The sequence below is a fragment of the Cedecea sp. genome (genome assembly GCF_036500665.1).
Classification (GTDB): Bacteria; Pseudomonadota; Gammaproteobacteria; order Enterobacterales; family Enterobacteriaceae; genus Cedecea.
On the sequence record NZ_DASYBS010000107.1, the window covers coordinates 57,672 to 147,489 of the forward strand.

The window sequence follows — 89,818 nt, forward strand, 5'->3', positions numbered from 1 at the left end:
CTGATTAAAAACTATGACGCTATTTTCACCCCGGACCTGGTGGCGGCGGTTAGCGCTCAGCAATATGAGGATTTGTTTGCCAATGATCAGGGGCTGATGATTGGTAAAGGACAGATTTGGTTTTCCGGCGTTTGCCGGGACAATCAATGTAAAAAATCGACCGTGTTGATCACAGGCATCAATAAATAGTGCAATGCTGGCCGTCTTTTCACGGCCAGCGTTTACCCGGTTAAGCCAGTGCAAGATAGCGTCGGTAGTTGTTCTCAATTTCACTCAACAGCGCATGATCCTCGCTCTGATGCAGCCGTTCAGAACGCTCCGTTCCCATATCCAGGCTTTCACAACGTGGGTAGTATGCCGCCCGCAGCGATGGTTTGATCGCGTTAAAGTAACAAATAGTGGGTACCCCAAACGCAGCGGCTATATGCAGCGCCGATGAGTCGCAGGTATAAAGCCTGCGGGCATATCGAATAATGGTGATAAAGTTCTGAGTGGTTTGTGAATGTGAAGATAGATCGATGAAGTGCGGGTGGTTTATCCTGCCGAAACCCGCCACGGGCATTTTGTGACGCTGATAGATATGCTCCACAAACTCCGCAAGAATGCCGTGTGGGATATTGCGAAGCGGCGTGCTGGCACGATGGTTCAACAGGACATATGGCATGTTCAGCACCGGATCTTGCTCAGGCATGCCTTCGCTGAGCCAGCGGTTTGTTTTGATATCGGCCGGGACGGAATCAGGATCGATGCCAAGGTGGCGTAAGAAGAAATCATGCATTTCCTGAGTGGCGAAGTCATTGCGAAAAAGCTGATTGCCGGCGTCAATCAGCGCATCATATCCCTTAAATGTTGATAGCGCGGCCGGCAAATAATGCAGTTCATCAATAATCTTACCTGCAAGGCGATAAATATCTTCGACGTAGGGCTGACAGGTGCCAGGGCGAAGAACCGTCAGGTGAATATGGGGATTGATGGCCTTAATAGCGTGAAGCGCCGCAATTCCAATTATCGAATCACCTAAGGTCACGCCCATACCATTAATGATGCAAAGCCGTTTTACTCTGCGGCAGTCAAGAGAAAAAGGCTGCAGCGCGTAATTGTACACTCCTGGCCGATGTAGCGCTTTAAGGTGCATCGCGTTTCTCGTGCAGAGCGGCAACGACTCGAGATCGTAAGAGGCGACGAGGATGTTATTGTCCTGAAGTAAACTGCCAGCAAAGGTTTGAAGCGTTGGGTTCATGATTTCCAGAAGCGCAGCGTTAGCAAACGGAATGTTGAGCGTAAAGTATGACTCATCACCTTAACGAGATTTATTCTGCTGTCAATTTTCTGCAGGTGCAATTTTTGCCGAAGAATGGGGTAGAGCGAGCAGGGGAAGGAGGGGATGATGAGAGATGAATTACCACACCTGTTAGCCCAGCTGGTCGAGGATGAACGACGGTTACATTTAGCCGGAACGCGCAGCAAGCGAGATATTGTTGCCGGATTACTGCACGGTGATTTCTTTGAAATTGGCCGCTCTGGCAGGCGCTATGAGCGTCAGCACGTGATTGAGTCACTCGCGGAAGAAATGGGGGCGCAGCAAATACACGCTGACGGTTTTTCCCTTTCCCTTATTGATAGCAACAGTGCGTTACTGACCTATCGCTCATGGCAGTTTAATGATAATGGGGGCATGGAACGGCTAACGCTAAGAGCTTCGCTATGGGTTAAAACAGAGTCTGAGTCGGTGTGGCGGCTGCGTTTTCATCAGGGGACGCCAGCGCCTGACAGCTAATGCTGCCGGATGTCATAAAGATGACGACCTGAATGACGACGATTCAGGCCCACAAAGAGAGCTCATCCCGGGGGCAGGCATGCCTGCTGGCTAATGCTCGGGGATATGTTACCAGGGAAACAATCCCATCTCATGTAATGCGCCAAGGATAAGCAAAATAGTCATACAGGCATCAAGTGGATTAGGCATTGTGTTTCACCTTTATCACGTAGCGTTACTGGTTAAATTATAGTCTATTCATAAGGCGTAGCGCGCCAATCTTTACCATGGCTCAAGCCGCCAGCTATTCCCCTCAAGCGTTAAGCGCAGCGTTAAATGTAGATTTTCAAGGAAAAAACGATCGTGTGAAACCACTATCAGCGCCCCATTCCGATCGGCCCGAACGATACAGCGATTGCCGGACACGCCATTGCCGTCGGCGCCGTGCTGGTGACGAATAATGTGAGGGAGTTTGAGCGGGTACCGGGGTTAGTGCTTGAAGACTGGGCGAAGTAACAGAATCCAGCAGAAGTCGCGAATCGATACACTTCAGCAGTTGTGAGTTCTTTAACCAGTCGGTCCTGAAGTGTCAGATGCGCACTGGCGTGTTTATTATTGACTCTGAATACGCTGGCGTTATCGCTGTAGAAGATCATCGGTTTACCGTATTGACCGCGACTCTGGTTGTTCATACCAGGTGGCCCGAACTGCCGATAACGTTTCAGCAAACGGCTAATGACGTGACCTGACGCCCAGCATGTCCGCAGCCTGGCCAGGACGCAGATTCAGATCGATGACATCCTGAAGGATTTTGAGGCGGTTGATTTCTTTCACGGTGAACATCCCGACGTCAAAAACTCCTCATCAGGAAAAGTGAGTTGTTGTCCAGGTATACAGATCTGAAAACTATTGCCATCACCACCAATGCCCACAAATAGACATTAATTGAGCCACTACAACCTTGGTGCGCATAATGTATATTATGTTAAATCAAGTATGAGAGGAGTAATTTAGGCATTCCTTCGTCTACAGTTAACGTTACCAAACACTTGTGCAGACCAACTAACCTCATGAGCTTTTCGCTAAGGACTCACCTTTTCGCTCGACTTCGGCTGCTGATTTCACTCATTGCAGGTGTGATTTGCTATTACGTACTTCCCGTACAATTGGGTACGCTTCAGCGCCTGTTAATCAGCTGGAATGTTCTGGCGTGGCTGTACCTGATTTTTATCTGGTTTCGCATGCTGCGTACGGAAGTTAACGAAATCCAACGAATTGCAAAAATTCAGGATCAAAGCGCTGCGCTGGTGTTAGGCATAGTTATCTTTGCTTGCATGGCAAGTCTTGTAGCGATTCTGAGCGAGCTATCCTCATTGCATTCGCTTAGCGGAACGCCGCGCGTGCTTCATGTCTTGCTGACAGCAACAACGCTAATCGTTTCCTGGGCATTGTTGCCCAGTTCTTTCGCCATGCATTACGCGCATAATCACTACTTGCACCGCAGTAAAGACGTTACGCCGATGATCTTTCCTGAAAAACCGAAGGATCCGGCATATTGGGATTTTCTCTATTATGCTTTTACCATCGCCGTAGCATCGCAAACGGCGGATGTCGCAACGGGAACAACTGAGATGCGTCGGATCACGCTGCTACAATCCGTTATCTCGTTTCTGTTCAATCTGGCAATTTTAGGGTTATCGGTTAACGTTGGGGCCGGGCTACTTAGCTGAATGCGCTGCCGATCCCAGCGTTTAAACGATCAGCTCATAAAAGATATCGAATTCACCCTCGCCTATTTTTTTGAAACCATTGCTGAGATAAAAATGGTTTGCGGGGCTATTTCGTAACGCTCCAAGACGCAACGGTATCATTTTTTCGGCTGCCGCGCGGGACAAGTGCGCAATGACCGCCCGCCCAATCTTCTGATTCTGGAAATCTGGATGAATATACAAATGGTCGAGGTAAAGATGATCGTGGTTGTCCCTGTAGGCGAAAAAGCCAACCAGGATGTGATTAAGCACGATTTTCCAGGTGTCAGCGGGCATAAAGGTGTCCAGAAAACGGTTTCTGACCCGCCTTTCGTCATAGCGCCCTACTGCTTCTAAGCCTGGCTTCATTGCAATCGCTCGGATCTCAGCCAGGCGGCTCCCCTCATCCTGGTTAGCTTGTATGAAATGCATATGTCCTCGAAGTACATCGCCATGAATCGTTGAGTTTATCTCTCCGACGCAGGCAAACAAGCCACCAATGCTGGCGGTTCTCCCTCATGAGGCATTTCAGGACGGCCTTGATCGTTCCTTCGCTATTCATTGACAGTCGCTTGATTCTTGTCTGGCAATCTGAGCGAAACAACGATGCGAGGTGGTGATAATTCCTATGTTTAACAAACTGATATGCTATTTATTTTTGGTATCTTCCGCGGTGTTATTAAGCGGCTGTGTGTCGCTTTTCTAATCGTAAGGAGTACCAATGAGACCCATAATTATTGTATTCATCTATTCCTCTTTCTTTTTACTTACGGGCTGTCTGTCGGTTGGCACGCATCTTTTCAGCAGATAAACGCGGCTAAATAACAGGCTCCGGGAACCGACGCTGCGGCTTCGCTACTCAGTAGGGATATTTCAGAGCCCTCGCTCTGGCAGAAATGCTATTCCCGTGTTCAAGGAGTCTGTTATGCCCCACCATTTCGGCGATGCTGTCGCCCCACTATTTCACTACTTAGCTATCGCGCCTGAATCTAAAGGCGACGAAGAAGCCTTCGAACTCACGCTGAAGTCGGGCCCTTCAATGCAGCTTCATCATTACCCGGCAGGAGCAATTAGCTTCAGCAGCGTGTTGCCCTTTACCTGTGACGACGAGCAAAGATCCTTAGTGCTGTGGGAGTTAATGCAGGTTAATTTGATGAGCGAGCTGTCGCCGCCGGTTGTGGTTGCCTCCAGTGCGACAGATGATGACATTGTTGTCTGGACCCGCATTGCGCAAAGCCAGGCTACGCCTGAAGTGTTGATCGCTTTGTACGAACGCTTTGCCCACTACACCGTCACTATCATGAAGCGTCTTGCTGCATAACCTGAGGAATAACCGATGAACAGTACCGGCATCTCTTCCGGCAGCCAGGCGCATAGCGTCAGTATGCTGGCGGCACATGATTATTTACCCCCAGAAGCCCTACGCCTCTCGGGCAAATATCGCAACCAGGTCATGAACGTTTCGCCGCGCACCATGGGTAATCTCAACCTGGCGTCCCAAACCCAGGATGGGGTCGTTCACTATATGCCACACGGTGCGGGTAACCAGTGGTTGTCCGTGGTTGGCAGCAAGGGAGAAAGCTACTTACGTGCTCATCTGGCGCGTGAAGATAAAAAAGCAATCCGGGATACCCTTCGGACACAGGCTCCCAATATGGACCGAACCTACGCATCTGGCCGCACCGCCGCCACGCTACAGGGCGGAAATTGCCAGGAGTTTGCCGATCTCGCCTACACCATGCTGGCGGCACGAGGCTCCAGCGCGCCGGTTTCCAGCGCCATGTACCGTAACGATCACGTCCTGGTCATGATTGGCGACCCGCGCGAAAGCAATAAAACGGCGATGGTCGATGCCTGGCAACATATTCCTGTGGCTACGTTACTGAGTAATACCGCATTAAATCCAAATGAACTGGTGGTTAAAAAGCAATATAACAGCCGCCAGGGCGACCCGGATGCGCAATATGCCCTGAGCGGAATAACCCCGGTGCCTAAAAACGTTATTGAGCAACGTATGGCAAAACAGGGGTTTCACGGTGTGGGTTCCGCGCTGGTAAAAGACCTTGCTGAAGGATTAAAAGAGCAGCACCAGCTGCTGTACGATGTGCGAACGTTGGCCGCTGACCCGGGCATGCGCTATAACGACGGGCAGGTCGTTAAATCCTTCGATTCGATGCGAAGCGACCAGCTGACAAAGAAAATCGATAGCATAAATCAGTATTCCGGGTTGGTCTCCCGCCAGCCTGGACTATACGGCCCTTCGAAAGGTCTATAATTTTTCTGCGGTATTCCCGCTTCGCTATCGGGCACAGTTTTTAACGCTGTGCCCTTAAGGGTACCGGTTAAAACGGTTACCAACCTTTTACGGCGTCGCCTTTGTAAATGGCATCGGCTGCGGCGGCAACTTCATCTGTCTGGTACGCCTTCACCAGGTTCTTCACGTTGTCACTGTCTTTATTGTCTTCACGGGCGACAATAATGTTCACGTAAGGAGAGCTTTTGTCTTCAACAAAAAGCCCGTTTTTCGCCGGCGTCAGGCCCACCTGGCTCGAGTAATTGGTGTTGATGATAGCAAGGTCGATTTTATCGTCATCGATGGCGCGGGTAAGCTGAGCCGCTTCCACTTCAACAATTTTCAGCTGTTTAGGATTCTCTACAATATCCAGCGAGGTGGGGAGCAGACCGACCCCTGCTTTCAGCTTGATAAGCCCCTGGGCCTGCAAAAGCAGTAGCGAACGGCCAAGGTTGGTCGGGTCGTTCGGTACCGCGACTTGCGCCCCGTCCTTCATTTCGGAGACGGATTTGATTTTGCGCGAGTAACCGGCAATCGGGTAAACGAAGGTGTTACCCACGGCCGCCAGCTTATAGCCACGCTCGGCTATCTGTTTATCCAGATAGGGGCCATGCTGGAAAGAGTTTGCGTCAATATCACCGCTGCTCAGCGCAGAGTTAGGCAATACATAGTCAGTGAATGTCACCACTTCGACATCAAGATTATATTTCTCTTTTGCTACCTTTTTCACAGTGTCCCACAGCGGCTGGTCAATACCGGCGCTGATACCCACTTTAATGTGATTAGCATCCTGTTTAGGGCCGCAGCCGGTAAGCACCATTGCCCCCGCCAGAGAAACCGCCAGCAGAGATACCCTCAGAGTATATTTAATCACCGTACGCATAGATAACGTCTTCCTTAAACCAATAAAAAAAGCAAAATTAAAATTACCCACCGGTCAGGTGCGGCCGCGAGAGTTTTTCAAACCATGCTGATGCTGGCAAATAAGAAAAAGACATAACCTATGTATAAAAAAATCTGATGCTGTTTAATCTCACCTGGCTTCACGGTGCATTATTTGGTCAGGGGCATGTGCGGCGGTAAAATAGCACATTCTTTGTCCAGCAATGACTCTACCGACGCGCGGTTATTGCTATCCCACCCGCGTTTTGTGGTGAGCAAAATAAAGCCTTTATCCCCGTCAAAGATCGTGGGAATAACAGCAATGCCCCACTCAGCCAGCTGTTCAGGTGATAATTGAAAATAGTGTGCGACGCTGTTAATAGGGTCAATGCCCATAACGGTCGGCTGCATAACGCGTCGGGCATACCAGGTGTGGCGCAGCAATTTATCAGGTAATGGTTGCCACCTGTCTTGAATATAGGGGCGCTCGGCAAGCATCTGGCGGCGCACATCTTCCCGCAGGCAGGTCAGATGAATATGCAGCTGATTCTGGCTGCGACCGTACGCGGAGTTGATGGCCATACCGAGCCGGTCATCAGGTATCGGCTCCCCATATTGGTACGCTAAAAGATGGCGCATCAACCACGCATAGCCAAAGTAGTCCGTACGCCCGTCAACTGCCAGTGCGGGGCTTTCAATGCCGGTCAATTTCGCCGTTGGGACAAGAATGTAGTGATAGGGATAACGCGGGTTTTGGATAACACTAAAGCCATGGGCTTTACCTTCCGGCATATAAATCTGCTGGCATGGCGCCGGGCTGCCGGTTTGCTGGTAGTTGGTCATGCACACTTTATCGACCACACCCCACAGCGCGTCGGAACGTGCGCAACCCACCAGCAAGAGGATCCCCAGTAGTAAAAGCCCACGGCAAAAGCGGGTAAAAATCGGTATCGTTATCGCCTGTGTATGCATTTCTCCGCGTCACCTATTTGCCGCTTCTGCGCTATTTGTGAATCACTTATTGTGTTTCCAACAGATAGCCCGGACATGTAGAAACTCTTTACGTCGATATACAGCTACCCGTCAGCGAGGGAATCCTGTTGACGGAGGAATCATAGCGTTTTATCGCAATAAAAACAGCGAACTGGATGAATGTCCCGTTGTTTAAATTTGCGAAATGACCCGATAGTCCTGATAGCCCAGCTTATCAATATGAATGCGGATGTGATCCCCTGCCCGCAGCCAGACGGGATCCGGTTTCATCCCAAGTCCGACCCCGGCTGGTGTCCCGGTTGCAATCAGGTCTCCAGGTAAAAGCGTCATGTAATGGCTGACGTAAGACACAATTTCGGCGACGGAGAAAATCATTTGTGAGGTGTGGCTCTCCTGCCGTCGCTATTTTCATTTGCCCCTCTCAGGAGTAGTTAAATGGGTTCCCAGTATGGCGATAAAAAAGACGGCAGGAGGATATCGTTCCTGCCGTAAATAAGTACTACGTGTTTTTTGATAAAGCATAATCGGACACACGCTGGAGTAAATCTGTTTTATTTTTACAAAACCGCTTTCGGGCTTTTTCTCCTTTAAATGTTCAGCTACCGTGCGGCTTTTCGCGATTGATACACAGAAGTCATTAGCGTTATGACTGCCGGGTTATAGGTAAGCGGTTTGGGAAAACATACCATCAGATCTTGTTCCCTCGTTTTCGTGGAGGTTGTTAAATGGCACGTATTTTTATTACCGGTTCTTCCGATGGTCTGGGGCAAATGGCCGCTAAGCTTTTGGTAGCCGACGGGCATCAGATTGTGCTGCATGCACGAAACAAGATGCGTGCCGCCCATGCCATTGCGCAGGTGCCGGGGGCCGAGGCGGTATTCGCGGCCGATCTTTCAAGCATTGCGGAAACAAAAGCCCTGGCCGAAGACGTTAACGCCTCTGGCCACTTTGACGCTGTTATTCATAATGCCGCCGTGGGGTACCAGGAAAGAGAACGCCAACTGACCGTTGACGGTTTGCCCCAGGTATTTGCCGTTAACACACTGGCCCCGTATATTTTGACCGCGCTTATTCGTCGTCCTGAGCGCCTGGTTTATCTGAGCTCATCGCTGCATCAAAGCGGTGATGTAACGCTTGAGGATCTCACGTGGGAAAAGCGACGCTGGAATGGTGGACAGGCGTATTCGGATTCAAAACTACAGATTACGTTGCTGACTTTTGCTATCGCCAGGATGTGGCCTGAAGTGATGTCTAACTGTGTGGATCCCGGCTGGGTGGCAACAAAAATGGGAGGCGCAGGCGCGTCTGACTCTCTGTATCTTGGCCCTCGCACCCAGGTCTGGCTTGCAGCCGATCCCACACTCTCGTCCGCGCCAACCGGCGGCTATTTTTACCACCAAAAGCCGGGAAATGCGGCGAAAGCAGCAGCCGACCCCGTTCTCCAGCAGCGTTTTTTAGCCGCCTGCGCGGAGTATTCTGGCGTTGAAATTATTTAGCTATGCGTAACGTTTCCACCGGCGGAAACCGCTGAAAATAGTCCACCAGAAAATCAATACAGGCCTTTAGCTTCGCCGAGCCACTGGTGCGGTTGGAATAGACCGCCCAGATATTGGCAGCCTGGTACCACTCCGGCAAAATCTGCACCAGTTCGCCGCGGGCAATATAGAGCTGCACTTCCCACTGCGAGCGCAGAATAATACCGTGCCCTTTCCGCGCCCAGTTTAATACTACGCTGCCGTTATTAGAGGAGAGCTGGCTGCTGACGTGGGTCTGCTGTGTTTCTGTGCCATTGGTTAACGGCCACACGCCAAACTGCGAGCTGCGCTCCTGAATAACAAGACATTTATGGTGCCTGAGATCGACAATCTGCAGCGGGGTGCCGTGCTGTGCCAAGTAGTCGGGCGCCGCGCAGAGTACGCGGCGGTTAGAAGAAAGCTGACGGGTAATATAAAGATCTTTAATATCGTCTCCGACGCGTATTTCAATGTCGACGCCCTCTTCTATCAGGTCGACAACCCTGTCGGTGAGCGTCAGCTTAATGTTTAACGCGGGATAATGCTCAGCAAGGGCTGATAGCGCATCGGGCATATACGTTGAGCCAAAACCAAACGAGCAGCTCATATGGATATGGCCTTCGATGGCGTCACGCCAGGCGGCAAGCCCTGAAACAAAATCGCCCATGCTCTCCAGAACCGACAGCGCCCCCGTCATCGCCTTATGGCCGTCTGCCGTTAAATGAATGGCGCGTGCACTGCGGTGAAAAAGCCGCATGCCAAGGCTTTTTTCCAGCAGCGCAATGCGTTTACTGACGTAAGACGGTGAGAGCCCCAGTTCTGCCGCCGCGTTGGCAAAGCTTTCTTTGCGAACCACGGTGACAAAGACGTTCAGATCTTCAATAAGCGGCAATGGTGCACGCGGATTGTCATGGGGGCTCATAGTTATGCCATCGGTCGGGTTAGGTTAAGAAAGGCATGATAGCGCTGAGCAACACATCGGGACACTCCTCTTGTGGGCTGTGTCCACAAGGCATTGCGCTACCGCGTACATCCAGCGCCTTTTCCTGCCACGTTGATGTTACATCATAAAGCTGGCCTACGGTGCCTTTCTCTCCCCACAGTACCAGCAGAGGGCTGGCAATGCGCTGGTGCTTATCGGCTTCGTCGTCCTCGAGGTCGATGGTTGCTGAAGCACGATAATCTTCACAGACCGCCCGAAGCGTCTCCGCATTCTGGTAGCAACGCAGGTACTCGGTAAACACTTCCGGCTCGGTAGCCCCAGGCGTTTTAAGCTGGCCATCGATATGTTTACGCAGGAAGAAGGCCGGGTCGGCCGCTATCATTTTTTCCGGCATCGGCGATGGCTGGATCAGGAAAAACCACCAGAAATAGCGAGTGGCAAATGTCTTATCGGTCAACGCATACATGGTGGCCGTTGGCGCAATATCGATAAAGATGCTGCGCTTAACCTGACGGGGATAATCCAGCGCCAGGCGATGCCCCACGCGCGCGCCGCGATCGTGGCCCATAAAAGCAAAGCCGTCGCGAAACCCCAGCCGGGCCATCAACAAAATAATGTCTTTTGCCATTTCACGCTTCGAATAGCTGCGGTGAGCATCATCGCTGGCGGGTTTACCGCTGTCACCGTAGCCGCGGATGTCAGGCATGACAACGGTGAAATGCTGCGCCAGCGTGGGGGCAATTTTACGCCAGGTTACGTGGTTCTGCGGGTGGCCATGGAGTAAAACCAGCGGCTCTCCCTTACCGCCAACGGCGGCGCGTATCGAGATACCGTTTTCCAGCGTCACGTCCATAAGCCGGAAGCCCGGAATAAAGGGAGACTCGCCCATACCGCGAATAAAATCAGCGTTATCTTTCATCATTGAATGTTAACCCTGGGTCAGTAGCCACGGATACGAGGCGAAATGGCGCAGTTCAAACGTCCGAATATCCTGCTGATATTGCAACGTGTAGCTAATGGCATCATGGCCTTCCAGCAGCATATGTTTTTTCAGCGCATCGATCGTAAAATTAATGCTATTAACGGCCACCTCTATCTGCTGCTGGGCGAGATCGACGGTAATGCTGTTGGTCTCCGGGTTATCTGCAGCCTGCGCCAGTTGCTCAATATCGGCTGCCGCCAGCGTCAACGTTAGCACGCCGTTGCGCTGGCAGTTGTCGTTAAAAATACCGGCAAAACTGGTGCCAATCAGCGCCCGAATACCAAGCTGACGTAATCCCCAGACCGCATGCTCACGACTGGATCCGCAGCCAAAATTTGGCCCGACGATAAGAAATTGAGCGCCCTGCCATGCGGGCTTGTTAAGGATAAAATCCGGGTTCGGCGAGCCATCAGTCTGGAAACGCCGATCAAAGAAAACGCCTTTATCCAGATTATTGCGGTCAATGCCCTTCAAAAACTGCTTCGGCATGATCACATCGGTATCTATGTTGGCTGCCATCATCGGCGCAGCCACGCCGGTGACACGGTTAAAGGGTTCCATTTATGCTTTCCCCTGCTGTAAAAACGGACGAACATCGGTCAGGTGGCCCGCAACCGCTGCGGCCGCGACCATCGCCGGACTCATTAAGTGGGTTCTGGCCCCGGCACCCTGGCGGCCGGCAAAGTTGCGGTTCGTGCTTGAGGCGCAGCGATCGCCAGGCTGCAGGACGTCTTCGTTCATGGCCAGGCACATTGAGCAACCCGACTGCCGCCACTCAAAACCGGCATCGATAAAGATTTTGGCTAATCCTTCCTGCTCAGCACGGGCACGCACCTGCGTTGAGCCAGGGACGATGATCCCTCTTACACCCGGCGCAACTTGCCTGCCGCGCAGTACCTGCGCAACCGCGCGCAGATCTTCAATTCTTCCGTTCGTACAGGAACCGATAAACGCGTGAGTAATCGGAATTTGACTTAGCGGCGTACCCGGCGCTAACCCCATGTAGGCCAGTGCGTTTTCAATATCGCGGCGTTTTGCCGCATTGGGCTCGGCCGCAGGATCGGGTACCCGGTCAGTAATGCTGCCGCCCTGGTCGGGGCTGGTTCCCCAGGTGACGCGAGGCGCTAAGTTCGCGCAGTCGAGCACCACTTCTTTATCAAATACTGCATTGTCATCGCTGTAGAGCGTGCGCCAGTATTTAAGCGCCTGCTCCCACAGTTCACCTTTAGGCACGCGTGGCGCGGGTTTGATGTAGGCATAAACCTTTTCGTCCGGGGCCATAAAGGCACCTCGCGCACCGGCCTCAACCGCCATATTGCAAATGGTCATTCGCCCTTCAACGCTCAGCGCATCAATGGCGCTGCCACAAAACTCAATGGCATAACCGGTCGCGCCGTCAGCGCCGATTTCGGCGATAAGCAGCATGACAATATCTTTCGCCGTCGCGGCAAACGGCAGCGCACCGTTCACCGTCACGCGCAGCGTTTTCAGCTTTTTGTAGGCCAGCGTCTGCGTCGCCAGCATATGTTCAATTTCTGAGGTGCCGATGCCGAAGCCAAACGCGCCGAAGGCTCCGTAGGTTGTGGTGTGACTGTCGCCTGCGGCAATCACCATCCCAGGCAGAACGATCCCTTGCTCATGAGCAACAACGTGTTCGATACCCTGCCGGGGATCCATCACGTCAAACAGTTCCAGGCCAAAGTCGCGGCTGTTGGACTCAAAGTAGCGAACCTGAAGTTCACCTCCCGGATCGGTCATCTCTGGCGTACGCTCAGGCCGGGTCGGATTAACATGGTCGACGTTAAGTAAGATGCTTTTCGGCTGCCAGACCTGGCGGTTTGCGTCACGCAGCCCGCTAAAAGCCTGCGGACTGGTGTATTCGTTAAGAATGGAGCGGTCGATATACAGCAGGACATTACCCTGATCGTCCAGAGGGCGGATGACGTGGGTATCAATAATTTTATCGTACAGCGTTTTAGGCTTCATTGCGGAGTCACCTTGCTTCTCTATAGCAAAAATAACGGCGTGCTGGCGCGCCGATAAAAAATGAGCAGTCAGTGAAGGAATAGTAGCAACCGGGTTATCGGGCTGTCAGTAAAGGCATGATGCACAATCGTAATAGGATAAAACACGAAGTGTGGTTTATTTATTGTGATGATAAGTAAGATTTTTTAGGTTTTACGACGCGGTCGGGACCGGTTTTACAAACGGCGTTAGAGATTGACTTAACGGTGAATAGTAAGAAAATGCTTGTGTCCCATGGCCGGTAAAAATCTGGAGCACATCATCGCCTCTTCACGCCGCGTTCTCTCTGTTATGAAGGTCAAAAGGCCGGTTGCCGTGCTTACCGCCGCGCTGTTTCTTGCCAACTGTGCCTCCAAACCACCGGTTTCCCTCGTGACGCCCTTTCCTCCGGGTAAGACGAATACCTCGCAGCCTTCGCAGAACATTCAGCCCATGCGTGGTGTCTGGCTGGCAACGGTCTCTCGCCTGGACTGGCCGCCCGTCTCTTCCGTTAACGGCAGCAGCGCATCTGTGCGCATTCACCAACAGCAGCAGGCTTTAAAAGACAAGCTGGATAAACTGAAATCCCTTGGGATAAATACTGTTTTCTTCCAGGTCAAACCCGACGGTACCGCCCTGTGGCCTTCAAAGATTTTGCCGTGGTCAGATATGCTAACCGGCAACATTGGTGAGGATCCTGGCTATGACCCGCTGCAGTTTATGCTGGAGGAAGCGCACAAACGTGGCATGAAAGTTCACGCCTGGTTTAACCCCTATCGCGTTTCCACTAACACGACGCCAGGCACCGTCGCAGTGCTGAACCGCACGCTTTCCCTGCAACCTGCCAGCGTCTTTGTACTACACCGGGACTGGATAAGAACCTCAGGCGACCGCTTTGTGCTTGATCCGGGGATCCCGGAGGTACGTGACTGGATAACCAGCATCGTCGCCGAAGTTGTTTCGCAGTATGCCGTCGACGGCGTTCAGTTTGATGATTACTTCTATACCGAATCACCGGGTTCCACGCTCAACGATGCTCAAACTTACAACATTTACGGCCAGGGTTATTCGTCGAAAGCGGACTGGCGGCGTCACAATACCCAACTGCTGATTGAACAGGTTTCCCGGACCATCAAGCAGCTAAAACCCGGCGTTGAGTTCGGCGTCAGCCCGGCTGGCGTATGGCGCAACATCTCCCACGATCCGGCCGGGTCCGATACGCGCGGTGCGGCAGCTTATGATGAGTCCTTTGCGGATACGCGCCTTTGGGTTCAGAAAGGGCTGCTGGACTATATCGCCCCGCAGATCTACTGGCCCTTCTCACGCAGCGCCGCCCGCTACGATGTGCTGGCTAAATGGTGGGCGGACGTCGTGAAGCCGACCCATACGCGCCTCTATATTGGCATTGCGCTGTATAAAGTCGGGGAACCCTCAAAAAACGAACCTGACTGGACGGTGAACGGTGGCGTACCGGAGCTGAAAAAACAGCTCGATTTGAATGAATCCATGCCGCAGATTAACGGCACGATCCTGTTCCGGGAGAACTATCTTAACCAGCCCCAGACGCAGCAGGCGGTGAATTATATTAAGACGCGCTGGGGAGAATAATTAACGCATAACGCCCTGCGCTCCGGGGCGTTATGATGACCGTTTATTTTTTTAGCGTTATCTGCTGCAAAGACGCAATCAGTCGAGCTTTATCCGCCGCGCTTAAATTGGCCTGATCCAGCGTAGCCATAAACGTGGGACGATCTATCACCCACGGAGCAGCGGCTAACCTCTCTTTTACTTCACTAAGGATTTTGGTATTCAGCGCGCTGATTTTGCCCCTGACCTGCTCAAGCGGAGCTGGTTGCCATCCTTGTTCCTCAACGGATAACCAGTCAGCGCGATAGCGGTACTGTATGGCCTTGGCGGCATCCATCTGCGCCTGGATAAAAGGTTTCACCGACTCACCGTTTAACCCCAATTTTTCAGCTTCACTTACCGAACTGGACAGCACTTTGGCTTCCTGAGTCAAATCCTCGATAGCAAGATGGTTTTTAGCTTTATAACCCGCGACGTCTTTCATCCAGGACAGACGCTGGTTGATGAGTGATGCGATATCCTCGACCTGGGACTGTGAGGCCATCGCCGAGGCCGAAAAAAGTATTCCCGCCAGTAGCAGCAGTTTTCCGGGGACTTTACCGTTCATAGATCTTCGCCTCTTTCTTTTTGGAATCAGAGTGTTTGCATACGCCGGGGTATACTAAGCGATGTCAGGAATGCCCCATACTTAAAAATATCTGAGTATTTACTGAGGAAAAAGCCGGATCGCCCTTCTCTGGGCAGATCCGGAGGCTGTATTAGTTGCCAGCAAGGTCGTCATAGAGGTTGCGCAGACGGGTACGCAGATACAGAACGGCTTTATGTTTGCGGGAGAGCAGCGCCTGTTCGCTGTCGCCACTCTCCGCGGCAAGTACTTTTACGGTGTAACCCTGTAGCTCGGTTTTGATGAATACGTCACGCTGTGCGGGTGGGAGTTCGGATAATGCCGCCTCCAGTTCTTCCCAGAGCAGTTGTTTCAGGTATTCATCCTCCGGCGTTTGTGGGGCACCGAACAACGTTTCGGCCAGCTCATCTTCCGGATAATCCTCCTCTTCTTCGCCCCCAAACCAGCCGGCTAAAGGCAGCTCGCGCTTTTTCCTCGCCCGGTCAGTCATTTCGTTGCGGGCGGCGCGGAACAACCATGCGGCGACATTTTCCACCGGCTGCTCCACTTTCATAAGCTGATAGCTGACTTCTTGCAGGATATCGTCGGCATCTTCGCGCACGGCAGTTCGCCCGCGAATAAAAGCTTTCAGTCGTGCCCGGCAGCCGTTAAGCGCTGCAATCAGCAGAGATTCGCCCGCCATTCCGGCTTTCATCGCCGTCACTCAGCGTCCGGTTTTTTGGTGCCGTTCTCTTCCGTCTGCTGCTGCGGGCGCGGATCCATTCTCTCATCCCAGCGAGCGTGCCAGGCGCAGCGGTCGCGGTGGCCAAAGCCAAATTTCTCACGGCGCTGCTGCATAAACTCTTCGCGCTGCTCCGGTGACATTTGCATCCAGCGTTCGTGCATACGGCGGCGTGCTTTGCCAAACATACCGGGGCGGAAACCCAGGCCGCCGAACAGGATCCGGCACAGCGCCAGCAGGCCTAACGATTGCCAAAAACCGATGGCTTTAACGCCGAGCAGCCCCGGCAGCACCGCATTCCACAGCGTCATTACGATTAAGCCGAGCGCCACAAACAGTACGACGCACAGCAAAATCGGTTTACCCATTCGGTGGCCGCAGAATCCACGGCAGCGGTGGTCGTGTCGGTGCATATCAAAATCTCTCATTATGTTTACCTCATTACGCTCATGAATAATCACTGGTGATGAGGTAGACGATTCAGCGTGAGAAATATTGCTAAAAAAACTAAAAATTCTCAGATTTTATTTTCACGCTAAAGAGTGAGCGCCTGAGCATACGCTTTGGCCTTCGCTTTTAAGCCGTCGGCTTCGGGCTTATCTGCAGTGTAACTGCCGTTTTTTCATGGCACCTGGCCCGGCACCATATGGCCGCCACCCTGATAGCGCTGCTAAAGTGATGGCGTGCGCGGCTAAGCGAGAACGAAAAAATTCGGCATCCACTCATTTTTTAGAGGTTAATGTCAACTTATACGATATTCATCAAATAACTGTAAGTTAATGCATCATTAAATGATTTAGCACGCTAAGCCGGTTGAAAAACATGGCGCGTGACAGCGCTTGCGCACTCTACTGATTTTCCCGCCCCCCCAACGTAGCGTAAGGCTCACGGGGATCGGGGGCCATTCTTCCTGTCGTTGTTGGCGTTCAACGCCGGCGGCCTAATGCTTTTACAGCCCGGCTTCACGCACCAGCGTTTGCAGCAATTCAGCCGCCGGCATTTCCCGGATAAGATTCACGCCCTGCCCGGCCCAGTGCGCGCTGTAACCCTGATGACCGTGGGTTTTCGCGAGGGCGGCGAGCGCCTTGCCAATATCGTAGGCCACCGGATAAGCAGGCACGGCATCTTTACCTGCGGAACGTCCGGCGCGACAAAAGTCGTTATCCAGGCTTCTGGCCGCTCTGCCGGAGATCGCGTGGGTCATATCCGTCTGGTGCATGTGGCTGGATTTAAGCCGATCGCGGTAGCCCTCATCGGTGGCAGATTCCGGGCAAAGCAGAAATGCCGTGCCCAGCTGGACGGCATCTGCGCCAATCGTCAGCATGGCGTGAATGCCTGCGCCGTCCATGATGCCACCTGCGGCAACAATCGGCAGCGAGACGTGTTTTTTCAACAGTTGCACCAGCGCAAAGGTGCTGAGCTGTGTATCCAGTGCCAGAGGATCAAACATTCCTCGATGCCCACCCGCCTCGTAGCCCTGGGCTACAATGACATCAACCCCACGTTCCGCTATCAAAGCCGCCTCGTCAAGGCAGGTTGCGGTTGCCAGGGTAACAATCCCCCTTTCGCGCAGAGCCTGAATGACATTGCGTTCGGGTACACCAAAATGAAAACTGACCGCAGCCGGTGTTGTTTCCAGCAGCATTGCCAGCATCGCTTCATGCCCAATAAAGCTTTGGTAAATCTCGGTGAGCGTTTCCGGTGGCGAGCCGCCAAACCCGGCAAATACCGGACGCAGGCTCTCGATCCAGGTTTTCTCAAGCTCCTCATCCCGCAGCGCTGCGTCGTGGCAAAATAGGTTTACGTTGAACGAGCGCGAAGTCAGCCCCCGGGTTTTGAGGATTGCGGTTCTGGCCTGCTCTACGCTACCCGCCCCTACGCCCAGCGAACCAAGTCCTCCGGCATTGCTGACCGCTGCCGCCAGTTCAGGGGTTGAGACGCCAGCCATAGGCGCCTGTATGACAGGACTCTCGATAGCGAGCAGTTGGGTAAGGCTACGAAACATGGCGTCACCTGAGAAAATAGAAAATTGATGGGTTAACATCTTATTTGGAGATGTTAATATCAAGATCATTTTCATATTGAGAACTAAAAATATGAACCACACCACACTGCACATGTTCAACATCGTCGCCGAAGAGCAAAGCGTAACAAAAGCGGCGAAAAGGCTTGGCCGCGTGCAGTCAAACATCACCACCCGCATCCAGCAGCTGGAAGAAGATCTTGGTGTAACGCTGTTCGTGCGGGACAACAAGAAAATGGCGCTTTCGCCAGCGGGGGTTAATTTCCTTTCCTATGCCCAAAAAATTCTTAGCCTGGCGGAAGAGGCGCGGCAGGCGCTGCATCCAGGGAAACCCGCGGGCTTACTGAATATGGGGTCAATGGAGGCGACCGCCGCCAGCCGACTGACGCCCGTGTTTCAGCAATTCCACCACCGGTGGCCTGAAGTCAGTCTGACCTTAAAAACCCTGCCGACCCGGCAGCTACTGGAACGCGTGCGCAATGCCTCGCTGGACTGCGCGCTTGTTAGTTTATTGCCAGACTCAGAAGGGCTGACGGAATGCCCTGAGGATCTGGAATTTGTTGATGTGTTTAGCGAAAGCCTGGTTCTTTTAACACCTCGCACAGCTGACGGCAGTAACGTTCGTCTCGCCGCTTTCCCGAGAGGCTGTTCATACCGGGCGCGTGGGGAAGCGTTATTCATCAGTCAAACCGCCGTTGAGGTGCAGGACGTCAGTTCTTACCATACGATGATCGCCTGCGTCGCTGCCGGTCGCCACTGCTGCGTGCTGCCAGAAAGCGTGGCCGCCACTCTTGTGCTACCGCAGGATATCCACCAGCAGTTCCTCGCGGAAGCGCTCACCCAGTTGGTATGGCGTAAAGGCTACCGTTCACCCGCACTTGAGGCGATGAAGCAGGCGCTGGCCTCAGCCAGCAACCTTTGAGCGCTCTGGCATCTAACCCACCGGCCAGCAGCGGGCCGGCGATCTACCCGATACCGTAGATGGACGAAATTAGCGCGGAGATGAGCGACAATAAAGGTAACATACCCGGAGGCAGGCGGGATTAAGCGAATACGGCCTGTGCAAAGGTATGCAATGGATAACTCGGGAGGGGTAAATGGCGTTGAAGATAACCGTCCTGCTTGAAAATCGGCGAGCCGCCGGAAAAAATCCGGCGTTATTGACTAAGCCCGGTATCAGCCTGCTTATTGAAGAAGGGAATAAAACGGTGCTGTTTGATACCGGCCCCGACAGCAGTTTCCAGCACAATGCTAAATTGCTAAACGTCAATCTGGCCACCCTGGATACCGTCGTGCTTTCCCACGGTCACTATGATCACTGTGGTGGCGTTCCATGGTTACCAGACCAGACCCACATAATTTGCCACCCTGATATCGTTCACACGCGCTATGCGGCGCTATTCCTCCCAGGCTGTACAAAGCGAATTAAAAAATTATCCCGCGATAATGATTACTCCCGCCACCGTACGGTGTTCACGCGCTCGCCGATACAAATCAGCGACACTTTGCTTTGGTCAGGCGAAATTATGGTTCCTGAGCCGCAGGCATACGGCGTATTAGGGGGGAAAGCTTCAGGTCATGATTACGTCGTTGATGAAGGTGTCTTAATCTACACGTCACCGAATGGGCTGGTGATCATCACGGGTTGTGGCCATCGGGGAATAGTCAACATTGTCAAACATTGCCAACAAATAACCGGTATTGAACGCGTTCATGCCGTAGTAGGTGGATTTCATCTCCGATGTGTATCACCACTCAAAATCTGGCGCATCAAGCAATTTCTGCGGACGCAGAAAGTAGACTACGTGATGGGTTGCCATTGTACCGGCACATGGGGCCGGTGGTGGTTGCCGGGAACGTTCTCCCCGGCAACGGGAGATGTTTTAACTTTTGACTAACCCCTCTCAGTCAACAAGTCTGGATGAGATTATTGAATTAGCACGCCTTGCACCAGGTTAGCTTTTACCACGGTCACCTGTGGAATTTTCAATGCTTCCATATAGCCCTGAACCAAAAGCAGGTTGCTGACGTCCGTTGCACGGTAGTCGCCACGAAGCTCTGAATCCCCTTTCCACACCTTGCTGTTGGAGACTTTTTGCAGATCGGCAAGAGTATACACCTTTTCATTCAGCTGCTTGCTGACGGAGAAGTCATGCACCCCGCCGATGCCGATTACCGTCCGGGTAGCCAGCACCTGCTTCATTTCCGGGCTCACGTGGGCCGTAGCATAGAAGCGAACAAAACGCAGTACGCCGTCGCGCAGAGAGCCAATCGGATTTGGTGAGCTAACGTCATGCAGATCTTTGTTTTTCACCACATCGATGATGTAGTTCTTCAGCGTGACGGAGGCCAGCTTGCCCTGGTAAATCTCCGGCTGCCATTTGTCGTGCTTTTGCAGCCAGGTCGTCATCTGCATCGACCCGCCGCCGATGTCCCAGACCACCATCTGGTCGTCCGCCAGCGGTACCGGCATTGAGGCTTTTGCCGACAGGAAACCCAGCTCAGCCTCCTGTGTCTGGGAGATAATTTTTAAGTTAACCTGGGCCGAGCGGTTAAACGCATCAATAACCTGCTGTGCGTTAGAGGCGCTGCGGAAAACGGCGGTCGCCACCCCGTTAAAGCGAGTTGGATGATAGCGAGCCGCCTCTGCCGTCAGCGCCTGTAGCGCCGCCTGGCCCTGCCGTTGTATCGCCGGGCTGAGGGTGTTGTCGGCGGACTTTGCCAGATCCTCGTTGAAGCCGATCGGGCGCTGATCTTCGAACAGCACTTTGTTGATACGCTGCCTGCAAGTATCCACTTTCGCGACCACCAGCTTGGTGGTGCCGGAGCCCATATCGATGCCCGCCCTCGTCTCTTCGCAGCTATTGGCAGGGGCCGCAAAGCTTATTCCCGGTAAAGCCGCCATCACCATCAGGGGAAAAAAATTGCGTCGAAATATTTTTGTCATATTGAGTATCCCGGTTCGATCCATTAAAAAGCTATTGATAACGTAGCTTTAATATTCGGTAAAACACTTTTTAACAATACCTGCTGATTTTGTTGGTAAAAGTGCCGGCATTGTTCAGCGCTGGCGAAGGCGGGTATCAATTTCAGTAATGATAATGGCAAGGGTAAGGATAAAAAGATGAAGAAAAGTTTGTTATGTGGTGCGGTTGCGCTGGTACTGATGAACCTGACGGGGTGTGCTAATCAGCAGCAGACGGCAGACCAGAAGCTGGCAAGCCAGACGGTGATGGCGGTTGACTGGTTCCAGCAGTCCGGCGAATACCGTGCGCTGGCGTATCAGTCGTTTAACAGCGCTCGCCTGGCCTGGGATCGGTCAGCCAAACAGGGTAACACTAAGCGCGCGGTGATTGTCGATCTGGATGAAACCATGCTGGACAACAGCGCCTACAGCGCATGGCAGGCGAAAAATAACAAAGCGTTTGACGACAAAACCTGGTCCCAGTGGACTCAGGCTCGCCAGGCGCTGGCCGTCCCGGGCGCAGTAGATTTTGCTAACTACGTTAACAGCCACGGCGGCACGATGTTCTATGTGTCAAACCGCGACAGCAAAGACTTTGGCGCGACCGTCGCCAACATGAAAGCACTGGGCTTTACCGGCGTGAACGACAAAACCGTGCGCCTGAAAAGCGACAGCTCCAACAAGCAGGCCCGCTTTGACGCGATCAAGGCCGAAGGCTACGACGTTGTGATGTACATCGGTGATAACCTGAATGATTTTGGCAAGGCGACTTACCATAAAGATCAGGCGCAACGTCAGCAGTTTGCCAGCGATAACCGCAGCAAGTTCGGCACACAGTTTATCGTGCTGCCTAACCCAATGTACGGCGACTGGGAAGGTGCCCTGGCGCCAAACTACTTCAAGCTGAATACGGCGCAGCAGGCCGAGGCGCGTGAAAATGCGCTGCGTGCCTGGTCCGGTAAATAAGAATGACAAACCCACCGTAAGGTGGGTTTTAATCAGGTGCCTGCGCGCTAAGTGCATTCACCCTATCGAGTGCGCTTTTAACTTCCCTAATACTGCCGAATGATTGTTTAAATCTCTTGATTAAACATTTAGTCCAGATATAGATTATTGGTCTAGTGTCGCTGGCGATTGAGAGAAAACATGCCCCCTGATATCACGCTGCGCAATATCGAGCACGCTCCCGCCCCCGTTGGGCACTATTCGCATACCACAACCGCGGGGGGTTTAGTGTTTATTTCCGGGCAATTACCCGTTACCACAGAGGGTGACCCAAGGTGCGACGCCTCGTTTGAAGATCAGGCTCGCCTGGTGCTGCAAAACATAGACGCCTGCCTTCGCTGCGTGGGCGTGACAAAGCAACATCTTGTTTCCGTTCGCGTCTACATCACGGACATCAGTTTCTGGCCGTTATTCAACAACATCTACGCGGAGTGGATCGGTGAGCATCGCCCTTCCCGCGCGGTGGCAGGGGTTTCACAGCTCCATTACGGCGCGGCTATTGAAGTTGAAGCCGTTGCACTCTCTAAATAAGACAACCCTCTTAAGGTGGCATAATGAGTGAACTCGTTCTTCCCGTTTATGACGATGTGGTGGCCGCAGCGCAGCGCATTGAAGGCCATGCCAACCGCACGCCGGTGATGACCTCTCGCACCGTAAATGAAGAGTTTGGTGCCGAAGTGTTTTTCAAATGTGAAAACTACCAGCGCATGGGGGCGTTTAAGTTCCGTGGCGCTATGAACGCCCTCGCTCAGTTTACACCGGCGCAGAAAGAAGCAGGCGTCGTGGCTTTCTCCTCCGGCAACCATGCCCAGGCGATTGCCCTGGCCGCAAGGCTGTTGGGGATCCCGGCTACCATCGTGATGCCGGAAGACGCTCCCGCGGCCAAAATTGCCGCCACGCGCGAGTACGGCGGCAAAGTCATTCTCTATAACCGCTACACCGAAGACCGCCAGCAGATCGGTAACGATCTGGCAGAGAAATACGGACTGACCTTGATCCCGCCTTACGATCACCCGCACGTCATCGCGGGCCAGGGGACGGCGGCGAAAGAGCTGTTTGACGAAGTCGGCGAGCTGGACGCGCTGTTTGTCTGCCTGGGCGGCGGCGGCTTGATTTCAGGCTGTTCGCTGGCGGCACGCCACCTTTCTCCTGGCTGTAAAGTCTACGGCGTTGAGCCAGAAGCGGGTAACGACGCCCAGCAGTCGTTCCGGCGCGGCCAGATTGTGCGCATCGATACGCCAAAAACGATTGCCGATGGTGCACAGACCACCTTCCTCGGCGATTATACCTTCGAAATGATCCGCCAGAACGTCGATGATATTTTCACCGCCAGCGATGGCGAGCTGATTGAGTCGATGCAGTTTTTTGCCGAACGAATGAAAATGGTCGTTGAGCCCACCGGCTGCCTGGGTTTTGCCGCCGCGCGCGGGCTTAAAGAAGGCCTTCGCGGCAAGCGAATTGGCATTATTATTAGCGGCGGCAACGTCGATATCAGCCGCTACGGTGAATTCCTCGCCCAGGCCGGGCAGCCTTAACAACAAGGAGAGCATAGCGTGTCAAAACCAGAAAACAGAGCCCTGCTCGACCAGCTTGATACCATCGCCCTGGGGATAAGCGAAACCTTCGCGCCGTTTTGTGAGGTTGTGGTGCATGACCTGGAGCATCCGCAGCACGCTATTCTCTCGATACGCAACAATCTGTCCGGCCGTCACGTTGGCCAGGCCGCGACGGAAATGGGGCTGGCACGCATTGCCTCCCCGGATTTTCCGGCCGTTATCGGCAACTATGCCAACCAGTTTGCTGATGGTCGTCCGGTGAAAAGTACCTCGATTGGGCTTAAAGATGCATCCGGTAACTATGTTGCTGCGCTTTGCCTGAATCTGGATATGACCTTGTTCAGAGGGATGCAGAGCGCACTGACTCGCTTTACTGAAACCACCGCGGGCCCTGTGGAAGAGCATTTTGAGCCCGCAGGCTCAGCGGCCATCCGGCTGCGAATCGACCAGTTTGCGGCGGGGCTTGCCACTACGCCGCGCGCGCTGAAAACTTTAGAAAGAATTGAGCTGTTGCAGGCGCTAAAAAAAGAAGGATTACTGGAGATCCGTAAATCGATGGAAACCGTGGCGCAGCATCTGGGCGTTTCGCGAGCGTCGGTTTATCTCTATGCAAAACAACAGCCGACCACAGACGACACGGCATAATTAAACAGCGATCGTTTTCGCCAGGGCAGACAAATGAGTGCGTTAAAGTGGCTGATAGCGTCTTTATCTCAGACATTAAAGCATGGCGATATTTTTCTCAAAGGGGTCACCGGGCTGCCGGTTGCGGCGCTATTCTTCACCGTCAGCGGCTGCAGTTCCGCGCCTAACGCTTCTGCTTCATCAATGCGGCTGGACAGTCGGCTCAACGAGCAGGTCGTGATGCTGCCGGTCGAAACTGACGGGAAAATCATTGAGCTGGAAACCACGCTCTATAAGCCTCCGGGTAACGGTCCCTTCCCTCTGCTGTTAATGAATCACGGCAAAAACCCCGGTAACGCCCGCACGCAGCCTCGTTCACGTCACCTTGAAATTGCCTCGGTATTTGTTCACCGCGGGTTTGTGGTCGCGATCCCGATGCGGGAAGGCTTCGCGGCATCAGGCGGGCAGTACCCGAAAGACGGGTGCGATATTCGGCGTCACGCGTTTGACGAGGCCAAAGACTCAGCCGCCGCCCTCAGTGCGCTGGTAAAGTTGCCGTATGTCGATCGCTCACGCATCGTGGTTGCCGGTCAGTCTGACGGCGGGCTGGTGACCATGGCGCTGAGTACCCGCCAGATACCCGGCGTGCTGGGCGTGATTAACTTTTCCGGCGGGCTCCGCATGAAGACCTGCGAAGGCTGGCAGCAAAACCTGGTGAACGCTTACGGCAGCATCGGCCATCATGCGCGCTACCCGTCGCTTTGGTTCTACGGCGATAACGACGAGCTTTGGCCGCAGCCCCTGCCGCAGCAGATGTTCAGCGCCTATAGCAGCAATACCGTAGGTGCCGCAAACCGCGCCCGAATGGTTGATATCGGTTCCTTCGGCCAAAACGCCCATGACTTTATCGACAGCAAAGCGGGCGTCAAACTCTGGTTCCCGCAGGTAGACGCCTTCGTTCACTCGCTGGGATTGCCGTTTGAACCTATTTAGCCTGTACTCAATGCCTGGCCAGCCAGGCGCTAACCTGCCGCAGGAAACCGCGCGCTGTAAATCTCTTTCAGCCAGTCGATAAACACGCGTACGCGCGGAGAAAGCTGCCGGTTTTGGGTATATAACGCAGACACGGCAATCGCCGGGCTTTGCCAGTCGCTCATCACTTCAACCAGCCGCCCCTCGGCCAGCGTCTGCTCAACGTGATAACGCGGCAGTTGTACCAGGCCGCAGCCCCGCAGCGCGCAAATGACATAGTTCTCCGCTTCGTTGACCGTCACCCAGCCTTTGGGCGAGAAGGCCCGCCGCTCGTTATCAATGATGAATTCGAAGGGATAATTCAGGCCGCCCGTCGTCGAGAAGAAGTTTACACACTGGTGATGCTCGAGATCGTCCGGATGCTCCGGCACGCCAAACGCCGCCAGATAATCCGGGCTGGCGCACACAATTTGCGGCAAATCCGCCAGGTGGCGCGCAACCAGCGAAGAATCCTGCAGCTTACCGGCGCGCACCACGCAGTCGATCCCCTCACGAACCAGATCAACCAGCCTGTCGCCGCTGCTGATAATCAGCTCGATATCCGGGTAACGGCGATGAAATTCATCCAGCTGCGGCAGGACTACCTGTGATGCATGCGTCCCCTGCAAATCGATACGCAAAATACCGCGAGGCTTAGCCACCACCGGGCGCAGCGCGGCCTCTGCATCATTCAGCTCGGCCAGAATATATACGCAGCGCTGGTAATACGCTTTGCCGTCCTGGGAAGCTCGCACGTGGCGGGTAGTCCGTTCCAGCAGGCGGCAGCCAAGCTGGCTCTCCAGCTCTTTAATCGCATTACTAGCCGTGGCTCGTGGAATAGCGAGTTGGTCAGCGGCCTGGCTGAAACTCCCCAGCTCAACAATGCGGGTGAACAGCTGCAGGGTGTCGAATTTGTCCATCGCCTATTATTAATGAAAACGGAATTATCTAATCAAATTAGCACTGTTTATCCCGAATTCAAAAACATTAACAATGACTCCCACGCCCCACCCCGGGTGACCTTCTAATAGATTCTGGAGAACAACATGACGACAGCAAAAAAAACCGCTCTGGTGACGGGCGCATCCCGAGGCATTGGCCGCGCAATTGCAGAAAGACTGGCACGCGACGGCTTCACCGTCGTCGTCAACTATGCCGGTAATAAAGCCAGCGCTGACGAAACGGTGCAGGCGATTAAAGCCAGCGGCGGTGAAGCCGTGGCGATCCAGGCCGATGTCTCATCCGAAAGCGATGTCACTCGCCTGTTTGCCGAAGCGAAAGCCGTCAATAACCGGCTCGACGTCGTCGTGCACAGCGCGGGGATAATGCCGATGGTGAAAATCACGCCAGCTGGCCTCGCTGAGTTCGACAAAATTATCAGCACCAATCTGCGTGGTGCTTTCATGGTGCTGGCGAATGCCGCCGAGTCGCTTAACGAAGGCGGCCGCATTATTGCCCTGTCGACCAGCGTTATCGCTAAATCGTTCCCGGCTTACGGCCCTTACATTGCCTCCAAAGCCGGGGTTGAAGGCCTGGTTCACGTACTCGCCAACGAACTGCGTGGCCGCAATATTACCGTTAACGCCGTGTCGCCAGGACCAACCGGCACCGATCTGTTCCTGAACGGGAAAACCGACGAGCAAATCCAGGCCATCGCCAACCTCGCCCCGCTTGGCCGTATCGGCAAACCTGACGAAATCGCCAGCATCGTCGCAACGCTTGCAGGTCCTGACGGCAGCTGGGTGAATTCCCAGGTGATTCGCGTTAACGGCGGCTTTGCCTAAATTTAGCGGCAAGCAGGAGAAAACCATGCAGCAAATTATTCTGATAACCGGGGCGTCCAGCGGCTTTGGGGCGTTATCCGCTCGCGCCCTCGCCCATGCCGGACACACCGTCTACGCCAGTATGCGGGACATCGCGGGCCGCAATGCCCCTCAGGTTGAAAGCCTTAAGGATTATGCGCGGCAGCACGAGGTCGATCTCCGTGCCGTTGAGCTGGACGTGCAGTCTCAGGATTCTGCGAATGCGGCCATCGCGCAGATTATTGCGGAACACGGCAGGCTCGACGTCGTGGTTCATAACGCCGGACATATGTCCTACGGCCCCGCTGAAGCCTTCCTGCCGGAGCAGTTCAGCCAGCTGTTTGACGTTAACGTGCTGGGTACACAGCGGGTTAACCGGGCGGCTCTGCCTTATTTGCGCCAGCAGAGAAAGGGCCTCGTGCTTTGGGTCGGCAGCAGCAGTACCAGGGGAGGCACGCCCCCCTATCTGGCTCCTTATTTTGCCGCCAAAGCCGCAATGGACGCCGTGGCCGTGAGCTATGCCGCCGAGCTAAGCCGCTGGGGTATTGAAAGCTCGATTCTGGTGCCGGGCGCCTTTACCAAAGGCACCAACCATTTCCTGCATTCCGGTAAGCCTGCGGATACCGAACGCGAAGAAGCTTACACAAAACATGGCCCAACGGCCGGCCTGGAGGATGAAGCGCTGAAAGGCCTGGCGGCCTGCGAGCCTGAAGATGCCGACGTCGCAGACGTGGCTGCGGCGATGGTTGACATTGTTAATGCACCGTACGGCAAACGTCCGTTCCGCGTGCACGTTGATCCTTCCGATGACGGTGCAGAAGTGGTGAACGCGGTGGCCGACCGCATCCGCAAAGCGTTTTTGCAGCGTATTGGCTTAGGTGACCTGCTCACTCCCCGACAGTAAAGCCCCAGCCTGCGGCCTATCTTACATCTGGCAAAAGCTAAGCCGCAGGCCATTTCCAGGAGTGTTTTATGCGCACGTTTCTCTTTCTGCTGAGCGGATTTTTACTCGTCAGCGGGTGTTACCTGCTGATTCGGCTTTTTACCCCGGACTACCCGCCAGCCCAGGCAATAATCGCCAGAGGCTTTACGGTACTGTGGTGCCTGATTACGGCAGTCAATATGTTGATCGGTGTTATCAAGATCGGCTATGGCTGGGGCGAAGAGCTGACGATTTTCCTTATTATTTTCGCCCTGCCGGTTTTTCCGCTGCTGTGGATAGCCGAACGTTAATCTGCCGGATTTAGCGTACCAGCCCGCTGACAAAGTCCAGCAAGGCGCGAGTTTTCGCCGGAACGTGGTGCCGCGACGGGTAATAGGCGTAGAGCGGGAAGCGGTGATCTGACCACGCCGGGAACAGCGGCACCAGGCGGCCTGAAGAAACGTATTCCTCGCTGCCGAGTTCAAAAATCTGCACCACACCAAGCCCCGCCAGGCAGGTGCTGAATGCGGTTTCCGCATCGTTGACTGTCAGCATTCCCCTGGGCTGGATCATCAGCTTCTTTTTCCCCTGGTGAAACTCCCAGGCGAACGGTTTCCCCGTCAGCGGCTCGCGGAATAAAATGCAGCGGTGCGGCTCATTCTCAAGCTCCTGAGGCGTTTTCGGCTGGCCAAAACGCCGCAAATATTCGGGCGAGGCCATAGCAAAAACCCGCGTGTCGAACAGCTTTCTTGCTATCAGTGACGAAGACTGCGGGTGACCAAAGCGCAGCGCCAGGTCAAACCCGTCCGAGATAAGATCGCCCAGCTCATCGCGGCTGCGCAGCTCAATTTCCAGATCGGGGTTTTCATCCATAAAGGTGCCGAGGCGTGGCCCCAAAACCTGGCTGGCAAACAGCGGGTCAACGTTAACCCTCAGCCTGCCCCGAATTTTTTGCCTGCCCCCTGCGGCACCGCCGGTAACGTCGGCCAGGGCGGCAATCAGCGGCATGACCTGCTCGTAGAACTCACGCCCTTCGTCGGTCAGCCTGACCGAACGCGTGGTTCGCTCAAAAACGCGGATCCCAAGCCTTGTTTCAAGCCGGGCAATCGCCCTGCTCACGCCGGACTGCGACATATCCAGCATCTCTGCGGCAGCGCCAAAACTCAGGGTATCGACAACCGCCGCCATCACGTCCACGCCTTCCAGCAACTGCGAACTTAATGCTCTCATTAGTGACTCCGGGTCATAAGTCTTATGTTTTTCATGCTATCGCATTCTACCTCTCGTGACCCCACAATTCGCTCGTCATCTCGACCTGTTCATATTTTCAGGATGGTTTTATGCAATCAAGCAGTAAAAACACACATGCAGAAACGCCGCACCACGGCGGGCGAGTTTCTCGTTCACGCAGCATCGCAGCGGTGCTGGCGCTCAGCCTCGGCTGTTTCACCTTTGTCAGCACCGAGCTGATGCCGGTTGGCGTGCTGCCCGGCATGGCCGCCGGGCTGGACGTTTCTCTGGGCGTTGCCGGTTATCTGGTCACAATCTTTGCTTTTATGGTGGCCCTCACCGCCGCCCCGCTCACCGGGCTGCTGGGGCACATTAACCGCAAAGCGCTGATGGCTGGCCTGCTGGCCGCCTGCTTTGCCGGGAACCTGATTACCTGGCTGGCAACGGATTATTTTGTGGTATTCATTGGCCGTATTCTGGTGGCTGCGGCTATCGGCGTGTTTTGGTCAACCGCCGTGGTCACCGCCGTGCATCTGGTGGCTTCACGAAACGCCGTGCGGGCAACGTCGGTTGTTTTTGGCGGCGTTTCTCTGGCAACGGTGCTGGGCGTGCCTGCGGGCACCATGCTGGGTGATGTCTACGGCTGGCGTTCGGTATTTGCTGCGCTTTGCCTCCTCTGCCTGGTCGTTTTCACGCTGATCGCCTGGTCTGTTCCTGCAGTGAGGATCGCCAAATCCGCCAAACACGGGGCTATTTCAGCGGTGTTCAAAAGCGGCGCATTGCTGGCTATTTTCGGCATCACCGCGCTGGTGGTCACCGGCAACTTCCTGGCTTACACCTATATTACGCCGTTCCTTGAACAAATGGCCGGCCAGAGCGGCGGGCAAATCAGCCTGCTGTTGCTGGTTTATGGTGCTGCGGGCGTTATCACCAACTTCGCCGTCGGGCCGTTTGCCGCACGTGCACCGCGCACAAGCCTGGGCATTGTTGCCGTGTTATTTACCGCAAGCCTTGCCTGTCTTAACGCAGCCGCCGTCAGCCATACGGCCATCTTCATCACCATTGCGCTGTGGGGCGCGGCCTACGGCGCGCTGCCGGTACTGCTGCAGACTCTGGTGTTCAAAGAGGCCTCGCGGCTGGAAGGCGGAGCCGATGCCGCAACTTCGATCAACGTGTCGGTCTTTAACGCGGCCATCGGGCTGGGCTCTTTGATTGGCGGCCTGCTGATAAACCTGACCGGACCTCGCCCGATTCCCTATGTCGCCGCCGCTTTTGCGCTGGCCGGGCTGCTGGCGGTGATGGCTACCCGTGAACGTAAATCACGCCGCGGCGGATAACCGACGCTTCACTATTTTACAGGAATCAACATGAGCACAATTACCGTTCTTGGACTGGGCGCCATGGGCTCTCGCATGGCAACCCGCCTTCTGGCCGCAGGCCATACCGTCACGGTATGGAACCGTACTTCACAGGCGGCGGAAGCGTTAGTCAACCAGGGCGCAGCGGCGGCGGCTACGCCAAAGTCCGCGGTTGCCGATGCAGAGTTTGTTATTTCGATGGTACGCGATGACGCAGCATCCCGCGGGGTGTGGCTGGATGAACACAGCGGGGCTTTAGCCGGAATGGCCGCTAACTCAGTAGCCATTGAAAGTTCTACGCTGACGCCGGGCTGGGTTAAAACACTCGGTGCGAACATGCAGCAACAAGACATCGCTTTCCTCGAGGCGCCGGTGTCCGGCTCCAGGATGCAGGTAGATTCCGGCCAGCTGGCCTACCTGCTTGGGGGGGATCCGCTTGTGGTTGAGCGCTGTGTACCCGTCTTAAAAGTGATGGGCTCGGCCTTCCACCACGTTGGTGAGCTGGGTGAAGGCACCGTTGCAAAACTCGCGACCAACGCGTTAATGGCGGTGCAGGTTGCCGGGCTGGCGGAGATTGTGGGTTTACTCAAGCGAAGCAGCGCAGATGCTCATCGGGTACTTGCTGCAATGGCCGGTACCTCCGTGTGGCCCGCTGTTGCGGGGTATCTGTCCAGCAGCATGCTGAGCGAGAATTTTGCCCCTCAGTTTCCGGTAGCGCTGATCGAAAAAGATCTGGGCTACGTGCTGCAAGAGATGGGCTCGTCACAGCTTGCACCGACTATTGACACCGCCCACGGCGCGTTTCTGCGCGCGATTGACGAAGGCCTGGCGGAAAGCAATATGACCAGCGTCGTTCGGCTGTACACCAGGCCCTGAAAAAACGGGTGACATAAAGCCAGGCTATGTGCCTGGCTTTTTCTTATCTCGGGGCAAAGGTGTTTCAGGCTGCCGGTTTGTCATTTTTTTGTCATTACCGGGTCAGCACTTTGTTGGCCCCCGTTCGCTAAATTAGCCCTGACCCCCTTTGTTGAATCCTGAGGATACATCATGAAATTACGCCATCTCTCTGCTATCGCCTCTCTCGTGCTTGCCTCGCTGGGCAGCAGCGTCGCTCATGCCGACACCACCCCACCCCCCCAGGAAGTGAAAAATATCGTGCTGGTTCACGGCCTGTTTGCCGATGGATCGAGCTGGGGCAAGGTTATCCCGTTGCTACAGGCGAAAGGTCTTCACGTGACGGCGGTACAGAACCCAACCACCTCTTTAGATAACGATGTCGCCGCGGTGAAACGCGCGCTGGCACAGCAAAACGGTCCGGTTATCCTGGTGGCACACTCTTACGGCGGCATGGTTATCAGCCAGGCCGGTGATGAGCCGGAAGTCAAAGGCCTGGTGTATATCGCCGCCCGTGCGCCAGAAGCGGGTGAAGACTACCCGGCGCTCACTAAAAAATACCCTGCCGCACCGGCTTCCGCTGGCCTGAAGTGGAATGATGATGGCTACGGCGCCCTGAGCGAGTCTGCGTTTGTCCATGACTTCGCCGGTGACCTGCCGGCAAGCGAAGCTGAAGCGTATTACGCGGTACAGCAGCCGATCGGCAAAGCCATCACCACGGCGAAAACCACGGTTGCAGCCTGGCACAACAAACCGACCTGGTATGCGGTGTCTACAGAAGACCGTACCATTAACCCGGACCTGGAGCGTTTCATGGCGAAGCGTATGCACGCTCAGACCATCGAGCTGAAGTCCAGCCACGTGTCGCTGATTTCTCAGCCGGAAGCGGTCGCTAACCTGATCATGAAAGCCGCTCACGTGCCTGGATACTAAGGTTCGCGCATCTTATACTGACGAGACTGGGGTGGTCTCCACGCCCTTTTCTCTCTTTTTGACAGGATCCCACCGCTTGAAAATCCTCATCATTGAAGACGAAGCGAAAACCGCCGCCTATCTGGTGAGTGGGCTAAATGAAGCGGGCTATACCGCAGACTGGGCAGCCAACGGCATCGACGGCCTTCATCTGGCGCGGGAAGAGAGTTATGACCTGATCCTGCTGGACGTGATGCTGCCGGAAATGAACGGCTGGACGGTGATGGAGCGTTTACGCGCCCATAGCCAGACCCCGGTACTGTTTTTGAGCGCCCGTGGAACCCTGGAAGATCGTCTGCGCGGGCTTGGGCTCGGGGCTGATGAATACCTTGTTAAGCCCTTCTCCTTTGCAGAGCTGTTGGCAAGAATGCGTATTATTTTACGTCGGGGCCAGCCGCAGGCCGAGTCCGAAGAGCTACTGTCGCTGGCAGATCTCGTGGTGGATGTTGCGAAGTTCCGCTGCGAGCGTGAAGGTAAACGTATCACACTGACCAACAAAGAGTTCAAACTGCTGGTGTGCTTCCTGCAACACCCCGGGCAAGTTCTGTCGAGAACGTTTCTCGCCTCTCGCGTCTGGGATATGAACTTCGACAGCGACACCAACGTCGTGGATGTCGCGGTGCGCAGGCTGCGGCAAAAGGTGGACGATCCCTTCCCGGTGCGGCTTATCCACACCGTACACGGCGTGGGCTACCGCTGCGAGCAAGAATCATGAAACGCGTCTCACTGACCTTCCGCCTCGCCGTCCTGCTGGCGGCGTTCTCTTTCGTTACTTTTACCGTCATGGGCAGCGCGCTTTATTACGCCCTACGCCAGCAGCTGTCGATACGCGATGATGCCGCGCTCGTTTCCCGCGTTGATCAGATCAGCACGCTGTTAAGGGATCTTGATGCCCGCCAGCTGATCCACGAAAAGCCCCATCTGTTTGCCAATATGCTGGGTAATACGGAATCGCTGCTGGTGATTCGCTACGTCGGCGGCGCAACGCTGCTGGAAGTTAACCCGATGCAGCGCGATATTCCCGCCGTAGGCCCCGTTGCCGCAAACCAGCGCCTGACGCTTGACGCCGTGCATCATGCTGTTACCGCGGACGGAACACCGATGGTGTACATGGCCGCGATTAGCCCTTCTGCTAATAATTTACCGCCGCTGGAAATTGTCTCGGCGCGCGTTCTGAGCGACAGAACCCATATCCTGGATGAATACCGCAACAAAATTATTCTCTTCGCCTCAATGATGGCGGCGATATCCGTTGTGCTGGCCGTGATTTTCGCCCGTCGAGGGATTTCTCCTTTGCGCCGTCTGGCTGACCGCACGGCAAAAATTGGTACTCATACCCTCTCATCACGGCTGGATAAGCAGGATGTCCCCACCGAACTCGACGCGCTGATTGACCAGATCAACGCCATGCTCGGGCGCCTGGAGCGCGGGTTCCAGCAGCTAAAACAGGTCAGCGCCGATATGGCCCACGACCTGCGCACGCCAATAACTACCCTGCTCGGCCAGACGGAGGTCGGCCTGGGCACCGCTCGCGACAATGCCTATTACCAGCAGCTATTAGGGTCTAATTTTGAAGAGTTGCAGCGCATGTCGCGGATGATAGACAACATGCTGTTCCTGGCCCAGGCGGAACAGCCTGACCAGGCAATCCAGCGATGTGACGTTGATATTGCCGAAGAGATCGAACGAATTGGCGAGTATTTTGAAGACCTGGCTGCCGACCGTGACGTAGGGATTCAACTTCGCGCCGGCGGAACGGTGTATGCCGATGCTTTTCTGCTTCGCCGCGCGCTGGCAAACCTGCTTTCTAACGCGGTGCGCTACGCCTTACCCGGCAGCGAAATTATTATTGAGGCTGAGCCACTGGATGAAGGCATGTCTGTCCGGGTGATTAACCGCGGTGAGACAATATCTCCGGCGCATCAGGAAAGGATTTTCGATCGCTTTTACCGTGCGGACCCTTCCCGCAACGACTCGGCACACTCCAGCGGGCTTGGGTTATCCATCGTTAACTCTATCATGCAGCTGCATCAGGGGCGCTGCTGGGTTGAATGTCAGGATGGCGTAACCCGTTTCGGACTGTGGTTCCCACAGGATCGGTAACGCCGGTGCATTATGGCTTGTTGTCTTCCGCGAGCAGCCCGAACAGCGCGGAGTCTGAAACGGTGCCGTTAATTTCCCAGCGTTTTCTCAACAGCCCCTCCTGAGTAAAGCCAAGTTTCTGTAATGCAGCGGCTGAAGCCTGGTTTTCAGGATCAATTTCGGCCTCGATTCTGCGCAGTTTGAGCACATCAAACGCATAAGCAATCAGCGCTCCGGCGGCTTCGTTAATCAGACCTTTTCCCCAGTACGCGCTGCTAAGGCCAAAGCCAATTTCGGCACGTCTGGAATGACCGACAAAGCTGAAAAGCATGCATTTACCCGCCAGCTGGCCCGACTGTTTGTCTCGAATACAAAGCGTGAGCGCCAGGCCGTCACGACGCTCATCCGTGCTGCGGTCAATAAAACGCATAGCATCATCAAGCGCGTGCCAGGGGGCAGTGTTCCAGTACTTCATTACCTGCGGATCGGAAAATATGCTCAGCAGCGCCGGGGCATCCGTTGGTATAGGTGGAGAAAGCGTCAGGCGCGGCGTATCAATAACAATATCAAACAAATTGGCGTTTTCAGCGCGGCTGTCCCCCGTAGAATGAAGCGTTCCTGCCGGATAGCGAAAGGTTTGCATTGTCATATTCCCTTATATTGTAAGTTTCGGATCCGCTCTTTTATTGCATGTGGCATTTTGACCTGCGCTAAACATGGTGTTTAAAAGTCAAAAAAACAAGCTTAAAAGCCGCCCGTTTTTAACCGTGCCCATGGCGTTTAAATAAACAGGCGATGCCTTTCCATAGGCATTTGTGGCTAAATCGATTTAGCTATTTCAGGCACGTTCCGAAACAATATTACCGGGGGTTTGGGGACTTGTGTAACCAAAGTTCTTGGCCTGGCGGTGTCAGATGCGAAACCGCTGTGCCATAATATCGCGCGACAACTCACCGAATGAGCCTTACGGGCAAGACATTACGTCAAAAAAAGAGTATGCACATGGACATCAAACCAAAAAAACATCGCTCGCTTTATATTCCTTACGCCGGACCTGTTTTACTTGAATTCCCCCTACTCAATAAAGGCAGCGCTTTTAGCATCGAAGAGCGCCGCAACTTCAACCTGCTTGGCCTGCTGCCGGAAGTGGTTGAAACCATCGAAGAACAAGCGGAACGCGCCTGGATCCAATACCAGGGCTTCAAAACCGAAATTGATAAGCACATTTACCTGCGTAACATCCAGGACACCAACGAAACGCTGTTCTACCGCCTGGTAGAGAATCATCTTGAAGAGATGATGCCGGTTATCTACACCCCAACCGTCGGCGCTGCCTGCGAACGCTTCTCCGAAATTTATCGTCGTTCACGCGGTGTGTTTATCAACTATGAAAACCGCCATCATATGGATGATATTCTGCAGAACGTCCCAAACCACAATATTAAAGTTATCGTGGTAACCGACGGCGAACGTATTCTCGGCCTCGGCGACCAGGGTATCGGCGGTATGGGCATCCCTATCGGTAAGCTTTCGCTGTACACCGCCTGCGGCGGGATCAGCCCGGCCTATACCCTGCCTGTCGTGCTGGATGTGGGCACCAATAATCAGCAGCTGCTGAACGATCCGCTGTATATGGGCTCCCGTCACCCACGAATCACCGGCGACGAGTACTACGAATTTGTCGATGAGTTTATTCAGGCCGTTCGCCACCGCTGGCCGGACGTGCTGCTGCAGTTTGAAGACTTCGCGCAGAAAAATGCGATGCCGTTGCTCACCCGCTATCGTGACGAGATTTGCTCGTTCAACGATGATATTCAGGGCACAGCGGCGGTTACCGTGGGTACGCTTATCGCCGCCAGCCGCGCGGCAGGCAGCCAGCTTAACCAACAGAAGATCGTCTTCCTGGGCGCGGGCTCTGCGGGCTGCGGCATCGCCGAGCAAATCATCGCTCAGATGCAGCGCGAAGGGCTGAGCGAAGAAGCCGCCCGTAGCAACGTGTTTATGGTCGACCGCTTCGGCCTGCTGACCGACAACATGCCGAACCTGCTCTCCTTCCAGACTAAACTGGTTCAGAGCCGCGAAAGCCTGTCCGGCTGGGATCTGGAAAACGAGGCAATCTCTCTGCTGGACGTGGTGCGTAACGCGAAGCCTAATATTCTTATCGGCGTTTCTGGTCAAACGGGCCTGTTCACTGAAGAAATTATTCGCGAAATGCACAAGCACTGCCCGCGCCCAATCGTGATGCCGCTGTCTAACCCAACCTCCCGCGTGGAAGCGACGCCGCAGGACATCATTACCTGGACCGACGGCGCCGCGTTGGTGGCCACCGGCAGCCCGTTTGCGCCGGTGAGCTGGAAAGACAAAACGTATCCTATCGCCCAGTGTAACAACGCCTACATCTTCCCGGGTATTGGCCTGGGGGTGATTGCTTCCGGAGCGTCCCGTATTACCGACGAGATGCTGATGGCGGCAAGCGAGTCGCTGGCACAGCACTCTCCGCTGTTGATTAACGGTGAAGGAATGGTGTTGCCGGAGCTGAAAGATATTCAGAAAGTGTCGCGCGCTATCGCCTACGCGGTAGCGAAGATTGCTCAACAGCAAGGCGTTGCGGTCGTCACTTCCGCTGAAGCGCTGAAGCAGGCGATTGACGATAATTTCTGGCGGCCGGAATACCGCGACTACCGTCGGACGTCTATCTGATTTCACTTCGTTAAATAAAAACCCGCCAACTGGCGGGTTTTTATTGCGTCAGGGTAAGACATCTATCGACAGTTGCCAGAGTCGTTTCCCGATGGGCAATGATGATTCTGGTGATATTCAGTTTTTTAATTGCCTGGCTAACGAAATGCTCGCTTTCCACATCCAGCGAACTGGTTGCTTCATCCATAAATAGAATTCCCGGCTTGCGATAGAGCGCACGGGCAATAAATATTCGCTGCTTCTGTCCTCCTGAAAGCCCCTCACCCAGTTCGCCTATCAGGGTTTCGTAGCCCATCGGCATTTTCATTATAGTCTCGTGGATATTGCTGGCTTGGGCGCACTCGATCATCCAGTTTTCGTCGTCCTGCGTCGTAAAGCCAACGATGTTCTCCCGAATAGAGCCGGAGAATAATCGGTCATCCTGCATCACACAGGCGATTAACTTATGATAATTATTGATGCCTATCTGGCGGATATCCGCGCCATTAACAATAACTTTTCCTGCGTCAGGTTCAAACAACCCACATAATACTTTCATTAACGTGGTTTTCCCGGCGCCGGACGCGCCGGTAATGGCAACGCTCTCCCCGGCTGCAATGGAAAATGTCAGGCCGCTGAACACCGGCGTGCTCTGGCTGTCATAGCGGTAACCAAGGTCAACGGCTTCTAACGTCACCGGCTGCATTGCTGCTGTTATAGCCAGCGCCGGTTTTTCCGCCTCTTGTTGGTGTAATGCGATGTCGGCGATACGTTCGTTATGCAAACTCATCATTCTTAGCTGCAACAGAAAACCCGTCAGCGATGCCACCTTGTCTGAAAACTGCGCACGAAAAGCGCCAAACGCCACGAACATCCCGATGGTCATTTGATTGTCGATGACGAGGCCGGCACCTAACCATAAAATGGCGACCTGATCGCTGGCGGCAACAAGCGTATTCATCCCGCCGAACAACAGATCCATTTTGGTGATTTTAATTCCCGAGTTGATGGCCTCTATTTTCAGGTTGAGCCAGTGTTTACCGCGTCTTGTCGCCATGCCCTGGATTTTTACAGTGGCAATGCCGTACAGCGTTTCCATGAAATAAGAGTTTGCTCGCGCTCCCCTGACCAGATTCTCCTCAGAAAGCTGGCGGTAATATCCATAGGTCAGCAGACGAATAAGAACATAGATAGCCGTAAAGCCCAGTACGACCCAGGTCAGAAATCCACCATAAAGCGCCAGCATAATCAGAACGCCGAGAACCATGATCCCATCCATGATGGCGCCCGTTATGCTGGTGGTAAACGTGCTCCGTAATGTATCCAGTGATCCAAATCTGGATTGTATATCCCCCAACTTACGGCGTTCAAAATAGCTTAACGGTAGCTTTAAAAGGTGATTAAACAGACCAGACTGCCATTGCACGTTAATTAGGGTTGCCATCACCAGTGAGGACCAGGCGCGAAGCAGGCTTACCGAGGCCCGCAGCAAAATAAAGAAGACCAATGCAGGGCAAATAAGGGTAAGCAATCCCTTGTCTCCGGCGGGAATAGCATGGTCCATAACAAGCTGAGTACCAACAGGCAGAATAAGATTGATGGTCTCGATGATTAATGACAAACAGAAAATTTTGGTTAGCGTACTTTTTATGCCATATATACTGCTAATAAGCGTCTTGAGGCTTATCCGGTGCTTAACCGTACGTTGCGTAAATTGGCTGCCGGGCCAGACTTCAAGTGCTACGCCGGTGAAATAGCGCGACATTTCGGCTAAACCGATCGTTCTGCGCCCTCTGGCAGGATCGTGGATCACGTAACGGTTATGTTTTACGCCGATCAGCACCACAAAATGGTTAAAGTCCCAGTGGATGATACAAGGCGTTTTTAATGCGGAAAGCTCATTCAGCTCCAAAGACAGCGCCCTGCTAGCCATCTCCAGTTGGCCCGCTATTTCGCTGAGCCCTGCCAGCGAGGTTCCCCGGGCAGAGAGATTAAATTGTTGGCGTAGTGAAATCAGGTCAATATTTTTGCCGTAATGCCCACATACCATTGCCAGGCAGGCCAGTCCGCATTCAGAGGATTCGGTTTGATGAACAACAGGCACACGCCGACGCCATTTCAGATCCAGCTGATGAAATAACGTCCTGATACTATCCTCGTTCATTTTCCGGCCCTGTTGCGCTGTGCTTCATGTCGTAAAATGGTGCGAGCATCCATTGGTAAATCCTCCTTTTTTCCAGAAAAAGCGTACTCTGCGCTTTCATACCGTTTGTTAAAGAGCGCGATTTCCCCTCATAGGTAATAGCCTGTTTATTCGGCTTAACCGTGACTTTAAACCAGGGAACCGGCGTAGCGGGCGCTCCCGGCGCGGCCTGATAGGTCATCATCTCCTGAGGCGATGCCGGGGTTTTAGATATCATGGTTATTACCGCCGGAAACTGGCCAAATTTAGCAGCAGGAAATGCCTCATAGCGGATATTAACCGGGTCGCCAACTTTGATATACGGAACCGCATCGTTAGGTATCCAGGCAACAAGATAGTAACCGGCTATATTTTCCGGAATGATTTGCAGCAGGCTATCGCCGGTATTTACCATTTGCCCTACGGTCACGCTCATAGAGTCGACCTCACCCCCGGTCAGAGCCCGAACAATAATCTCTTCGCTGACGTCCATTCCGGTAAGTTCTTTCTGTAGTTCGAAGCGCTGAAGCTCCATCTGATAAATTCGATTATCAAACTCTGCGGCCTGGGTTTGAAGCTGGCTTTCAAGATTGGTTATTTGCTGAGCATGTTGTACATTTTGAGCATTTAGCGTGAGGAGGTTGTTTTGCTGTTGGTAATAAAGCGCGGTTTGGCTAATCAGCTGGTCCTTATTAATCAACCCTTTTGCATGGTACTTTTGGTAATTATCCATGTTAGTTTTCATTATTTTTATACCTTCCTCAGCCTTTTTTAAAATAGCCGAGGAGCTGATAAAGGCACTGCTGTACTCCAGACGCTGTTTATCAAGCGCTTTCAGCGTAACCTTTTTACTGTCCGCCAGTCCTGAGATGATGTTATCTACGCGAGCCAGTTGGTTTTGAATATCTTTTTTCTTGTTTTCGCTAAACACGCCGTTAAGGCTACTCTTACTGATATCGATTTGATAAATAGGATCGCCTTTTCGTACCGTTTGCCCTTCCCGAACAAACTGTTTCACCACAACACCCTGCACGGCTGAATAGATATTCGCTGTACGAGGCAGCGTTGTGATCTCACCGCTGACGTTTACACGCCTTGTGTAACTACCGGTTATCACAAACACAAGAAATGTAGTGATAAATAGCATACAACCGGCAGCGATTATCCATGCCGGGATGCCAGGCAGTAAAATCGCACGCCCCTGCCATTTATGCTTTCTGCTTTCCAGTGCGTCCTTTCTATACAAATTGGATTACCTTTGATAAAGTGCTCATGTAAATATATTTATCAACTTTTTGAGCTAAAATTACGGCATTCTGTTCATGATATAAAGCGTAATCGCAGAGACGATGAGTAACAGGATAATCAAATTGATACGTTGTTCAGGTTCACGGATCATGGCCCAAATAATAAGAATAACAAAAAGGTCATATATGTTTGTAAAGCGTTTTCCATAACTAGATTTTATGGATGGATCGTCGCTCATAAGAAAAGTAATAAATTCTATCATAATGATATTTTCATCAACCCTAAGCCTGATATATCAGGCTTAGGGCTACTTAGTTAGCTAAACCATTTATTTATATTATTGAATAGCTGCGTGTAAATGGCATCCATAAGATTTACCGCTTCATGCACGGTTTTTTTTGCCGTGCTAATACTTTCAGATAAATGGCTACCTTTAATTCCTTCAGTTGCGGCTTCGCCAATACCACATAGTATATCAAAATCACGCATCGCCTCTTCTACTCTTGGATCGTCAGTAACTAAACCCGCCGCTGAAACCATTTCCATTTCCTTGCTGAATAATTCACGCATAGTATTTATCCTTTTGTATAAAATAGCCACATGGCAAGAGTACTATTGCCACTAATATCTTGGTTATAAAATATAGATTTTCTAATCATATTCATACTGTCGATAATTGACACGGTATTATGAATTTTGGGTTGTGGGGATGGGATATGATATTTCATAAGCAAAGTGTTATTTATCATTATTGATGATATGATTTTTACACCCCTTTAGGTATGCTGATTTTTATTATCAACCATATTATTAAATTTACCATTATTGAAAGCGAACTCGCTGCTCTGTTCTTTTCAGAAAAAATAAAAATCATTATGGAAATTATTAAAAAAATTTCACATGTATTCGTAAGCATGGTTCCCAGAAATATTTTTCGAGAGATATTTTCAGTAGCAAAAAACTCGAGCACACTTGAGAGACGGGTGGGTCTTAACCAGTAATCCATAATCCATCCACTTTTATCCGTAAGTAATCATTCCTAAAACTCCGGGCGCAATCAATAAAAATAACACTCAAAGTAATAACAAAGCCCAATGTTATTTGTCAATAATAAACCCGTAAGCAATAAGGGTGTGTTTCTTAACATATTAAAACAAGAGTGAATGTGAGAAATGTATTCATCAATGACATGAATAAGTAAAAGTCTAGCCCTGATTTATCAAAACTGGATTTCGTTACGCTATTAAATCATAAGGGAGTATAACGATAAAAGTTTACTACTTTTTAAAGGAATAACTCAGCAGAATAGGATCTCCCAGTGTTAGCCAAACCATTTATCTATATTGTAGAATAACTGCGTGTAAATGGTATCCATAAGATTTACAGCATCATGCACTGTATCTTTCGCAATGTTAATGCTTTCAGATAAGTGACTTGCCGGGATCCCCTTAGCTGCGTTTTCGCCTATTTCACATAGATCATCAAAGTTATTCATGACATTTTCCACCCTCGGATCATCAGTAACTACACCTGCTGCTGAAACTATTTCCATTTCTTTGCTGAATAACTCACGCATAATATTTCTCCTTTGTATAAAAATATCTACATGACAATATATGATCATTGATTGTTAATTAATTCAACTAATAAGGAAGCATGCTGATTTTAAAGATAATAAGTAAAATAAAATTTACTATCATGGATGATAACCAAAAAAACCGCTCATCCTTTTGGAATATATAGAAAAAGAAAGAAACAGCAATGCCCACTTCGAACATACGTATGAGCCTGTTTCCCAGCCTTATTTTGTATTCTATATTGTCAGTGGTAAAAAATATAACATAGTGAAGTCCATCCATTGGATGAAAAAGCCTCAAAAAGTCCATGATATAACTGTTCCCCTAATGTATCCAGAGACATCTCATAACTATTCACTTGGATATTAATTCATTCATTAATTGTATGAATATTGATAAATTCATAATCATTTGGAACGTTAATAATATAATTTGACAAATTATATGAAAGCCAATGAAGATATTTAAAATTAATATCAAAGTACAGCGTGATTTGTCAATAATAAAGTTTAAGCAATAGAATTATTTTTCCTGAATATTAATTTGGAAAATGAATCCATGGATAACCATAGGGCAGATTAATCTAACAAGTAAAAATCCAGCGCTGATTTATCAGAACTGGATTTTGTTACGCTATTAAATTATACGAGAATATAAAGATAAAAGCTTACTGCTTTTTAAACGAATAACTCAGCAGAATAGAATCGTCCGGTATCTGGGTAAAGCGAGTAATGATCTGGTGGTAATCGGCCGTTGGGTCGAGATCCTGCAGCTTTTGCGGATAGAGGTCTTTAGCCAGAATTTCCATGCCGATAATGTTATACGGGTGGTTATAGAAGTGGTGATACACCCCGTAAACCTTGCCCTCTTTCACCGGCTCAATGCTTTGGAACGTTGGGCGGGTCATCAGCTTATCGAAGGTTGCGGTAACGTCCTGCGGCGTACCGCCATAGCCAAACGGCAGAACGCTCGGGTTTGGCCGTTTAGAGCCAGACATGATATAGACGTCCGGTTTCATGGCGATAATCTGCTCCATTGGCACAAAGCCCGCGCTGCCGGGCAGTAGCGTGGAACCGATGTTCTTACCGCCAACGGCTTCGACCAGCGCACCCCATCCGTTATGGCCGTGGGTGAAGCAGCAGTTCTCTGTATTACCGGCAATAGGTTCGATAAACACATTCGGCTTGTTTTTAACCCCGGCAGCCACCTGTTGGATGTGGGCCATATGCTGCTGGTAGTAGTCGGTGTACTCTTTCGCGCGTTTTTCCTGGTTCAGCACGGTGCCGAGTAGCGTGACGCTGCGGGCGGTATTTTCAACCGGGTGCAGTTCGTAATCCACGAACACCACCGGAATATTCAGTTTTTTCAGCGATTTGATTACCCCGGTCTGCTCCAGCGCCGGTTTGGCTCGTAGTTGGGCGATCATGATATCCGGCTGCTGAGCCAGTACGCTCTCCAGGTTTACTTCCCCTTGATCGCTAAAGCCCATATCGATAATTTTGGTCGCTTCTGGCCACTTACGTTTCAGCACGTCCCAGGTTTGGGTATCCTGCTTTTTCGGCAGGTTATTCCACGCGACAACGCGCCTGAACGGATCTTCGCGGTCCAGCAGCGCCAGTGAAAGGATGTCGCGCCCGTCCTGCAAAATGACATGCTGCGGCTCTTTTTCGATAGTGATGCGCTGGTTGTCCATATCGGTAACCGTGATGGGATACGTTGTTGCCCCGCAGCCAGCCGAAGCGAGCAGTAACCCTGTCATAACAAAACTTGCTTTCATTTATTTATGCTCTCCATGAGAAAGAGATTAGTTATTATTAATATTTATATTCATAAAGCCTGAGATTCCCATGACCTGGCAAGTATTGAATGGTTTAATTTTATTACGTGACAACGTCACGAACGGTGAATCTAAATCGTAAACATAATGATACACACCGCGTAACCCTCATTTGACGCACCTGAGGTTTTCCCTTACCCTGCGCGGCATAATTGCATACAGCTCTTCGTAAATTCAGAGGGAAGCGTGAAGAACAGGACTCTTGGCAGTGTTTTCATCGTGGCGGGAACCACAATTGGCGCAGGAATGCTGGCAATGCCGTTGGCGTCGGCGGGGGTAGGGTTTGGCGTCACGCTGCTGATGCTCGTCGGTCTTTGGGGGTTGATGTGTTACACCGCGCTGCTGCTGGTAGAAGTCTATCAGCACGTCTCGGCGGATACCGGCCTTGGCACCCTCGCCCGGCGCTATCTCGGTCGCCCTGGACAGTGGTTAACCGGTTTTAGCATGCTGTTCCTGATGTATGCCCTCACGGCGGCCTACATCAGCGGCGCGGGTGAACTCCTGGCCGCAAGCCTTAGCCAGTGGTTTTCTGTCAACGTCCCGGCTACCTCCGGCGTGCTTTTGTTTACCGTAGTGGCGGGCGGGATCGTCTGTGTGGGCACCCATATGGTGGACATGTTTAACCGCGTCCTGTTTAGCGCCAAAATTATCCTGTTGGTCGTGATGCTGGCGCTAATGATGCCGCACATCCATCATACCAACCTGCTGACGCTACCGGTTGAAAAGGGGCTGGCGCTTTCCGCTATCCCGGTGATCTTCACTTCTTTTGGTTTCCACGGTAGCGTACCGAGCATTGTCAGCTATATGAACGGCAATATTCGCAAACTGCGCTGGGTGTTTATCGTAGGGAGCGCTATTCCGCTGGTGGCCTATATCTTCTGGCAGCTCGCCACCCTCGGCGCGATTGACTCCGCTACCTTTACCGGGCTGATGGCCGAACACTCGGGACTTAACGGATTCCTGCAGGTTGTTCGTCAGGTTGTGGCCACCCCGCACGTGGAGCTGGCGGTGCATCTGTTTGCAGATTTCGCGCTAGCCACGTCGTTCCTTGGTGTTTCCCTGGGGCTGTTCGACTACCTGGGTGACCTCTTTGCCCGCAACCGCAAGGCTTCTGGCCGCCTGCAAACCGGGCTGATGACCTTCCTGCCGCCACTGGTCTTTGCGCTGTTTTACCCGCAGGGCTTTGTGATGGCGCTGGGCTATGCGGGTGTTGCGCTGGCGGTGCTTGCCCTGCTGGTGCCTTCCATGCTGGTGTGGCAGAGCCGTAAGCAGCACGTCGATGCAGCCTGGCGAGTTGCGGGCGGCAAACCCCTGCTCGCGCTGGTCTTCGCCTGCGGTATCGCGGTTATCGTGATTCAGGGCCTGATTACCGTCGGCCTGCTGCCGGAAGTCGGATAACCCCCTTCGCATTCACGCGGGACGCTCGTCCCGCGATCCTCTCTTTTTTCTGCATATCCCCCGCTAAATCATCAGGATTTTGGATAAAAAACCAGTAATTATGTAAGCAGAGTTAATATTGTAAATGCTAATTATTGTCATTATCATCTCAATTCCCATTATAAAATCGTTTCAGTAAAGATAATAAACACCATGACTCGCATTCCATTGGGTTCTACTTTCGTTCGCCAGGCACTTATTAATTCAAAATTACTCATCATTTCAACCTTCATTATCGGCGCACCGACTTTTGCGGCCGATAAGCCTAAAGAAGACACCTTGACGGTCGTTGCCAACGCCAACCCGGACGGCTCACTGACCAGCTATACCCAGGATGACGCCACCATCGCCTCGCGCAGTAAAACGCCGCGCAGCGAAATCCCCCAGTCCGTTAGCGTGGTGACGCCTCAGGTCATTGACGATTACGCGGTTACCTCGGTTAATGACGCGATGAAGTTCGTCAGCGGCGTCACGCAGAGCAATACCCTGGGCGGTATCGAGGACGGTTTTGTAAAACGCGGATTTGGCTCCAACAGCGACGGCTCAATATTTATTGACGGAGTGCGCAGCAACCAGGGCCTGGCAATGGACTCCAGCATCGATCATGTTGAGGTGCTGAAAGGCTCAGCCTCCCTGCTTTACGGCATCCTGAACCCCGGCGGCGTGATTAACCTCGTCAGCAAAAAACCACAGTACACCTGGAACACCCACGTCAGCGGCACCAGCAGCAGCCACGGCGGCGGCTCCGGCATGGTCGACGTGACCGGCCCGCTCGGCAACGGTTTCGCCTTCCGCCTGGTGGCTGAACGCCAGCACGAAGACTACTGGCGCAACTTCGGCACCGATGAGCACACGTTGATAGCCCCCTCCCTGAGCTGGTACGGCGATAAAGCCTCTTTCAACATCAGCTACGTGGAATATAAGTTCGACATTCCTTACGACCGTGGCACGGCGTTTATCAACGGCCAGCCGCTGAACATCCCTTACAATCGCCGCATCGACGATTACGCCAACCACGCCTGGGGCAAGAACAAACGCCTGACGACCCACTATTCGTACAAGCTGGATGACACCTGGGAAACCAACCTGAGCTATGCCTGGATGCAGCGCCGCTACGACAGCAACGAAGTTCGCGCGACGGCGGTCGATCCTAACAGCGGTATTGTCTCCCGCCGCGCGGATGCAAACCGTGGCTTTAACCATCAAACCGATTACGCTTCATGGGATATTAGCGGGAGCCCGGAACTGCTGGGCATGACGCATGACATCACCCTGGGCGCGGACTACGAGCAAAACGAAACCTATAAGAAGAATTCGTACCGTGGCAAGGTGTCGAAAACCTTCAATATGAATAACCCGGTGTACGGCGAAGCGCCGATTACCAACAGCAGTACTTACAGCGATTCCAACAGCAACCTGCGCACCAACCTCTACAGCCGCTCTTTGTTTGCGAAAGACAGCATTCACCTGACTGACCAATGGATAGCCGTGCTGGGCGGTCGCCTTCAGCGTTACACCCAAACCTCCAGCTCGGGCTGGATCAAACCGAAGACCACGCTTGAAGACCGGGGCAATGCTTTTCTGCCGCAGATGGGCCTGGTGTACAAAATCGTTCCGGACGTTTCACTGTACGGCAGCTACAGCAAATCCTTTACGCCCTCGACACAAACCGACGATAACGGCAACGTCGCCTCCACCGAAAAAGGCACCACCTGGGAAGTGGGCGCAAAATGGCAGATGTCACCACGCCTTACCAGCAGCCTGGCGCTCTACCGCATTGATGAAAAAGACATGTCGGTGTTTATCAATGGCGTTACGCGCAACATCCCGAAAGCGCGCTCTACCGGCGCGGAACTAGATCTCAACGGCGAAATTGCCGAGGACTGGTACCTGACGGCAAACTACAGCTACGACAAAACCGAGATCGTTGAAGACGATATTAACCCGGTGAACGTCGGCAACCGTCTGGTGAACGCCCCAACGACCATGGGCGGCCTCTACCTCAGCCATACCCTGCGTTTCTCCTGGTTGCCGGGTGAATTACGTCTGGGCGGCGGCGGGCGCTATGTCGGCAGCCGTGCGGGCGACCCGGAAAACAGCTTCACCATGCCGGCTTACACCGTGGCGGACGCGTTTGTGGCCTGGGACAGCAAGCTGGTCGGCAAAAATACCGAGCTGAAGCTGAACGTCAAAAACCTGTTTGACCGCGAGTACTACGAGTCCAGCGCCGGTAACCTGCGCGTTATTGAAGGCGAACCCCGCACCGTTTATCTCTCCGCCAGCGTGGATTTCTGAGATGAAAAAGTCGCTGTTACTTGCGGCTCTGCTGGCGCTCAGCGCCAGCAGTCAGGCCAAAACGATTACCGATATCCTGCAGCGTAAGGTTGAAGTCCCGGATAACCCACAGCGCCTGGTGGTCGGCGAAAGTCGGATGATCTATACCCTCGCACTTGTGGAGGACGGTAACCCGGCGAAGCGCGTTGTGGGCTGGCCTGCGGATTTGCAGCGTCTGGATCCGCAGACCTGGAACCGTTACACGGCGGCCTTCCCGGAGATCGGAAACATTCCGGTTATCGGCAACAACAACTTCTCGCAGATAAGCGTCGAGAAAGTTATCGCCCTGCACCCGGATCTGGTGATTCTGCCGATCTACGCCAAAAAAGAGAGCAACCATGAGAGCTTTCTTGCCCAACTGACGCAGGCGCATATCCCGGTGATCTACGTCGATTTTCGCGTCGATCAGCTGAATAACACCGTCCCGAGCCTGCGTATTCTTGGGGAGGCGCTAAACGACCAGCCGAAAACGGAGAAATTTATCGCCTTCTACCGTCAGCATATGGAGAAGATTTCCAAACGCTTAGCAGAGGCAAAACCCGTTAAGCCGACGGTCATGCTACAACTGCATTTAGGCGATAAAAGCGACTGCTGTACCACCGTCGGGCGCGGCAACCTGGCGGATCTACTGGCCTTTGCGGGCGGCGACAATATCGCCGTCAGCCGCTTCCCCGGCGTTTATGGCAAGATTTCCCCGGAGGCGCTGCTGACGGTGAACCCGGATATTTACATTGCGACCGGCAGCGCCGGGCCGGATCAAAAAGGCAGGCTGCAGTTAGGGTCCGAGGTGACGGCGACTCAGGCACGGCAAAGTTTTACCGAGGTGCTTAGCCAGCAGAAAGTGATTTCGAATCTGAACGCTATTCAGAACGGAAAAGCCTGGGCGGTATGGCATAACTTCTACCTCTCGCCGTGGCACCTGCTGGACGTTGAGTTCTTTGCCAAAACTTTCCACCCTCAGCTGTTTGCGGATATGGATCCGCAGCAAACGCTGGATGAAATAAATCAGCATTTCATGGCCGTGAAGGAAACGGGCACCTACTGGACGAAGCTGAAGTAACACTCTGGCGGGTCTTCGCCTGACCCGCCATTTTTACCAGTTGTATCTTTCGCTCCGCAGGTAGAGATTAGTGCAGACATAACCCTTACCCTGAGGCAGAGATGTCAACTTCTCCCCATAGACCCACGCTTCACCTCTTATGCGGCAAAATCGCCGCCGGTAAATCCACGCTAAGCGCAAAGCTTATGGCAACGCCCAATACTATTTTGGTCAGTGAAGACCGCTGGCTTGCCGCGCTTTATGGCGAGCAGATGCAGAGCGTGGCGGACTACGTGGCGTGCTCCGGCAAGCTGAAAAACGCGCTGACGCCGCATCTCGTTTCCCTGTTGAGGAGCGGGCTGTCGGTGGTGCTCGATTTCCCAGCCAACACGCTGGCAAACCGGCAGTGGATGAAAACGCTGATTGACCAGGCTGGGGTAGATAACCGCCTGCACTATCTGGACGTGCCTGATGACGTTTGTCGGGAGAGATTGCGCGCCCGCAACAGCAGCGGAACTCACGATTTTGCCGCTACGGACGCGCAGTTTGATTTGATTACCCGCTACTTCGTTGCGCCGGATGAAAGCGAAGGTTTTACGATAATCCGCTATGCATAAGGTGACATTGTCACCTTTTATCTCACTTACAGACTGTAGCCCGGCTTCTTAAGCAGCGCGTCCATCTCGGGCGCGATCTGCGTGTCCCAGACTTCTTCTTTCCAGCGCGACTGTTCAATCATCTTCAGCGCCACGGACAGCGACTCGTCCTTCGAGCCGAAGTGCTTTTTCAGCACGTCACACATTTCGCTGGCAACGGCCTGCTTTTGCTCTTCGGTAAGGTCACGTGGAAAACATTTGATTTCGATATGCGGCACGGTGATTCTCCTTTTTGTTGTTGAGCAGTAGTTTTACTGCTTCACAAGGGGATCGGGCAAGCGCCGGGCAAAAGAAAGGCCAGTTTTACTGGCCTTTAATGGTTACTGAATTTTGCGGACCGGCTCTTTTCTCACCGGCGCCTGTTCCGCTCTATAGTAGCGTGCGCTACTGCGCGGTAATGGGGCGTTACCGCGAATGGCATCGGCAATTTTTTCGCCAATCATAATGGTGGTGGCGTTCAGGTTGCCGGTAATGATTTGCGGCATGATAGAAGCATCTACCACACGTAGCCCCTGCAGGCCGTGAACTCGCCCTTGTTCATCTACCACGGCCATTTCGTCGTGCCCCATTTTACAGCTGCCGCACGGGTGGAAAGCGGTTTCTGCATGGTTACGCACAAACTCATCCAGCTGCTCGTCCGTCTGGCAGTCAACGCCCGGGCTGATTTCGCGCCCACGATATTTATCCAGCGCAGGCTGCTGCATGATTTCGCGCGTAATGCGGATGGCGTCGCGGAACTCCTGCCAGTCCTGTTCGTGAGACATATAGTTGAACAGAATGCTTGGATGCTCATGCGGGTCCCGTGAGGCAAGCTTCACGCGGCCACGGCTCGGCGAACGCATAGAACCCACGTGGCACTGGAAGCCGTGCTCTTTCACCGCGTTCGAGCCGTTGTAGTTAATCGCCACCGGCAGGAAGTGGTACTGAATGTTCGGCCAGCTGAACTCTTCGCGGCTGCGGATAAACCCGCCCGCTTCAAACTGGTTACTTGCCCCTACGCCGGTGCCGTTGAACAACCACTCCGCACCGATTTTGGGCTGGTTGTACCATTGCAGCGCCGGGTATAGCGATACCGGCTCTTTGCATTCGTACTGCAGGTACATTTCCAGGTGATCCTGAAGGTTCTCGCCTACACCCGGCAGGTCATGAACAACAGGAATTTCCAGGCTTGCCAGGAATGCGGCGTCACCTACCCCGGAACGCTGCAGGATCTGCGGCGAAGCAATCGCGCCTGCGCTCAGCAGAACTTCTTTGCGTGCTTTCGCCACGGAATGCACCGTGCTGTCGTTCACCAGGTATTCCACGCCAACGGCGTGCAAATTATCGAAGATAATGCGATCGGTGGTTGCGTGCGTCACGATGGTCAGGTTTTCTCGCTGCTTTGCCTCATCGAGATAGCCACGGGCGGTACTGGCGCGGCGGCCTTTTGGCGTCACGGTGCGGTCCATCGGCCCAAAGCCTTCCTGCTGGTAACCGTTGAGATCGTCGGTACGCGGATAGCCCGCCTCGACGCCCGCCTCAATCATCGCGTGAAACAGCGGATTATTGCCCTGCTTAGGCGTGGTGACGGACACAGGGCCTTCGCCGCCGTGATAATCGTTCGGGCCGATATCGCGGGTTTCCGCTTTGCGGTAGTACGGCAGGCAGTCCAGATAGCTCCAGTTCTCCAGCCCTGGCATCGACGCCCAGTTGTCGAGATCCATCGCGTTGCCGCGGATGTAGCACATGCCGTTAATCAGGGACGAGCCGCCCAGTCCTTTGCCGCGTCCGCACTCCATGCGGCGGTGATTCATAAACGGCTCCGGATCGGTTTCATACGCCCAGTTGTAGCGCTTGCCCTGTAGCGGAAACGCCAGCGCCGCGGGCATTTGAGTGCGAAAATCAAAGCGGTAATCCGGGCCGCCTGCCTCAAGCAGCAGGACGGTAGTCTTTGGATCTTCCGTTAAACGTGCAGCTAATACATTACCTGCGGATCCCGCTCCAATAATGATGTAATCAAATTCCATTCATCCTCCTCAGGTGGGGTTAAAAGATTGACTGATAGGTGCCCATCTCCAGTTGGATTGACTTAACTTGCGTGTAGCTTTGCAGGGTCATCAGGCCATTTTCACGGCCAATGCCCGAATGCTTGTAGCCGCCGACCGGCATTTCTGCCGCGGACTCGCCCCAGGTATTGATCCAGCAAATCCCGGCTTCAAGCTGATGAATAACGCGGTGCGCACGGGTGAGATCGTTCGTCACAACACCTGCCGCCAGGCCGTAATCCGTGGCGTTGGCGCGGCGAATAACGTCCTCCTCAGAGTCATAGCTGAGGATGGACATCACCGGCCCGAAGATCTCTTCGCGTACGATTTGCATCTCATCGCGGCAGTCGGTGAACACGGTCGGCGCAACCCATGCTCCGCTATCAAACTGCTCACCGCGCAGTTTGTCGCCGCCACACAGCAGCGTAGCACCCTCTTCACGCCCGGATTCGATGTAGCGCAGGACGTTTTCACGGTGCGGGAAGCTAACCAGCGGGCCAAAATTGGTTTGTGGATCCATCACGTCGCCGGCGCGAATACGGCCGACACGCTCAACAACCTTCTGCTCAAATTCGGCCTTCAGCGCGGCAGGAATAAACACGCGTGTGCCGTTGGTGCACACCTGGCCGGAACTGTAGAAGTTGGCCATCATCGCAATGTCGGCCGCCAGGTTGAGGTCGGCATCATCGAAGATAACCAGCGGGGATTTTCCGCCAAGCTCCATCGTGACCTGCTTCAACGTGGAGCCTGCCGCATTAGCCATGACCTTCTTGCCGCTGGCTACGCCGCCGGTAAAGGAGACTTTGGCGATCCCTGGATGCTCGGTCAGCAGTTGACCAGTTTCAGCCCCAAGTCCCGGCAGTACGTTAAACACACCATTCGGCAGACCTGCCTCGGTGAAAATTTCCGCCAGCTTGAGTGCAGTCAGCGGCGTCACTTCACTCGGTTTGAAGATCATCGCATTACCTGCAGCCAGCGCGGGTGCAGACTTCCATAAAGCAATCTGAATCGGGTAATTCCAGGCGCCGATGCCTGCCACAACGCCCAAAGGCTCACGGCGGGTGTAAACGAATGAGCTCTCGCGCAGCGGGATCTGTTGCCCCTCAAGAGTGGTCGTCAATCCGGCGTAATACTCCAGCACGTCTGCACCGGTCACGATGTCCACGCTGGAGGTTTCGCTGAAGGCTTTGCCGGTATCAAGGGTTTCCAGTTCGGCCAGCTCATCATTGCGTTCACGCAGGATATCCACGGCGCGGCGCAGAATACGCGAGCGCTCAACCGGTGTTTTTGCCGCCCACGCTTTTTGCCCTTTCTTCGCGGCTGCAACGGCACGCTCGACGTCTTCCTGGCCTGCGGCCTGAACGACCGCCAACACTTCACCGTTAGCCGGGTTGATGGTCTCGAAAGTTTTACCGCTTAATGCGGTAACGTAACTCCCATCGATATAAAGCTGTTGTTCACCAAATCGGGACATGTTTTCTCCTCGCTAAATTACTTTTTCACCACAGCAAGATGCTGGTTGATAAATTGCGTTGTCAGCACGCTCGCCGCTTTGCGGTCGAACGGTTTACCGCTTAATGCCGCACGCAGCCACAGGCCGTCTATCAGCGCGGCCAGGCCGTAGCCCGCCAGCCTTGCTTCCTGCTTTGGCAGCTCGCGCCGGAATTCGGCGGTTAACGTCGACAGCAGTCGGCGGCTACTCACCTGCTGCAGACGGTAGAGCATCGGCTGGTGCATGCTGCTGGCCCAAAATGCCAGCCAGGCTTTCATCGCCGCGCTGTGGGTCTGCGTCTCGTCAAAGTTTCCGTCAACGATGGCGCACAGCCGCCGCTCTGCGGATGCGCAGGGCAAAGCCTTGAGTCTGCCGACGACCGCATCGCGGAGCTGGGTCGTAACATCCCGCATGGTGGCCTCCAGCAAGCCGTTCTTGTCCTGGAAGTAGTGGCTGATGATGCCGGTTGATACCCCGGCCCGGCGGGCGATTTGCGCCACCGTCGCGTCATGCATCCCTACTTCATTTATTGCGCTTAAGGTGGCGTCAATCAGCTGTCGCCGCCGTATCGGCTGCATACCTTTTTTGGGCATGGCCTCGCTCCATTCATCAGTTATTGTTATCTATTTAATCTTTTATTGATTGAACGTTCAATATAAAATGTGTATTAATTGTTACGTAAAGGCAAGGAAATAGCGAATCCCTCGTATCTCAAACACAAACAAAGAGGATGTAATTTGTTGTATTTAAATAAAATGTTGTTTTTTAATTTACAGAAACCCAACTTTGATTATGGATTTGTTAAAAAAACATCTCACCCGCATTCAGAAGAAAAACTTAACTGCTCATATGAGTAGTCACCGTTACTTAATCAGAGGTAATCGATGACGAAGCCCGTTACTGCGCTTGCTACCAGCGAAAAAGACAAAATCAACCCGGTGGTCTTTTACACCTCCGCCGGGCTGATTTTGTTATTTTCCCTGATGACCATTTTTTATAGCGACCTGTCAGCCAACCTGATCGGTCATACCCTGAACTGGGTTTCCTCCCGTTTCGGCTGGTATTACCTGCTCGCCGCCACGCTCTATATCGTGTTTGTGGTGTTTATCGCCTGCTCCCGTTTCGGCTCCATCAAGCTCGGGCCGGAACAGTCAAAGCCCGAATTTAGCGTACTGAGCTGGGCCGCGATGCTGTTTGCCGCCGGGATAGGCATCGACCTGATGTTCTTCTCCGTTGCCGAACCGGTGACGCAGTACATGCAGCCGCCGGAAGGCGCAGGACAGACTATGGAGGCGGCGCGCCAGGCGATGGTCTGGACGCTGTTCCACTACGGGCTGACCGGCTGGTCGATGTATGCCCTGATGGGCATCGCGCTGGGCTACTTCAGCTATCGCTATAACCTGCCGCTGACGATTCGTTCGGCGCTGTATCCTATCTTCGGCAAGAAGATTAATGGCCCGATTGGCCATACGGTCGATATCGCGGCGGTGATCGGTACGATTTTCGGCATCGCCACCACGCTTGGGATCGGCGTTGTGCAGCTTAACTACGGGCTGAATGTGCTGTTTGATATCCCGGATAGCATGGGGGCTAAAGCGGCGTTGATCGTGCTGTCGGTGATTATCGCCACCATTTCTGTGACGTCCGGCGTCGATAAAGGGATTCGAATTCTTTCTGAACTGAACGTGGCGCTGGCCCTTGGGCTGATCCTGTTTGTGCTGTTTATGGGGAATACCGAGTTCCTGCTTAATGCGCTGGTGCTGAACGTCGGGGATTACATCAACCGCTTTATGGGCATGACGCTTAACAGCTTTGCTTTTGACCGCCCGGTGGAATGGATGAACAACTGGACCCTGTTCTTCTGGGCCTGGTGGGTGGCGTGGTCGCCTTTTGTCGGCCTGTTCCTGGCGCGTATTTCCCGTGGGCGTACCATTCGTGAGTTTGTGCTGGGGACGCTGATTATTCCCTTCACCTTTACGCTGCTGTGGCTTTCAGTGTTCGGCAATAGCGCGCTGTACGAAATCATCCATGGGGACGGCACCTTTGCTCAGGAAGCGATGGCGCATCCCGAGCGGGGCTTCTACAGTCTGCTGGCGCAGTATCCAGGCTTTACCTTTAGTGCCTCTGTCGCCACGATCACCGGCCTGCTGTTTTATGTCACCTCGGCAGACTCCGGCGCGCTGGTACTGGGGAACTTTACCTCAAAGCTGAAGGACATCAACAGCGACGCCCCAAATTGGCTGCGTATATTCTGGTCCATTGCCATCGGCCTGCTGACCATGGGGATGCTGATGACCAACGGCATTTCCGCGCTGCAGAACATGACGGTGATTATGGGGCTGCCGTTCAGCTTTGTTATCTTTTTCGTGATGGCCGGGCTGTATAAATCACTGAAAATAGAAGATTACCGTCGCGTCAGCGCCAGCCGCGACACCGCGCCGTATATGATGAGCGCGCAGGACCGCCTGGGCTGGAAAAAACGGCTATCGCGCCTGATGAATTACCCCGGCACGCGCTATACCCAAAGGATGATGGACACCGTCTGCTACCCGGCGATGGAAGAGGTTTCACACGAACTGGAACTTCGTGGGGCCAACGTTGAGCTTTCTGTTGAACCCCCGCAGCCGGACGAAAAGCTGGGGCACCTTGAGCTGCGGGTACATATGGGCGACGAACAGAACTTTGTCTACCAGATTTGGCCGCAGAAATACTCGGTGCCGGGCTTTACCTACCGCGCCCGTAGCGGTAAATCGACCTATTACCGGCTGGAAACCTTCCTGCTTGAGGGCAGTCAGGGCAACGACCTGATGGACTACAGCAAAGAACAGGTGATCATCGACATTCTCGATCAGTACGAACGCCACCTGAACTTTATCCACCTGCACCGCGAAGCGCCGGGCAACAGCATTACGTTCCCGAACGTTTAGCGTCTAGCATAGTTTCCTGTACGCGGCGGGCGTCATGCCCATTCGGCGCACGAAGGCCCGTCGCAATGTATCTATGCCTGAGAAACCGCTGGCGGCGGGTATCGCTTTCACCGGCAGCTCGCCGGATTCCAGCAACTGTCTCGCCTTCGCTACCTTTTCGGCCTCCAGCCACTCACCCGGCGTTAGCTGAAGCTCCTGATGAAACAGTCGGGTTAAATGCCTCACGCTGAGATGAATATGTGCCGCCATCTGCTGCACCGTTGCCACTTCTGTAAGATGGGCTATCGTCCAACGCTGAAGATCCTGAAGCGCGCTTCGCCCGCTGAGCGACGTTTTTTGCTCGCGGATAAAATGGTTCTGATTGACGGGACGCTTAAAAAACATCACCAGATTTGCCGCAACGTCCTGCGCCACCTCTCGTCCCAGGTCCTCCTCCACCAGACGCAGGGCAAGATCTAACCCTGAGGTCACGCCTGCGGCCGTACGCAGCGCACCGTCCATTACGTATAGCGCATCAGCGGTCACGTCGGTGTCCGGATAACGGGCCGCTAAAAGCGCGGAAGCAGACCAGTGGGTAGTCACTTTCTTGCCGCTTAACAAACCTGTTTGCGCCAGCAAAAGCGCACCGGTGCAGACTGAACCAAAACGGCGGCTCTGCTCACAAAGCCCGGTAATTTGCGCACGCTGTTTATTGCTCAGCGTTCTTTCCCCTGCATCCGGCGCTCCGGCGACTAAAAACGTCGTCTCCCGCAAGGCAACTGCAGCCTCAAGCAGGCCATCTGCCAGCAACTTTACACCCGAAGATGCCACGATCACGGGATCATCCAGACCAATTATTTTCGGCAGATAGACCGCACGATGCAGTACGCGGTTCGCCTCGGCAAACACGTCCAGCGGCCCGGAAACGTCGAGTAGCTGCGCGCCGGGTACCGCCAGAATCAGGATTTGATGTGCCATTCTTCTCTCCACGTCGCTAATCGCGCCATAAGTCCATAATCGTCACTAAGCGATCATTTAAGACATTTCGACGGCGGCCTATGCTACCTCAACACCAACATGAGGAGAAAGACGATGGGCTTAAATATTAACGGTATTACGATTCCAGACAGCCAAATGATGCGTGATGCCACGCAGCTGGTGCGCGACACCGAGTCAAATTTGCTGTTTCATCACTCTAGTCGCGTTTACTACTGGGCTGCGCTTGCCGGGCAGCGTCGTGAGTTAAAGGTTGACCACGAGCTGCTTTATATCGGCTGCATGTTCCACGACATGGGGCTGACTCACGAGCACTGCAGCTGCGATAAGCGCTTTGAAGTTGACGGCGCATTTGCCGCACAGGACTTTTTACGCCAGTACGGGGTAAAACAGGAAGATATCGACAAAGTGTGGACGGCCATTGCCCTGCATACCACGCCGGGCATACCTGAATTTATGGCAGCGGAAATTGCGCTGGTGACGGCGGGCGTCGAAATGGATGTGCTGGGCATAGATTATGAGAAATTCACCGACGAACAGCGTGAACAGGTTGTGAAGCTGCACCCTCGCCCGGCGGCGTTTAAAGAAGAGATTATTCAGGCGTTTTATGATGGTATTAAAAACAAACCAGCTACCACATTCGGAAATGTGAAAGCTGATGTCATCAAGGATAAGGAGCCAGCGTTCGAGCCGCTGAACTTCTGCAGTATTATTCGCGCATCCCGCTGGGCCGGTTAAAAACCATCAGGCGGGTGACAAACCTGTCACCTGCCCTGAACGGCCGCAATAGCGTCGACCCCGGAGCCAGGCTGCGGGTCGTGAGCAAAAGCGCCAATGACCATAAGAGAAAGTACGATTGCCAGAAAGATGTTTTTCATAACGTTGTTAGCCGCTGTGCCACGCTGATTAGAACCGCCGCTATGCTAAAAGAAAAAAGCTCAAATTGATAAAGGAAATTTTCAAAGTAATGTCAATTTTTGAATATTCCTCATATTGTCCCGCCACAAACCCTTGCCAACGGCTTGAGAATCCTTCAAAGACCAGCGGTTAATCGACTTCCTCGCCGGCGAAATCTGTTGTAACCGTTACGCCCGCCGGTGTGGTTTATATCAGAAACGTCAACACCACAAACGAACAGAACCTCGGGACTAACGTCAGTACCCGCGCGCAGACATTTTTTTCATTTACGATGCGAAACGCTGAGCCAGGCGTTAAGGGTGACGTGGCCTACATCAATACCGCGTTCGGCCAACATCATCCGTGGCTCACGATAACCATTGCCGGTTTACATTTCACGATCTTAGCAGCCATCTCCTTTGCATTCGATCTGACCTTGCTAACGGCATGCCATCCTAAAAGTAGCCGTTTGACTATGGGTTATTTAATCAGGCTAAGTATTAATAATCACCCGGCCAGCATCATCTCTGCCAGCGTTAATTTTGAAAACAGCGCTGTTATATTTAAGCGAGATCGGAAACCCTTTATTTAACTCTGAAATGCCAGGGATATTATTTTGTGCTGATGTGTGTTTATTTCCTGACAAGCTAATCCATTTTCCATTAGGGCGCATTTCCATTTCTTTGGTCACCAGGTAATTATAGGTTCTCAACCGATTCTCCCTGGCATTTGGTGTGTTGTTTACTATTTCTTTTTGTACTCTGCTGAAACCTGTGTTGAAATCTAAGTTCAAACTTACCGGGGTGTCAACAAGCACCACATCAATATTATTTTCTAGCGCACTAATGATGACATTTGCTCTGTCGACGTCATTATTCTGGGCGAAAGCGTTACGAATGAATACAATGTCTTTATTTCTGATCGCGCTCTCCAACTGTTGCAGCTTAGGGATATTCTCCAAATAAAGCGTCTTCACACCATTTTCTGAGAAAAATTTCATTTTTTCTTGCATAAACGCAGCGGCCCGATGAACCTCATGATCATATCCGCTGGTTGCTGTATGATTTTCACCGAATGCAATCCCATTATATTTACCAAGAATTGACTTCATTGAATCATCGACTTTATTAGACGTTCCAATATCATTAGCATGCCAGCGGTGAATTTCTTTAGCGTGCATAATTCTATTTGAATTTTCAAGTAAAACAGGCCAGCGCTCATCTATTATTTTTTGAGACCTTTTTGTGAATTCGCCTGGGTCTGAAGATGTCCCGCTGTATGCGTCATTAACCGTATAAAAATCAACCGATTTTTCTGTTTCTGTTTTTTGTTTTTTGGTTGGAGTATTTTCTTCAGATTCGTTGGTTCTTTTTGACGTTGAGGGCTGGGGGGATTTTTCCTCCTGCGGATCGGCACGATCTGGTTTACCTCCGCCCTTCAGCCCAATGCGTTGCCAGATGCCATTTTTCTCTACTGCACTACCAAAAGGAATTAGCTCGGTTTTACCCTCGCTATTTTCTCTCTGGTAAACGAGATCGTAGGTATTGCTTTGGGGGGTTTTCTTTGCGTAAACCTTCTCTCCATTAGGCCCTAAAAAGGCAGTGTTCACATGAAGCTCTGAGAGCCTGAATGACGCTGTCTCTTGACCCTGGGCGTTAAATCCTGCATTGATATCATTTGTCTCCGTCACTTGGATCTTGTCCGTCCCCTGTAACACGGGCGTACGGTCCTTAGTGACGACGGAATCTTTTAGCGGGCTATTCTGTTTGACCGAATGCGGTTTTTCATTATTAGGCACCAACAATGAGCCTGAAGATTGACTCGTCGACCTTGACCTGGCCTGGACAGGGCGCGCTGTTACACGTGGCCGCCGGTGACCACCGTTTGAATCTGGAAGAATACTCATACTCTGGCTGGCAACATCCAGTTCTAAGTAATTAACTGTATTGACTACAACCTCATGATTTGCAATTGACTTTAACTTTTGCCACAGGGTTTTCAGCCCTTCTGTCCATTCCTTCGAGCTCAACAGACTTGATTTGTTATTAAAATGTCCAGGAAATCCAATTTCTTTTTGTGTGTCCCGATTCTTTTTCAGCTTGATGTTAATATTCCCTTCCGACGCCGAGTTAATATTACCCCCGTGCTCACCGCCTGCAGTAATAAATTTAATAACACTACTTAATTGCTCTGATGTTATTTTTCTTTTAACCGAATCATAATAAGCAAAAAAATTTAGCATTATTTTTTGTGATTCAGCAGGAAGTTTTCGGATTGAATTTTGAAGGTCAGCAGGTAATTTACTGAGTACCTGTTTATCATAATCATACTCCAGCTCTTCCGTGGTAGATTTCATCGGTGGATTAACATTTGCTACACGTGGCACATCCATACAGACCTCCAATAATTATATAAGCACTAACGCGAACCACCTGAAAATAACAGGCAGTGTCATCACTGACTGGTAGCTCACGCTGCAAACAGACAACTGTTCTACTCTATGGTTTTGCCATAAGTGCGCAGACCAATAAATACCACCACCACCGTCATTATCAGGAGTGGGAGGACATCTGCTAATAAATCCATGCTGGTATATCCCTTTAACATTACACCCTTTATTAACCGAATAAACCAGGTCAACGGCAAACAAGCTCCCACAAACTGTGCCCAGGCAGGCATGCTGATGGAAAGCAGCAGTGAGGGAATAAAATACAAAGAGGACATCTGCAACGCCTGAAGTTGAGTTTTTGCGATACTGGAGATTGTGATACCAATTGACAGACAGAGAAAAATATAGATAAGCAACATCGTCAGGAGTAAAAAAAGATTACCCAGCAGAGGGACGGAAAACAAATAGACAGCGCAGAATAATATCACCACCGACTGTACCAGGCCAATCAGTACGTAGGGCGCAATTTTCCCCATACACACTTCCAGGCCATTGACCGGTGACGCCAATAAAGTTTCAAAAGCGCCGCTTTCCCGCTCTCGGGTAATGGGTAGTGCAGTCATCAGAATCATTGTGGTGCCCAGAATCGACCCCATTATTCCTGGGATCGTACTGTACTGTGTGATCCCCTCCGGGTTAAACATTCGATGAATGACAAGCTCAAATGCCTCCCCTTTCTCTTCTCCCCGCAGCGCTTCAGGCAAGTCGTGCTCGAATAACGTTTTTGAAGCATGGGTTATCGCATTCAGTGCATTGCTTCCGATCGGTGGATCAATTGCATCGCTTTGAATCAACAGCTGCGGCTTCTCTTGACGCAGGATTTTTTGCGTAAAGCCGGCTGGTATAGTCACGATAAATACCACTTCGCCGCGGATAAAAGCCCTTTCCGCCTCCGCCGCTGCCGCAACGGGCTGCAGAGCAAAGTAATGGGTGTTTTCTGCTGCGCTATAAATACCCGGAATCATAATTTAGCAAGGCTGCGGGGACGTGGCGTGGATCCATATTGACGGCAGTTGCCGTTTAGCAAGCTCTGCAGCAATCCGGGCTCGCGTCAGCTGGGATCGTATTACGTCCAGCTCTTCACGGCGCTCACCTGATGTTAAATCCTTCAGCGAGGCAGCCTCTGCGCGATAGTTTTTCTCTTCTATCCGAACCGCATTTTCTGTATTAAACGATTCCATCCGGACTAATGCTTGCCCTTTTCTGACCGACTGATCTTTTTTGACCAGAATCGCATCAATTTTTTCAGTGGCCTCATGAGAAAGATAGATAAACTCCCCTTGCGCATAACCCGAAAATAAAACCCCGGGAGTATTATCACAGCTAATTAGTGCAGACAGGAGGGGGAACAATAAGAGATGGTTATAACGAGAAAACATATTTACACCCCGCAAGGATAAATATATTTACACATGGGCTCATGACCTTTTCCCTGCGACTCCGGCAACAAAGAATTTCACTGTTATTTACTGAGGGCATTGGCGTACGGGATGAGCAGGTGCCAAACATGAACGATGAGATACATGTCCCACAGAGGCACAGACTGATGATGGCTACAATTATTATCATGAATACCGCTGATTTTTTCTGGGAAAAAGAGAGGGGTATAGCTTTAGTGTTATTTATGTAGGAAAGTGTTCCCCTCTTAGATATAAATACCGTGATGAAATATGACTTAGATCATGTTTAGTCATTGAGTCGATATCCTTGAGAAAATTGAAAAACACGAAAAACACGATAAACAGACGATAGCCTGTCCCTTGCAAATGCTGTTATTGTCCTTTACATATCATCTGTATCTGCCGCGTGGGATGCCGGGGTGCAGACTGCGCGCTGGTGCCAGGGCGCAGTCAACGAGATCATCAGTTCAGGGTAAATGACACACTTTTACCGGCTTCCATACCGCCTGGAAGTGCGATGCTGACCGAGGTAGCGCCACCATCGGCTGAAGGCTCGCTGGTACAGTTTTTAACGCAGGTGAACTGGCCTTTTATCTTTAACACCGCGTACTTAAGCAGGGCATTTTGTGTCGGTTCACTGAGGGTGAGTTCAATCTCTCCCGGCGTATCTGACGCTTTAGCCATCACTAATACCGGTACGTCAGGCATAAATTGCAGTTCAGGAGTAAGGGAAATCCACTGGGGGTTTACCGCATACACCGCCGCCATACCCACCTTGCTTTGCCGATCGTAGACCGTGTGCAGATCATTATCGCTGTGGGTCAGCAAATTATCGGCTCTGTCTTTAGCCCCGTAATCTGTTGCCAGGCCATCAAAAGAGGATGCCGGTTGAACGTAATATTGATAACCGCCACGAGAACCTTTGCTGTGGGTAATCCACAAACTAAAGACCTCCTTGCTTATCTCTGAGGCCGATCCGCCCTGGTTAATCACCCGCCAGCTTCCAGTCTGAATTTTCGATTGCAGCGTCACGGTCCGGGTCTCGACGGCAGGAAAGACATACTCAATGCCGTTATGCTGCACCCATTCGATCATGGCAGAATCAACGGCCTGCCCTGACTCCAGCGAATGAACGGCATTATCCCCTCTGAATTTGTAGAACACCGCACCCCGACGCAACGATTGTTCCACGCTGGTGACCACCTCCGCTTTCGCCTGAGTCATATCGATATTCGACCCCATATTCAGTAGGGCATCGCCAAAATGAAAGTAGCTTTTGCGCGCTTCTTTAACATTGAGTCGGGTAAGTTCCATTGCCGCCAGGCCCGATATCCCATCGCTGACGCCCCCGACAAAGCGATGACTGCCGTAGGCGGTATTTCCCCACTCGTTCAGCGGTAGCTTCAGCGCGTCCTGCTCGGCAGTCGTCCCCGGCAGTCGTTTCCAGTTCCATACCGGTTGAATATCCCAGTATTCTTTGCCGGTTCGCGTGATGAGCTGACTCCCCGCCCCCAGAAAATAGCTTAGTAAACCTTCGCCATTGCCCGTTTCAGAGGTTGTCGTCCTTTTCGATACCATTCGTAGTGAGGATGAGAATGCGGGGCCGAAATGGAACATATTGTCGGTCGTCCAGTAATATCGGTTCCCCAGATAATAGTCGTTGCGCGATTCATCCCCTGTTTTGCCGCGGTACTGCAGCTCCCGTAAAGTATCAGCTCTGGGGCCATTTGGATTCATTTTCAGGAACTGCGCGGTGAAACTGTTTACCTGGCCGCCAAATCCCGAAGTTTGCCTGCTATGGCTGCGTCCCATGACGTGGAAATCGGTCATTCCGGCATAGCCGGACCAGCCAGTTCCCTCAATCAGCCACTGTTCAAGCAGTTCGATTTTTTCAGGGGACAGCACATACTCGGTACCCAGTACGCCCCCCTGAAGCGCAAGCAGGCTGCTCATAAATACTTGACCATATCCGGCGGTATACAGCTGTGAAATCGTTTGGCCATCTGCCGTACCACAATGGGAGGTAAAAGACATATCAACGCGGATCCCTTCACAGCTGTCGGCGTCTTTTCCATCCTGAATAATCACCAAATCCGAGGCCGTTTTCATACTCTCGCGCAGGGTGTTCTCATAAAGCGTCATGTCCGAGGCGGAGGCGATGCCGCCATTTAGCGCCAGCGCACTCCACATTTGCTGAATGGCGGCATAATCCATTAAATTGGCGCCCCAGTTATTTACCCCGTTCGCAACATTCGCTACTTTCATGTATGGAAGCAAAATCTGGACCATCTGGTTGGGCGTGATTTCGGGGAGTGCCAACAATGCGGTACGGGTGACATACCGTGGATTACCTATCGACGAGTGCCACCAGTTGCTGAAGCGGTATTTTTTTTCGATGAAAAATTGCATGGCCCGAACCGAAGCAGCCTGCGCCTTTTCAATCAGCGCGCAGTCATTATTTTTCTGACATTCAGCGCGATGTTGATAGGCATATGAGGCCAAAGAGAGCATGCGGTTAAGGTGCTCGCCCGTAACGGTGGTATCAGAAATCGGATATCTATTATCGGGATAAACCAAATCCACAAAAGCCCCCGCTTTCTCCTGACTTAACCAGGCCGGAATTGCCGCCGGTAGAGGATTATTGACCGTCGCATCCGTCAGCTGTTTTAGAATCTGGCTATGCTGAATCTTTTTCGGGTTATCAATATAGTAAGTAAATGAAAGAGACAGGTCGGAAGGGAGCCAGACGGTATTCAAATAGCTGCTCCAGGCGGGCACATACTTATTATTTTTCCATTCCCCGGCGCGTGCATAAACGGAACCGGCATTAATGGCTGTCGCGAGTGCGTGAGGCCATGAATACTCGCCCGCGTTATCAGAGGTAATAGGGACTTTGATCGTTTCCTGAACAGTATTCGTCGTCTTATCAATCACATTAAAAATCAGCGTGGATCCCACCGTCAGATTGCCGTTGGAAACAAGGTATCCCCGATCGGCACGCACCCCAAAACGGGCTTTATCATCCTGAACAGAGACGGTAGGCCCAACACTTTCTTTAACAGGTGATTCTGCGGTGGGTTGGAGTGCGCTTCTGTCAACGGTGCCGTATCCGGCGACTGGCGCGAAGGGTAAACACAGCATCAATGCCGATAGCATAAATCCCTTATGGACAAGCATAATTTCTCCTAACTAAGTGATTACATTAAGAAAAAAAATAAAACCATTTGTTACATCCTGCAATTAAGAGTGGAGACAATAACGTATGGAATCTGCTTGATATCTTTAGGTTTACTCTTCTGGTGATGTGAACATTCCCGATCGTCCTGCCTGGTTTCTCAACGGCTGTGGACGACCGCCGGCAGAGTGACACATTGATGATGAGACGAGGCTGATGTCGATGTCATCAGGTATTCAGGGCGAATAATTCACGAGTGAGGTAGATCGCCGTCGCTCGCTGGCACGAGCAGCGACGTTCAGTGGTGACGGCTGTCAGGCAGGTTTTATTACGCCAATGCGCTCAAGCATCCCGGAGAAGTCATCGAGATGAATACCGTGATTTGGATGGTCGAAGCGCAAATTGAAGTTTTTCTGCAGAAGGTCATAAACCTCTTGCGCACGGGTAAACACGGGAGCATTTTCCCCTACGCTTGACAGCGTGTTTTTAGAGCCGTCCGCATGGTAAAGGCTCAGCGCCAGACAATAACGGAAATGGGATTCAGGCCACGTCGAAACGTAGTGGTTCCCGACTTCGTAATCAGAGAAGTACTGAGGCTCTAAATTAAAACGATAAAGGTTAATGACTTTATCGCTATCGTGGAATTTGAGCAGCCAGTCATGTTCTATTTTGTCCAGGCTATAAACCCCATGCGTGGTCTGCTGCAGCTCACCTGCAACCAGCCGTACCGGCACCGGCAGCGTTTTCCCCCCAAAGCCAACGTCGGCTATCCAGTCCTCTCCCGCTAGCGTAACTTTCGTCAGGCGGTGCGTGCGGGCCGGCATCTCGGGAGGGTTAGACAACAGGACGCGGCCAGATAAATTCGTCACCTCAAAACCCAGTTCGGCCAGCACGTTACGAAACAGGCTGTTTTGCTCAAAGCACCAGCCACCGCGCCCGGCTACAACCAGTTTTTCAAATACGCTGCCGTCGTCGATATGAATGGTTCTGCCAAGCAGAACATCAAGATTTTCAAACGGAATAGCGCAGGTGTGCGCGAAATGCAGCGCGCGCAAGGTTTCACGTGTTGCGGTGCGCGGCCCTTTATAGTTGATACGTGTAAAGTAACGGTCCAGATCTACTGCCATTTTGCCGATTCCATGCTGCGAATGAATGGCCTCACTATAAATGCGTCACCCGGCGGGCAGATGATCGTTCGTGCTTTACAGCATACCGTTTTTGCCCAGCACTTTACTCAACTGCGGCAGCGCCCGTACCCGGTTAGCAATGGCGGCAATCTTCGGTGTATGTTGGTCAAACCACGCCTGCCGCGGGCGCCAACGGGTCATCGCAGGAAGATATAAATCCAGCAACGTGAGCTGCTCACCAAAGATATACGGCCCGGCGTCCAGCTGTGTTTCGAACCATAGCCAAAGCGATTCCCGGTAGCGGTAAAGGTTTTCTGTCAGCGTCGTGGCGTCTTCCGGCGACCAGCGATCGCCGCGATCGCCATAGGTGAACGTGGGATAAACGTTCGCGACGATCCAAATCAGCAGGCGGTAAAACTGCTGACGTTCAGGCGTCCCAATCTCAGGGACAAACTGCGGATGTCGGTCGAGGATCCAAAGCGCAATAGCCGCACTTTCGGTCATCACCTCACCGTCTTCCAGCACCAGGGTGGGCACCTGTGCCAGCGGATTAATCTCTAACAGCCGATCGCGCATTGGCCCCGGCGTATCAAATCCGTCAACGTCGATAAATTTGTACGGCTCATCGACCAGCGTAAGCATCAATTCAGTTATTGCCGAGCCAAAACTCGACACACCATACAGTTTGTACATAAGCTTCTCCCCGATAAGGCGTTAAGTGTAGAATAGCCGCCCTATCAGCATCCGCGAGAAGGAAGCCTGCAATGAAAGCGAAATCTGTGACGCTGTACGATGTTGCCGACTCAGCCGGTGTTTCGTACCAGACGGTCTCACGCGTGATCAATCAGGCTTCACACGTCTCGGAAAGAACGCGGCTAAAAGTGGAAGCGGCCATGAAGTCGCTGAATTATGTGCCGAACCGTGTTGCACAGCAGCTGGCAGGCAAGCTCAGCCATACGATTGGCCTTGCCACGACCACCCTTTCGCTTCATGCACCGTCGCAGATTGCCGCGGCGATAAAATCTAAAGCCGGGGAGAGGCAGTTCAACGTCATGATTTCGATGGTTGAACAACCCGGTGCTGAAGCGGCCAGGGCCGCAATCAACAGTCTGCTTGCCCAACGCGTTGACGGGCTTATTGTGAATATTCCGCTGGAAACTGCCGATGCGCAAACGGTGCTGACGGCATGCGGCCCTGTTCCTGCCCTGTTCCTGGATGTTTCACCGGACGTAACGGCTAACCATATCGTGACCGATGCAGCGTCAGGCGCATACCTTGGCGTTGAGCATCTGGTTACGCTTGGCCACCAGAGCATTGCGCTGCTGGCCGGGCCGGAAAATTCTGTCTCTGCCCGGCTGCGGCTTGAAGGCTGGCTGCGCTATCTGGCACAGCGGCAGCTTGCTCCTTTTGCCATAATGCGCGGCGACTGGAGTTCACTTTCCGGGTATCAGCAGGTTAGCCTGCTGTTACGCAATGAGCCATTCCCTACGGCAATCCTCGTGGCCAACGATCAAATGGCGCTGGGTGCGCTGCGCGCAATTAATGACGTCGGGTTAACCGTGCCCCAGGACATTTCCGTGATGGGCTTCGACGATACCGAGGACAGCGCCTGTTTTATTCCTCCCCTGACCACCATTCGCCAGGATTTCCGTTCATTCGGCGAGGCAAGCGTGAACGGTGTCATCTCGCTTATCCAGACCGGCGGCAGGTTAACGGTGCTGCACCCGGTGAGTCTGGTGGAACGCAAAACAACCGCCGCACCGGGGAGCGCTCGCTCCCCCTCAGCCACCCAGCTGGCCGATGCACTTTCCTTGCTCGCACGCCAGGTCGCTCGCCTTAAATAATGTCCCTCATTCTTTGTGAAGCACATCACCTAAAACAGTGTGAATGCTTTACTCGGCTGCAATTAGCCTTAAATTGTGAGCGAATAACATTTATTGCTGACATAATCCTATGGCCCACACTTCGCTCCACTCGATACTTGCCCGGCGTGACTGGGAATCCCCTTCCGTGACTCAGCTAAATTCGCTGGCGGCTCATCCACCGTTTGCCAGCTGGCGTGCGCCGAAAGATGCCCGGGATGATAAACGCTCGCCGTCGCTGCAAAGCCTTAACGGCGACTGGACATTCAGCTACTTCAGCCGCCCGGAAGCCGTACCGGAGGGCTGGTTAACGCAGGATCTCCCCGGAGCAGACGCTATTCCCGTCCCCTCAAACTGGCAAATGCTGGGTTACGATGCGCCTGTCTATACCAACATTACCTATCCGATCCCGGTTAATCCGCCCTCTGTTCCTGCAGAAAACCCGACAGGATGTTATTCGCTCACATTTGAAGTTGAAAAAGCGTGGCTGAGCCAGGGGCAAACGCGCATTGTTTTTGACGGAGTAAATTCGGCCTTTCATCTGTGGTGTAACGGCATCTGGATAGGCTACACCCAGGACAGCCGCCTGCCCTCAGAATTCGACCTCAGCGCAGCGCTGAAACCAGGCAGCAACCGCATCGCAGTCATGGTTCTGCGCTGGAGCGACGGTACGTACCTGGAGGATCAGGATATGTGGCGCATGAGCGGAATTTTCCGCGATGTTTCTCTGCTGCATAAGCCGCAGATCCGCATCGCCGATGTTCAGCTGGTCACGCAATTAAACGAAGATTGTCGTCGGGCAGAGTTGCAGGCACTGGTGATACTGGAAGGCCACGACGTTAACGCTTGTGAAATTTCGGTCCAGCTCTGGCGCAAGGAAGAGCTGGTTGCCGAATGCCAGCAGCCTGTCGGCAGCCGGGTGATTGATGAACGTGGTTCGTATCACGATCGCACCTCCCTGCGCCTGCCGGTTGAGCACCCACTTCTCTGGAGTGCTGAAGTCCCTGACCTCTACCGCGCCGTTGTTGTGCTGAAGCAGAGTGATAAAGTTGTTGAAGCCGAAGCGTATGACGTCGGTTTTCGTAAAATAGAGATTACCGGCGGCCTGCTGAAGCTCAACGGCAAAGCGCTTCTGTTGCGCGGAACTAACCGTCACGAACATCATCCTGTACATGGCCAGGTGATGGATGAAGAGACGATGCGCCGCGACATTCTGCTGATGAAACAGAACAACTTTAATGCCGTGCGTTGCTCCCACTATCCAAACCATCCGCTGTGGTACCGGCTGTGTGATTTCTACGGTCTTTACGTCGTCGATGAAGCCAATATTGAAACTCACGGTATGGTACCGATGAACCGTCTGAGCGATGACCCTCGCTGGCTTCCCGCAATGGCAGAGCGTATAACGCGCATGGTACAGCGTGACCGCAACCACCCGTCGATAATCATCTGGTCGCTGGGCAACGAATCCGGGCACGGTAGCAACCACGATGCGCTCTATCGCTGGATCAAATCCAACGATCCCTGGCGACCGGTGCAGTATGAAGGCGGCGGTGCGGACACGGCGGCAACTGACATTATTTGCCCGATGTATGCCAGAGTCGATCAGGATCAGCCCTTCCCGCAGGTACCAAAGTGGTCGATTAAGAAATGGATTGGGCTGCCTGAAGAGAGCCGCCCGCTTATTCTGTGTGAGTACGCCCATGCCATGGGCAACAGTTTTGGCGGTTTTGGCAAGTATTGGGACGCTTTCCGCCAGCACCCGCGCCTGCAGGGCGGCTTTGTCTGGGACTGGGTCGATCAGTCACTTACCCGACATGATGAATTTGGCCGGCCCTGGTCTGCCTACGGCGGTGATTTTGGCGATACGCCTAACGACCGTCAGTTCTGTATGAACGGCATGGTGTTCGCCGACCGCACGCCGCATCCCGCCTTATTCGAAGCGAAGCAGGCTCAGCAATTCTTCCAGTTCCGTTTGCTGCCAGAAAATCGCCTGGAGATCGCCAGCGAATACCTGTTTCGCACGAGCGATAATGAACGCCTGGTCTGGACGCTAAAAGCCGAAGGCGAAGTACTGGCCTGCGGTGAACAGGCGCTGTGCCTGGCCCCGCAGGAAACCAGAGTTATCCAGCTTGACCTGCCCGAAATAACCCGGAGCGGTCAACTCTGGCTGAATGTTGACGTCCAGCAACCTGCCGCTACGTCGTGGAGCAAAGCCGGCCATAGCAGCGCGCGGGCGCAATGGCCGCTGCCCTCGAATTTAGCACTGCCGTGTATCAGCCATTCCGGCACGGCGCCTTTGCTGCAAACTGACGACAGGCATATCGACGTGTTTCACGGCACTCAGCAGTGGCGTTTCGAGTGTTGCACAGGCCTGCTTAGCCAGTGGTTTAACCATCAGCTCCCTACGCTCCTTACCCCGCTGCAGGATAACTTCACGCGTGCACCGCTGGATAATGATATTGGTATCAGCGAGGCTGCGCACATCGATCCTAACGCCTGGGTTGAGCGCTGGAAGGCCGCAGGCATGGACAACCTGACGCCGGTGCTGCTTAGCTTTGACGTGGATTCATTGAGCAACGCCGCGCTGATTCGTACCGAGCACGGCTGGCAGGCTAACGGCAAAACGCTGTTTATCAGCCGTAAAAGCTACCGAATTGACGGCGCGGGTGAGCTACATATTACGGTGGATGTTGATATTGCCTTCGGGACACCCGCACCTGCGCGTATTGGCCTCAGCTGCCAACTTGCCGAGCTGGAGCCAGAGGTTACCTGGTTTGGACGCGGGCCGCATGAGAACTATCCCGACCGCAAAAACGCCGCCCTGTTTGACCGATGGACGCTACCGCTTGAGGAAATGTACACCCCTTACGTCTCCCCGAGTGAGAACGGGTTGCGCTGCGACACTTCGCGACTTGAGTACGGCTGCAATCAGTGGCTCGGCGAGTTTCACTTCAATATTGGCCGCTATAGCCAGAAACAGCTTAGTGAGGCGACCCATCGACATGTATTAAAAGAAGAGGATGGAAGCTGGCTGAATATCGACGGCTATCACATGGGCGTCGGCGGTGACGATTCATGGAGCCCGAGCGTCTCGCCGGAGTATTTGCTCTCCGCGTCCCGCTATCACTATGCCGTCAGCTGGAAGAAAAGGTAGTTGAAAAAGCCGCCTGCTTAACAGGCGGCTGCATATTTAACGAGCCAGCCAGCCGCCGTCTACGGCGACGGTATAACCGTTAACGTAGTCAGATGCCGCAGAAGCCAGAAACACCACTGGCCCCATAAGGTCCGACGGTAGCCCCCAGCGCCCTGCCGGAATACGCTCGAGAATTTCACTGCTGCGTTCCGCATCCGCCCTTAGCTGCTCGGTGTTGTTAGTGGACATATACCCCGGCGCAATCGCGTTCACGTTTACCTTATGCTTCGCCCATTCGTTTGCCATCAGTCGGGTAATGCCCATCACGCCGCTTTTGGACGCCGTATAGGAAGGCACGCGGATCCCGCCCTGGAAGGAAAGCATCGACGCAATGTTAATGATTTTGCCCCCGCTCTCCTGCTTGATAAACTGCTTCGCTACCGCCTGTGAAAGGAAGAAGACCGTTTTAAGGTTTACGTTCATTACGTCGTCCCAGTCCTGCTCGGTAAACGCAAGGGCATCCTGGCGACGAATAATCCCGGCGTTATTAACCAGAATGTCGATGCGGCCAAACACGGCGGCGGCCTCATCGGCCACGCTCTGAAGATTTTCATAGCGGCTGAGGTCAGCTGCAATATTCAAAAACCGCCGCCCAAGCCGTTCAATATGCTGGCGAGTTTCTGCCGGTTCAGTGATGTTCACCCCGATAATATCGCAGCCCGCTTGCGCAAGCCCTACCGCCATTCCCTGCCCCAGCCCGGTATTGCAGCCGGTCACCAACGCAATTTTCCCTGTTAAAGCAAACTGTTCTAAAACCATTGTGTTCTCCTTGCTTGCGATTGTGGCCTAGCGGATGTCTTTCATGGCGATATGATCCATATCGTCGAAGGTTAAGTTCTCGCCGATCATGCCCCAGATAAAGGTGTAGCGTTTGGTGCCCACGCCGGAATGAATCGACCAGCTCGGGGAAATAACCGCCTGCTCGTTATGCATCACTACGTGGCGTGTTTCCTGAGGCTTACCCATCATGTGAAACACGATGGTGTCGTCATCCATATCGAAGTAGAAATAAACTTCCATACGGCGTTCGTGGGTATGGGTCGGCATTGAATTCCAGTTGCTGCCCTCTTCCAGCCTTGTCATGCCCATACTGAGCTGGCAGGTTTCGAGCACGTCCGGTACCAGGTATTTACGAATAGTGCGTTTGTTGCAGCTTTCCAGACTGCCCAACGGTACCGCCACGGTGTCATCGCTGGTAATGGCGCGGGTAGGATAAGCATGATGGGCGGGTGCGCTGTTATAGTAGAGTTTTGCAGGCTTAGCGCTGTCTGCACTTTTGAACTCAACGTTTTTCGCACCCTTACCGATATACAGCGCCTCTTCTTTTTCAACACGGTAGTCGGTTCCATCGACGGTAACAACCGCCGCTCCGCCAATATTAATCAGCCCCAGTTCCCGGCGTTCCAGAAAATAGCTAACGCCAAACTGTTTCCCGACTTCCTCTCCGATAGCGACGGTTGTATTAACCGGCATAATGCCGCCAATAACGATGCGATCGATATGGCTGTAAATCATTGTGTACTTATCGGTCTCGAATATTTTCTCCACCAAAAATTCTTTTCTGATCCCGGCTGTATCAAGGGTTTTAGCGTGGTCACTGTGAATACTTTGTCTGATGTCCATTAATTACTCCATTAATTTTTTCAACTTGCATGCGAGTGTGTCCCTGGCTTAATTCATGCCATAGCGGGGAAACTTTATTTAAAGAAAATTAAATATATTTGGGATGCGTAATTAAGGTGCCGGTTGTTTAGTCATAATAACATCCGGCTCGGTCTTTCCTTTTTTAACCTGCTTCGCCCACAGTGCGGTAATAATCGGCACCGTCACTGAGGTCACGATAACGCTGGTTGCCACCAATGCGGTTGCTGCCGGTGCCGCCGGCGCAAACTCTGGCACCATTTGCGCAATTAAGACCGGAGTGGCAACCGCTGCGCCTGCGGTACTGGATGCCGCTACGCCCGCGGTACCGTCACCACCACCGAGGAATTTATCAGCAAGAATCAGCGGGATGCCGGTGATCACAATCACCGCAAGCCCCAGGAATACCCCGGCAAAGCCCGTTTCAATAATCACCTGCAGCTTGATGGTATTCCCCAGCGCGAAAGCGAAGAATGGGATCAGGGTTTGGACGGCGCCGCCGAACATTTTTCGCAGATCAGGATCAAGATTACCTAACGCAAAGCCCACAAGGAACGGCAATACCGCACCAACGAAAAGCTGGGGCTCAAAGGAGGCAATACCCGCCGTACCCAGCACAACCATGGTCATTAACGGCCCGGACTCCAGAGACATCAGTACAAACGCGCCGGCCTCTTCTTTAGAACCATACTGGTTCATGAGCGCGGCATACAGCCCACCGTTCGTCATGTCCATCGCCGCAACCAGCGCCAGAGTAGATATACCGGCAAAAATCCCGAACTGAATACCGGTCAGCGGCAGAAACGCCCCGACGGTCATGGCAATCAGCCATGCCGTGGCTATCTTGGTCACGACAAGCACGCCGGACTTTCTCAGCATGGTGCCCGTGGCTTTTAGCTCAATTGATGCCCCCATGCAAAAGAACCAGACGGCGAGTATCGGTACCGTCCCGGTAATGAGTCCGTTAGTAAACGACCCTAAATATTTACCGGTTGCGGGGGCGAAGGTATTACATAGTGCACCTAAAAATAGCGGAACCAGCATTAACCCGCCGGGAATTCTGTCTAATGCTTTCTTGATTTGCATACTTACATCCTCAATAAAATGTAAAAGAAACACATCAATTCATTGCCAAATGCCAGAAGCACCCCTCCGCAATACTTCACGGATAATTGACTGCCTGATTAAAATAATTTACTGCTTATTCATTGGCCGGGACTTGAGACCAAAATTCACTGCATTGGATATTTTTTCAGTGGTTGCCAATAAATGACTTAAATACTCTTCCTTTTTCCCATTGGTAAATTGAGAAACCATTCCCGTCAGGCCAATGGCACAAAGCACGTCGCCTTTTGTGTCAAATACCGGCGCGGAAATACAGCGGATTTCATTGATGTTCTCACCGTCATCGTAGGCCCAGCCCTGCTGCTTCACCAGGGCAAGATGCTCAATGAAACGCTGTTTGTCGGTGATGGTGGTCTCCGTTTTCTTCACGAAGGTGGCCTTCGCCAGAATCTGCTCAACCTGCTCTGTCTGACGCCATGCCAGCAAAATTTTACCCAACGACGTGCTGTGCAGACGAATACGTTTACCTTCCCAGGAGGTTAATATGATCGCCTGCGGAGACTGAATTTTACTGAGGAAAAAGGCCTCATCGCCCTCCATAATGCCCTGGTGGCAGGTTAGCCCCGTCAGCTCAACCAGCTCGTGCAGGTACGGAATGGCCTCCAGGCGAATATCCAGCCCGCTCGCCGCCAGCCCGCCCAGCTCAAAGAGGTGTAACCCGAGCGCGTAACGCCCATCAACGCGGAGGCGAAGCATTTGCGTGGCACATAACACCTCCAGCAAATGATGAGTGCTACTTTTGGGTATGGCCAGCTGAGTACTGATTTCGCTAAAACTGGCGCTGCCTTTTTCCGCAATAAAATCAAGAATAGCCACCAGTCTGACGGCTGCGGGGGCTTTACTCTCTTTTAAATTCTCTGGGATGCGCATATTTATTTCCATTCGGGTTATTCGTTTTATATATAGAACGCTTTTTGTTTTATATATCGAACCTATTTCTTATTGCTTATTCTGCACGTTATGTTTCATATATAGAACCACGCAATTCATATGTGAAACAGTAAACGGAAATTAGCCTAAAAAACGTTATGTGAAGCAAGTTATTAAGCCCATCCGTTATTTATATCTGAAATGCGTGAAGTGGATCACACTTCTTTATTTCGCCAATATCATTGTTTTTCAATGGCGGTTATTTAATAAAAAAGACCCCGCACCAGAATTAGAAAAGGATGTTGTATGATTGTAGGTAATATTAATGAGTTAAGTTTAAATCCGTGGCTTCCTTTAAAAATAAGCCAGTCAATTGACTATGTCAGGAAAAATATCAATATAGACTCCTCAGCCGGAAAATATGATATTGCGGGTGATAACGCATGGGTCATGGTGTTCGATACAACAACCAGGGCGATCGCCGAAGCGCTTCCGGAATATCATGACAAATATTTAGATGTGCAGATCGTTTTAAGTGGACAGGAGGGTATGGCTTTTAGCCTGAAACCGCCGCATACGGAAATGGTGGAAAACAAACTGGCGGATAATGACATTGCATTTATCAAAACACCTGTCGATGAGAGTATTATTATCATGAACGAAGGTGATTTTATTATTTTCTATCCAGGGGAGGTGCATAAACCACTCTGCATGCTCAATGGCAGGCAAGCAGCGGTAAAAAAAGCGGTGATTAAAATAGCCAGGGATTATTTATAAAACGGCATCTGCATACCATGCCCTTAATGACATGGCATGCGGCATCAGCGCGTGAGGCCAAAACTCTCATCAATCAGCCCGAGTATCTCTTCCTCGGGCACGGTGTCGAGCAGGAGGGTTATCCAGTGCTCTTTGTTCATGTGGTACGCCGGTAGAATACCGGGCTGCATGCGTAAAGATCCCACGGCGCCCGGCATCACTTTGACGTTGAGAATATCGACCACCCTGTCGCTGTCCAGCCCGAGCTTCGCGGCAGAAATACTCAGTACCACGCCAAACCATTTACGTTTGTAGCGATGACGCAGTACGGCGTAGTCCTTAAACTTCTCCCACGGGTAGTCTGGCTCAACCTGATACTTTTCAAACACAGCAGCAAAAAGCGTTTCGCGTTTCATTGTTTTTCCTTAACCGCGTGGCCCGGAAACGTTATCCGGACCCACGGCTATTATATATCACGATTATTCACCACCGGGCGCCAGATTAACTTTTTACGCTGCACATTTTCTTTTCCGGACTTATCACCAGCCAGACAGAGAAACAAACAATCACCGCCCCGATAATAAATTCTTCGCTGATGGTTTCATGCAAAATGAGATAACCCCACAATACGCCAAACGGTGGAATTAAAAAGGTGACCGTAAGACTGCGTAATGGCCCAATATCGGCAATTAATCGGAAGTAAAAAATATATGCTACGGCGGTGCAGATAAACCCAAGGCCCAGCACGCTTAGCCACACATCCCCCTGTAGCCAGTTGATGGATGGGCCGGTAGTGATGCTCCAGGTAAAAAATGGCAGCAGAAAAAGCGTAGCCCCGATCTGGCTGCCGAAGGCGACGATTTTAGGATCCAGTCCACCTTTGTTGGAGATCCAGCGACGGGTTAAAAAGCCCGCCACGCCGTAGCAGCTCGTGGCGACCAGGCACGCAATAATACCGGCGATTTTTTCCTCGTTCGATTGCGCGTCACCCACTGAGGTGATCACCATAATCCCTGCCAGGCCCAGCACTACACCCAGCCATTTTCGTGCTGTTAATTTTTCACTAAAAAAAGAGAATCCAATAATGGCGCCCATTAGCGGCGTGGTTGCGTTTAAAATGGCGGAATACCCGGCCGGTAACCATTTTGCGGCCAGGCAATACATAAAGAAGGGCAGCCCGGAGTTAATTGCGCCCAAAATAAGCGCCGAACAGAATTTACCCTCAAAGCGAAAAGACGATCTAAGGGTGAAAAGGATCACCGCCAGCCCTACAAAACCAAAAAACACCCTTAAAAAGGCCGTATTTACCGCCCCGAACTCTGGCGCCGCTATTTTCATAAAAAGGAAACTGGCTCCCCATACCGCGGCAAGAAATAACAGCCGGATATAATCTGACACACGCATGCCTTCACCCTTCCCCATAAAATAAGCGCTCATTTATCATTTCGTTTGCTTAACCACGTTAAGCCTGGAAAGACTTTAAACGAGCACCTGAGAAAGAAAAACCGTTTTCTGTTTGTGGAGAATGCGTTAGCAAGAATCAGGGGAATGTCGACGAGCCCCCAAACTCCAGATAAATTTTTGCCAAATTCTGGAACTGATTAAAGCGGTTTTCATCCAGCAGCAGCTCAGCCTGGCGACGCTTCTCCTGAGCATCGAGCCAGAAAGAGATGCGCGCAGCGCCCTGCCTGTAACGCACTTCATTGAGTCGTTCTGACTTCCGCGCCAGCTCAAGCCCTTCACGCAGGCGTGTTTCCTGGGCCAAAAGCTGATTACGCTGGGAGAGCGCATCCTCAATACCGCCCATGGCTTTATAAAGAGCCTGTTTAAACTCCAGCACGCGCAGTTCGTAGTCGTTGCGGGCAATCTTTACCTCCACGCCCCTTTGCCGCCACTCCAGAAACGGCAGCGTCAGGCTTGCGCCAACGGAACCGACTGGATTGTTCAGAAAGGCCATTAGCGAGCTGCTGGTGGTCCCGAGAGAACCGGTCAGACTGAACGCCGGGTAATATTCTGTTCGCCTGACGTCCACGGTGGCCAGCGCTTCACGCACTCGCCACTCTTTAGCGCTGATATCGGGCCGGTGCATCAGCATGCTAGCCGGCATGTTCGCATTGACCTGCGGCATCGTTCCCGCCGGTAATCTTGCGGGTTCAACAACCGGGCTACCCGGCGCGGCGCCAAGCAACACGGCCTGCTGATTAAGGGCTTGCTGACGTTCGTGCTGCAACCCAATCAACCTGTTCTCCTGGGAAAGCAGGCTTTGCCGGGCATCCACTACATCCAGAGAAGACGTGCCGCCCGCGTTGTAGCGAGCATTCGCCAGCCGTAACGTCTCTTTTGCATAGTCGATACTCTGCTGAAGAATGGCCAGCTGCTGGTTAATAAAGCCGATGCGCCAGTAGTTATTACTGGCATCTGAGAGCAGCGTCAGGCGCGCCGCACGCAAATCTTCTTCCGTTGCCTGGGTTTCCCACTCCGCCGCGTCGCGCTGGCGGGCAATCTTGCCCCACAGATCCAATTCATAACTGGTACTGAGGTTGGCGGAACTCCCCTTTGTCCAGTCCGCTGAGCCGTCCAGCTGTTTTTTGCCGTCAACGCCCAGTGAACCTTTAAGTCCGGGATCGTTGGTGATGCCGACCCGCTCCGCGTCGAGCCGGGCTCGATACACGCGCAGCACGGCCGCCCCCACATCGCTATTGCTTGCCATTACCTGCCGCAGCCAGCTTGCGAGGTGAGGATCGTTAAACGCTTTCCAGTCAAACGGCGCCAGGCCACCGGTAACGTCATCCTGATACCAACTGGCAGGATAAACCACCACAGGAGGGTGATAATCGCTTTTCAGAGTGTTTGCGCAACCTGCGCTGAGCGCAGCGGCAAGACATACAGCTAAAGGTGATAAATTTTTCATAGGTTACTCGCTGGCCAGTGAAACGACCGGATCCATCCTTGCCGCCTTGCGGGCGGGGAGATAACCGAAGATCATGCCGATTAGCGTTGAACAGAAAAAGGCAGCTGCGGCGGCCTGCCAGGAATAAATAGCCGTAAACATGCCTCCCGCCAGTGCGGTAAACAACGCTCCGGCACCGTACGACAGCGCGATACCAAAGGCGCCACCAATCAGGCACACCAGTACCGCCTCAATCATGAACTGCTGCATGATATCGCTACGGCGGGCGCCAACCGCTATGCGTACGCCAATCTCATGGGTCCGTTCGGTGACGGACACCAGCATAATATTCATGACCCCAATACTGCCGATCATCAGCGAAATGCAGGCCACCATCAGGATCAAGATGCTAAAGGTCATTGAGGTACGTTCGATAGATTTTCGGATCTGTTCGAAGTTATACAGCTGGAAGTCTTTAACGCCGTGGCGCTGAGTCAAGAGCTGAGAAATGGCGCTAACCGCCGCCTCGTTGGCGACAGTGTCCTTTAGCCTTACGCTGATACTGGTCAGCGTCGGCTTACCCACCATACGGTACATCACCGTACTGTAAGGCATCCAGACGTTAATCCGGTTGGGTGCGTAGCTGCGGTTATTGCTTTTGGCAATGCCGACGACCCGTGCCGGAACGGATCCCAGGAAAACTATCTGGCCCAGAGCGTTCAGGCCAGCATCATCAAACAGCGCTTTACGTGCATTTTCATCGATAATCACTTCCTGAAGCGCATTACGATCGTCCCGGAATGTGGCCCCCTGCAACAGCTTTACGCCATTCACACGGAAGTGGTTACGCCCCACGCCGTTAATAGACGCGGTGGCTGATTTCCCCCTGAAACGAATAGTATCCGAAGCGCTAACTTCAGGGCTGACGCTGTCGACAAACCCCTGCTGTGCGAGGGCATCAGCATCTGCCGGAACCAGGGTACGAATACCTTCGGTGCTGTCGTCAAAGAAATCCCGTCCCGGATAGATACTCACCACATTGGTGCCCAGTTCTTTAATATTATCCAGCGTCCTTTGTTTCGCGCCCTCACCCAATGCCACGACCGTGACAACCGCAGCAATACCGAAAATAATCCCCGTCATGGTTAACGTCGTGCGCAGCCGGTGAGCATTCATCGCTTTCAGCGCCATCTGCAACGATTCACGCGTGCGGTCGAGCAAACTCTGCCAGCGGCTTTGTCGGGTACGGCCAGGAGACGAAAGTGTTTCAGTTGTGGTTACACGACTGCCGCTATCGGAAATGATCGCGCCGTCCCGCAGCTCGATGATGCGCTGCGCATGCCGGGCAACTTTCATATCGTGGGTCACTATCACCACGGTGTGTCCGCGCTGATTAAGCTCGTTGAGTATCGCAAGTACTTCCTGCCCGGATTGAGAGTCAAGCGCACCGGTCGGCTCATCCGCAAGGATAATTTCGCCGCCGTTGATCAACGAACGAGCAATACTTACGCGCTGCTGCTGGCCACCGGACAGCTCACCCGGTTTATGGTGTTCACGGCCTTCCAGCCCGAGTCTGCCAAGCAGCGCCGCGGCTCGCTGACGCCGCTGGTCACGCTCGCTGTTAGCGTATATCGCCGGAATTTCGACGTTACCCAACGCGCTTAGGTCAGGCATCAGGTGGTAGCGTTGGAAGATAAAGCCGATATGTTCGCGACGAATCCTCGCCAGCTCATCCGGCGAAAGTTGGGCCGCATTCTGCCCCCCGATGAAATAGTCGCCACGGTCGGGTACATCGAGGCAGCCCATGATATTCATTAGGGTCGACTTACCGGACCCGGAGGCACCGATGATAGCCACCAGTTCACCGGCCGCGATAGTCAGGTCGATCTCTTTTAGCACCGTGAGCGCCTGACCACCGTTGGTATAGGTGCGGCTGATGCCCTTCAGCTCAATGATGTTACTCACAGAACAAACCCTTCCCCAGGCGCTTTCTCACCCGGCTGCGACAGCACGACTTTTTCTCCGGGTTTCAGGCCGTCAAGGATCTGAATATCAACGCTGTTGGTGATCCCGGTTTTCACTTCGCGGGTTTCCAGCTTGTTATCGCCGGTCAACACCTGTACCTGCTGCTTGTTGCCCTCAACTTTGTGTACCGCCTGAATAGGCACCAGCAGTGCATTTTTTGCCTCACCTGCCAGCAGGCTGACCTGTGCGGTCATGGCAATACGCAGTCTGTTTTCCGGATTCGGCACATCCAACAGCGCGTTGTAATACACCGAGGCATTGGACGTTCCCGAGCCGGAAGCGGAGCTGCTGCTGGCCAGAGAGTCATCCTTCATGACGGATTCCGGAGCCAGCTCCACGGTGCGCAGCGTGGCGTCATAACGGCGGTCGGGGTCCGAAAAGATGGTGAACCAGGCTTTTTGTCCGGCGGAAATACGGGTGATATCAGCTTCGGAGATCTGGGCCTTGATGGTCATCACGTCCAGTCTGGCGAGTTTAATAATGGTTGGCGCACTCTGGCTGGAGTTAACCGTCTGCCCCTGCTGAGTAACAACGGCAATCACGATACCGTCCATCGGTGCCAGCACACGGGTATAGCCGAGGTCGACCTTTTTCTTATCTACTTCGATCTGCGCCTGAACCAGTTTGGCATTCAAGGACAGCAGCTCAGCACGATTGGTGGCAAGCGTGGCTTCGGCGGTTTCGTAGTCTTCCCGCGAGCTGGCATCCTCACGCAGCATTTCACGCTGACGCTTGAAACGTAACTCGGCCTGTTTTAGCAGCGCTTGTTTTGCCTGCAGGTCGGCTTTCACCACATTCAGCGCCGCCTCTGCATTACGCAGATCGTTGCGCTGAGGAACGTCGTCTATATCCGCTATCGATTGACCTTTGGTGACGCGATCGCCCAGTTTTACCTTTAGCGATTTAACCTGGCCGGACACCTGGGCACCCACGTTCACGCGCTCTATCGCGTCGATTCGACCGGTCGCAAGCACGGCGTTTTCGATATTTCCGGTACGCGCGGGAGCGGTAACATATTCAGGGGCCGGTGGGCTTCTCAGTAAGAAGAACAGTGCGATGATAAGAATAATGAGCAAAGCCGCAGCAAAGGCGACGACGCGGCGAGAGGGGTATTTCGTTAACATTGTGCAGGTTTTCCATAACGATAAAAGCAGTGATCCCAGGTACTCATTGTGAATGCTCCAGCTTCTACTGGAGGTAAACACAGCGCTATTTGTTCGGATTTTATACTGAACAGGAAAAATGGCTACCTGTTTGCGTAACGTAGACTCATCCCGCAGCCTTTCGTTCCCACGGAGTACAATTATTCCGCACCTTTTAAACCGCCTCGCGCAGCAGTAACGTTAGTGTAAACGTGCTGCCGCGCCCCCGCTCACTGACTACGCTAATTTTTCCCCCGTGCAGTTCAGCGATCGTTTTCACAATCGCCAGCCCCAGCCCGGTATTTTCCGTCGCGCTACGGGAGGCTTCCCCCCGGAAGAAGCGATCGAAAATAAGCGGTAGATGTTCAGGATTGATCCCTTCCCCGCCATCGCTAACGCTTAAAACAACCCGATCCGCGACGATCTCTGCGCTTAGCGTGATATGACCATTTTCAGGCGTGTGCCGTAGGGCGTTGGAAAGCAGATTTGAAAGCGCCCGCTGAATAAGCTGAGGGTCTGCATAAAATAAGAGATCGCCCCTGCTCACAAGCGTGATGTTTTTATCTTCGGCAAGAATGTCGTAAAAACCAATGAGTTTTTCAAATTCATGCGCGCTGCTGAGCCACTCCTCATTGAGCAGTTCGCGGCTGTTGTCTGCCCTGGCGAGAAACAGCATGGAAGAGATCATCCGCGAAAGCCGCTCGCCCTCTTCGATTATCGCCGCCAGCGTTTCCTGATACTCCTCCGCGCTGCGATCTTTGGTCTGAATGACGCTGGCGGCAGAAATCAGGTTATTGATTGGCCCGCGCAGCTCATGAGCAATATCCGATGAAAAACGGTTTAGCTGATGGAATGAGGCCTCAAGGCGCATCATCATGCGGTCAAACGACGCGGCCAGCGCGTGCAGCTCCGGCGGCCAGCGCCGATCGAGGATCCGGGTATGCAGATCGTTGGCGTGGATTTTTTCTATTTCCGTGGTGATGGTACGCAGCGGCGCTAAGCCACGGCGGGCAAGCCACCAGCCAAACGCGGCAAACAGCAGAATAGCCAGCGCGGCGATAATCTGCATCCGCTTATAGTAGGTGTTAATGATTTCATTATTCCCCGAAACGTTCAGTGCGGCCTGCACCAGCCATTTTTGGTGATTTTTCAGGGTAAACAGCGTGGAAGTAATGAGATATTTTTGCCGCACATCACCTGCGCGGTAGTGCCATTCCCGGTAGCTGAAACCGGGGGCCGGCAGCGGAAAGTCTTGTTCAGGGATAACCATGTTATTGGACTGCGCATAAACTTTGCCTTCCGGGCTGAAAATGCGCAGCGACAGCCGCTCCTGCCGCACCACGGACTCCAGCAGCTCGGTTTGCCACGCCTCGCCGTTGTCCTGCCGCTCGCCAATCGCCGTGGCAATTTCCTGCTGGAACTGGATAGAACTTTGTAGCTCCAGTTCGTCTTTATGGTTGAGCTGCTGGCGCATAGTCGAATAAAGCACGCCGGACACGCTATACAGCACGATGGCCATCGTGACGGAGAAATAGAGCGTCAGGCGCGCGGTGATCGACAGATGCGACAGCTTTATCATCAGCGTAACTCCAGCACGTAGCCCGCGCCGCGCAGGGTATGCAGCAGTTTGTCGTCGAATCCGTCGTCGATTTTGTTTCGCAGGCGGCGAATGGCGACGTCAATCACGTTAGTTTCGGGGTCAAAGTTCATGTCCCACACCTGTTCGGCAATCACCGTGCGGGAAAGAACTTCGCCGGAGCGGCGCATCAGCAGGCTTAACAGCAAAAACTCTTTCTGCGTCAGTTCAATTCTGACGCCCGCCCGGGATACTTTATGGCGCAGAAAATCGAGCTTAAGGTCGCCAACCTGAAGCAGGTTCTCTTCCAGAATCGCGGTCGGTGGCGCGGAACGGCGCAGGATCACCCGCGCCCGTGCCAGCAGTTCGCTAAATGAAAATGGTTTAATCAGGTAATCTTCGGCACCGAGTTCCAGACCACGAACCCGGTCTTCCACGTCATCGCGCGCCGTCAGAAACATGATCGGCGTGTGCTTCCCGGCCTGGCGTGACATTTCGATGATTTTCCAGCCATCAATTCCGGGCAACATGACATCCAGGATCGCCAGGTCGTAGTCGCTGGTCAGCAGATAATGCAGCCCGTCTACACCGTTACCTGCCACATCCACGACAAAGTCGTTTTCACGTAACCCTTTGGCAATGTACTCGGAGGCCATTTTCTGATCTTCAACCAGTAATATTTTCATCGTCACTCCTTCGTCCCTTGTGTGACTCGCCGTCAAACAGCAGGAACAGTACCGGGGTAATAAACAGCGTGATCAGCTGGGAGAACAGCAGCCCGCCGACAATCGCCACGCCCATCGGCTGACGCAGCTCGGCGCCCGCACCAAGGCCGAGGGCGATGGGAATCGCCCCCATAATGGCACACAGCGTGGTCATCATGATCGGGCGGAACCGCTGCAAACAGGCCTGCATAATCGCGTCATGGGGCGTCATGCCGTGCTCGCGCTGTGCCACTAACGCGAAATCTATCATCATGATAGCGTTCTTTTTCACAATACCTATCAGCAGCAGAATGCCAATCATCGCGATAAACGTAAGATCAAGATGACATAGCCTGAGCGCCAGCAGCGCGCCTACCGCCGCCGACGGCAATCCAAGCAGAATAGTCAGCGGGTGGATCCAGCTTTCATACAGCACGCCGAGAATCACGTAAATCACCGCCAGCGCCAGCACAATCAGCCAGATCTGGCTGCTCTGCGACTGCTGGAACAGCGCCGCCTGCCCGGCATAGGTGCCAAAAACGGAGGACGGCAGATGAATCGCCTGCTGGGCCTGGGCAATGGCCGCCGTCGCATCTGACAGCGATTTCCCCGGCGCCAGGTCGAACGAAAGCGTAATGGCCGGAAGCTGTCCCTGATGGTTTACCGCCGTCACGCCCTGGGTGCGTGAGATAGTCGTGAAGGTGGTGATCGGCAGCAGCGAGCCACTTGATGACCGGACATAGATTTTCGACAGGTCGCTTTCATCCTGACGGAACGGCTCCTGAACCTCCATAATCACTTCATAACTGTCTTCCGGCGCATAAATCGTAGAAACCTGATAAGTGCCGAAGGCGTCATACAGCGTGTCGCGGATTTGCTGAATATCCACGCCCATCAACGAGGCTTTGTTTCGGTCAATAACCAGCTGCGCCTGCAGCCCATTGAGTTGCGCATCGGTATTCAGGCCGACAAACACCCCGCTTTTTTGCATCTCCGCCATCAGCCGGTTGGCCCAGTCGTTGAGGCTGGTATCGCCGCTGCTCACGGCCTGCAGCGTGTATTGATAGCTGCTTTTCGCACTGCGGCCGCCCACGCGCAGGTTTTGTACCGGGCTGAAATAAACTTTAATGCCCGGTAAATAGCCGGTTTCTGCCCGCAACTGTTTAAGTACCGCAGCCATTGGCGGGCGTTGGCTTTGATCCTTAAGCGTCAGGCTTAGCTGGGTGGTGTCGTGGTCAACGCGGGTCAGCACGTCGCTCACGCTCGGATCTTTCATCAGCGTTTTACCCAACTGCTGCGCCACGCCGAGGCGGCCCAGGTAAGACATATCCTGCGGCGCATCAATGCTGGCGGTTACCTGCCCGATATCCTCCTGCGGGAAGAAGCCTTTGGGCGAGTACCAGTAAAGCCCGATGGTCAGCGCAATCGTGCTGAGCGCAACTCCGATCATAATCACGCGATGAGAAACCGCCCACTCCAGCCCGTTGCCGTACTGGCGACGCAGCGCTTCAAACCCACGCTCAAAGATCTGGCTCCAGCGCGGCTCAGGTTTATCCTCCGGCATATGTTCGCGGATAAGCTTCGGTACCAGCAGAGGAATAATTGTCAGTGAGGCGGCCGCAGAAACCAAAATCGTCAGCGACACGACGTAGGCAAACTCGTGAAACAGCAGACCAATAGTGCCCGGCATAAAGAAGATTGGGATAAATACCGCAACCAGCGACAGCGAGATGGAGATAACGGTAAACGCCACCTCTTTTACCCCTTTTAGCGCGGCGCGGTACGGCGTTTCCCCCTCTTCCATATAGCGCATGATGTTTTCCAGCACCACAATTGCATCGTCCACAACCAGACCCACGGCAATGGTCAGCCCCATCAGCGAGATATTGTCGAGGCTCAGCCCAAAGGCGAACATCAGGCCGAACGCGCCGAGCAGGGATATCGGCAGGCTGAGCGCGGGAATGATCGTCGCCCGAATGTGGCGCAGGAACATCAGAATAACCATCACCACCAGGGCAATGGTCAGCAGCAACGTCAGCGTCACGTCGTGGATAGCAGCGCGGATCGACAGCGAGCGGTCATTAAGAAACTTCACGCTAACCGACGACGGCATCTGCGCCTGTAGCTTAGGCATCAGCTGGCGAATCGCGTCGATAGTGGAAACAATGTTAGCGCCGGGCTGGCGCTGCACGCTGAGCACTATTGCCCGGTTGCCATTGACCGCGCTGTAGCTCAACGTATTTTCGATGCTGTCCTGCGCGGTGGCCACATCCGACAGCCGTACCGGTTGGCCATTGCGGGTGGCCAGGATAACTTTGGCGAAGTCCGCCGCGTTGCGTAAATCCCCGCTGGTTTGCAGCATCACCATTTGGCGCTTGCCGTCCAGCTCACCAATTGGGGAGTTATTGTTGGCGGCCGCCAGCGCGGTGTGAACGTCCTCCAGCGTCAGGTTAGTCGCCGCCAGTTTGTTCGGATCAACCTCGACCCGTACCGCGTAGCGCTTCTGCCCCAGAACCGTCACCTGTGCCACGCCGTTTAGCGTGGAAAGCGCAGGTGAGATCAGATCGTCCGAGAAGCGGTTAAGATCGGAGAGCGCCATGGACGGTGAGTCGATGCCGATTTGAATAATCGGCGCGTCTGCCGGATTAATTTTGCGAAATGACGGCGGCGTTGTCATCTGCGACGGCAGCTGTTTTAGCGCCTGATACAGCGCGGACTGCACGTCCACCGCCGCCGAATCGATATCTCGCGACGGGTCAAATTCGATAACGATGGTGGTCGCACCCTCCAGGCTATTGGAGGTCATGTTTACCACGCCCGGGATCGTCGACAATTTTTTCTCCAGCGGCGTCGCCACCGAAGAGGCCATGGTTTCCGGGCTGGCACCTGAAAGCGAAGCGCTGACCTGAATCGTCGGTGTATCGTAATTGGGCAGCGCGGCTATCGGCAGCTTAAACCAGCAGACGGCACCGGCCACCATTACCGCCAGCCACAGTAGCATGACGGCGATCGGGCGTTTCAGGCATTGTTCGGCAAACCTCATGACGCTGACCCCGCAGGCGCGTTAACCACCTTCACGGCCATTCCGGGCCGCAGGGCGTTGGCGCCCTCAAGCACCACTTTCGTCCCGGCCTGAATGCCGGTCACCACGGCCATCTGCTGCTGGATGCGCAACAGCATGACGGGTTGCGTTTCGGCGTGCATTTGCGGGTCAACAACAAAGACAAAGTGCCCGTCCGGGCCGTCCTGAACGGCCTGCGGTGGCAAAACAACAACGTTCGGCGTGCTGCCCGCGTTAACCGTAATATTCTGGTATGCCCCCGGCCAAAGCTGGTTTTCACCATTATTGAAGCGGGCTTTGAAGCTCACGGTGCCGCTGTCCTGACTCACCGTGTTATCAATAAAACTGAGCGTCCCGGTGACGGGTTTTCCACTTACATCGGTAACCTGCACATCAACAGGCCCTTGACGCTGTGCGACAACCACCGCATTCAGATCCTGCTCCGGTAGCGTGAACTCGGCGCCAATCGGGTCAAACTGATTAATACTGACCATCGGCAGCGTGCTACCCGGCTGCGCAAGACTGCCAATGTGAACGTTGAGCGCGCCGGTTTTGCCGCTTACCGGCGCATAAATACGGGTATAAGCAAGCTGGGCCTGGGCGGTGTGAATGTCATCCTGCGCGGATTTGTACTGCGCCGCTGCCTGCTGTTGCGCACTGACGAGCGTGTCCCAGTCGGAGGAGGAAATGTAGTGGGTTTTGAGCAACGGCCGCCCGCGGCTGAGGTCGCGGTTGGCTTTATCCAGCTCGGCTTTAATCACGCCAAGCTGGGCCTGAGCATGACCCAGCGCCGCCAGTTCTTCCGCGTCATCCAGCACAAACAGCAGTTGCCCCTGCTTCACGAAATCTCCCTCGTGAAAACCAACCCGGCTTACCGGGCTGGTAATTTGCCCACGAATATCCACTTCATTGAGCGATACCAGGTGGCCCTGAGTGGAAAACGTCAGCGGCAGCGTTTTACTGACTGCGCCTATCAGACTCACTTTGGGAGCTGCCGTTTCCTTTTGCGTTGCCGGGGAGGAAGACTGGGAATACATCCAAAGTCCGACCGTGCCCGCCAGTACGCAGGCCGCTGTTAGCCTTTTTTTTGACCATTTGATGTTCATGATGCAGCGCTTCCACAATGCCTGATATTCCAGGAATGTTACGCCCGTCACAACGACAGAACGCCGCCACTAAAATGACAAGTTTGTAATTTTGCTTCTCATTCAATTTTCTGCCAGGATTCCTCGCCCTCTTTTTCACGGCCCCCGCAGCCAGAATTAACGGGCGGAAAAGGACGGCGCTTTTTAACTCAAAGGCAGACAGGAATCTCAATGAAAACAAAGACTGAAGCGGAACACCGCGCCGCCAAACGGCGTTGGCTAAATTCTCAGGACTCGGGGTACCACCAGGCGATGGGCAACCGCCACGTGCAGATGATTGCCATCGGTGGCGCCATCGGTACCGGCCTGTTCCTTGGCGCAGGTGCTCGCCTGCAGGCCGCCGGGCCCGCGCTGGCATTAATCTATCTGGTGTGCGGTATTTTCTCTTTCTTCATCCTCCGCGCTTTGGGCGAGCTGGTTATCCATCGCCCTTCCAGCGGCAGCTTCGTATCCTACACCCGTGAGTTCCTCGGTGAAAAAGCGGCCTATGTTTGCGGTTGGATGTACTTCGTCAACTGGGCAATGACCGGTATCGTAGATATCACCGCCGTTGCGCTCTATATGCATTACTGGGGTGCGTTTGGTGATGTCCCGCAATGGGTCTTTGCGCTCGGCGCGCTGGCCGTTGTTGCGGCGATGAACATGATTGGCGTGAAGTGGTTCGCCGAAATGGAGTTCTGGTTTGCGCTGATTAAGGTGCTGGCGATTGTCGCATTCCTGATTGTCGGGACCATTTTCCTCGGCACAGGAAAACCTATCGACGGGCATACCACCGGCTTCCATCTGATAACCGATAACGGCGGCTTCTTCCCGCATGGCCTGCTGCCGGCGCTGGTGCTGGTTCAGGGCGTGGTGTTCGCCTTCGCTTCTATCGAATTGGTTGGCACCGCGGCCGGGGAATGTAAAGACCCGAAAACTATGGTGCCGAAGGCGATCAACAGCGTTATCTGGCGTATTGGCCTGTTCTATGTCGGCTCCGTCTTGCTGCTGGTGCTGTTGCTGCCGTGGAACGCCTATCAGGCAGGCCAAAGCCCGTTTGTGACCTTCTTCTCAAAACTTGGCGTGCCTTACATCGGCGACGTGATGAACATCGTGGTGCTGACCGCCGCGCTCTCCAGCCTGAACTCAGGCCTGTACTGCACCGGGCGTATTCTGCGCTCGATGTCAATGGGCGGCTCCGCGCCGCAGTTCATGTCGAAGATGAGCAAAAACCAGGTGCCGTATGCCGGTATTCTGGTCACCAGCGGCGTGTACGTGCTTGGCGTGTTCCTGAACTATCTGGTGCCTTCGCAGGTATTTGAGATTGTGCTGAATATGGCGTCTCTGGGCATCATCACCTCCTGGGCATTTATCGTGCTGTGTCAGATTCGTCTGCGCAAGGCGATTAAAGAAGGGAAAGCGGACGACGTCAGCTTCAAGCTGCCTGGCGCACCGTTTACTTCCTGGCTGACGCTGCTGTTCCTGCTTGGCGTGCTGGTACTGATGGCGCTGGACTACCCGAACGGCACCTTCACCATTGCTTCCATTCCGGTGCTGGCGATTCTGTTGACGTTAGGCTGGTTTGGCGCACGTAAGCGTGTGCATGAAGTGGCTCAGCAGGTTCACGATCACCACGAGTAGTGCCCCTCACCCTGACCCTCTCCCCGGCGGGGAGAGGGGATCAAGTCGCCGATGGGATTCTGTTATTTCACAGGGTTCCGTTCACCTATAACCTGGATTATCTCTGCAACAACCTTGCACGGTGAACGTGTCAGGTGGCATTACGCCATGCCCCCTGACGACCCCCGGCGCCCGGCGAGCTCATCGCCGCTGAAGCGGTAAACCCACCGGCTATCACCCAAACATTCGGGGTCGTTCGCGATTCGTTCCCGACGATCG

At 53.1% G+C, this 89,818-nt stretch carries 78 protein-coding genes and 2 pseudogenes (1 of these 80 running past the window's edge); 34 read left to right on the forward strand and 46 right to left on the reverse strand.

Going from position 1 to position 89,818, the window contains the following annotated elements; translation table 11 throughout:
- Positions 1-189 carry the 3' portion of a hypothetical protein gene (locus VGM55_RS18365; protein ID WP_331636253.1) on the forward strand. The gene continues 174 nt to the left of window position 1, outside the view, so the window shows 189 of its 363 coding nt (coding positions 175-363); the start codon falls outside the window, past its left edge; its stop codon occupies positions 187-189.
- 40 nt (positions 190-229) lie between these two features.
- On the opposite strand, the gene VGM55_RS18370 is transcribed toward VGM55_RS18365, so the two are convergent.
- Positions 230-1,240: a hypothetical protein gene (locus tag VGM55_RS18370; protein ID WP_331636254.1), complete on the reverse strand. Its 1,011-nt coding sequence runs from the start codon at positions 1,238-1,240 to the stop codon at positions 230-232.
- Positions 1,241-1,384: 144 nt separating this feature from the next.
- Between VGM55_RS18370 and VGM55_RS18375 the strand changes: the two genes are divergently transcribed.
- The 3 genes and pseudogenes from VGM55_RS18375 to VGM55_RS18385 all read left to right on the forward strand — a co-directional run bounded on the left by VGM55_RS18375 (position 1,385) and on the right by VGM55_RS18385 (position 3,486).
- On the forward strand, positions 1,385-1,777 hold the full coding sequence (locus VGM55_RS18375; protein ID WP_331636255.1) for a DUF4440 domain-containing protein: 393 nt from the start codon (positions 1,385-1,387) through the stop codon (positions 1,775-1,777).
- A 369-nt stretch (positions 1,778-2,146) separates the two neighbouring features.
- Positions 2,147-2,272 (forward strand): annotated as a pseudogene (locus VGM55_RS18380) (VapC toxin family PIN domain ribonuclease); the annotation flags it as partial.
- A gap of 554 nt (positions 2,273-2,826) precedes the next feature.
- The gene (locus tag VGM55_RS18385; protein ID WP_154185542.1) at positions 2,827-3,486 is read left to right on the forward strand and encodes a DUF1345 domain-containing protein; all 660 of its coding nucleotides are present in this window, start codon (positions 2,827-2,829) and stop codon (positions 3,484-3,486) included.
- A 21-nt stretch (positions 3,487-3,507) separates the two neighbouring features.
- On the opposite strand, the gene VGM55_RS18390 is transcribed toward VGM55_RS18385, so the two are convergent.
- A complete protein-coding gene (locus VGM55_RS18390; protein WP_154185540.1) occupies positions 3,508-3,936 on the reverse strand; it encodes a GNAT family N-acetyltransferase in 429 nt (142 codons plus the stop codon).
- 493 nt (positions 3,937-4,429) lie between these two features.
- On the opposite strand from VGM55_RS18390, the gene VGM55_RS18395 reads away from it, so the two are divergent.
- Positions 4,430-4,825 (forward strand): hypothetical protein, encoded by a 396-nt coding sequence (locus VGM55_RS18395; protein ID WP_331636256.1) that lies wholly within the window; start codon positions 4,430-4,432, stop codon positions 4,823-4,825.
- Positions 4,826-4,840: 15 nt separating this feature from the next.
- Entirely contained in the window at positions 4,841-5,779 is a 939-nt protein-coding gene (locus VGM55_RS18400) for a hypothetical protein (RefSeq protein WP_331636257.1), read from the forward strand.
- A 76-nt stretch (positions 5,780-5,855) separates the two neighbouring features.
- Here VGM55_RS18400 and metQ read toward each other — a convergent pair whose 3' ends face one another.
- The 3 genes and pseudogenes from metQ to VGM55_RS18415 form a co-directional block, all read right to left on the reverse strand.
- Positions 5,856-6,680 carry a methionine ABC transporter substrate-binding lipoprotein MetQ gene (metQ, locus tag VGM55_RS18405; RefSeq protein WP_414648298.1) on the reverse strand — a complete coding sequence of 275 codons (825 nt, stop codon included), beginning with the start codon at positions 6,678-6,680 and terminating at the stop codon, positions 5,856-5,858.
- A gap of 170 nt (positions 6,681-6,850) precedes the next feature.
- Positions 6,851-7,651: a CDP-diacylglycerol diphosphatase gene (locus VGM55_RS18410; protein WP_154185532.1), complete on the reverse strand. Its 801-nt coding sequence runs from the start codon at positions 7,649-7,651 to the stop codon at positions 6,851-6,853.
- A 192-nt stretch (positions 7,652-7,843) separates the two neighbouring features.
- Positions 7,844-8,059: pseudogene (locus tag VGM55_RS18415) on the reverse strand (fumarylacetoacetate hydrolase family protein); the annotation flags it as partial.
- A gap of 338 nt (positions 8,060-8,397) precedes the next feature.
- Between VGM55_RS18415 and VGM55_RS18420 the strand changes: the two are divergent.
- On the forward strand, positions 8,398-9,168 hold the full coding sequence (locus VGM55_RS18420) for an SDR family NAD(P)-dependent oxidoreductase (protein WP_154185528.1): 771 nt from the start codon (positions 8,398-8,400) through the stop codon (positions 9,166-9,168).
- Here the strand turns inward: VGM55_RS18420 and VGM55_RS18425 are convergent.
- Genes VGM55_RS18425 through leuC form a run of 4 tightly spaced genes read right to left on the reverse strand, consistent with a single transcriptional unit; the run spans position 9,161 to position 13,097 of the window.
- On the reverse strand, positions 9,161-10,108 hold the full coding sequence (locus VGM55_RS18425) for a LysR substrate-binding domain-containing protein (protein ID WP_331636258.1): 948 nt from the start codon (positions 10,106-10,108) through the stop codon (positions 9,161-9,163). The genes VGM55_RS18420 and VGM55_RS18425 overlap by 8 nt on opposite strands.
- Before the next feature lie 19 nt (positions 10,109-10,127).
- A complete protein-coding gene (locus VGM55_RS18430; RefSeq protein ID WP_154185524.1) occupies positions 10,128-11,051 on the reverse strand; it encodes an alpha/beta fold hydrolase in 924 nt (307 codons plus the stop codon).
- A gap of 6 nt (positions 11,052-11,057) precedes the next feature.
- Positions 11,058-11,672 (reverse strand): 3-isopropylmalate dehydratase small subunit, encoded by a 615-nt coding sequence (leuD, locus tag VGM55_RS18435; RefSeq protein WP_154185522.1) that lies wholly within the window; start codon positions 11,670-11,672, stop codon positions 11,058-11,060.
- Complete coding sequence (gene leuC, locus VGM55_RS18440; RefSeq protein ID WP_154185520.1) at positions 11,673-13,097, reverse strand: 3-isopropylmalate dehydratase large subunit; 1,425 nt, start codon at positions 13,095-13,097, stop codon at positions 11,673-11,675.
- A gap of 330 nt (positions 13,098-13,427) precedes the next feature.
- On the opposite strand from leuC, the gene VGM55_RS18445 reads away from it, so the two are divergent.
- On the forward strand, positions 13,428-14,723 hold the full coding sequence (locus VGM55_RS18445) for a glycoside hydrolase family 10 protein (RefSeq protein ID WP_331636306.1): 1,296 nt from the start codon (positions 13,428-13,430) through the stop codon (positions 14,721-14,723).
- A 43-nt stretch (positions 14,724-14,766) separates the two neighbouring features.
- Here the strand turns inward: VGM55_RS18445 and VGM55_RS18450 are convergent, their stop codons facing one another.
- The 4 genes from VGM55_RS18450 to VGM55_RS18465 form a co-directional block, all read right to left on the reverse strand.
- On the reverse strand, positions 14,767-15,309 hold the full coding sequence (locus VGM55_RS18450) for a chorismate mutase (RefSeq protein ID WP_331636260.1): 543 nt from the start codon (positions 15,307-15,309) through the stop codon (positions 14,767-14,769).
- Between the two features lie 151 nt (positions 15,310-15,460).
- Entirely contained in the window at positions 15,461-16,021 is a 561-nt protein-coding gene (locus VGM55_RS18455; protein ID WP_331636307.1) for a sigma-70 family RNA polymerase sigma factor, read from the reverse strand.
- A gap of 5 nt (positions 16,022-16,026) precedes the next feature.
- Complete coding sequence (locus VGM55_RS18460; protein WP_154185516.1) at positions 16,027-16,476, reverse strand: hypothetical protein; 450 nt, start codon at positions 16,474-16,476, stop codon at positions 16,027-16,029.
- 521 nt (positions 16,477-16,997) lie between these two features.
- Positions 16,998-18,053: an NAD(P)H-dependent flavin oxidoreductase gene (locus tag VGM55_RS18465; protein WP_154185512.1), complete on the reverse strand. Its 1,056-nt coding sequence runs from the start codon at positions 18,051-18,053 to the stop codon at positions 16,998-17,000.
- 91 nt (positions 18,054-18,144) lie between these two features.
- On the opposite strand from VGM55_RS18465, the gene VGM55_RS18470 reads away from it, so the two are divergent.
- Both VGM55_RS18470 and VGM55_RS18475 read left to right on the forward strand, forming a co-directional pair.
- Positions 18,145-18,993: a LysR family transcriptional regulator gene (locus VGM55_RS18470; RefSeq protein ID WP_331636261.1), complete on the forward strand. Its 849-nt coding sequence runs from the start codon at positions 18,145-18,147 to the stop codon at positions 18,991-18,993.
- A gap of 175 nt (positions 18,994-19,168) precedes the next feature.
- Positions 19,169-19,969, forward strand: coding sequence for an MBL fold metallo-hydrolase (locus tag VGM55_RS18475; protein ID WP_154185508.1), 801 nt, complete (start codon positions 19,169-19,171; stop codon positions 19,967-19,969).
- A 29-nt stretch (positions 19,970-19,998) separates the two neighbouring features.
- On the opposite strand, the gene VGM55_RS18480 is transcribed toward VGM55_RS18475, so the two are convergent.
- A complete protein-coding gene (locus tag VGM55_RS18480; protein ID WP_154186259.1) occupies positions 19,999-20,982 on the reverse strand; it encodes a Ppx/GppA phosphatase family protein in 984 nt (327 codons plus the stop codon).
- Between the two features lie 213 nt (positions 20,983-21,195).
- Here VGM55_RS18480 and VGM55_RS18485 point away from each other — a divergent pair, with 213 nt between their 5' ends.
- The 5 genes from VGM55_RS18485 to VGM55_RS18505 all read left to right on the forward strand — a co-directional run bounded on the left by VGM55_RS18485 (position 21,196) and on the right by VGM55_RS18505 (position 25,214).
- Positions 21,196-22,002, forward strand: coding sequence for a 5'-nucleotidase, lipoprotein e(P4) family (locus tag VGM55_RS18485; RefSeq protein WP_331636262.1), 807 nt, complete (start codon positions 21,196-21,198; stop codon positions 22,000-22,002).
- A 180-nt stretch (positions 22,003-22,182) separates the two neighbouring features.
- A complete protein-coding gene (locus VGM55_RS18490; RefSeq protein ID WP_331636263.1) occupies positions 22,183-22,572 on the forward strand; it encodes a RidA family protein in 390 nt (129 codons plus the stop codon).
- A gap of 23 nt (positions 22,573-22,595) precedes the next feature.
- Positions 22,596-23,576 carry a threo-3-hydroxy-L-aspartate ammonia-lyase gene (locus tag VGM55_RS18495; protein ID WP_154185502.1) on the forward strand — a complete coding sequence of 327 codons (981 nt, stop codon included), beginning with the start codon at positions 22,596-22,598 and terminating at the stop codon, positions 23,574-23,576.
- An 18-nt stretch (positions 23,577-23,594) separates the two neighbouring features.
- The gene (locus VGM55_RS18500) at positions 23,595-24,242 is read left to right on the forward strand and encodes a helix-turn-helix transcriptional regulator (protein ID WP_331636264.1); all 648 of its coding nucleotides are present in this window, start codon (positions 23,595-23,597) and stop codon (positions 24,240-24,242) included.
- Between the two features lie 33 nt (positions 24,243-24,275).
- A complete protein-coding gene (locus tag VGM55_RS18505) occupies positions 24,276-25,214 on the forward strand; it encodes a dienelactone hydrolase family protein (protein ID WP_154185500.1) in 939 nt (312 codons plus the stop codon).
- Positions 25,215-25,243: 29 nt separating this feature from the next.
- Here the strand turns inward: VGM55_RS18505 and VGM55_RS18510 are convergent, their stop codons facing one another.
- Complete coding sequence (locus VGM55_RS18510) at positions 25,244-26,152, reverse strand: LysR family transcriptional regulator (RefSeq protein ID WP_154185498.1); 909 nt, start codon at positions 26,150-26,152, stop codon at positions 25,244-25,246.
- Between the two features lie 126 nt (positions 26,153-26,278).
- Between VGM55_RS18510 and VGM55_RS18515 the strand changes: the two genes are divergently transcribed.
- From VGM55_RS18515 to VGM55_RS18525, 3 genes are all read left to right on the forward strand, one after another.
- Complete coding sequence (locus tag VGM55_RS18515; RefSeq protein WP_331636265.1) at positions 26,279-27,016, forward strand: SDR family oxidoreductase; 738 nt, start codon at positions 26,279-26,281, stop codon at positions 27,014-27,016.
- A gap of 25 nt (positions 27,017-27,041) precedes the next feature.
- Positions 27,042-27,938, forward strand: a complete 897-nt coding sequence (locus VGM55_RS18520; RefSeq protein ID WP_331636266.1) for an SDR family NAD(P)-dependent oxidoreductase — start codon at positions 27,042-27,044, stop codon at positions 27,936-27,938.
- Between the two features lie 68 nt (positions 27,939-28,006).
- On the forward strand, positions 28,007-28,267 hold the full coding sequence (locus VGM55_RS18525; RefSeq protein ID WP_154185492.1) for a hypothetical protein: 261 nt from the start codon (positions 28,007-28,009) through the stop codon (positions 28,265-28,267).
- A 10-nt stretch (positions 28,268-28,277) separates the two neighbouring features.
- On the opposite strand, the gene VGM55_RS18530 is transcribed toward VGM55_RS18525, so the two are convergent.
- Positions 28,278-29,186: a LysR family transcriptional regulator gene (locus VGM55_RS18530; protein WP_154185490.1), complete on the reverse strand. Its 909-nt coding sequence runs from the start codon at positions 29,184-29,186 to the stop codon at positions 28,278-28,280.
- A gap of 110 nt (positions 29,187-29,296) precedes the next feature.
- Here VGM55_RS18530 and VGM55_RS18535 point away from each other — a divergent pair, with 110 nt between their 5' ends.
- From VGM55_RS18535 to VGM55_RS18555, 5 genes are all read left to right on the forward strand, one after another.
- On the forward strand, positions 29,297-30,523 hold the full coding sequence (locus VGM55_RS18535; protein WP_331636268.1) for an MFS transporter: 1,227 nt from the start codon (positions 29,297-29,299) through the stop codon (positions 30,521-30,523).
- Between the two features lie 24 nt (positions 30,524-30,547).
- Positions 30,548-31,420: an NAD(P)-dependent oxidoreductase gene (locus tag VGM55_RS18540; RefSeq protein ID WP_331636308.1), complete on the forward strand. Its 873-nt coding sequence runs from the start codon at positions 30,548-30,550 to the stop codon at positions 31,418-31,420.
- Between the two features lie 171 nt (positions 31,421-31,591).
- On the forward strand, positions 31,592-32,371 hold the full coding sequence (locus VGM55_RS18545) for an alpha/beta hydrolase (RefSeq protein WP_331636269.1): 780 nt from the start codon (positions 31,592-31,594) through the stop codon (positions 32,369-32,371).
- A gap of 76 nt (positions 32,372-32,447) precedes the next feature.
- Complete coding sequence (locus VGM55_RS18550; protein ID WP_154185483.1) at positions 32,448-33,125, forward strand: heavy metal response regulator transcription factor; 678 nt, start codon at positions 32,448-32,450, stop codon at positions 33,123-33,125.
- Positions 33,122-34,513 carry a heavy metal sensor histidine kinase gene (locus tag VGM55_RS18555; RefSeq protein ID WP_331636270.1) on the forward strand — a complete coding sequence of 464 codons (1,392 nt, stop codon included), beginning with the start codon at positions 33,122-33,124 and terminating at the stop codon, positions 34,511-34,513. Before VGM55_RS18550 ends, VGM55_RS18555 begins: the two co-directional genes overlap by 4 nt.
- A 10-nt stretch (positions 34,514-34,523) precedes the next feature.
- On the opposite strand, the gene VGM55_RS18560 is transcribed toward VGM55_RS18555, so the two are convergent.
- Positions 34,524-35,135: a GNAT family N-acetyltransferase gene (locus tag VGM55_RS18560; protein WP_331636271.1), complete on the reverse strand. Its 612-nt coding sequence runs from the start codon at positions 35,133-35,135 to the stop codon at positions 34,524-34,526.
- A 359-nt stretch (positions 35,136-35,494) separates the two neighbouring features.
- On the opposite strand from VGM55_RS18560, the gene VGM55_RS18565 reads away from it, so the two are divergent.
- A complete protein-coding gene (locus VGM55_RS18565; protein WP_154185480.1) occupies positions 35,495-37,192 on the forward strand; it encodes an NAD-dependent malic enzyme in 1,698 nt (565 codons plus the stop codon).
- A 40-nt stretch (positions 37,193-37,232) separates the two neighbouring features.
- Here the strand turns inward: VGM55_RS18565 and VGM55_RS18570 are convergent, their stop codons facing one another.
- The 5 genes from VGM55_RS18570 to VGM55_RS18590 all read right to left on the reverse strand — a co-directional run bounded on the left by VGM55_RS18570 (position 37,233) and on the right by VGM55_RS18590 (position 43,955).
- Positions 37,233-39,335 carry a peptidase domain-containing ABC transporter gene (locus tag VGM55_RS18570; RefSeq protein WP_331636272.1) on the reverse strand — a complete coding sequence of 701 codons (2,103 nt, stop codon included), beginning with the start codon at positions 39,333-39,335 and terminating at the stop codon, positions 37,233-37,235.
- The gene (locus VGM55_RS18575; protein WP_331636273.1) at positions 39,322-40,599 is read right to left on the reverse strand and encodes an HlyD family secretion protein; all 1,278 of its coding nucleotides are present in this window, start codon (positions 40,597-40,599) and stop codon (positions 39,322-39,324) included. The genes VGM55_RS18570 and VGM55_RS18575 overlap by 14 nt, the downstream gene beginning before the upstream one ends.
- Before the next feature lie 317 nt (positions 40,600-40,916).
- Positions 40,917-41,171: a hypothetical protein gene (locus VGM55_RS18580; RefSeq protein WP_331636274.1), complete on the reverse strand. Its 255-nt coding sequence runs from the start codon at positions 41,169-41,171 to the stop codon at positions 40,917-40,919.
- 751 nt (positions 41,172-41,922) lie between these two features.
- A complete protein-coding gene (locus VGM55_RS18585) occupies positions 41,923-42,177 on the reverse strand; it encodes a hypothetical protein (RefSeq protein ID WP_331636275.1) in 255 nt (84 codons plus the stop codon).
- 668 nt (positions 42,178-42,845) lie between these two features.
- Positions 42,846-43,955, reverse strand: a complete 1,110-nt coding sequence (locus tag VGM55_RS18590) for an ABC transporter substrate-binding protein (protein ID WP_331636276.1) — start codon at positions 43,953-43,955, stop codon at positions 42,846-42,848.
- A 246-nt stretch (positions 43,956-44,201) separates the two neighbouring features.
- Between VGM55_RS18590 and tyrP the strand changes: the two genes are divergently transcribed.
- The 4 genes from tyrP to VGM55_RS18610 all read left to right on the forward strand — a co-directional run bounded on the left by tyrP (position 44,202) and on the right by VGM55_RS18610 (position 49,442).
- A complete protein-coding gene (tyrP, locus tag VGM55_RS18595) occupies positions 44,202-45,413 on the forward strand; it encodes a tyrosine transporter TyrP (RefSeq protein WP_331636277.1) in 1,212 nt (403 codons plus the stop codon).
- A gap of 192 nt (positions 45,414-45,605) precedes the next feature.
- Positions 45,606-47,747, forward strand: coding sequence for a TonB-dependent siderophore receptor (locus VGM55_RS18600; protein WP_331636278.1), 2,142 nt, complete (start codon positions 45,606-45,608; stop codon positions 47,745-47,747).
- Position 47,748: 1 nt separating this feature from the next.
- The gene (locus VGM55_RS18605) at positions 47,749-48,846 is read left to right on the forward strand and encodes an ABC transporter substrate-binding protein (RefSeq protein ID WP_331636279.1); all 1,098 of its coding nucleotides are present in this window, start codon (positions 47,749-47,751) and stop codon (positions 48,844-48,846) included.
- A gap of 101 nt (positions 48,847-48,947) precedes the next feature.
- Entirely contained in the window at positions 48,948-49,442 is a 495-nt protein-coding gene (locus tag VGM55_RS18610) for an ATP-binding protein (RefSeq protein WP_331636281.1), read from the forward strand.
- 26 nt (positions 49,443-49,468) lie between these two features.
- Here the strand turns inward: VGM55_RS18610 and pptA are convergent, their stop codons facing one another.
- The 4 genes from pptA to betI all read right to left on the reverse strand — a co-directional run bounded on the left by pptA (position 49,469) and on the right by betI (position 53,590).
- Complete coding sequence (pptA, locus tag VGM55_RS18615) at positions 49,469-49,699, reverse strand: tautomerase PptA (protein ID WP_038472275.1); 231 nt, start codon at positions 49,697-49,699, stop codon at positions 49,469-49,471.
- A gap of 102 nt (positions 49,700-49,801) precedes the next feature.
- On the reverse strand, positions 49,802-51,487 hold the full coding sequence (gene betA / locus VGM55_RS18620) for a choline dehydrogenase (protein WP_331636283.1): 1,686 nt from the start codon (positions 51,485-51,487) through the stop codon (positions 49,802-49,804).
- A 19-nt stretch (positions 51,488-51,506) separates the two neighbouring features.
- On the reverse strand, positions 51,507-52,979 hold the full coding sequence (gene betB / locus VGM55_RS18625) for a betaine-aldehyde dehydrogenase (RefSeq protein ID WP_154189224.1): 1,473 nt from the start codon (positions 52,977-52,979) through the stop codon (positions 51,507-51,509).
- Between the two features lie 17 nt (positions 52,980-52,996).
- Complete coding sequence (betI, locus tag VGM55_RS18630; RefSeq protein WP_331636284.1) at positions 52,997-53,590, reverse strand: transcriptional regulator BetI; 594 nt, start codon at positions 53,588-53,590, stop codon at positions 52,997-52,999.
- 291 nt (positions 53,591-53,881) lie between these two features.
- Between betI and VGM55_RS18635 the strand changes: the two genes are divergently transcribed.
- A complete protein-coding gene (locus VGM55_RS18635; RefSeq protein ID WP_154189226.1) occupies positions 53,882-55,924 on the forward strand; it encodes a choline transporter in 2,043 nt (680 codons plus the stop codon).
- A gap of 3 nt (positions 55,925-55,927) precedes the next feature.
- Here VGM55_RS18635 and VGM55_RS18640 read toward each other — a convergent pair whose 3' ends face one another.
- Positions 55,928-56,881, reverse strand: coding sequence for a GlxA family transcriptional regulator (locus tag VGM55_RS18640; RefSeq protein WP_154189227.1), 954 nt, complete (start codon positions 56,879-56,881; stop codon positions 55,928-55,930).
- A gap of 114 nt (positions 56,882-56,995) precedes the next feature.
- On the opposite strand from VGM55_RS18640, the gene VGM55_RS18645 reads away from it, so the two are divergent.
- Complete coding sequence (locus VGM55_RS18645; protein WP_154189228.1) at positions 56,996-57,637, forward strand: HD domain-containing protein; 642 nt, start codon at positions 56,996-56,998, stop codon at positions 57,635-57,637.
- A gap of 652 nt (positions 57,638-58,289) precedes the next feature.
- Here the strand turns inward: VGM55_RS18645 and VGM55_RS18650 are convergent.
- The 6 genes from VGM55_RS18650 to VGM55_RS18675 all read right to left on the reverse strand — a co-directional run bounded on the left by VGM55_RS18650 (position 58,290) and on the right by VGM55_RS18675 (position 66,640).
- A complete protein-coding gene (locus VGM55_RS18650) occupies positions 58,290-60,188 on the reverse strand; it encodes a hypothetical protein (protein WP_331636285.1) in 1,899 nt (632 codons plus the stop codon).
- A 101-nt stretch (positions 60,189-60,289) separates the two neighbouring features.
- Positions 60,290-61,210, reverse strand: coding sequence for an ABC transporter permease (locus tag VGM55_RS18655; protein ID WP_331636286.1), 921 nt, complete (start codon positions 61,208-61,210; stop codon positions 60,290-60,292).
- 3 nt (positions 61,211-61,213) lie between these two features.
- Positions 61,214-61,624: a hypothetical protein gene (locus VGM55_RS18660; protein WP_331636287.1), complete on the reverse strand. Its 411-nt coding sequence runs from the start codon at positions 61,622-61,624 to the stop codon at positions 61,214-61,216.
- A gap of 483 nt (positions 61,625-62,107) precedes the next feature.
- Positions 62,108-64,822: a polysaccharide lyase family 8 super-sandwich domain-containing protein gene (locus VGM55_RS18665; RefSeq protein ID WP_331636288.1), complete on the reverse strand. Its 2,715-nt coding sequence runs from the start codon at positions 64,820-64,822 to the stop codon at positions 62,108-62,110.
- A gap of 312 nt (positions 64,823-65,134) precedes the next feature.
- A complete protein-coding gene (locus tag VGM55_RS18670; protein ID WP_154189232.1) occupies positions 65,135-65,947 on the reverse strand; it encodes an arylamine N-acetyltransferase family protein in 813 nt (270 codons plus the stop codon).
- A 75-nt stretch (positions 65,948-66,022) separates the two neighbouring features.
- A complete protein-coding gene (locus VGM55_RS18675; RefSeq protein ID WP_154189233.1) occupies positions 66,023-66,640 on the reverse strand; it encodes a glutathione S-transferase family protein in 618 nt (205 codons plus the stop codon).
- A 71-nt stretch (positions 66,641-66,711) separates the two neighbouring features.
- On the opposite strand from VGM55_RS18675, the gene VGM55_RS18680 reads away from it, so the two are divergent.
- Together VGM55_RS18680 and VGM55_RS18685 are read left to right on the forward strand one after the other, a co-directional pair.
- Positions 66,712-67,791, forward strand: coding sequence for a LacI family DNA-binding transcriptional regulator (locus VGM55_RS18680; protein WP_331636289.1), 1,080 nt, complete (start codon positions 66,712-66,714; stop codon positions 67,789-67,791).
- Positions 67,792-67,900: 109 nt separating this feature from the next.
- Positions 67,901-70,966 carry a beta-galactosidase gene (locus VGM55_RS18685; protein WP_331636290.1) on the forward strand — a complete coding sequence of 1,022 codons (3,066 nt, stop codon included), beginning with the start codon at positions 67,901-67,903 and terminating at the stop codon, positions 70,964-70,966.
- A 36-nt stretch (positions 70,967-71,002) separates the two neighbouring features.
- On the opposite strand, the gene kduD is transcribed toward VGM55_RS18685, so the two are convergent.
- From kduD to VGM55_RS18705, 4 genes are all read right to left on the reverse strand, one after another.
- A complete protein-coding gene (gene kduD, locus VGM55_RS18690; RefSeq protein WP_154189236.1) occupies positions 71,003-71,764 on the reverse strand; it encodes a 2-dehydro-3-deoxy-D-gluconate 5-dehydrogenase KduD in 762 nt (253 codons plus the stop codon).
- Between the two features lie 27 nt (positions 71,765-71,791).
- Complete coding sequence (gene kduI / locus VGM55_RS18695) at positions 71,792-72,628, reverse strand: 5-dehydro-4-deoxy-D-glucuronate isomerase (RefSeq protein WP_154189237.1); 837 nt, start codon at positions 72,626-72,628, stop codon at positions 71,792-71,794.
- A 111-nt stretch (positions 72,629-72,739) separates the two neighbouring features.
- Entirely contained in the window at positions 72,740-73,732 is a 993-nt protein-coding gene (kdgT, locus tag VGM55_RS18700) for a 2-keto-3-deoxygluconate transporter (RefSeq protein ID WP_331636291.1), read from the reverse strand.
- 108 nt (positions 73,733-73,840) lie between these two features.
- Entirely contained in the window at positions 73,841-74,641 is an 801-nt protein-coding gene (locus tag VGM55_RS18705; protein WP_154189239.1) for an IclR family transcriptional regulator, read from the reverse strand.
- A gap of 306 nt (positions 74,642-74,947) precedes the next feature.
- Here VGM55_RS18705 and VGM55_RS18710 point away from each other — a divergent pair, with 306 nt between their 5' ends.
- On the forward strand, positions 74,948-75,418 hold the full coding sequence (locus VGM55_RS18710) for a YhcH/YjgK/YiaL family protein (RefSeq protein ID WP_154189240.1): 471 nt from the start codon (positions 74,948-74,950) through the stop codon (positions 75,416-75,418).
- Between the two features lie 44 nt (positions 75,419-75,462).
- On the opposite strand, the gene VGM55_RS18715 is transcribed toward VGM55_RS18710, so the two are convergent.
- The 9 genes from VGM55_RS18715 to VGM55_RS18755 form a co-directional block, all read right to left on the reverse strand.
- Positions 75,463-75,813 (reverse strand): MmcQ/YjbR family DNA-binding protein, encoded by a 351-nt coding sequence (locus VGM55_RS18715; protein ID WP_154189241.1) that lies wholly within the window; start codon positions 75,811-75,813, stop codon positions 75,463-75,465.
- Positions 75,814-75,898: 85 nt separating this feature from the next.
- Complete coding sequence (locus VGM55_RS18720) at positions 75,899-76,801, reverse strand: DMT family transporter (protein ID WP_331636293.1); 903 nt, start codon at positions 76,799-76,801, stop codon at positions 75,899-75,901.
- Between the two features lie 136 nt (positions 76,802-76,937).
- Positions 76,938-78,308, reverse strand: a complete 1,371-nt coding sequence (locus tag VGM55_RS18725; protein WP_331636295.1) for an efflux transporter outer membrane subunit — start codon at positions 78,306-78,308, stop codon at positions 76,938-76,940.
- A gap of 3 nt (positions 78,309-78,311) precedes the next feature.
- Entirely contained in the window at positions 78,312-80,252 is a 1,941-nt protein-coding gene (locus tag VGM55_RS18730; protein WP_331636296.1) for a MacB family efflux pump subunit, read from the reverse strand.
- A complete protein-coding gene (locus tag VGM55_RS18735) occupies positions 80,249-81,436 on the reverse strand; it encodes an efflux RND transporter periplasmic adaptor subunit (RefSeq protein ID WP_154189244.1) in 1,188 nt (395 codons plus the stop codon). The genes VGM55_RS18730 and VGM55_RS18735 overlap by 4 nt, the downstream gene beginning before the upstream one ends.
- 193 nt (positions 81,437-81,629) lie before the next feature.
- Entirely contained in the window at positions 81,630-83,033 is a 1,404-nt protein-coding gene (locus VGM55_RS18740; RefSeq protein WP_331636297.1) for a heavy metal sensor histidine kinase, read from the reverse strand.
- Entirely contained in the window at positions 83,033-83,716 is a 684-nt protein-coding gene (locus VGM55_RS18745; RefSeq protein WP_331636298.1) for a heavy metal response regulator transcription factor, read from the reverse strand. Before VGM55_RS18745 ends, VGM55_RS18740 begins: the two co-directional genes overlap by 1 nt.
- Positions 83,697-86,777 carry an efflux RND transporter permease subunit gene (locus VGM55_RS18750; RefSeq protein WP_331636299.1) on the reverse strand — a complete coding sequence of 1,027 codons (3,081 nt, stop codon included), beginning with the start codon at positions 86,775-86,777 and terminating at the stop codon, positions 83,697-83,699. The genes VGM55_RS18745 and VGM55_RS18750 overlap by 20 nt, the downstream gene beginning before the upstream one ends.
- Entirely contained in the window at positions 86,774-87,952 is a 1,179-nt protein-coding gene (locus VGM55_RS18755) for an efflux RND transporter periplasmic adaptor subunit (RefSeq protein WP_331636300.1), read from the reverse strand. The genes VGM55_RS18750 and VGM55_RS18755 overlap by 4 nt, the downstream gene beginning before the upstream one ends.
- Positions 87,953-88,111: 159 nt before the next feature.
- On the opposite strand from VGM55_RS18755, the gene ansP reads away from it, so the two are divergent.
- Positions 88,112-89,560, forward strand: coding sequence for an L-asparagine permease (gene ansP / locus VGM55_RS18760; protein ID WP_331636301.1), 1,449 nt, complete (start codon positions 88,112-88,114; stop codon positions 89,558-89,560).
- Positions 89,561-89,818 lie beyond the last annotated feature (258 nt).

What these genes read in the sequence shown, in the direction of transcription:
- VGM55_RS18525 (WP_154185492.1), top strand. Translation starts at nt 28,007, where the DNA reads ATGCGCACGTTTCTCTTTCTGCTGAGCGGATTTTTACTCGTCAGCGGG.
- VGM55_RS18635 (WP_154189226.1), top strand. Translation starts at nt 53,882, where the DNA reads ATGACGAAGCCCGTTACTGCGCTTGCTACCAGCGAAAAAGACAAAATC.
- VGM55_RS18720 (WP_331636293.1), bottom strand. Translation starts at nt 76,801, where the DNA reads ATGCGTGTGTCAGATTATATCCGGCTGTTATTTCTTGCCGCGGTATGG.
- VGM55_RS18490 (WP_331636263.1), top strand. Translation starts at nt 22,183, where the DNA reads ATGCCCCCTGATATCACGCTGCGCAATATCGAGCACGCTCCCGCCCCC.
- VGM55_RS18660 (WP_331636287.1), bottom strand. Translation starts at nt 61,624, where the DNA reads ATGTTTTCTCGTTATAACCATCTCTTATTGTTCCCCCTCCTGTCTGCA.
- VGM55_RS18670 (WP_154189232.1), bottom strand. Translation starts at nt 65,947, where the DNA reads ATGGCAGTAGATCTGGACCGTTACTTTACACGTATCAACTATAAAGGG.
- VGM55_RS18495 (WP_154185502.1), top strand. Translation starts at nt 22,596, where the DNA reads ATGAGTGAACTCGTTCTTCCCGTTTATGACGATGTGGTGGCCGCAGCG.
- VGM55_RS18580 (WP_331636274.1), bottom strand. Translation starts at nt 41,171, where the DNA reads ATGCGTGAATTATTCAGCAAGGAAATGGAAATGGTTTCAGCGGCGGGT.
- VGM55_RS18370 (WP_331636254.1), bottom strand. Translation starts at nt 1,240, where the DNA reads ATGAACCCAACGCTTCAAACCTTTGCTGGCAGTTTACTTCAGGACAAT.
- VGM55_RS18535 (WP_331636268.1), top strand. Translation starts at nt 29,297, where the DNA reads ATGCAATCAAGCAGTAAAAACACACATGCAGAAACGCCGCACCACGGC.
- VGM55_RS18420 (WP_154185528.1), top strand. Translation starts at nt 8,398, where the DNA reads ATGGCACGTATTTTTATTACCGGTTCTTCCGATGGTCTGGGGCAAATG.
- VGM55_RS18385 (WP_154185542.1), top strand. Translation starts at nt 2,827, where the DNA reads ATGAGCTTTTCGCTAAGGACTCACCTTTTCGCTCGACTTCGGCTGCTG.
- VGM55_RS18470 (WP_331636261.1), top strand. Translation starts at nt 18,145, where the DNA reads ATGAACCACACCACACTGCACATGTTCAACATCGTCGCCGAAGAGCAA.
- VGM55_RS18675 (WP_154189233.1), bottom strand. Translation starts at nt 66,640, where the DNA reads ATGTACAAACTGTATGGTGTGTCGAGTTTTGGCTCGGCAATAACTGAA.
- VGM55_RS18395 (WP_331636256.1), top strand. Translation starts at nt 4,430, where the DNA reads ATGCCCCACCATTTCGGCGATGCTGTCGCCCCACTATTTCACTACTTA.
- VGM55_RS18410 (WP_154185532.1), bottom strand. Translation starts at nt 7,651, where the DNA reads ATGCATACACAGGCGATAACGATACCGATTTTTACCCGCTTTTGCCGT.
- VGM55_RS18750 (WP_331636299.1), bottom strand. Translation starts at nt 86,777, where the DNA reads ATGAGGTTTGCCGAACAATGCCTGAAACGCCCGATCGCCGTCATGCTA.
- VGM55_RS18465 (WP_154185512.1), bottom strand. Translation starts at nt 18,053, where the DNA reads ATGTTTCGTAGCCTTACCCAACTGCTCGCTATCGAGAGTCCTGTCATA.
- VGM55_RS18445 (WP_331636306.1), top strand. Translation starts at nt 13,428, where the DNA reads ATGAAGGTCAAAAGGCCGGTTGCCGTGCTTACCGCCGCGCTGTTTCTT.
- VGM55_RS18740 (WP_331636297.1), bottom strand. Translation starts at nt 83,033, where the DNA reads ATGATAAAGCTGTCGCATCTGTCGATCACCGCGCGCCTGACGCTCTAT.
- VGM55_RS18480 (WP_154186259.1), bottom strand. Translation starts at nt 20,982, where the DNA reads ATGGTGATGGCGGCTTTACCGGGAATAAGCTTTGCGGCCCCTGCCAAT.
- VGM55_RS18400 (WP_331636257.1), top strand. Translation starts at nt 4,841, where the DNA reads ATGAACAGTACCGGCATCTCTTCCGGCAGCCAGGCGCATAGCGTCAGT.
- VGM55_RS18460 (WP_154185516.1), bottom strand. Translation starts at nt 16,476, where the DNA reads ATGAGAGATTTTGATATGCACCGACACGACCACCGCTGCCGTGGATTC.
- VGM55_RS18485 (WP_331636262.1), top strand. Translation starts at nt 21,196, where the DNA reads ATGAAGAAAAGTTTGTTATGTGGTGCGGTTGCGCTGGTACTGATGAAC.
- betI (WP_331636284.1), bottom strand. Translation starts at nt 53,590, where the DNA reads ATGCCCAAAAAAGGTATGCAGCCGATACGGCGGCGACAGCTGATTGAC.
- VGM55_RS18545 (WP_331636269.1), top strand. Translation starts at nt 31,592, where the DNA reads ATGAAATTACGCCATCTCTCTGCTATCGCCTCTCTCGTGCTTGCCTCG.
- betA (WP_331636283.1), bottom strand. Translation starts at nt 51,487, where the DNA reads ATGGAATTTGATTACATCATTATTGGAGCGGGATCCGCAGGTAATGTA.
- VGM55_RS18735 (WP_154189244.1), bottom strand. Translation starts at nt 81,436, where the DNA reads ATGTTAACGAAATACCCCTCTCGCCGCGTCGTCGCCTTTGCTGCGGCT.
- VGM55_RS18430 (WP_154185524.1), bottom strand. Translation starts at nt 11,051, where the DNA reads ATGATGAAAGATAACGCTGATTTTATTCGCGGTATGGGCGAGTCTCCC.
- metQ (WP_414648298.1), bottom strand. Translation starts at nt 6,680, where the DNA reads ATGCGTACGGTGATTAAATATACTCTGAGGGTATCTCTGCTGGCGGTT.
- VGM55_RS18640 (WP_154189227.1), bottom strand. Translation starts at nt 56,881, where the DNA reads ATGGCACATCAAATCCTGATTCTGGCGGTACCCGGCGCGCAGCTACTC.
- VGM55_RS18590 (WP_331636276.1), bottom strand. Translation starts at nt 43,955, where the DNA reads ATGAAAGCAAGTTTTGTTATGACAGGGTTACTGCTCGCTTCGGCTGGC.
- VGM55_RS18685 (WP_331636290.1), top strand. Translation starts at nt 67,901, where the DNA reads ATGGCCCACACTTCGCTCCACTCGATACTTGCCCGGCGTGACTGGGAA.
- VGM55_RS18570 (WP_331636272.1), bottom strand. Translation starts at nt 39,335, where the DNA reads ATGAACGAGGATAGTATCAGGACGTTATTTCATCAGCTGGATCTGAAA.
- VGM55_RS18375 (WP_331636255.1), top strand. Translation starts at nt 1,385, where the DNA reads ATGATGAGAGATGAATTACCACACCTGTTAGCCCAGCTGGTCGAGGAT.
- VGM55_RS18515 (WP_331636265.1), top strand. Translation starts at nt 26,279, where the DNA reads ATGACGACAGCAAAAAAAACCGCTCTGGTGACGGGCGCATCCCGAGGC.
- VGM55_RS18555 (WP_331636270.1), top strand. Translation starts at nt 33,122, where the DNA reads ATGAAACGCGTCTCACTGACCTTCCGCCTCGCCGTCCTGCTGGCGGCG.
- kduD (WP_154189236.1), bottom strand. Translation starts at nt 71,764, where the DNA reads ATGGTTTTAGAACAGTTTGCTTTAACAGGGAAAATTGCGTTGGTGACC.
- VGM55_RS18565 (WP_154185480.1), top strand. Translation starts at nt 35,495, where the DNA reads ATGGACATCAAACCAAAAAAACATCGCTCGCTTTATATTCCTTACGCC.
- ansP (WP_331636301.1), top strand. Translation starts at nt 88,112, where the DNA reads ATGAAAACAAAGACTGAAGCGGAACACCGCGCCGCCAAACGGCGTTGG.
- leuC (WP_154185520.1), bottom strand. Translation starts at nt 13,097, where the DNA reads ATGAAGCCTAAAACGCTGTACGATAAAATTATTGATACCCACGTCATC.
- VGM55_RS18390 (WP_154185540.1), bottom strand. Translation starts at nt 3,936, where the DNA reads ATGCATTTCATACAAGCTAACCAGGATGAGGGGAGCCGCCTGGCTGAG.
- VGM55_RS18455 (WP_331636307.1), bottom strand. Translation starts at nt 16,021, where the DNA reads ATGAAAGCCGGAATGGCGGGCGAATCTCTGCTGATTGCAGCGCTTAAC.
- VGM55_RS18475 (WP_154185508.1), top strand. Translation starts at nt 19,169, where the DNA reads ATGGCGTTGAAGATAACCGTCCTGCTTGAAAATCGGCGAGCCGCCGGA.
- betB (WP_154189224.1), bottom strand. Translation starts at nt 52,979, where the DNA reads ATGTCCCGATTTGGTGAACAACAGCTTTATATCGATGGGAGTTACGTT.
- VGM55_RS18745 (WP_331636298.1), bottom strand. Translation starts at nt 83,716, where the DNA reads ATGAAAATATTACTGGTTGAAGATCAGAAAATGGCCTCCGAGTACATT.
- VGM55_RS18450 (WP_331636260.1), bottom strand. Translation starts at nt 15,309, where the DNA reads ATGAACGGTAAAGTCCCCGGAAAACTGCTGCTACTGGCGGGAATACTT.
- VGM55_RS18585 (WP_331636275.1), bottom strand. Translation starts at nt 42,177, where the DNA reads ATGCGTGAGTTATTCAGCAAAGAAATGGAAATAGTTTCAGCAGCAGGT.
- VGM55_RS18510 (WP_154185498.1), bottom strand. Translation starts at nt 26,152, where the DNA reads ATGGACAAATTCGACACCCTGCAGCTGTTCACCCGCATTGTTGAGCTG.
- VGM55_RS18715 (WP_154189241.1), bottom strand. Translation starts at nt 75,813, where the DNA reads ATGAAACGCGAAACGCTTTTTGCTGCTGTGTTTGAAAAGTATCAGGTT.
- VGM55_RS18645 (WP_154189228.1), top strand. Translation starts at nt 56,996, where the DNA reads ATGGGCTTAAATATTAACGGTATTACGATTCCAGACAGCCAAATGATG.
- VGM55_RS18705 (WP_154189239.1), bottom strand. Translation starts at nt 74,641, where the DNA reads ATGCGCATCCCAGAGAATTTAAAAGAGAGTAAAGCCCCCGCAGCCGTC.
- VGM55_RS18710 (WP_154189240.1), top strand. Translation starts at nt 74,948, where the DNA reads ATGATTGTAGGTAATATTAATGAGTTAAGTTTAAATCCGTGGCTTCCT.
- kduI (WP_154189237.1), bottom strand. Translation starts at nt 72,628, where the DNA reads ATGGACATCAGACAAAGTATTCACAGTGACCACGCTAAAACCCTTGAT.
- VGM55_RS18725 (WP_331636295.1), bottom strand. Translation starts at nt 78,308, where the DNA reads ATGAAAAATTTATCACCTTTAGCTGTATGTCTTGCCGCTGCGCTCAGC.
- VGM55_RS18665 (WP_331636288.1), bottom strand. Translation starts at nt 64,822, where the DNA reads ATGCTTGTCCATAAGGGATTTATGCTATCGGCATTGATGCTGTGTTTA.
- VGM55_RS18680 (WP_331636289.1), top strand. Translation starts at nt 66,712, where the DNA reads ATGAAAGCGAAATCTGTGACGCTGTACGATGTTGCCGACTCAGCCGGT.
- VGM55_RS18560 (WP_331636271.1), bottom strand. Translation starts at nt 35,135, where the DNA reads ATGCAAACCTTTCGCTATCCGGCAGGAACGCTTCATTCTACGGGGGAC.
- VGM55_RS18610 (WP_331636281.1), top strand. Translation starts at nt 48,948, where the DNA reads ATGTCAACTTCTCCCCATAGACCCACGCTTCACCTCTTATGCGGCAAA.
- leuD (WP_154185522.1), bottom strand. Translation starts at nt 11,672, where the DNA reads ATGGAACCCTTTAACCGTGTCACCGGCGTGGCTGCGCCGATGATGGCA.
- kdgT (WP_331636291.1), bottom strand. Translation starts at nt 73,732, where the DNA reads ATGCAAATCAAGAAAGCATTAGACAGAATTCCCGGCGGGTTAATGCTG.
- VGM55_RS18600 (WP_331636278.1), top strand. Translation starts at nt 45,606, where the DNA reads ATGACTCGCATTCCATTGGGTTCTACTTTCGTTCGCCAGGCACTTATT.
- VGM55_RS18605 (WP_331636279.1), top strand. Translation starts at nt 47,749, where the DNA reads ATGAAAAAGTCGCTGTTACTTGCGGCTCTGCTGGCGCTCAGCGCCAGC.
- VGM55_RS18520 (WP_331636266.1), top strand. Translation starts at nt 27,042, where the DNA reads ATGCAGCAAATTATTCTGATAACCGGGGCGTCCAGCGGCTTTGGGGCG.
- VGM55_RS18655 (WP_331636286.1), bottom strand. Translation starts at nt 61,210, where the DNA reads ATGATTCCGGGTATTTATAGCGCAGCAGAAAACACCCATTACTTTGCT.
- VGM55_RS18425 (WP_331636258.1), bottom strand. Translation starts at nt 10,108, where the DNA reads ATGAGCCCCCATGACAATCCGCGTGCACCATTGCCGCTTATTGAAGAT.
- VGM55_RS18530 (WP_154185490.1), bottom strand. Translation starts at nt 29,186, where the DNA reads ATGAGAGCATTAAGTTCGCAGTTGCTGGAAGGCGTGGACGTGATGGCG.
- VGM55_RS18650 (WP_331636285.1), bottom strand. Translation starts at nt 60,188, where the DNA reads ATGGATGTGCCACGTGTAGCAAATGTTAATCCACCGATGAAATCTACC.
- VGM55_RS18505 (WP_154185500.1), top strand. Translation starts at nt 24,276, where the DNA reads ATGAGTGCGTTAAAGTGGCTGATAGCGTCTTTATCTCAGACATTAAAG.